General features: G+C 37.9%; 98 protein-coding genes, 1 pseudogene and 2 riboswitches (2 of these 101 only partly in view). Of the genes and pseudogenes, 32 read left to right on the top strand and 67 right to left on the bottom strand.

The annotated features are described in order from the left end of the window. Together BN1243_RS14985 and BN1243_RS14980 are read left to right on the top strand one after the other, a co-directional pair. A protein-coding gene (locus tag BN1243_RS14985) for a cytochrome c oxidase subunit II (RefSeq protein WP_062108100.1) crosses the window boundary here: on the top strand, positions 1–362 show its 3' portion. 112 nt of this gene lie to the left of the window's left edge; only the last 362 of its 474 coding nucleotides appear in the window; its start codon lies beyond the left edge, outside the window; it ends in the stop codon at positions 360–362. Further along, on the top strand, positions 359–2,011 hold the full coding sequence (locus tag BN1243_RS14980) for a b(o/a)3-type cytochrome-c oxidase subunit 1 (RefSeq protein WP_062108098.1): 1,653 nt from the start codon (positions 359–361) through the stop codon (positions 2,009–2,011). The genes BN1243_RS14985 and BN1243_RS14980 overlap by 4 nt, the downstream gene beginning before the upstream one ends. A 129-nt stretch (positions 2,012–2,140) precedes the next feature. On the opposite strand, the gene BN1243_RS14975 is transcribed toward BN1243_RS14980, so the two are convergent. The 3 genes from BN1243_RS14975 to BN1243_RS14965 form a co-directional block, all read right to left on the bottom strand. Continuing rightward, the gene (locus BN1243_RS14975) at positions 2,141–3,202 is read right to left on the bottom strand and encodes a tellurite resistance/C4-dicarboxylate transporter family protein (RefSeq protein WP_062108096.1); all 1,062 of its coding nucleotides are present in this window, start codon (positions 3,200–3,202) and stop codon (positions 2,141–2,143) included. Between the two features lie 200 nt (positions 3,203–3,402). Continuing rightward, positions 3,403–5,205 (bottom strand): adenine deaminase, encoded by a 1,803-nt coding sequence (gene ade / locus BN1243_RS14970; RefSeq protein WP_062108094.1) that lies wholly within the window; start codon positions 5,203–5,205, stop codon positions 3,403–3,405. A 78-nt stretch (positions 5,206–5,283) separates the two neighbouring features. Next, positions 5,284–6,585, bottom strand: a complete 1,302-nt coding sequence (locus BN1243_RS14965; RefSeq protein WP_062108092.1) for an NCS2 family permease — start codon at positions 6,583–6,585, stop codon at positions 5,284–5,286. A 122-nt stretch (positions 6,586–6,707) separates the two neighbouring features. Then, a riboswitch (purine riboswitch) is annotated at positions 6,708–6,809 on the bottom strand. A gap of 245 nt (positions 6,810–7,054) precedes the next feature. Between BN1243_RS14965 and BN1243_RS14960 the strand changes: the two genes are divergently transcribed. Then, complete coding sequence (locus tag BN1243_RS14960; RefSeq protein WP_062108090.1) at positions 7,055–8,221, top strand: MFS transporter; 1,167 nt, start codon at positions 7,055–7,057, stop codon at positions 8,219–8,221. Positions 8,222–8,705: 484 nt separating this feature from the next. Here BN1243_RS14960 and BN1243_RS14955 read toward each other — a convergent pair whose 3' ends face one another. The 9 genes from BN1243_RS14955 to BN1243_RS14915 all read right to left on the bottom strand — a co-directional run bounded on the left by BN1243_RS14955 (position 8,706) and on the right by BN1243_RS14915 (position 14,384). After that, positions 8,706–9,482, bottom strand: a complete 777-nt coding sequence (locus BN1243_RS14955; protein WP_062108088.1) for an ABC transporter permease — start codon at positions 9,480–9,482, stop codon at positions 8,706–8,708. Next, a complete protein-coding gene (locus BN1243_RS14950) occupies positions 9,479–10,369 on the bottom strand; it encodes an ABC transporter ATP-binding protein (protein ID WP_062108086.1) in 891 nt (296 codons plus the stop codon). Before BN1243_RS14950 ends, BN1243_RS14955 begins: the two co-directional genes overlap by 4 nt. Positions 10,370–10,384: 15 nt before the next feature. Beyond that, positions 10,385–10,573: a PLD nuclease N-terminal domain-containing protein gene (locus BN1243_RS14945; RefSeq protein WP_062108085.1), complete on the bottom strand. Its 189-nt coding sequence runs from the start codon at positions 10,571–10,573 to the stop codon at positions 10,385–10,387. Between the two features lie 2 nt (positions 10,574–10,575). Continuing rightward, the gene (locus BN1243_RS14940) at positions 10,576–10,785 is read right to left on the bottom strand and encodes a hypothetical protein (protein ID WP_062108083.1); all 210 of its coding nucleotides are present in this window, start codon (positions 10,783–10,785) and stop codon (positions 10,576–10,578) included. Then, positions 10,775–11,098, bottom strand: coding sequence for a YxlC family protein (locus BN1243_RS14935; protein WP_062108081.1), 324 nt, complete (start codon positions 11,096–11,098; stop codon positions 10,775–10,777). Before BN1243_RS14935 ends, BN1243_RS14940 begins: the two co-directional genes overlap by 11 nt. After that, positions 11,098–11,628: an RNA polymerase sigma factor SigY gene (gene sigY, locus BN1243_RS14930; protein ID WP_062108079.1), complete on the bottom strand. Its 531-nt coding sequence runs from the start codon at positions 11,626–11,628 to the stop codon at positions 11,098–11,100. The genes BN1243_RS14935 and sigY overlap by 1 nt, the downstream gene beginning before the upstream one ends. Positions 11,629–11,816: 188 nt before the next feature. Continuing rightward, the gene (locus BN1243_RS14925) at positions 11,817–12,344 is read right to left on the bottom strand and encodes a hypothetical protein (RefSeq protein WP_062108076.1); all 528 of its coding nucleotides are present in this window, start codon (positions 12,342–12,344) and stop codon (positions 11,817–11,819) included. Positions 12,345–12,623: 279 nt separating this feature from the next. Continuing rightward, the gene (locus BN1243_RS14920; protein WP_062108074.1) at positions 12,624–13,145 is read right to left on the bottom strand and encodes a hypothetical protein; all 522 of its coding nucleotides are present in this window, start codon (positions 13,143–13,145) and stop codon (positions 12,624–12,626) included. Positions 13,146–13,220: 75 nt separating this feature from the next. Next, a complete protein-coding gene (locus tag BN1243_RS14915) occupies positions 13,221–14,384 on the bottom strand; it encodes a pyridoxal phosphate-dependent aminotransferase (protein ID WP_062108072.1) in 1,164 nt (387 codons plus the stop codon). Between the two features lie 142 nt (positions 14,385–14,526). On the opposite strand from BN1243_RS14915, the gene BN1243_RS14910 reads away from it, so the two are divergent. From BN1243_RS14910 to BN1243_RS14890, 5 genes are all read left to right on the top strand, one after another. Beyond that, positions 14,527–15,321 carry a carbon-nitrogen family hydrolase gene (locus BN1243_RS14910; RefSeq protein WP_062108070.1) on the top strand — a complete coding sequence of 265 codons (795 nt, stop codon included), beginning with the start codon at positions 14,527–14,529 and terminating at the stop codon, positions 15,319–15,321. Between the two features lie 97 nt (positions 15,322–15,418). Continuing rightward, positions 15,419–15,526: riboswitch (SAM riboswitch) on the top strand. Between the two features lie 67 nt (positions 15,527–15,593). Further along, positions 15,594–16,607, top strand: coding sequence for a methionine ABC transporter ATP-binding protein (locus BN1243_RS14905; protein ID WP_062108068.1), 1,014 nt, complete (start codon positions 15,594–15,596; stop codon positions 16,605–16,607). Next, the gene (locus BN1243_RS14900; protein ID WP_062108066.1) at positions 16,597–17,268 is read left to right on the top strand and encodes a methionine ABC transporter permease; all 672 of its coding nucleotides are present in this window, start codon (positions 16,597–16,599) and stop codon (positions 17,266–17,268) included. Before BN1243_RS14905 ends, BN1243_RS14900 begins: the two co-directional genes overlap by 11 nt. A 12-nt stretch (positions 17,269–17,280) precedes the next feature. After that, positions 17,281–18,096 carry a MetQ/NlpA family ABC transporter substrate-binding protein gene (locus tag BN1243_RS14895; protein WP_062108065.1) on the top strand — a complete coding sequence of 272 codons (816 nt, stop codon included), beginning with the start codon at positions 17,281–17,283 and terminating at the stop codon, positions 18,094–18,096. A gap of 225 nt (positions 18,097–18,321) precedes the next feature. Beyond that, complete coding sequence (locus tag BN1243_RS14890; RefSeq protein ID WP_062108063.1) at positions 18,322–19,416, top strand: iron-containing alcohol dehydrogenase family protein; 1,095 nt, start codon at positions 18,322–18,324, stop codon at positions 19,414–19,416. 196 nt (positions 19,417–19,612) lie between these two features. On the opposite strand, the gene BN1243_RS14885 is transcribed toward BN1243_RS14890, so the two are convergent. From BN1243_RS14885 to BN1243_RS14860, 6 genes are all read right to left on the bottom strand, one after another. Further along, positions 19,613–20,143: a nitroreductase family protein gene (locus tag BN1243_RS14885; RefSeq protein WP_062108061.1), complete on the bottom strand. Its 531-nt coding sequence runs from the start codon at positions 20,141–20,143 to the stop codon at positions 19,613–19,615. A gap of 132 nt (positions 20,144–20,275) precedes the next feature. Continuing rightward, complete coding sequence (locus BN1243_RS14880; protein WP_062108059.1) at positions 20,276–20,761, bottom strand: hypothetical protein; 486 nt, start codon at positions 20,759–20,761, stop codon at positions 20,276–20,278. Beyond that, positions 20,761–21,549 (bottom strand): DUF3100 domain-containing protein, encoded by a 789-nt coding sequence (locus BN1243_RS14875; RefSeq protein WP_062108057.1) that lies wholly within the window; start codon positions 21,547–21,549, stop codon positions 20,761–20,763. Before BN1243_RS14875 ends, BN1243_RS14880 begins: the two co-directional genes overlap by 1 nt. 15 nt (positions 21,550–21,564) lie before the next feature. Continuing rightward, positions 21,565–22,821 carry a M20/M25/M40 family metallo-hydrolase gene (locus tag BN1243_RS14870; protein WP_062110658.1) on the bottom strand — a complete coding sequence of 419 codons (1,257 nt, stop codon included), beginning with the start codon at positions 22,819–22,821 and terminating at the stop codon, positions 21,565–21,567. A gap of 234 nt (positions 22,822–23,055) precedes the next feature. Continuing rightward, complete coding sequence (locus tag BN1243_RS14865) at positions 23,056–25,587, bottom strand: beta-mannosidase (protein ID WP_062108055.1); 2,532 nt, start codon at positions 25,585–25,587, stop codon at positions 23,056–23,058. A 125-nt stretch (positions 25,588–25,712) separates the two neighbouring features. Continuing rightward, positions 25,713–26,597, bottom strand: coding sequence for a helix-turn-helix domain-containing protein (locus BN1243_RS14860; RefSeq protein WP_062108053.1), 885 nt, complete (start codon positions 26,595–26,597; stop codon positions 25,713–25,715). A gap of 162 nt (positions 26,598–26,759) precedes the next feature. On the opposite strand from BN1243_RS14860, the gene BN1243_RS14855 reads away from it, so the two are divergent. Beyond that, positions 26,760–28,718, top strand: coding sequence for an alpha-amylase family protein (locus BN1243_RS14855; RefSeq protein ID WP_062108051.1), 1,959 nt, complete (start codon positions 26,760–26,762; stop codon positions 28,716–28,718). 74 nt (positions 28,719–28,792) lie between these two features. Here the strand turns inward: BN1243_RS14855 and BN1243_RS14850 are convergent, their stop codons facing one another. Then, positions 28,793–29,305 (bottom strand): DUF3231 family protein, encoded by a 513-nt coding sequence (locus tag BN1243_RS14850; RefSeq protein WP_062108048.1) that lies wholly within the window; start codon positions 29,303–29,305, stop codon positions 28,793–28,795. A gap of 177 nt (positions 29,306–29,482) precedes the next feature. On the opposite strand from BN1243_RS14850, the gene BN1243_RS14845 reads away from it, so the two are divergent. Further along, on the top strand, positions 29,483–29,986 hold the full coding sequence (locus BN1243_RS14845; RefSeq protein ID WP_062108047.1) for a YndM family protein: 504 nt from the start codon (positions 29,483–29,485) through the stop codon (positions 29,984–29,986). A 359-nt stretch (positions 29,987–30,345) separates the two neighbouring features. Here BN1243_RS14845 and hprK read toward each other — a convergent pair whose 3' ends face one another. From hprK to BN1243_RS14820, 5 genes are all read right to left on the bottom strand, one after another. Beyond that, positions 30,346–31,281, bottom strand: a complete 936-nt coding sequence (gene hprK / locus BN1243_RS14840) for an HPr(Ser) kinase/phosphatase (RefSeq protein ID WP_062108045.1) — start codon at positions 31,279–31,281, stop codon at positions 30,346–30,348. Between the two features lie 137 nt (positions 31,282–31,418). Beyond that, on the bottom strand, positions 31,419–32,921 hold the full coding sequence (locus BN1243_RS14835; RefSeq protein ID WP_230200213.1) for an LTA synthase family protein: 1,503 nt from the start codon (positions 32,919–32,921) through the stop codon (positions 31,419–31,421). Positions 32,922–33,569: 648 nt separating this feature from the next. After that, positions 33,570–34,865, bottom strand: a complete 1,296-nt coding sequence (brnQ, locus tag BN1243_RS14830) for a branched-chain amino acid transport system II carrier protein (RefSeq protein ID WP_062108041.1) — start codon at positions 34,863–34,865, stop codon at positions 33,570–33,572. Positions 34,866–34,895: 30 nt separating this feature from the next. Further along, a complete protein-coding gene (locus BN1243_RS14825) occupies positions 34,896–35,612 on the bottom strand; it encodes a sulfite exporter TauE/SafE family protein (protein ID WP_062108039.1) in 717 nt (238 codons plus the stop codon). A 60-nt stretch (positions 35,613–35,672) separates the two neighbouring features. Further along, positions 35,673–36,674, bottom strand: a complete 1,002-nt coding sequence (locus BN1243_RS14820) for a D-alanyl-D-alanine carboxypeptidase family protein (RefSeq protein ID WP_062108037.1) — start codon at positions 36,672–36,674, stop codon at positions 35,673–35,675. A gap of 397 nt (positions 36,675–37,071) precedes the next feature. Here BN1243_RS14820 and BN1243_RS14815 point away from each other — a divergent pair, with 397 nt between their 5' ends. Next, entirely contained in the window at positions 37,072–38,892 is a 1,821-nt protein-coding gene (locus BN1243_RS14815; protein WP_069201788.1) for a glycoside hydrolase family 10-like protein, read from the top strand. Positions 38,893–38,961: 69 nt separating this feature from the next. Here BN1243_RS14815 and BN1243_RS14810 read toward each other — a convergent pair whose 3' ends face one another. The 4 genes from BN1243_RS14810 to BN1243_RS14795 form a co-directional block, all read right to left on the bottom strand. Then, complete coding sequence (locus BN1243_RS14810; RefSeq protein ID WP_069201787.1) at positions 38,962–40,854, bottom strand: ligand-binding sensor domain-containing protein; 1,893 nt, start codon at positions 40,852–40,854, stop codon at positions 38,962–38,964. Positions 40,855–40,940: 86 nt separating this feature from the next. Continuing rightward, entirely contained in the window at positions 40,941–42,101 is a 1,161-nt protein-coding gene (locus BN1243_RS14805) for a GNAT family N-acetyltransferase (RefSeq protein ID WP_062108033.1), read from the bottom strand. A gap of 170 nt (positions 42,102–42,271) precedes the next feature. Beyond that, complete coding sequence (locus BN1243_RS14800) at positions 42,272–43,135, bottom strand: protein phosphatase 2C domain-containing protein (protein WP_062108032.1); 864 nt, start codon at positions 43,133–43,135, stop codon at positions 42,272–42,274. A 39-nt stretch (positions 43,136–43,174) separates the two neighbouring features. After that, positions 43,175–44,062, bottom strand: coding sequence for a LysR family transcriptional regulator (locus BN1243_RS14795; RefSeq protein WP_062108029.1), 888 nt, complete (start codon positions 44,060–44,062; stop codon positions 43,175–43,177). A 104-nt stretch (positions 44,063–44,166) separates the two neighbouring features. Between BN1243_RS14795 and BN1243_RS14790 the strand changes: the two genes are divergently transcribed. The 6 genes from BN1243_RS14790 (at position 44,167) to BN1243_RS14765 (ending at position 53,012) form a co-directional block, all read left to right on the top strand. Continuing rightward, the gene (locus BN1243_RS14790; protein ID WP_062108028.1) at positions 44,167–45,357 is read left to right on the top strand and encodes a coenzyme F420-0:L-glutamate ligase; all 1,191 of its coding nucleotides are present in this window, start codon (positions 44,167–44,169) and stop codon (positions 45,355–45,357) included. Between the two features lie 412 nt (positions 45,358–45,769). Then, positions 45,770–47,161, top strand: a complete 1,392-nt coding sequence (locus BN1243_RS14785; RefSeq protein ID WP_062108026.1) for a branched-chain amino acid transporter BcaP — start codon at positions 45,770–45,772, stop codon at positions 47,159–47,161. Between the two features lie 381 nt (positions 47,162–47,542). Next, a complete protein-coding gene (locus tag BN1243_RS14780) occupies positions 47,543–48,238 on the top strand; it encodes an ABC transporter ATP-binding protein (protein WP_230200212.1) in 696 nt (231 codons plus the stop codon). Continuing rightward, positions 48,213–49,259, top strand: coding sequence for an efflux RND transporter periplasmic adaptor subunit (locus BN1243_RS14775; RefSeq protein WP_230200329.1), 1,047 nt, complete (start codon positions 48,213–48,215; stop codon positions 49,257–49,259). The genes BN1243_RS14780 and BN1243_RS14775 overlap by 26 nt, the downstream gene beginning before the upstream one ends. Before the next feature lie 43 nt (positions 49,260–49,302). Then, positions 49,303–52,137: an ABC transporter permease gene (locus BN1243_RS14770; protein WP_154669866.1), complete on the top strand. Its 2,835-nt coding sequence runs from the start codon at positions 49,303–49,305 to the stop codon at positions 52,135–52,137. Further along, the gene (locus BN1243_RS14765; RefSeq protein ID WP_062108020.1) at positions 52,137–53,012 is read left to right on the top strand and encodes an ABC transporter ATP-binding protein; all 876 of its coding nucleotides are present in this window, start codon (positions 52,137–52,139) and stop codon (positions 53,010–53,012) included. The genes BN1243_RS14770 and BN1243_RS14765 overlap by 1 nt, the downstream gene beginning before the upstream one ends. 541 nt (positions 53,013–53,553) lie before the next feature. Here BN1243_RS14765 and BN1243_RS14760 read toward each other — a convergent pair. Then, positions 53,554–54,861, bottom strand: coding sequence for an EAL and HDOD domain-containing protein (locus BN1243_RS14760; protein WP_230200211.1), 1,308 nt, complete (start codon positions 54,859–54,861; stop codon positions 53,554–53,556). A gap of 121 nt (positions 54,862–54,982) precedes the next feature. Between BN1243_RS14760 and pgeF the strand changes: the two genes are divergently transcribed. Beyond that, positions 54,983–55,759: a peptidoglycan editing factor PgeF gene (gene pgeF, locus BN1243_RS14755; protein WP_062108016.1), complete on the top strand. Its 777-nt coding sequence runs from the start codon at positions 54,983–54,985 to the stop codon at positions 55,757–55,759. A gap of 60 nt (positions 55,760–55,819) precedes the next feature. Here pgeF and BN1243_RS14750 read toward each other — a convergent pair whose 3' ends face one another. Then, a complete protein-coding gene (locus BN1243_RS14750; protein ID WP_062108014.1) occupies positions 55,820–56,620 on the bottom strand; it encodes a hypothetical protein in 801 nt (266 codons plus the stop codon). Between the two features lie 642 nt (positions 56,621–57,262). Here BN1243_RS14750 and sspO point away from each other — a divergent pair. Further along, positions 57,263–57,415, top strand: a complete 153-nt coding sequence (gene sspO / locus BN1243_RS14745; RefSeq protein ID WP_062108012.1) for a small acid-soluble spore protein O — start codon at positions 57,263–57,265, stop codon at positions 57,413–57,415. 122 nt (positions 57,416–57,537) lie between these two features. Here the strand turns inward: sspO and BN1243_RS14740 are convergent. The 11 genes and pseudogenes from BN1243_RS14740 to BN1243_RS14690 form a co-directional block, all read right to left on the bottom strand. Next, a pseudogene (locus BN1243_RS14740) lies at positions 57,538–57,870 on the bottom strand (nitroreductase family protein); the annotation flags it as partial. 19 nt (positions 57,871–57,889) lie between these two features. After that, positions 57,890–58,312, bottom strand: coding sequence for a DoxX family protein (locus BN1243_RS14735; RefSeq protein ID WP_062108010.1), 423 nt, complete (start codon positions 58,310–58,312; stop codon positions 57,890–57,892). Positions 58,313–58,438: 126 nt separating this feature from the next. Beyond that, complete coding sequence (locus tag BN1243_RS14730; RefSeq protein WP_062110656.1) at positions 58,439–58,957, bottom strand: spermidine/spermine N(1)-acetyltransferase; 519 nt, start codon at positions 58,955–58,957, stop codon at positions 58,439–58,441. A gap of 26 nt (positions 58,958–58,983) precedes the next feature. After that, positions 58,984–59,436, bottom strand: coding sequence for a MarR family winged helix-turn-helix transcriptional regulator (locus tag BN1243_RS14725; RefSeq protein ID WP_062108008.1), 453 nt, complete (start codon positions 59,434–59,436; stop codon positions 58,984–58,986). Between the two features lie 208 nt (positions 59,437–59,644). Then, on the bottom strand, positions 59,645–61,018 hold the full coding sequence (gene rlmD, locus BN1243_RS14720) for a 23S rRNA (uracil(1939)-C(5))-methyltransferase RlmD (RefSeq protein ID WP_062110655.1): 1,374 nt from the start codon (positions 61,016–61,018) through the stop codon (positions 59,645–59,647). A gap of 236 nt (positions 61,019–61,254) precedes the next feature. Continuing rightward, entirely contained in the window at positions 61,255–61,503 is a 249-nt protein-coding gene (locus BN1243_RS14715; protein WP_062108006.1) for a hypothetical protein, read from the bottom strand. A 169-nt stretch (positions 61,504–61,672) separates the two neighbouring features. Next, positions 61,673–63,115 carry a glycogen synthase GlgA gene (gene glgA / locus BN1243_RS14710; RefSeq protein WP_062108004.1) on the bottom strand — a complete coding sequence of 481 codons (1,443 nt, stop codon included), beginning with the start codon at positions 63,113–63,115 and terminating at the stop codon, positions 61,673–61,675. Between the two features lie 12 nt (positions 63,116–63,127). Beyond that, positions 63,128–64,231: a glucose-1-phosphate adenylyltransferase subunit GlgD gene (gene glgD, locus BN1243_RS14705; RefSeq protein WP_062108003.1), complete on the bottom strand. Its 1,104-nt coding sequence runs from the start codon at positions 64,229–64,231 to the stop codon at positions 63,128–63,130. Positions 64,232–64,278: 47 nt separating this feature from the next. Continuing rightward, entirely contained in the window at positions 64,279–65,463 is a 1,185-nt protein-coding gene (locus tag BN1243_RS14700; RefSeq protein WP_062108001.1) for a glucose-1-phosphate adenylyltransferase, read from the bottom strand. Continuing rightward, on the bottom strand, positions 65,456–67,393 hold the full coding sequence (gene glgB, locus BN1243_RS14695; RefSeq protein ID WP_062110653.1) for a 1,4-alpha-glucan branching protein GlgB: 1,938 nt from the start codon (positions 67,391–67,393) through the stop codon (positions 65,456–65,458). The genes BN1243_RS14700 and glgB overlap by 8 nt, the downstream gene beginning before the upstream one ends. A gap of 250 nt (positions 67,394–67,643) precedes the next feature. Further along, on the bottom strand, positions 67,644–68,654 hold the full coding sequence (locus BN1243_RS14690) for a glycoside hydrolase family 15 protein (protein ID WP_062107999.1): 1,011 nt from the start codon (positions 68,652–68,654) through the stop codon (positions 67,644–67,646). Positions 68,655–68,970: 316 nt separating this feature from the next. Between BN1243_RS14690 and BN1243_RS14685 the strand changes: the two genes are divergently transcribed. The 10 genes from BN1243_RS14685 (at position 68,971) to BN1243_RS14640 (ending at position 80,956) form a co-directional block, all read left to right on the top strand. Next, positions 68,971–69,555, top strand: a complete 585-nt coding sequence (locus BN1243_RS14685) for a TetR/AcrR family transcriptional regulator (protein ID WP_062107997.1) — start codon at positions 68,971–68,973, stop codon at positions 69,553–69,555. Between the two features lie 51 nt (positions 69,556–69,606). Continuing rightward, on the top strand, positions 69,607–70,572 hold the full coding sequence (locus BN1243_RS14680; protein ID WP_326569866.1) for an SDR family NAD(P)-dependent oxidoreductase: 966 nt from the start codon (positions 69,607–69,609) through the stop codon (positions 70,570–70,572). 95 nt (positions 70,573–70,667) lie between these two features. Beyond that, a complete protein-coding gene (locus tag BN1243_RS14675; RefSeq protein WP_062107993.1) occupies positions 70,668–71,363 on the top strand; it encodes a hypothetical protein in 696 nt (231 codons plus the stop codon). A 158-nt stretch (positions 71,364–71,521) separates the two neighbouring features. After that, on the top strand, positions 71,522–72,739 hold the full coding sequence (locus tag BN1243_RS14670; RefSeq protein ID WP_230200210.1) for an MFS transporter: 1,218 nt from the start codon (positions 71,522–71,524) through the stop codon (positions 72,737–72,739). Between the two features lie 312 nt (positions 72,740–73,051). Next, positions 73,052–76,831 carry a lamin tail domain-containing metallophosphoesterase family protein gene (locus tag BN1243_RS14665; RefSeq protein ID WP_062107990.1) on the top strand — a complete coding sequence of 1,260 codons (3,780 nt, stop codon included), beginning with the start codon at positions 73,052–73,054 and terminating at the stop codon, positions 76,829–76,831. A gap of 270 nt (positions 76,832–77,101) precedes the next feature. Then, entirely contained in the window at positions 77,102–78,103 is a 1,002-nt protein-coding gene (locus tag BN1243_RS14660; protein ID WP_062107988.1) for an ABC transporter substrate-binding protein, read from the top strand. 91 nt (positions 78,104–78,194) lie between these two features. Continuing rightward, positions 78,195–79,184, top strand: coding sequence for a FecCD family ABC transporter permease (locus BN1243_RS14655; RefSeq protein ID WP_062107986.1), 990 nt, complete (start codon positions 78,195–78,197; stop codon positions 79,182–79,184). Position 79,185: 1 nt separating this feature from the next. Beyond that, positions 79,186–79,965 (top strand): ABC transporter ATP-binding protein, encoded by a 780-nt coding sequence (locus BN1243_RS14650; protein ID WP_062107984.1) that lies wholly within the window; start codon positions 79,186–79,188, stop codon positions 79,963–79,965. Positions 79,966–79,999: 34 nt separating this feature from the next. Then, entirely contained in the window at positions 80,000–80,515 is a 516-nt protein-coding gene (locus tag BN1243_RS14645) for a pyridoxamine 5'-phosphate oxidase family protein (protein ID WP_062107982.1), read from the top strand. Positions 80,516–80,530: 15 nt separating this feature from the next. Then, positions 80,531–80,956 carry a DinB family protein gene (locus BN1243_RS14640; RefSeq protein ID WP_062107980.1) on the top strand — a complete coding sequence of 142 codons (426 nt, stop codon included), beginning with the start codon at positions 80,531–80,533 and terminating at the stop codon, positions 80,954–80,956. Positions 80,957–81,025: 69 nt separating this feature from the next. On the opposite strand, the gene BN1243_RS14635 is transcribed toward BN1243_RS14640, so the two are convergent. From BN1243_RS14635 to BN1243_RS22880, 8 genes are all read right to left on the bottom strand, one after another. After that, complete coding sequence (locus BN1243_RS14635) at positions 81,026–83,926, bottom strand: family 78 glycoside hydrolase catalytic domain (RefSeq protein WP_069201875.1); 2,901 nt, start codon at positions 83,924–83,926, stop codon at positions 81,026–81,028. A 42-nt stretch (positions 83,927–83,968) separates the two neighbouring features. Then, positions 83,969–85,240 carry an L-rhamnose isomerase gene (rhaA, locus tag BN1243_RS14630; protein ID WP_407638862.1) on the bottom strand — a complete coding sequence of 424 codons (1,272 nt, stop codon included), beginning with the start codon at positions 85,238–85,240 and terminating at the stop codon, positions 83,969–83,971. Positions 85,241–85,256: 16 nt separating this feature from the next. Beyond that, a complete protein-coding gene (rhaB, locus tag BN1243_RS14625) occupies positions 85,257–86,657 on the bottom strand; it encodes a rhamnulokinase (RefSeq protein WP_062107976.1) in 1,401 nt (466 codons plus the stop codon). A gap of 16 nt (positions 86,658–86,673) precedes the next feature. Continuing rightward, a complete protein-coding gene (locus tag BN1243_RS14620) occupies positions 86,674–88,743 on the bottom strand; it encodes a bifunctional aldolase/short-chain dehydrogenase (RefSeq protein ID WP_062107975.1) in 2,070 nt (689 codons plus the stop codon). Positions 88,744–88,761: 18 nt separating this feature from the next. Continuing rightward, a complete protein-coding gene (locus BN1243_RS14615) occupies positions 88,762–88,944 on the bottom strand; it encodes a hypothetical protein (RefSeq protein WP_062107973.1) in 183 nt (60 codons plus the stop codon). A gap of 162 nt (positions 88,945–89,106) precedes the next feature. Then, positions 89,107–89,418 (bottom strand): DMT family transporter, encoded by a 312-nt coding sequence (locus tag BN1243_RS14610; RefSeq protein ID WP_062107971.1) that lies wholly within the window; start codon positions 89,416–89,418, stop codon positions 89,107–89,109. A gap of 1 nt (position 89,419) precedes the next feature. Beyond that, on the bottom strand, positions 89,420–89,758 hold the full coding sequence (locus BN1243_RS14605) for a DMT family transporter (RefSeq protein WP_062107969.1): 339 nt from the start codon (positions 89,756–89,758) through the stop codon (positions 89,420–89,422). Positions 89,759–90,201: 443 nt separating this feature from the next. Next, positions 90,202–90,324 (bottom strand): hypothetical protein, encoded by a 123-nt coding sequence (locus BN1243_RS22880; RefSeq protein ID WP_268258073.1) that lies wholly within the window; start codon positions 90,322–90,324, stop codon positions 90,202–90,204. A gap of 27 nt (positions 90,325–90,351) precedes the next feature. On the opposite strand from BN1243_RS22880, the gene BN1243_RS14600 reads away from it, so the two are divergent. Continuing rightward, positions 90,352–91,905, top strand: a complete 1,554-nt coding sequence (locus tag BN1243_RS14600) for a BCCT family transporter (protein WP_062107967.1) — start codon at positions 90,352–90,354, stop codon at positions 91,903–91,905. 2,034 nt (positions 91,906–93,939) lie between these two features. Here BN1243_RS14600 and BN1243_RS14595 read toward each other — a convergent pair. Both BN1243_RS14595 and trhA read right to left on the bottom strand, forming a co-directional pair. Next, positions 93,940–95,100 carry a sialidase family protein gene (locus BN1243_RS14595; protein WP_062107965.1) on the bottom strand — a complete coding sequence of 387 codons (1,161 nt, stop codon included), beginning with the start codon at positions 95,098–95,100 and terminating at the stop codon, positions 93,940–93,942. A 96-nt stretch (positions 95,101–95,196) separates the two neighbouring features. After that, on the bottom strand, positions 95,197–95,844 hold the full coding sequence (gene trhA / locus BN1243_RS14590) for a PAQR family membrane homeostasis protein TrhA (protein ID WP_062107963.1): 648 nt from the start codon (positions 95,842–95,844) through the stop codon (positions 95,197–95,199). Between the two features lie 140 nt (positions 95,845–95,984). Here trhA and BN1243_RS14585 point away from each other — a divergent pair, with 140 nt between their 5' ends. Then, the gene (locus BN1243_RS14585) at positions 95,985–96,566 is read left to right on the top strand and encodes a DUF1836 domain-containing protein (RefSeq protein ID WP_084781939.1); all 582 of its coding nucleotides are present in this window, start codon (positions 95,985–95,987) and stop codon (positions 96,564–96,566) included. Between the two features lie 130 nt (positions 96,567–96,696). Here BN1243_RS14585 and BN1243_RS22365 read toward each other — a convergent pair whose 3' ends face one another. The 4 genes from BN1243_RS22365 to BN1243_RS14565 all read right to left on the bottom strand — a co-directional run bounded on the left by BN1243_RS22365 (position 96,697) and on the right by BN1243_RS14565 (position 100,775). Continuing rightward, entirely contained in the window at positions 96,697–97,458 is a 762-nt protein-coding gene (locus BN1243_RS22365; protein ID WP_230200209.1) for a polymer-forming cytoskeletal protein, read from the bottom strand. 196 nt (positions 97,459–97,654) lie between these two features. Beyond that, on the bottom strand, positions 97,655–98,773 hold the full coding sequence (locus tag BN1243_RS14575; RefSeq protein WP_062107957.1) for a DHHW family protein: 1,119 nt from the start codon (positions 98,771–98,773) through the stop codon (positions 97,655–97,657). Positions 98,774–98,785: 12 nt separating this feature from the next. Continuing rightward, positions 98,786–100,174 (bottom strand): MBOAT family O-acyltransferase, encoded by a 1,389-nt coding sequence (locus tag BN1243_RS14570; protein ID WP_062107955.1) that lies wholly within the window; start codon positions 100,172–100,174, stop codon positions 98,786–98,788. 67 nt (positions 100,175–100,241) lie between these two features. Then, entirely contained in the window at positions 100,242–100,775 is a 534-nt protein-coding gene (locus BN1243_RS14565; RefSeq protein WP_062107953.1) for a DUF4358 domain-containing protein, read from the bottom strand. Between the two features lie 150 nt (positions 100,776–100,925). On the opposite strand from BN1243_RS14565, the gene BN1243_RS14560 reads away from it, so the two are divergent. Further along, complete coding sequence (locus tag BN1243_RS14560; protein ID WP_062107951.1) at positions 100,926–101,831, top strand: EamA family transporter; 906 nt, start codon at positions 100,926–100,928, stop codon at positions 101,829–101,831. 157 nt (positions 101,832–101,988) lie between these two features. On the opposite strand, the gene BN1243_RS21395 is transcribed toward BN1243_RS14560, so the two are convergent. The 12 genes from BN1243_RS21395 to BN1243_RS14505 form a co-directional block, all read right to left on the bottom strand. Beyond that, complete coding sequence (locus BN1243_RS21395; RefSeq protein WP_069201874.1) at positions 101,989–102,147, bottom strand: CxxH/CxxC protein; 159 nt, start codon at positions 102,145–102,147, stop codon at positions 101,989–101,991. A 98-nt stretch (positions 102,148–102,245) separates the two neighbouring features. Next, positions 102,246–103,454: a S1C family serine protease gene (locus BN1243_RS14555; RefSeq protein WP_062107948.1), complete on the bottom strand. Its 1,209-nt coding sequence runs from the start codon at positions 103,452–103,454 to the stop codon at positions 102,246–102,248. 135 nt (positions 103,455–103,589) lie between these two features. Then, the gene (locus tag BN1243_RS14550) at positions 103,590–104,384 is read right to left on the bottom strand and encodes an MBL fold metallo-hydrolase (RefSeq protein ID WP_062107947.1); all 795 of its coding nucleotides are present in this window, start codon (positions 104,382–104,384) and stop codon (positions 103,590–103,592) included. A gap of 6 nt (positions 104,385–104,390) precedes the next feature. Next, a complete protein-coding gene (locus BN1243_RS14545) occupies positions 104,391–105,188 on the bottom strand; it encodes a two-component system regulatory protein YycI (protein WP_062107945.1) in 798 nt (265 codons plus the stop codon). Next, a complete protein-coding gene (locus tag BN1243_RS14540) occupies positions 105,175–106,491 on the bottom strand; it encodes a YycH family regulatory protein (protein WP_062107943.1) in 1,317 nt (438 codons plus the stop codon). The genes BN1243_RS14545 and BN1243_RS14540 overlap by 14 nt, the downstream gene beginning before the upstream one ends. Beyond that, positions 106,488–108,311 (bottom strand): cell wall metabolism sensor histidine kinase WalK, encoded by a 1,824-nt coding sequence (gene walK / locus BN1243_RS14535; protein WP_062107941.1) that lies wholly within the window; start codon positions 108,309–108,311, stop codon positions 106,488–106,490. The genes BN1243_RS14540 and walK overlap by 4 nt, the downstream gene beginning before the upstream one ends. Before the next feature lie 5 nt (positions 108,312–108,316). Next, positions 108,317–109,024 carry a response regulator YycF gene (gene yycF, locus BN1243_RS14530; RefSeq protein WP_062107939.1) on the bottom strand — a complete coding sequence of 236 codons (708 nt, stop codon included), beginning with the start codon at positions 109,022–109,024 and terminating at the stop codon, positions 108,317–108,319. A 338-nt stretch (positions 109,025–109,362) separates the two neighbouring features. Continuing rightward, positions 109,363–110,793, bottom strand: a complete 1,431-nt coding sequence (locus BN1243_RS14525) for a M23 family metallopeptidase (protein WP_062107937.1) — start codon at positions 110,791–110,793, stop codon at positions 109,363–109,365. Positions 110,794–111,326: 533 nt separating this feature from the next. Further along, positions 111,327–112,691, bottom strand: coding sequence for a replicative DNA helicase (gene dnaB, locus BN1243_RS14520; RefSeq protein ID WP_062107935.1), 1,365 nt, complete (start codon positions 112,689–112,691; stop codon positions 111,327–111,329). Between the two features lie 165 nt (positions 112,692–112,856). Continuing rightward, entirely contained in the window at positions 112,857–113,513 is a 657-nt protein-coding gene (locus BN1243_RS14515) for a YesL family protein (RefSeq protein ID WP_062107933.1), read from the bottom strand. 79 nt (positions 113,514–113,592) lie between these two features. After that, on the bottom strand, positions 113,593–115,182 hold the full coding sequence (locus tag BN1243_RS14510) for an extracellular solute-binding protein (protein ID WP_062107931.1): 1,590 nt from the start codon (positions 115,180–115,182) through the stop codon (positions 113,593–113,595). An 88-nt stretch (positions 115,183–115,270) separates the two neighbouring features. Then, positions 115,271–115,343, bottom strand: partial view of a carbohydrate ABC transporter permease gene (locus BN1243_RS14505; RefSeq protein WP_062107929.1) — the 3' portion only. Its footprint extends 824 nt past the window's final position; 73 of the gene's 897 nt are visible here — the last part of the coding sequence; its start codon lies off the right edge, out of view; the stop codon is at positions 115,271–115,273.

Here is a 115,343-nt window from a genome sequence, read left to right as displayed (position 1 = left end):
GCGGAATGGATGTCATTGATCCAGAGTTGGTTGATGAAACAGCTCCATTTAATCATCCTGGTGTAACACAGGTAGATAATGATACGTATGAAGTCGTTATGGTCGCAGAAGCATTCAGTTACACTCCTTCAAGCATAAAGGTGCCTGCTGGAAAGGAAATCTTATTTACATTAACAAGCAAAGATGTTGTTCACAGTTTCACAATAATTGACACTAAAGTCAATATGATGGTCGTTCCTGGAAGAATTACACATAAAAGTTATACGTTTCAAAAACCTGGGAAGTATTTAGTTCTATGCAATGAATATTGCGGAACAGGACATCACTTTATGCAAACAGAGATTGAGGTGTATGAACCATGATAGGAATACAAGATCGTAGGCTTGCTTTAGCCAACGTCGGAGTTGCGTATATTGCCTTTCTAATTGGGACATTTTGCGGATTACTCCAAGTCTTTGTTCGTAATGACGCATTAAATTTACCGAGCTGGCTAGATTATTACCAAATACTAACAGCACATGGCGTACTACTTGCACTTATTTATACAACCTTTTTCATCTTCGCCTTTTTGATAGCTGGAATGAGTAAAACATTAGGTAATTTCGGTCCGAAAGTAAAAACATCTTTATGGCTTGGTTTTATTGTCACAACAATCGGTACTATTCTTGCAACGATTATGATTATCTCAGGAAAAGCTTCTGTCCTTTATACGTTTTATGCTCCCCTGAAAGCAAGCGGATGGTTTTATATCGGGCTTGCATTATGGGTTATCGGAACTTGGATTAGCTGTTTTGCCCTAGTGGGTCACTATATCGTTTGGAAAAAGGGGCACAAAGGCCAGTTAAGTCCACTCTTTGCCTTCATGACGATTACTACCATTATTCTTTGGATTATTGCTTGCTTAGGTGTTGTCGCCACAGTTGTTTTTCAATATATCCCTTGGGCATTCGGATGGGTTGACACCATTAACGTTGAATTAAGCCGCTCGCTCTTTTGGTATTTCGGTCATCCACTTGTCTACTTCTGGTTGTTACCAGCGTATATTGCTTGGTATGTCGTCGTACCAAAATTGCTCGGAACGAAAGTATTCAGTGACTCATTAGCACGATTCGCCTTCGTTTTATTCATTCTATTTTCGATCCCAGTTGGTTTCCATCACCAACTAACAGAACCAGGGATATCAAGCTTTTGGAAGTTCCTTCAAGTTGTTCTAACCTTTATGGTTATCATTCCATCTTTAATGACTGCCTTTTCGATGTTTGCCACATTTGAGGTATCTGGCAGAAATAAGGGCGGTTCTGGTTTATTTGGTTGGTTTACAAAGTTACCATGGAATGATGTCCGTTTCACTTCCATCTTTATTGCGATGCTATTTTTCATTCCAGGTGGAGCTGGTGGAATTATTAACGCTAGTTTCCAGCTAAATGAACTTGTCCATAACACTCTTTGGATAGTCGGACATTTTCATATAACAGTTGGCGCACCTGTCGCGATGACCTTTATGGGAATTACATTTTGGCTAGTTCCATACTTAAGCGGAAGACAATTAACGAAGTCGATCAAAAGATTAGCTTTTATTCAGATCATCTCATGGTCCATTGGAATGCTGTTAATGTCAACAGCTCAACATATTCTTGGACTGTTTGGAGCACCTCGAAGAACAGCCTATTCCGGTTATAACGGAAATTCAGTCGCCTTGCAATGGTTTGATGGCATACTTTCTAACCATGTTACGATGGCAGTTGGCGGAACAATTTTATTCTTATCCGCTATGTTACTCATTTATATCGTAGCGAACCTTTGGTTTTTTGCACCTAAATCAGGGCAGCAAACAGAAATGGTTGAATTCCCCGTTGCTGAAAGTGATGCAACAGCCACACCTAAATTTTTGGAAAACTGGTGGATTTGGATTGGGATCGCTATTTTACTCATTATTCTCGCGTACGCAATCCCATTAAGTGATATGATCCAGCATTCGCCGACGGGATCTAAAGGTCATATTACCTGGTAAGGAGAGGATCAGGATGTTTTTAGCCATATTAGCCTTAATGATTGTCGCTGTTGTAATAACCGTTATAACAGTAGAGATTAATACTCCGGAAGAGGATTAAATATTAAAAAGCGTGAGCCTATCTTTGGTTCACGCTTTTCCTTTGCTAGCCGCTTTTATATGATTGACAATGTTGCGGGATTCATGTGCAAGCATACCGAGAAAAGTAGCAATCCATGCTGTAATCGCAATATAAACCATGAAATGAGGAATGATTGTTAAAAATGGGAGCTCTAATGCCTTGGAAAGTTGAAAAGTACTTGTTGTGTACATAGCAAGCGGAAATGCCATCCCCCAAAACTGTGGGTCATAAGTAAGGGGATAACGGTGGATTAAATGTCGCCAAATCATGAGGATGAATAAAAGAGGAATCCACCATGTCCCTGTAATCCAAAAAAACAACGTAAAGCCTTTTAAAAAAGGGGTAATTTCACCTAATAGCGACCAATTAGAGGCATGCAAAATTAATGTTGAACCTCCTAAAGTAGTAATAGCAACCGCTCCCATATTGATCCAGTAGGGTGGTGTATAAGCTGAAAACTCCAATTTCAAAAAAGTAAAGCGATAAAAGATTAGTGTAATAATATTCAGATATAACATACAACCTAAGAAATACATACATAAAGTAAAAAACAGAACAATCTCAACACCGTTTTGAACATAATCTGAAAGGAGAGTGCCAAGAATGGATAACGATTGTGTTCCAACCGCAGCAATCAACCAAGCCCCATTAATTCCTTCTGCTAGGGATGGCTTATCTTTTCGAATCGTGACAGCCGAAAAAAAGGTATACATAACTACAATCCATAAAGCAATAGCAAGCCCCCACAAAAATACGGAAAAAGAATGATTTCCTCCCACAATGATTAACTGGCTTCCAAATACACTCGTTCCAGCCACTAATGTAAAAAAGGCTGGCCCCTTCTCATGGCTCATCAAATCCATCTTTAATTTATGGAAATAGCCAAACAATCGGATCAGCGTTATTCCCCATAAACAAAGATAGGCCACAATATTAATGTATAATAGCACCTTTGCAATGACTTCATAACTAAGTAAGAATGAACCTATGGATAATGCACCAGTTGCCATGACTAGTGCAAAATAACCTGGAAAAAAATCCTCTGCCTTTCCTTTTATATAACTAAGCATAATTTACTAAACTCCCAATTCATGAAATATGTTCTTATTCCATCATAACATTAAGCATATTCCCAAAAGGTATTTGTTAACCTATCGTATTCCCTAATTTTCAGATTGTATTTCCCTAGTTTTACATTTAAAACCAAAAGCAAGCTAAGAAAAATAAATCAATTTTTCCTAGCTTGCTTTATATAGACCTTTATTTTTACCTATTGAATAATCTCTGTCTCCATTAACTTAAATTCAGTCACATCCACAATTCCCCGATTAGAAATTCGGATTTCAGGAATAACAGGCAGGGCAATTAAAGAGAATGTCATGAACGGTGCATGGATCGGGCAGCCGATCTCTTTCCAAGCCGCTTCCAGCTGTTTTACCTCTTGCACTACTGTTTCTAACGGCTGATCTGACATTAAACCAGCTATTGGCATTTTAACTAACGCAAGGATCTTCTGATTTTCTACAACAATCATACCGCCGCCAACTTTTGCTAACTCATTTGCCGCAAATGCCATATCGTCCGAATTCGTTCCCATTACGAGTAAATTATGACTATCATGGGCCACTGTTGAAGCAACCGCTCCTTTTTTCAATTGGAAACCATGAGCAAATCCAAGGGAAATTTGTCCTGTTCCCCGATGGCGTTCAATACAGGCCAATGTGAGAATGTCTTCATTAAGATCTGGTTGAATAACACCTTCTTGCACATTCAATGTAGTGACCATCTTTTCTGTCCGTGCGCTATTTTCAATAATCTTAATGACATTCACTTTTGCATAGTCCTCTTTCGTACGGCTCTTTAATAAAAAGTCCTCTGAAGATAGATCTGCTTTTAAACGAACTGAATTTCGAATATGTTCTGGATACGTAAAGCTTGGGAATTCCTTAACAAGTTGGCCGTTATCAAAAATGATTTCTCCATCGGCTACTACTGATGATGGCACCATTGTACGAAGATCATCCATTAAAAGAATATCCGCTATTTTACCCGGTGCTATAGCGCCTAAATCCTGGTCCATCTTAAAGTAGCGGGCAACATTGATCGTTGCCATTTGGATCGCTGTAACAGGATCGACCCCTTCTTCAATCGCTCTTCTTACTACATGATTCAAGTGCCCCTGTTCAACCAAAGTTTGAGGGTATACATCATCTGTGACAAGACTTATATTATCGGTATTTACTTTATCTTCTGTCACAACTTTAATCACTTCTTTTACATCATGCCATGCTGAGCCTTCCCGAATCATTAAATGCATGCCTAAGCGAAGTTTCTCTAGCCCTTGCTCCCTTGTCACCGTTTCATGGTCGGAACTCACACCTGATGCTAAATAAGCTTGCAGCATTTGCGAATCTTCAGCAGGAAAGTGGCCTGTTACTGTTTTATTCGCTTTAATCGTCTCCGCTATTTCTCCATGCATAAGCGGATCGCCATAAACTACTCCTGGAAAGTTCATAACCTCTCCTAGCCCCGCAACATTATCCCATTTTAAGCCTTCGCGAATATCCTCAACACTTAACACCGCACCACCATCTTCAAAGCCATTTGTGGTAGCTGGAACACAAGAAGGGAAAGTTGTAAAAACTTTTAATGGCAATTGCTGCCCTTCTTCATGCATGTAGCGGACGCCTTCTGTCCCAAATACATTGGCAATTTCATGAGGATCCATGAAAATAGCAGTTGTTCCTTTCGCCAAGCCTGCTTTAGCAAATTCAGTAACAGATAACATCGTACTTTCAACATGCATATGGCCGTCTAACAGACCAGGCACCATATATTGACCGTTCGCATCGATCACTTTGGTCTTTTCACCAATTGTATGATCTGCTGCACCAACATAGGCAACTCTTCCCTCTGAAACGGCAATGTCGATATGTTCCATTAATTCTCCTGTAAACACATTGACTAGCGTACCATTTTTGATAACTAAGTCAGCTTGATCGATTCCTCTAGCAACCTTTGATAATTGTTGGCTCACTTCATAGAGTTTTTTTCTTTTGTTCATAGTTTCCATGATCTTACCCCTTCCCTAAAAAAGTTGGGAATGCTCATACAAGTATGTGCATTCCCTCTTCTTTTTTCTAGCAATCTATTAAACAGCCCAGCCTAAGTAGGCAATAAAGACAACAAATAATACATACATGATTGGGTGCACTTCTTTGTATTTACCTTTCACAACCATTGTCAACGGATAAACAATAAATCCAAGGGCAATACCAGTTGAAATGCTATACGCAAGTGGCATAGTGACAATCGTTAAAAACGCTGGAATAGCATTTTCAAATTCCTTCCACTTTATCTCCGACAACGATGATGCCATGAGAACACCAACTATTATAAGTGCTGGAGCAGTCACTTGCGGTGTAACGACACCTAATAGCGGAGAAAAGAACAATGCTAAAATGAATAATCCCGCTGTAACGACTGACGTAAATCCTGTTCTCCCTCCAGCTGCTACACCTGATGATGATTCGACGAAAGATGTTGTTGTAGATGTTCCAAAGATCGCTCCGACCATAGTAGCAATAGAGTCTGCACTTAATGCCTTACCCGCTCTTGGAAGTTTTCCGTCTACAAGAATGCCGGCTTGTCTTGCAACTGCCATTAATGTACCTGCTGTATCAAAGAAGTCAACGAATAGTAGAGTAAAGATAACAACTAACATTTCAGGTGTAAACAAGTCAGGTATATGGCTAAACATAACACCAAAAGTTGGCGAAAGGTCCGGAATTGGAGCAACAACTCCTGTTGGCAGGTCAATAAGTTTAAAGATGATTCCCGCAATGGAAGTAGCAATCATTCCGTAGAAGATAGCTCCTCTAAAGCCTCTAACCATTAAAATAATCGTAATAACTAACCCTAAAAGGGCTAATAAAGTAGTAGGTGCTGTTAAATCGCCAAGAGCAACAATCGTTGTTCCAGGGTCTGCCTCCACAATAATACCAGCATTTTGGAAGCCTAAAAAGGCAATAAACAAGCCAATACCCGCTGATACAGCAAGCTTTAACTGATCAGGTATTGCATTTATAATTGTTTCACGAATTTTTGTTAATGTTAAAATAAAGAAGATGACTCCAGAGATGAATGTCCCAGCTAATGCTGTTTGCCAAGGAATTCCCATTCCAATTACAACTGTGAAAGCAAAAAATGCGTTAATTCCCATTCCAGGTGCTAGCGCAACTGGATATTTCGCCCATAATCCCATAATTAAACAACCAACTGCTGAAGCAAGTGCTGTTGCTACAAATACGGCATCTTGATCCATCCCAGCTGCACTTAAAATCGATGGGTTTACAAATAAAATATAAGCCATCGCTAAGAAAGTAGTTAGACCAGCGACTGATTCTTGACGATAGTTCGTATTAAATTCTTTAAATTGAAAATAACGACTCATCATTTTCCCCTCCAAAGTTCAAAAGAAATACAAAAGACCCAAGTTGGATTACACCTACCTGGGTCTGCTACACTTAAGAATAAAGGAAATTTAACCTATCGATCAGATCTCATCTTATCTCGGCATTTCCAAGTTCTTAATGTAGTCTAGTAATTTACGGTTACCAGGTAGAGACGTTCGGGCCATATTCCCAAGCATATACATCCAATGAACTTTATTGTTTATTTGTTAGTTATAATCTAGCATAAAAGAACTATATTCGTCAACAATAAATACGAATGTTTTTTAAATTAAATCCAATAATGTTCGTTATATATAATGTTTTTCAATAATTTGCCATATCATTCTTCGGATAAAATGTTTTAACTATGTTATTCTTTCTTAGAGTGGTAAAATTTTTATGTTAGTTTTCTTTATCCATCCAAATAAAGTATGATCATATCTTTTATAGACCGGAGTGAACACTTCTATGGACACAAAAAAAGCATTACCTGTCCTTTTTGCTGTTATGTTTTTTGTCATGGTTGGATTTGGTATTATTATTCCCGTCCTGCCATTTTACGCTGAAGAAATGGGAGCATCTCCTACTCAATTAGGTCTATTAATGGCTGTTTACTCCCTAATGCAACTGCTGTTTTCGCCTTTTTGGGGGAGAATTTCTGATCGAATCGGTAGAAAACCTGTCATTATGATTGGGATTTTCGGGCTGGCAATCTCCTTTTTCTTAATGGCTTTTGCTACCGAGCTATGGATGCTTTTCGCTGCAAGAATCATTGGCGGCCTGTTATCATCAGCCAATATGCCTACAGTTACAGCCTATGTAGCAGATATTACGTCACCTGAAGATCGCGGAAAAGGAATGGGCGTTGTCGGTGCATCGGTTGGCTTAGGGTTTATTTTAGGGCCTGCAATTGGCGGGATCTTCTCTAAAACAAGTTTAAGTATGCCGTTTATAATCGCTGGTATTTCTTCTATCATTACTTTTTTCCTTGTCATGACCATCCTTCGTGAATCTTTGCCATCTGAGAAGAGAGGTGCACAATCGAAGAAAAAGGAACCGATGTTCAAAGCTATGAATGGTCCTATCTCCATTCTCTATTTTCTTCAGTTATTTGTTTCCTTATCACTTGCTGGTCTTGAGGCAACATTTGCTTATTTTGCTGCAAAAAGAGCTGGCTTAGGAACAGTCGAACTCGGATATTTATTTATGATTATGGGACTAGCTGGAGCCATTGTGCAAGGTGGTTTAGTTGGGAAATTGACGAAAAAATATGGCGAGGGATTCGTCATTCAAATTGGAATCGCGATTTCGGCTATCGGGTTTGGCTTAATTTTACTAGTTAACAACTTTACTACAGCAGCAATATTTCTAACGATTTTCGGAATCGGAAATGGCGTTATTCGTCCAAGTGTATCCGCGTTATTAACGAAAACTTCAACAGCGGGGCACGGAAGCACGACAGGCCTCTTATCATCATTTGATTCAATGGGCAGAATTGTCGGTCCCCCCCTAGGTGGCTGGTTATTTAAAATCGCTACGGGATTGCCTTATATTTCCGGGTTAATCTTGTCTATTATCGCATTTGCTTTGTATCAGGTTTATAGATTAACTTTGAAAAAGACACAAACCGTATAAAGAGATGAGAGGGATGTCACGATCGCCGTGTATCGTGACCGCTATGTGGCGCCCATATGAGAAACGGTAACGATTAGCTGTAAATCGTTACCGTTTTGTCGTGCTCTCATGTAAAACGGTAACGATTCGACTTGATGCGTTACCGCCTTGACGTACTCTCATATAAAACGGTAACGATTTGCTCTGATTCGTTACCGTCTTGACGTGATCTCATGTAAAACGGTAACGATTCGCTCTGATTCGTTACCGTCTTGACGTGATCTCATGTAAAACGGTAACGATTTGCTCTGATTCGTTACCGCCTTGACGTACTCTCATATAAAACGGTAACGATTTGCTCTGATTCGTTACCGTTTTGTCGTGCTCTCATGTAAAACGGTAACGATTCGACTTGATGCGTTACCGCCATGCCATGCCCTCACGTAAAACGGTAACGATTAGCTTTAAGTTGCATCTTTTAAATCGCCGAGTCTTTCATACGTTATTAATAATTTTCATAGCGCTTAAATAAAAAAGTAGTTAATAAGAACAAGGATATAAGAAGAAGCACACTTGAAATGATCATGACTGAAAATGAATCCCCCCATGACCCCATTATCAAATAATGGCTAGCTTGACTTTGAGCGTTCGCAGGGCTCCATCCCATAAATTTAGGAAATAATGATCCACATAGTGCTATAAAGGCCAACGTTACAAGGCTTGCTCCCGCTATGCCGCCAATCTTTTTAAATAGTGTTCCTCCAAGTAGTGTAACTGCTAAAATAAATAGTATCCAAATACTATACACAGCCATACTACCAAAAAACAGCTTGGCCTCCACATGGCTAAAAAGTAAATTCGTATAATAATAGCAAAGTCCAAAACCGATAACAAAAGAAAGTAAGAGGATAACTGCATTAGCGGCCCATTTGCTTCCTATATACTGAAATGCTTGAACAGGACGCGCCATCACAAGGGAGAGAGCCCCACTATTTCTTTCGTGGGCAATACTTCCCATCACACTTAAAACAAAGATAGCCGTTCCCATGATCCCAAGTTGGCTGAGCACTCCTGCTAGTACTTCCGCTCCAGATGGTGTTGGAATTTCTATAACCGTTCCGTCTGGTAGACCGCCTGCCATCTCTAGGATTTGTGGCATATAGTATTGGCTAATCGGTTGAGAGATAGCAAGAATACTAATAACAATAGGAAGCCAAATAAGCTTCTTGTCCCGCCATGCCTCTTGTAATTCTTTCTTAAACAACGTCATAAATACGTTCATTGATTTACAACCTCCATATAGGCATCCTCCAATGAATAATTCTTCACTTCAAAGCGCGTGATTGTCCTGTTACATTGTAAACAGTCTTTGAGAAGGAGGTTTCGCCCGCTAGCATCAAATAGTTTTATCTCCGCTGAAACTGGTGAAAGCAAGTCGAATTCACGAATATACTTTTTAGATTGAAGCCAATTCTCAAAAGGTTCTACCGTTGAAAGGATGATCGTGTCATCACCATGCACTTTCCGAAGCTCACTAAGGTTACCCGACCATTTTATTTTTCCTGCCTTCAGCATGATAATCTCATCGCACACTTGCTCAGCATCATGCAAAACGTGCGTTGAAAATAGAATGGCCATTTTCTTTTTTAACTTTTGCATAATATCTAGTACATCACGGCGCCCTTCTGGATCAAGTGCGGATACAGGTTCATCTAATATTAATAATTTTGGATCATGCAGCATGGCCTGAGCTAGGCCAAGCCTTTGTTTCATTCCACCTGAAAACCCGCCAATCTGCTTATTTTTCGCAGATTCCAATCCAACGAAGGTCAACATTTCCTCACACTTTGTCTTTAATTCCTTTTTAGATAGACCTGAGAGTTTTCCCGCGAAATTTAGATATTCTATTGCTGTCATCCATGAGAAAAAGGCTGGATATTGTGGTAAATAACCGATTTCGCGACGATTGATCTTCGCCCCCCCTAAAAAAGTCACTTTCCCAGATGTTGGTGTGAGTAGTCCCGCTAACATATTGATCGTCGTAGTTTTACCCGAACCATTAGGACCCAAAAGCGCCACACACTGATTTTCTTCAATTGTCAGTGTCAGTTCATCAACAGCTAATTGATTTTTATATTTCTTTGTTAATTGGTTTACAGATAAAAGCATATACTCTTCCTCCACTCATTGCTTTTTGCGGCCAATGATAAAATAAAGAATAGGACCTATCAGATTTACAGCAATAATAATGAGGATCCACAACCACTTTGGCCCATTGGTTTCTTCTTCCTTTACACAGCTAACAAGCGCTATGGTCATTAATATTAATTGCAACCCGATCACAGGGGCTATTAGTTCCCATGCAATATCCATGATTATTCATCCTCCAGTTTCAATTTCTTCCGATACGGTCGAATAACAATAAAGTAATAAAAAATGGTTGGACATGGTAATTGGATCAGTCCCCAAATCCCCCAGATCCAGGCATAAGAACCCTTTTTCTTTGCATCAATAAACAAAAATATGCTTTGTGCTAGCAATAGGGGAGAAAACATCAAAACGATGAGTAGTTTTTCAGAATTCATATTCGCTCACCCGCTTTTTCTTACGCTTTTCCGCAAAATATATAGTTGGAGTCGCAAGCAAGGCCAGTCCTTGAATCCAAATAAATGATGAAGGCAACTTTAGAGCAAACACCATATAGGAAGTCAAAATAACGAGAGCTGTAAGTAGGAACAATGCTAACTCCCGCTTGAAGGCCCGTTTATGTTTAACCTTAAATTCATTTAACGTATTCATTAACTGCCATTGATCCGGAATTTTTGGTGTATGGGAATCATCCAGCTTTTTCATATCCCGTTTGAATTGATCGATCCACTCTTGATCATTGTTCTTCATCACGACCACTCCTTTCGAATCTGTTTAATTCCATTATGGACTCGGCTTTTTACCGTTCCTTCTTTTAAATTCAACATGACGGCAATTTCTTCATAAGTAAAACCATAATAATGCCTTAGAAGTATCGGTGCCCGAATATCCGGGTCAAGTTCAGCAAATTGAGTCATATACTCAGTCCATTCATATCCATCCCTAGTCACAGTCCATCTCACTTTTCGTAAAGTATCATGCTTTACCTTTTCCACTCGTTTTCGCTCTCGCTTTTCCTTGCGCTGGTGATCTAAAAAAGTTCTAGAGGCTATTGAAATTAACCAAGTTGAAAATTTTGAATCTCCCTTAAAATCCTTGAGATGAATATAAGCCTTTAACATCGTTTCCTGAAGAAGGTCATCCGTCAAATCAGGGTCAAGGCTTAATTTAATTAAATATTTATATATAAAACTATAATGGTGTTGAAAAAGTGTCGTAAACGCCTCATCATTTCCCTTTTTAGCCTTTACAATCAGCTTCTTTTCTTCCCGCTGATTCAACGAAAAAACCTCCTTTCTGTTCGTCTATAAGATTGGACGCTCGTTTTTCTTCAATCGTTCATTTCTTTTAAAAAATATTTGTAATCACACTATTTGCTGTGGAAAGGAAGTTAATTCTATAACAAAAAAAAGAACCGATCGTTTTAGGTTCCCTTAGCTATTCCTATCCATTTTTAAATGCAATAAATCTATTTTCTATTGGCTTCTGAAATTAACTTATTCAATTGTTTAATAGTCAGATTGGGATTTTCTTGTTTCGTTTCTTCTGAGTACATACCTTCACGAATGGACTCAAGCTCATCTCGAAGCGTCTCCAAATATAATTTTTCACTATTATCTAATACACCATCTTTACTAAAACCAGGTATATCTTCTCTATATAAGAAACTAAGTTGAAAACGTGCAGAATGGATATCCTTATCAACCCAATGTTGACCCAATTTTAGTGTAAGCTCTATACTTTGCAATCGGTCTTCAATGGAATATAACAATCCAGTAAGATTTTCGTTCGCGTCTGTTTCAGGGTCAAAAGATAACGTTAAATCGATTACATGAACACTTCTCATTAGTTCAAAGTACAAATTATTTAAAAACGATTCATGTCGCCTTCTCTCTTCTGCCTTCTCATCATAAAATTTGAAACCACCTGCTACCAACAAAATAACTAAGAATATAAGTGTGTAATCTTTTAACCTTCCAATTGTCAGTCGTTTCACATTGACCCTCCCCCAATTTTTTAGATAATTTGTATAGATAAGAGGGAACTACCAAAACATTCAGATTAACCTTAACATACGATTATTAAAAAAGAGATAAAATACATAATTCTCTTTCCATGAACCGCCCAAGCAACGCCAGCCTCGCACCCCCAAAACAAGGTTTTAACTAGTTAAAAACTGTGACAGCAAGCATTTGAAGTAAGCTGTATGTTTATCTTTTTCTCAAAACGTGAGGTATTTAATATATAGGGGCTCGCCGACGTGAACGGAAAAAGTTTATTTCACCTTTACATCTATTGGGTCGGTATTATCGACATCATTAGATATATAGAAAAAGTAGATCCTTCCATTCTCTTTTTTCTTTATATCAGGTTGTCTGATATCCCCTTTATAAATAATATCAATGTTCTGATCAACATTTCCATTAAGGGCTACTTCCCCGCCCCATACAGTGTTTTGCAAAGGCATTCCATTTTTTATCGTCGGTTGACTAGTCTTAAAAACTATTATACTTCTTACCCCATCCTTGTTTTCGGTTTTGATTGTACTATTATAATATTTTGACCAAAACAGAGAATTTCCTTTGCGCTGTATAGTTAAAATCCCAGCAAGTTTTCCGTCTTTTTCATATAGATAATGATGGAACCACTTATTACTGTCTGAAACGAGCACAACATCATTTTTATGGACTCCACTTAGTAAAAGGATTCCAGATGGGATGCACTTGACGTAAAACAAAACAGATATTATCAGAATAAGGAAAGTACCTCCTAGCAGAGCCCATCTCTTCCATCTCATGTCTTGACACCGCCTTCAATTCCAAATTTTTTTGTAGTAAAAAACGGGCGTTTATGCAAATGCCCGTCCTTTTAATTAAAATAGCTTTAATTTTTCGATGCGGCGAACCCCTTCTCTCAGCCGTTCTTTATCCACTAACAGCCCGGCGCGTACATAACCTTCACCATATTCGCCAAATCCGTTTCCTGGAGCGACCGCTATATCGGCTTTTTCTAGTAAAAGATCTGCAAATTGCTCACTCGAATATCCTTCGGGAACAGAAAGCCATGCAAAAAACGATCCCTTAGGCGCTTCGACATTCCAACCAATCCGATGACATTCCTCTACTAATGCATTCCTTCTGCCTTCGTAAAGTGCGACTAGCTCATCTACACATTCTTGGGATTCTGTAAGTGCAGCGATTGCCGCATGCTGAACCGCAGGAAATAAACTGCAAAACAGATGATCCTGAATAAGATTTATCGCTTCAATCATATCGGCATTTCCAACGGCAAAACCAACACGCCATCCCGCCATGTTGTATGTTTTCGATAATGTGTACATTTCTATCCCGACTTCTTTTGCACCTTCAGCCTGTAAAAAGCTTGGCGGTCTTTCACCATCAAAGCCTATAGCAGCGTAGGCAAAGTCATGCGAAATGGCAATATTATGCTCTTTCGCGAAGGCGACCGTTTTTTCAAAGAAGGCAGAATCTGCCACGGCACCTGTAGGATTGTTCGGATAATTGATATATAACAACTTGGCCCGTTCTTTCACTTCATCAGGAAGTGCATCATAATCAGGCAGAAAACCATTTTCCGGTTTCAATGGCATTGTTTCAAACTGAACTTCAGCAAGGGCAATTCCCGATAAATAATCTGGATAACCCGGATCAGGAAGCAACATCAAGTCACCTGGATTTAACATCGCCATTGGCAACTCAACTAACCCAACCTTTGTACCAAATAAAATAGCCACTTCCGTCTCTGGATCAAGATCCACATTGTATTCCCGTTTATAAAAATCGGCTGCCGCCTGTTTAAATTCAGGAAGACCTCTAAATAAGGAGTATTTATGTGAAAGTGGATTTTCTGCTGATTGTTGTAGTGCTTTTACGATATGTGGTGGTGTCGGCTGGTCAGGGTTACCCTGCCCTAAATTAATGACGTCCCTTCCTTCCGCGACAGCAGCCCCCACCTTTTGTACAAGAGAGGCAAAGAATTGTTTAGGGAGTTTTTTCATTTTATTTGAAAGTTCCATAGGAAAACCTCTTTTTCTTAATGGTCTAGCTACAGTGCCCAGCGACTAGGAAACTTCTACGTCGCTTAACGGGCAGTTGCGCTTGCTTTTCTCAGGCAAATCTTATAATCTTTTAGCTAAATTGTCTAGGGGTGATAGATCTATGAAAATCGGTTGCATTCAACTTAATGTTGCCTTTAATAACCCGGATCAAAACTATGCAGAAGCCGAAAGACTTATTCGCAAAGCGGTAAGTCAAGGGGCCGAGCTCATTGTGTTGCCGGAAATGTGGAACACCGGTTATGCACTTGATCAACTTGAGCAAACAGCGGATATTGAAGGTCAGCGAACAAAAGCCTTCTTTTCAGCTCTTGCAAAAGAACTGCACGTGCATATTGTTGGCGGTTCTGTTGCAACAAAAAAATCGGAACATTTTTATAATACCATGTACAGTTATTCCAACAAAGGTGAACTTGTTGGAGAATATGATAAAGCCCATCTTTTTAAACTAATGGATGAACATCTATATTTAGAAGCTGGGGATTCAGCTAATCGCTTCCAATTCGATGGGATTGAAGCTGGTGGTGTCATTTGCTATGATATTCGTTTCCCTGAGTGGCTGCGCACCCATGCACTTACAGGAGCAAAAGTGTTATTCGTTCCGGCACAATGGCCAAAAACACGAGTTGATCATTGGAAAATTTTATTACAAGCCCGCGCTATCGAAAATCAAATGTTTGTCATTGCCGTTAATCGTACCGGAAGTGATCCAAATAATGAATTTAACGGACAATCGATGATCATTGAGCCATGGGGTAATGTGTTGTGGACTGGTTCTGAAAATGAAGAGTTAGCTGTTATCGATGTTGACTTCTCTATTGTAGATGAAATTAGGGAACGCATCCCTGTATATGCTGATCGCCGGCCAAATTTATATTCACGTATACTAGAAAAATAGCAATTATTATCTTAGTATAGATTATTTTTAAAAAGGTAATTGACAAGAATCAGAAACTAACGTATGATTTGATTCATACTAATTCAATTAAATATGGATTTTATCAAGAGAGACTGAGGGAAAGGCCCTATGACGTCCGGCAACCCCTTGTAAAACAAGGAAGGTGCCAATTCCTACAGAATGATTTCATTCTGAAAGATAATTCATTTCCATTTCGTTAATGATGCTCTTTCAGTTGAAGGAGCATTTTATTTTTTATAAGGGTGATTGCTATGCTAGATATACAGAATTTATCGAAAGTCTATGAAACAAAAACCGGGACAGTGACTGGTGTAGATAATGTTTCACTTACGATCGCTGAAGGGGAAGTTTTCGGAATTGTTGGGTATTCAGGCGCGGGAAAGAGTTCGCTGCTGCGTTGTATCAATTTACTTGAGCGGCCAACGAGTGGCAGTATCGTTGTAAATGACCGTGATATAACAAAATTATCGACGGAGGAACTTCGAAAAGCGCGATTAAAAATCGGGATGATTTTTCAACACTTCCATCTCATCAGTCAGAAAACAGTCGGTGATAATATTGCTTTTGCATTAAAAGCCGCGCGGGTACCAAAGGGGAAAAGACAAGAACGAGTTAAAGAATTACTATCTATGGTCGGACTTTCGGACAAGATTGACGTTTACCCATCCCAACTTAGTGGCGGGCAAAAGCAACGAGTCGGGATTGCGAGAGCACTAGCAAATAATCCTTCTATACTACTTTGTGATGAAGCTACTTCCGCTTTAGATCCAAACACGACACTTTCAATCTTACATCTATTAAAAAAGATAAATCGCGAACTAAATATAACCATCGTTCTCATTACTCACGAAATGGATGTTGTAAAAGAAATTTGTGATCGTATGGCGGTCATGCAAGATGGTCGGGTTATTGAGGAAGGTTCTGTATATGATATTTTTTCCAATCCAAAAACAGCGTTAGCGCAAGAATTTATAAGCAGTGTTGTCTCTTTTCATGTACCGGATGCCATTTTGAAAGAAGTGAAGGGCAGTCTTGTAAAAGTTCTTTTCAAAGGGAAGGTCGCTGGACAAGGGATCATTTCCGATACAATTGCAAAATATCATGTGAGAGGAAACTTTTTACATGGAACGATTGAATATATTCAGGATCAGCCGCTTGGTCTTTTCCTAATGGAATTAAATGGTGAACAGGCGAATGTTGAGAAGGCAATTGCCTATATGGAAGAGCGCGGTGCCCATGTGGAGGTGATCGACAATGTCCTTTGACTTTCAACACTTTGTAGAAATGTTACCTGATATATGGAAAGCCTTTGGAGAAACGCTTTATATGATCAGTATTTCTATCGGAATAGCGATTGTTATCGGTTTACCACTCGGTATTATTTTGTTTAGTACGAGTCAGGGACTATTTTTACAAAATCGCTACGTCAATGCGATTCTAGGCTTTATCTCAAATTTAATTCGTTCAATACCATTCATCATTTTGATCGTTGCCTTAATTCCTTTAACGACATTTATTGTTGGGAATCCATACAGACCGACTGGGGCTTGTGTTGCCTTATCAGTCGCCGCAATTCCATTTTTCGCGAGAGTTGTAGAAACAGCCTTACGGGACATTGATAAGGGCGTCATTGAGGCAGCTATAGCGGGCGGTGCTACGCCTTGGATGATCATTACAGATGTATTACTGCCTGAAGCACGCTCAAGCATTGTGCAAGGCATTACTTTAACATTAATCAGTTTAGTTGCTTATTCCGCTATGGCGGGCTTTGTCGGCGGTGGAGGTATCGGGGATTTGGCGATTCGCTTCGGTTATTATCGCTATGATGACACGATTATGATTTCAACTGTCGTAATTCTTATTATTCTCGTTCAGTTCTTACAAATAACTGGCGATTTAATTGCAAAAAAGATAGATAAAAGATAAGGGGAGAAAATAATGAAAAAGTTTTTACTCGGTATTTTAGCTTTAGGACTTGTTGTAGCTTTAGCTGCTTGTGGAGATAAAAGTGGGGATAAACAAGATGAAAAGTCAGTTAAACTGGGAGCAACTCCAGGACCTTATAGTGATATGTTAAACAAGGCGATCAAGCCGGAGCTCGAGAAAAAGGGCTATAAAGTAGAAGTTCAAGAGTTCAGTGACTATATTCAGCCAAACAATGCGTTAAACACAGATACTATTGATGCAAACTTATTCCAACATACGATTTACCTTGAGAATTTTGAAAAAGAAAATGAAATGGATTTATCTGCTTTGATTACCGTTCCAACAGCACCGATGGGGATTTACTCAAATAAATTTAAATCAATCGAGGAAATTGAGGACGGCGCTACGATCGCCATTCCAAACGACCCATCCAATGCCGCTCGTGCATTCTTAGTTTTGAAAGATCAAGGCCTTATTGAATTAGATCCAAATGCGGAAGAACTAAAAGCTTCGGAGAAAGATGTCGTGACAAATGTTAAGAATTTGAAGTTCCAGCCAATGGAAGCAGGTGCTTTACCAAGAGCTGTAGAAGGAACTGATCTAGCCGCAGTCCCAGGAAACTTCGCGTTAGCTGCTGACATGAATTTACTAGACGCTTTAGCTCTTGAAAATATGCCTGACCAATATCGTAACGTCGTAGCAGTTAAAGCTGATAACGAAGACTCACAATTAGCGAAAGACCTTGTAGAAATCGTCAAATCTGCTGAATTCGAAAAAATCATTGACGAACAATTCGAAGGCTTCGGAAAGCCAGAATGGATGAAATAACTAGATTCGGGGCGTGCCTGGCACGCCCCGAATTTTGTCGAATTACGCAAGTTTGATGGCTAATTTTTTGAGTGCCATCGTTATTCTTTCGAGTCTGGGATTATTCTTTTGACTTGTATAGATAATTTTTCAAGTTTGGCTGTTATTCTTTTGACTTCCATCATTATTTTTTTAAGTTACCTTTTTATAGCAGATACTTATTTCTAAATAGGAGATGTTGCACATATGGAGGAGATCATTGTTCGCGGTGCCCCTGCTGAATACATTTGTAAAATAGGCGTTCTAGATAAATTGGAAGAACGCTTACTCGAAAGAAATATCCACCGTGTTTTACTTGTTACAGGCAAGAAATCTTGGAATGCCGCAAACTCCTTTTTCCCAACCTTCACATCAATCCAAAGCGAGCATGTCGAATACGGCGGGGAATGCACATTGGAAGAAATGAATAGACTTGCTAACTTCGCAAATGAATTCGAAGCTGATGCGATTATTGGAGTTGGTGGCGGGAAAGTGCTTGATACGGTAAAAGGAGCAGCCCACCTTTGTAATATTAAAAAAGTGTTGATACCGACACTCGCTTCGAACTGTGCGCCGTGGACGCCACTCAGTGTTATCTATAATGAAGAAGGCGCCATGACCCACTATGAAATATATCCATCTAGTATCGACCTATTATTAATTGAACCTCGCATTCTCGTCAATGCTCCTGTTTCAATACTTATTGCAGGAATTGGTGATACGTTGGCAAAGTGGGTGGAAGCGGATGTTATCATTAGTCAACTGCCCGCCATGTCTATGCCAGTTAAGATTGCTTATGACACGGCAAAACTATGTGCGGATGAAATGCTTATGCATGGAGAGGCTGCTGTCAAGGCTGCTACGGAAAAGGAAGTTACAGATAACTTTATTCGTGTGGTTGAGACGATTATCATGATTGGCGGAATGGTCGGTGGGTTTGGTGACCAATATGGCCGGATTGCGGGAGCCCATTCTGTTCATAATGGATTAACCATTGTACCCGAATCTCACTCCATTTTGCACGGAAATAAAGTAGCCTATGGCATCTTAGTACAACTTGTCTTAGAAGGAAAGTTTGAAGATGTAAAACTTTACGGAGAATTTTACGACAAACTTGGTTTACCAAAACGATTGCAGGATCTCGGAATAGCAGAAAAGTGGGTTAATGCAATTGCCGAACAAACTGTCCGCCCGAACGAATCGATTCACCTAATGAAGGATAGCGGTGTCACGGCAGAAGAAGTCGCGAGTGCTATCCGAACTCTCGAAGGTGCCTGGCACACCCCGAATTTTGTCGAATAAGTGATGTACAATGACGCTCAGAAGTAATCTTCTGAGCGCCTTTTAATTGTTTATGAGATAGGAATATAACGATAAAAATAAAACAATAAGTGATAAATATCTATTGACGAGGGTATATAGTTATGAAGGCTAAAAAAGAGCTTGGTTTCGATCCAAGCTCTTTTTGTATGAACCTTACATACCCAATATTATTCTGTTATACCTCTCCAAATCCTCCGTAAAACACTGTCTCATCCCGATCAAGCATCTTTTTTTCCTTTGGATTTTCTGCCGGGAACCCGAGACCTAATACAGCGACTACTCGTCGGTCAGCTGGAATATTTAAAGCTTCGCGTACATGCGTTTCCCGAACTCTTGACTCTTCAGCATCTTCAGAATGATAGACAGCTCCAAAACCAACGCCTACACCTAAGTCAGCAGCCGTTAACCAGATAAATGCACAAGCAATCGATGCATCTTGCAACCAGTATTTACTTACATCAGGTCGACCCGTTATAACAATGGCAGCTTGTGCACTGGACATCCACTTCATGAAAGGTGTCGTTTTCTCTAAGTGATCCAACTTTTCTCGATCTTCAATAACAACAAATTCCCTAGAAAGTAAGTTATTTCCTGATGGAGCATAATAAGCGGCGTCTACAATCTCTCCAAGTAACTCATTCGGAATCTTTTTATTAATAAAACTTGTAATCTCTCTCCTTGAGCGAATTACGTCCAAAACTGACATATAGGGCCTCCTTAGATAATATTTGAAACGTTCAACTACTACTTAGACAAATCCTACCTAACATCTTGGATTTAAGTCAAGTAACATAGTTTTCTTAATCAAATATATGCACTTGGAATTCCTTCAATTATCTTATTTCCCTGACAAATATAGACCTAACTGTGACAGCAAAGCACTTCCTACATATGTTCCGGTAAAAACAAACACTGCAACAATCGCAACCTTCCAAGATGTTTTCCGCAAATCAACTAGTCGATCTGCAACTGAGATTCCGGCAAATGTCAAAATAGGTGTTGTTATTGAAAGGAAATCTACCGCAGCGATCGCTTTGACAAAAAAGTCAGAAGTCATGCATAGCACAAGAGAGGTGATCGATACCCAGCCTAAAACTGGAAAATCACGAATAACTTTTACTGGTGTTTTTTGCGCTAAATCCGATATTGCAATGCCGATCATTGAAAAAGCCCAGAGTACAGTCAATCCAGCAATCGTCATCATTGAAATTTCTGTAGAATCGGGATTCTTCAACAACTTGATCCCTTGTGTAAATAAGATCAGTGACACACTTAAAAGAAGAATTAAACTAAATTTAATATATTTATTGGATAACAAGGACATTATTTCTCACCTCTCACCATAAGTCTATACATAAATTTTTGTAGCGGAGCAGCCAAAAAGACCATTGTAAAAGTTCCTAGGAAACTCGTTAATAATTGACTGGCTGACGCATATGCTCTGATTGTCTCTCCCATCTCAGGCATTCTCGCAACCAAAGTAGAAGAAGCGGCAGTCATCATACTGCTCGATCCAACCCCAGACGCCATGGCGAGCGCTTCAACGCGGAATCCCAAATCCAATAAAATTGGTGCAAAGACGCTAAAGAAAATCGCGCCAAATAGAGTTCCAATAATATAAAGAGATAGAACACCCCTACCTTCTGGTGATTCTAAAGTGTATTTCTCAGAAATATAGGCAAGTTCTCCTTCACGACCAATCCCAAGTGTAGCTCCGATTGCCTCCCGTCTTAGCCCGATTAAGAGAGCAATTGGCAGACCCAAAACAACCGTACCAAGATTTCCGATTTCCTGAATTAAAAATACCCAGCCAATACTTAAAATTTCTTGCAATTTCGGCGCAACATCTGCACCATAGCGTGCCATTAATGGCAACATAATAAAAATCAAATACGTACTAGCAAAATTGACATTCTCTTTACTATATACTTTCTTGAAAATACCTTTTCTAAATAACCCAATTCCCAGTATCATCGTAATCAAAATAGCAAAAACTAACGGCAATAACCCTATATTAAATTTTCCAAGAGGGATCGTCTGAAAGCCTATGAATTCAGCTATCATGATGACAATCAAGACAAAAATTAGTAAAAAAATAAAATTCCGTTTCATCCATACACTCTCCCATTAGTCCACAATAGACTGAATTAATTTTTCATATTCAGAAAAAGATCTTTTATACAGTTTCGACTTATCGATCCTTCCACTCAATTTTACTAATACTTCGGATAAAAACTCCGGAAAAATCTCGAACAAAAATTCGGGATCAACATCAATGAAGTCATCGCCATGAATCGTTCCAGTAAACCCGCTATGCCCTATTTGAATGCAAGGAATCATAAATGATAAGTCACCAATATCTCCGCCAGCACTTATGGCATTATTGTCAAGCAGAACATCAATACGATCATTCTCCTGAAAAGTTTCTCTCACAAACTCAGACAGATAACGATGTTGCTTGAATGGTAGATAGCCCATTTTCGTCGTAATATTCACTTCCCCTTGAAGCGCCATGGCACTTCCTTTAGCAGCATCGTCAATTCTTTTAGTTGCCTCTTTTATATACTCAACTGATTGTGCTCTCAAATCTGTTCCAACGACAATTCTGTTCGGAATTACATTCGTTGACATGTCCGAGTCCATTACAATTGGATTGACGCGCACCATTTCACTATCTTTAAACTGCTGTCTAGCTAATCCAATCGCGACATTAAAGAGTGTAGACATGCTATATGCATTTTTGGAGGAAAATGGGTCGAAGCCTGCATGTGTTGCCTTTCCAGTAAATTCGTAATATTTATAAAGGAATCCGGCCAATGCTGTATTAATATCAATCGTCCGCTTTTCAAATTCGCCACCAATGGCATGGACACAGATCGCACAATCGATATCATCGAATACACCTAGCTTCATTGCTTCTGGCTTTCCACCGTAATAAGAAATTACGCCATCCTTCAACAACTTGTCCCGATAAGTGAGATCCAAATATTCCTCCGCTGGTACAAAAACAAATACAAGTTGGTAATCAAAAGATTCAAACATCTTCGACTGAAATAGATACTTATAAAGGGATAAAGCGATAGCTACCTGTGTATAATGCCCGCAATTATGAGCTGCTCCCGTATCAGAATCTGCATTTCTATGGGTTGGGGCGTAAACCGCGTCCAGTTCAGCAATAAAGGCAACCTTTAATTCCTTTCCATCACCTAAACTTGTCTTCAACCCTGTCGTACTAAACTCTTCTAGTTCAATCTCTGGATTCACACTTTTCAGAAAGTCAACTACAGTTTTCTTTGTCTTCTGTTCTTTATATCCTAACTCCGGATTATTAAAAATCGTTTCGGCCATTTCTTTGATTTCATCATATTGTTCTTTAAACATAATGAATTCCTCCTTAAAGTACTTTATCATCTTACTACAAAAACACTAATAATAAAATGGTTTTCTACTATTTTCGACAAATTTCTTCGATAAAAGACGAACGTTATATTGATACAAGATACGAATCATTCGATTTGGCAATATCTACGTTCAAACAGGTGCCTGGCACGCCCCGAATTATGTCGATTTTTCCAAGTGAAAAGGTTCAGCCAAAATGACTGAACCTTCTCAGAAAAATTATTTTACGTAATTTGCCATGGAGGTAATCTCCACTTTATCTGGTTGACTAGGTACGAAAGCAGACTCGCCATTACTACGGGCATAGAAAGTAACCTTCTTCGGAATACCTGGGAGTAAATCAAAATAGTTATCTGAGAAAACTCCTTCTACTTCTGCATCAATCCACACATTTTTTGCTAACACATTAGTCTCTAAAATAAATTCAGATCCTCCACTGCCTTCGATCTCTCTCCATGAAATTTCCGGTGTAGTAAGTTGAATGTCCTTCATTGATACAAAATAGTGCTCTTTATCATCCATAACATAGCCATCTTTTTCAAGCGTCGCATAAAGAACAACATTATTTGCTTCATAGTCTTTCAATAAATCCCCAACAAGGATAGATTTGACGATTGCAGATGTGTTGCCCCCAATGGCAACGTCCTTACTTATCTCTTCTAACAATTTCCCATCTAAATCATACAATTTTACAAATAACGTTCCTGTAACCTCTTCGAGTAGATCCGAAACAATATAAAAATCTAGCTTTTCCTCTGTTCCATCAATGGCAAGCATCACATCACGATAACTTCTTTTCGCAGTATATTGCAATGCCTTCCAACGGCCGTAGTAATCCATACTTGACCATGAAGCGACTGGCCAACAATCGTTCATTTGCCAATACAGTGTTCCCATACAGTATGGCTTTCTTGTTCTATGTGCCTCGATCGCCATTTTAATCGCATCTGCCTGTTGAATATGACTCATGTACAAGAATGAAGGAAAGTCCTTCGGTTCCTTATAATACATGTCCATGTATTCTTTAATAAGCTGATTTCCACGCCCATTTTTTTGGTGATGGAGCATAACATCTGACTCTAGCTCTAGATCCTCTTCTTGCGCATAAGTTCTAACCGTTTTCAACTCAGGGAATGACTGAAAGCCATATTCACTCATGAAACGTCCAATCACTTTTTTATAATCCTCAAATGGCTTGGCTTCGTGCCACACTCCCCAATAATGCATATCGCCGCTCGTGGTGCTTGAATGTTGTCGATCATCTCCTGTCAGCTCACTCATAGGAGATGATGGCCAATAATCCATTTTCGGGGCAAATTGGTTGATGGCTTCTGGTAACATGTGATGGAAGATTTCCTCATACTCATACCAAATCTTCTCGCGAATTTCTGCAGAATATTGCTGTTTCCAACCCCAGCCACGCTTTTCTACATATTGTGCCCATGCATAATCCATTTCATTATTTCCACACCATAGCGCAATAGATGGGTGATTTCTCAAACGCTTTATATTATCTTGGGCTTCAACCCTCACGTTTTCAATAAAGTCCTTATCCCCAGGGTACATACTGCAAGCAAACATGAAATCTTGCCAAACCAAAATCCCATATTCATCACATAAATCATAGAACTCATCATATTCGTAAATTCCGCCACCCCAGACACGCAACATATTCATATTCGATTCTGCGGCACTAGCAATCTCATGGCGATATCTTTCATACGTGATGTCGGTTACAAAACTATCATTCGGAATATGGTTGGCACCTTTAGCAAAAACTGGTACGCCATTCAATTCAAAGTAAAAACCTTTCCCAACTTCGTCTTTCTCCCGTACTACACGAATGGAGCGCAATCCAGTTCGCACTGATTTCTCTGCCAAAACTTCCTTATTTTCAACAAATTTCGCCAAAAAGTGATAAAAGTTTTGTTCACCAAGTCCGCGAGACCACCAAAGTTTAGGATTGTCGATTTGAAAATCCCACTCTAGTGAATGAGAACCTTTTTGAATTTGAACTTCTTTCTCCAATTGCAGCCCTTCAGCAGATAAAAGCAAAGAACCTTTCCAATCTTGATCAGCTTCAACTTCAATTACTGCTTTTACTATTGCCTTTTCAGCCGTAACTTCTTTTTGCTGAATGAATAAATCTGTAATTCGAACTCCTGTCCAGCCTTCAATGCGAACGTCTTTCCAAATTCCGCTCGTAACAAACCTTGGACCCCAATCCCATCCATAGTGGTAAGGCGCTTTTCGAGCAAACACACTAATCCGCTTTTCGCCTAAGCCACCATCTTCAGAGTGGTCATTTCCTGCTGGAAGATCATAACCAAGCGCCTCTAATTTAGGGAGATCTTCTTGAATAGGTGAACGGAAATATACTCGTAATTGGTTATCCTTTAATTTAGCGTATGGTTTAATATCCGCCTTCCAGATGCGAAACATATTATAAGCCGACAAGATTTGTTGACCGTTTAGATAAACATCTGCATAGGTATCTAACCCGTCAAAGATAATTTCCAAATTCTCGTTATTAAAAAGATCCTCCGAAAGATCGAAAGTAGTTTCATATTCCCAATCTTTTTTGTCAATCCATTGTACATCCAACTCATCTTTCCCATAAAAAGGATCGGAGATTTTTTGATTGGCCAATAAATCTGTATGTACACAGCCAGGCACCTTGGCAAGGAGCCACTCCTCAGAGTCATTCTGTTTAAAGCGCCAACCCTCTGAAATCAACATGCTGTCCGTCATTTTTCTCCCCCTCGTAAATTCCTGTAAACGGTTCTATTATATCGACTTTTTAAAAAATATACTAATGATAAGAGGATAACCGTTCCTCCAGATTGCGAATTTCTTGAATATAGCTTGCCAAACTACTATAAGAATCCACTATTTACCTTTCTATATTGTCCTGGTGTCATTCCGACTTGAGTTCGAAATAGCCTGATAAAATAATTATAATTATCCACCCCTAGATTGACACAAATTTGGGATATGGATTCGTCAGTATAAATAAGCATCTTTTTAGCTTCTTCAATACGAAGGAACTGTAAATATTGAAGGGGCGTCTTACCGGTATGTTTTTTAAGACATCGAGACAAATACTCGGTATTAAAATGAAATTCTTTTTCAAGCTGTTTTAACTGAAACGGCTTGCCAATGTTTCGTCGTAAGTAGTCTTCAATTTGATGACTTAGCATGAGAGATCGTGAAATGCTTGTTTCTCCTTGTACACCATGCTGAAGCCAATTTTGTATGTGTGTAAATAACTGGATCATTAAGCTTTGCAACAATAATGCGTTGCCTTCATTTAACTTATTCTGAACAATTAACATCTCCTCAAGAATAGGTAAAAAGGGCGCTGGATCAATTGTAGCCCATTTCGGAATAAACATACGTTGTTTGCTAGGCACTCTATCTTGATCTGTACCAACTGGTAGCGGAGTTGACCAAGAAATTTCATTATATTCTATCCTTGAAGTTGGCAGCGGATGATAAAAGTGAATCCAATATATTTCAGTTTCCTCTTCGCAAGGTTTAAAACCTACATGTGTATGCCCGGGCTCAAGCACAAGCATCTTATTTTTGCTAATAGTATAAAGTTGGTCATCCTCCTTCATATAAAGTTCTCCCTTCATAACTAGGAGCATATCAAAAACATTAAAACACCTTTCCAAATGTTGCTCACCTTTAGCCCAAACCGCATGACCTATCGTAATAAATTGTGGTAATGGTGGAATCGAAAGTTGAATTAGTTTCATGCTACGCCTCCAATGAAACCGTTTAAATTAATATATCCAGACTATATCATAAAATAGTCGATTTTGTGCTATATAAAATCTAGAATCTTCTATTTTGTCAGTCTTATATATTCCTATAATAAATGGAGATCTACAATTACTTAAAGAAGGGGTATCTAAAATATGCGATTTAGACAAGTGCATTTAGATTTTCACACATCCGAAAAGATTGATGGAATAGGATCTAATTTTTCCAAGGATCAGTTTCAAAGTATGTTAAAAAAAGGATGTATAGACTCCATCACAGTTTTCTCAAAATGTCACCATGGTTGGGCCTACCATCCTTCTGAAAAAAATGAAATGCATCCAGGACTTGAATTCGATTTACTTGGTGCAATGATTGAAGCTGCTCATGAAATTAATGTTCGTACACCCGTGTATATTTCCGCTGGATTTGATGAGAAATTGGCGAGAAGGCATCCAGAGTGGTTAATAAGAAACCGAGAAGACAAGGCCGGGGGAGGATTTATGGTACCAGGCTATCATGAATTCTGTATGAATACTCCTTATTTGGATATTCTTCTAGATCAAATAGAAGAAGTTGTTCAAAATTATGACGCAGATGGGATCTTCCTTGATATTGTCGGAGTCCGCAAATGTTATTGTCAATATTGCGTTAGTGAATTAAGAAGTAAAGGTAAAGATCCACGTGATGAACAATCTGTCATACAGTTAGGAGAAAAAACATTCCAAAATTACACTACAAAAGTAAGAGAGCGCATTCATAGCATTAAGCCTGATATGCCAATATTTCATAATAGTGGACATGTACGCAGAGGCAGGAGGGATCTTTTACATGTAAATACCCATTTAGAATTAGAATCTCTCCCAACTGGCGGCTGGGGTTATGATCACTTCCCTGTATCTGCTCGCTATGCACAACCCATTGGTTTAGATTATTTGGGAATGACAGGGAAATTTCATACGACATGGGGAGAATTTGGTGGGTTCAAGCACCCTAATGCATTACGCTATGAAACCGCGCTAAGCATTGCTAACGGAGCACGTTGTTCCATAGGTGATCAGCTTCACCCAGATGGATTAATGGATGAGTCCACATATTCACTTATCGGAGAAGCGTATAGCCAAATAGCAAAAAAGGAACCTTGGTGTATAAATGTAACAAATGTTGCCGATGTTGGTTTACTCTCATTAGAGGCAGTGGAAGAGCAAGGTTTAAATAACTATAATTCAGGGGTAACTGATGCTGGAGCTGTAAGGATATTATTAGAAGGCAAGATACTTTTTGATGTTTTAGACTTAGAATCCAATTTTTCACGATATAAAGTGATCATTTTACCAGATCATATTGTTACTTCACCAGAATTAGAGGCGAAGTTGAAAAAATATGTAGCCTTAGGTGGGAAAGTGCTCGCTACAGGGAAATCCGGGATAAATAGTGCAGGACAGTTTAGTATTGATTTTGGAGCTTCATGGATTAGCGAGAACCAAAATAGACCCGATTATTATCGACCTTTATATCGTTACGGGAGTTTTGAACCGACCGCATTTGTTTTTTATTCTCAAGGAGAGAAGATTGAACTAAATGGCGGTGAAGAATTAGGAAGAAGAGAGAACTCCTATTTTAATCGCGATGTATTTTCTTTCTGCTCCCACCAGCATACCCCAAATTCTAAAGAAAATGGTGGACCTGGTATGGTAGAGGGGCCCGACGGCATTTACATTGCTTGGAAAATATTTGATGAGTATGCGACAAAGGGTAGTCTCATTTTGAAAGAAACCGTTCTTTACGCCCTTAATCGTCTACTTGGGGAGCAGAAAACGATTCATACTACTCTGCCAGCTCAAGGTATTACAACGATCCAACATCAGGAAAGTGAAAACCGCTTCATCAACCATCTTCTTTATGCTTCACCAGTAAAACGAGGTGATGGAGTCGAGGTGATCGAAGATATCATTCCGTTATACAATATTAAAGTAAATTTGAAAACGTCGAAGGCCATTAAAAGAGTTTATTTGGCTCCTGAAATGACGGACATCGCATACAACCAAGAAGGGGATCAAATAACGTACAGTCTTCCTCAACTGAATTGTCACCAAATGGTAGTTTTGGAATATTAAAAAATTCGCGAAAACAACAGACCAATTTACAAGCATTTGGTCTGTTGTTTTATATTAGAACGTCAATTTATACCCTAACAATCCTCTAATGGAGGTTTATGAAGAGGTGGTATGATGATCCAGCCTTTCTCCTTTAACAATCGAAGAACTTTTGCACCGAACGCCATTTTCTGTGTGTGCATCTGTCCAAACATCATCGCAATATCTTCTCGCAAAGATTCACCAATGATCGTGCTGCAAGCGACTAGCCCTGCTGCAATATCTGCTGATAAAGAGGCTGCTATTTCTTGGTCCATAAACCGTGCTCCAACTGGAATATCTTCTAAGTTCGTTTTTGGTCTTTCTGGGGGTGTAGGTGGCAGTCCAACACCATTATCTTTCAGCAAAGTTTCCATCTGCTTAACTTCTTGTTGTTTCATCTTCACTGCTTCCTCAAGCAAATCCTTAAGGTCATCGTCACCTGTATGATTGATATGTGTCTGATAACAAGCGATCATTCCTTTGGCTGCTGTTAGAGAAGACCAAACCCCAAAAACCTCTCCATAATGCATCGGTTCATACTTTGGATTCCCAGTTAGAATTCCCATAATAGCCCCCATTATCTATAAAATTTTGCGCATTCTAATGCACATCATTAGCATACCGCGATTTCATAGTTCAATTCATAATTACTAACCGGAATATTGTGATCGTATATCCATTTAAAACCTGAATAGGGCAGTCAATTATACACACAATAAAACGAAAGGAGGAGTTGATATAGAATGGACCATGTAAAAGCAATGACAATAAAATTCGTTTCAAGCCTCGTCCTTTTATACGTCATTCTTGGGATGTTCTACGGAATGAGTTTTGGAAACGTATTTCTAATTACGTTAATATTAGGAGTCGCCTCTTATATTATGGGTGATTTGCTCCTACTCCCTAGAACAAACAACTCAATTGCTTCAATGGCTGACTTTGGCCTTTCATTTATCGTGATTTGGTTTTTAAGTGCAGCTCTTACGGATGGGTTCCCATTATTAACGATGTCTTTAATCGCCGCTATTGGTACAACCATTTTCGAATGGTTTTTTCATAAATATATGGTTGATAACGTTTTAAGTGAGGACAGACTAACTGAGACGCGTCCAAGAACCTTACAGTATCAAACTGAGGCTTCTGAAGAACTATCAATGCCTCATTTAGATGATGAAAAGGAAGACATTGATGATTATCAACCTTCCAACATAAATGATGAAGTTCATCTCGATTCAGAAGATAAATAACGAACTTAATAAGGAAAACGAGCTGGAGCTGTCCAAAAAGTGGAAGATCACTTCCCTTTTTGGCTGCACCTATTTCCGCAGGCATGGCTCAGTGTTAAAAAATCCGTTAAGACAATGTTCTAAATTAGAAACAAAAATACGATTTTTAAATCCAGCCTCCATCATGGACCATATACATCGATAAACTCGGTCAACGGGCCATGATAAGAGGGCTTCATCGCGTATGAGTACCATTTTTGGATTCGGGCTAGGATTTTGGTCATCAATTAGCGCTTGATATCAAAGCACCATATACAAAAACAGTGTCATTTTTCTCCTCTTGCTTTATTCGAGGGACTTATAGGGCAGCCCCATCTCGTTTAACATTTACTTTTCCCAGAATCGTTCATCTCTGGTTCAATCCTTTTTAAGAATTCCTCTGCAGCACTATAGCCTTGCTGCATGAGTAACCAGTTATTGGCCGCTGCTTCAATTAACCCCGCAACATCCCGCCCCGGCTGAAGTTGAATTTCAATATGGGGTATTCGAACCCCCATATAATCTTTATAATCAGGCTCTACTTCCAATTCATTATTAAGGGCACTACCTTGCCATTTCGTCAATTTAATATCTAAAGCAATTCTCGTTTCTTCCTGAAAAGCTTTTCGCCCATAGAGCCTGACAACATTTAACAGACCAATACTGCGCAAGGCAAGAAATTCCCGATTCGTATCATTATGTGTACCAAGTAGCGTCTCAGGGCTAAGTTTCTTTAATACAACAATATCATCCGCGATTAATCGATGCCCTCGACCAATTAATGTGTGAGCTGTTTCACTTTTACCAACACCAGAATTTCCACGAAGTAAAATACCAAGTCCCGAAACATTTAGACATACTCCATGGATGGCAATTTCAGGTGCGAGAGATTTCGTTAAAAAGGCATCTACTTTGGCAACAAATTCATATTCTCTTTCATTCGTTCGTAATAACGGAATTTTTTCTTCTTCACAATAACGAGTTAAATATTGCAACCCTTCCAAACCATCCGTCACTATAAAACAAGGAGGGTGATAACTGACGATATTCCCGATTCGTAATTTACGTTCATCATGACTTAAATTATGTAAGTAAGTAATTTCTTTTTCGCCAAGTACTTGAACATGTTCCATTGGGAAAAAGTCAAAATATCCAATAAATTCAAGACCTGGACGATATGTTTGCGATTTTGTAATTGTTCGCTGTAATTGATTATCTCCTGCAAGAACTTCTAGAGAAAATCGACGAATCAAAGATTCAACCAATATGGATTTCAAAATGGATTACACTCTCCGTCCTTATCTTCTTCGCAATATTCCTAAGTTTTTCTATACATTTTATCATGAATCCTGCCTAATCATTGTTACAATTCAGTATCATTTATAAAGGCGAGAGCAACCATGCCCTCGCCGTCTTATTCTCCAAATACCTTACTATAATAATCATTTTCTAGTATTTTCGTAGAGTAATAAAACTTCGCTTGAACAACAGATGACATGTAGTCTATATAATCCTGCCCAGGTTCGGTATCATTCGTGGCAACGAACTCCTTCGTTTCTGCATTATAGCTTCCCTTATCTGTTATAAAACTTCTATTTAGAAATAACACGAGTGGATCCGAATCGGAAAAAATATCTTTTCCCATCAAAAGCCTCGAATCGTACTCAAGCCCAAGCAAATTAGAAAGAGTCGGTAAAATGTCTAAGCTTGAAGCAGGCTTTGTAATAATCTCGGGTTCCATTCCTTTTGTGTAAAGGATAAAAGTACTTTTATAAAGCTCGAAGTTCTTTTCAACCTTATGTCCAACAAGTTCATCAATCGTTTCATCGTCAAGTCCATATGGATAATGATCTGCACTTAAAGCAATCAAAGTCTTCTCTGCAATCCCGGCCTTCTCTAGCTCAGCTATTAAATACTCTAACGCCCTATCCAGTTCCACCTGTGTGGCTATATAGGCCTTTGCCTGATCCGAATATGGTAAATTCTCCACATATTTTTTATTTTTCCATGCGATATAATTCCCAGTAAAGGAATACTGCATATGACCACTAACCGTCATATAATACGTATGAAACGGCTGGTCTTCAATGTATTCTGGTATCGTCTCCTCCATCATTTCCAAATCTGATTCTGGCCATGTTTCTTGCACTTGGAGCCCATTCCCAAGCCCCTTATACTCATATCCTAAATTCGGATGGGATGTGTCACGCCCGTAATATGTGTAAGTATGATTGTGATAAGCTCTTGTTGCATAGTCTAACTTCTTCATTTGATTGCCCAATACAAAAGGGAGATAATTGGATCCTGACTGTTGGAAGCTCCATACGCCACTTTTTGGAATTAAACCTTGTAGTGCTACATATTCACCATCAGATGTACTCACTTCCCAAAGCGGTGTATAAAAATTTGTAAATTGATAGCCTTCATTAGCTAATTTATATAAAGTTGGCGTCACTTCTGGATGAATAGCATAAGGAGAAAAACCTTCAGCTGTAAGCAGAATAACGTTGTACCCCTTATATTTCCCTGTGTATTCATTTTTTAGAGTCGGTTCAACATTTTCAAAATACTGATGCATTTGTTGAATTTCTTGATTATTCTCATTAGCCATTAATTGAGTAAAATCAATATCCATTATTTGTTCTTCGGCCGCTATGTCTTCGCCTTCTTCATCCTCTAAATCAATCTCCGGGTCTGGCTTTTCATTAGACTCCTCATGTTCAACTATAACTGGAACGTCTACCTTAGGTGACCATTTTAAAATATGCCTTTGTAAATCTAAACGCATAGTTGTAAATAAACCTAACCGTTCAACGGATAAAAGTGGATAGCTACTCTTAAAATATAAATCATATGCCGAATGTTGATCTCTTGCTCCTGCGTAAATACTTCCCATTCCTGCCGCGTAAAAAAGCATAATACAGAAAGCAAAAATCAATCTCTTATTCCACTTTATTTTCTCAAACGTGAACATAATCTTGCCAAAAGCTATAAAGAACAGGACCGGGAAAAATAAACAAACAATCCAAATGGAATGCTTTATCAAAAGGTCTACAATATCTTGCCAAAATTCGGCGATTTGAGCTCCATTTCCTAGGGAATAAACGCTATAATACGTCCGAAACGCCTTAAAATATAACAATTGCGACGAATAGATAAACGCCACAATTCCGAGGAAAATAAAGGAGAAAATAAATCTTATCGTCCCTGTAAAAAAACATAAAATAAAGAGAAATATAAATGTGAGCGCACCCAAAAATAAAAACGGTATAATAACATTCATCGAAAAGGGATCACCTAATGTAGCTAGTCTGAAAACAAGATCCATAAACAAAACGGAAATCACAATATACAGAAGGAAGAATCCCATCCTCGCTTTCTTTTTCATACACTCAGATCCTTTCACCTTGCTGTTCACTCTTACTGGTGAACTTTAGTTTACATGTTCCACCCCGACAGATTGCTTATCATATTTGACGAATCATATTGTATTTCGTTACACCTTGTAGGAATTTTTTTAAAATTAAATAGGGTAGAGAACACAATGCTCTCTACCCTATTTCCATTAAACATTTTTATTTTTTGCAATAAGAAATCCTAGCAACCCACCAACGATGCTCGGCAGTAACCAACCTACCCCATGTTCGAACAAGGGTAAATATGAAAAAGCGTTCGATATTAATTCATGCTCGAAGCCTGCCTCTTTTAAACCATCGTATATACTAATTAGTCCAGCACCAATAATGGCTCCGATGTAAACTGAGCTTGGCAGCGAATGGAATAAAGATAGTATTATGAGTACAATCGCGACGGGATAGATCATTATAAGGACAGGTAAAGAAACAGAAATTAACTGGCTTAATCCCATATTAGACATGACAAAACTAAAGAGGCAAACCATTCCGATAACAAGAGGATAGGAAAGTTTAGTGAATCGTTTCGTTAAAAATTCCCCACATGCTGATACCAATCCAATCGAGGTTGTTAGACATGCACCGATAATGACGAGTGCCAAAAGAATCGTACCAAGCGGACCGAAAAGTATGGAAGTGACGACCGCTAAAATGGTTCCGCCATTATCCTGGTACCCAACCGCATGTACGCTGGTCGCTCCAATATAAGAGAGTGTAATATAGACAAATGATAAGCCGATCCCCGCGAGAATCCCCGCCTTAATCGTATAAGACCGTATATCCGCTTTTGCCCTTACTCCCATTTCCTGAATTCGATTAATGATGACAAGTCCGAAAACAAGAGCTGCTATCGCATCCATTGTTAGAAAGCCCTCGAGGAAACCACTAGAAAAAGCTTGTTCTATATACGTACCTGTTGCGATACCGATACTTTCAATAGGCCATACAAAAGCTCTTATAGCAATAACTACAATTAAAATAAATAAGACCGGCGTAATCAACTTTCCGATCCGATCTACCAATTTTGCAGGATTTAGTGAAAGCCAAAAGGTTAGCAAAAAAAAGATAAGTGTTGCAATAAACAAACTGAGTTTACTTTCTTCAGTAAGAAATGGGAGCACCCCTATTTCATAAACGACTGTTGCAGTACGTGGTATACCAAAAAAGGGGCCGATTGTTAAATAAATAATAATCGGAAACACTGCTAAGAACACAGGATGAACCTTTTTTGATAGCTCATCTAAATCGCCTTGGACAGAAATAGTGATAACAGCTAATAGGGGTAATCCAACTCCGGTCACTAAAAATCCCAAAACAGCTGCCCATAACGATTGACCAGCTTGCTGTCCAAGTAATGGCGGGAATATAATGTTCCCAGCTCCTAGAAATAAGGCAAACATAAAAAAGCCTAAAGCAAGAACCTCTTTCATTGGTAGTTTCTTTTCCATTACAATCCTCCAAACTTACCCCAAAAAATATTATTTCCAACTTTCGAGTAAGAGATAAATCCCTGTAAATAATAAAATCGCATATGTAAACAGACGAAAAATCCCTTGATTAATGAATTTAAAAAGAATTTGACCGAGAAACAGGCCAAGAAAAACAATCGGTATCGCTAAACCACTTGATATCCAGACAATTTGATTTGTTCCCGCAAAAAGAACTTGGATCAACAAACTGACTAGATAGATAAATAAATAAAAAGCTAATGTCGTCCCGCGCAATGTTTCTTTTTGTGTATCTGTTCCGGAAAAATAAAGCAACAGTGGCGGACCGGGCATCCCTATGCTAGTCGTTAATGACCCAGATATTCCCCCAACAAGCAAATCGCGCCCTTTTGTTTGATTCATCCGAAACTTAAATATGAGCAAAAGTGTCAACATTAAAATGATGAGACTAATCCCAAACTTCAACTTATCGATATCTAAAATTTTGAAAAGAGCAATCCCGAACGGCAAGCCGATAATACTGCCAATCACAAACCGCTTCAGTATACCAAAGTCAATATCCTTCCTAATTTTACTTATTAAAGCAAGAGAAATGATTAAAGACAAAATCAAGTTTATTTGAATAGCTTCTCTTGGTTCAAAAAGCAAGAGTAAAAAAGGAGTTGCCAATATGGAAAAGCCAAAACCAGTACTTGTTTGTAAAACGGACGCCAACAAGACAATAAAAACAAAAATAATAATATCCAAAAAATCACCTACATCCTTCCCGCTTTCGAATTTAAATTTTAAAAACAAAGCAAAAGGGGATTATTTTCTGTCAATTTGTTGAAATGCTGCATCATAAAGACGTTTCGTTTCCAAGAAACGTGCTTCGATGGAATCAGTCCCCATAACGACCGAGATTAATCTCGTATCCTTTCTTTTCACCGTCCCAACAAAGCAATAGCCAGCCTCATCTGTAAATCCCGTTTTTAAACCATCTACCCCTTCAAACCTAACTTGTGGATTATTCATTTCTGGTAACATTTGATTAGTATTAGCATACTGATTTTTTCCTAATGTAAAAGATGCACGAGAAATAATAGGGAGAATCTCTGGATATTGATCGATCAACCCCCGTGCCAGCATAGCCAAATCTTTAGCTGACATCTGATTAGACTCATCCTTACTTCCGGTAGAAAAATAGTCGCCAAGATCTCGATTGTTCAAACCTGAACTATTAACAAAATGAGAGTTCGCTAGACTCATTTGTTTTGCCTTTTCATTCATCATTATAACAAAGTCTTTTTCGCTGCCAGCAACTAGCTCCGCTAATGCAATAGCTGCATCATTTGCAGAATGGATAGCCATAGCATCAAATAAGTCTTTTATCGTATAAGTCTGATTCTTATCTAAATAAACAGATGCTAGTCCCGGAGAAGTGGAAATGGCATGGGCATATGCGCTAAGAGGCACCGATTGTCCCCATTCTAGCTTTCCTTGTTGAATCTCTTCCAATACTAATAACTCTGTCATAATTTTTGACATACTTGCAACAGGGAAAGATTGTTCCATATTTGATTCATATAGAATATATCCTGTATCCGCATCAATTAAGATCGCAGCCTTTGCCTCAACCTGTAAATCTGTAAGAGAGTCTCGAACTCTTCTTTCAAGAAAATCCGGTTTCTTTGCTATTCTAGCACTTTGCATCATTGGTAATTCCCGTACTGTTAATTCAGTGACCGTACTAGGTTTACTAAGATAATAGACACTCCCTATCGCCACGGTCAGGAACATTATAGATAATATCCATTTAAAAAGTTTCATAAATGTCTCCCTAACATAATAGAATTGTTCTAGGAATCAACATGATTCACTTTACTTGAAAATCCGTAAAAATTAAACCCCAAACAACTACTTCTCACAGTAATTTACACAGAATCTAACAATTATCAAGATAAATCATCAAGGTTAGAAACTACTAAAATTATTTTTTATTATTTTCCGTAATATTTGACTTTTTATGTCAGTATTATATAATGTAAATAATAATTCTAAATATTTAGTATGTTTAGAACATTAATACTACTACTTTAGTCCCTATAATAGGTAAAGAAGTAGATTAGGAGGTGAAAGAAGTTACTCAGTTAATTCAATGGACAAGCCATCATGTGAGGACAGAAGAAAGACTAAAAAAATTATAAATGTGAGAGGTAGGCCCTAAATGAAGAAATCAATAGTCCGTTTCCTTTTAGCTGGTGTGCTTTTAAGCTCAATGTTCTTCTTCCATTTTAATGATGTATCTGCGGCAAGTACTAATCCCCCAAAACATGAAATGCGCGCTTCTTGGATTTCAACAGTTACGAATATCGATTTAAAAGCCGGAATGAATGAAGCTGATTATACAGCATGGGTTAAATCTACGATTAAAACGCTTGAAGAAAAAAATTTTAACACAGTCGTATTTCAAGTAAAACCGACAGCTGATGCACTATACCCCTCAAAATTAGCACCATGGTCCCGTTATATCACTGGTAAAGGGCAGGGAGTGGATCCAGGATATGATCCATTGCAAATTATGTTAGATACTGCTCATGAACATGGTATGGAATTACACGCTTGGATCAATCCTTACCGTGTCACAATGGCCAGCCAAAGTCTGGATGACTTAACAGACGATAATATCGCTAAAAAGCAACCGGAATGGGTCGTAAAACACGGCTCTCAATATTACTTAAATCCCGGAATTCCTGGAGTCCAAGAATATCTAGTAGAAACCGTTAAAGAATTAGTAGAAAACTATGACGTCGATGCTGTCCATATGGATGATTACTTTTATCCCGGAAAGGACTTTTCCGATCAAGCAACTTTCGAGGAATTCGGTGGTGACTTTACTGACATTGGTGATTGGCGAAGAAACAATGTCAGTCAACTCGTAAGCTCGATTAACGATAATATAAAAACAATTAAGCCATGGGTCCAATTTGGTATTTCGCCATCAGGTATTTGGAGAAATTCATCCGATGATCCAAACGGAAGTGATACACAAGGCGGCGCGCCTCATTATGATGCTCTATATGCTGATTCACTTCAATGGGTAAGAGAAGGCTCTATTGACTATCTCACACCACAAATCTACTGGTCTAGGCAACTCGCTATTGCGAACTATTCCATTCTTTTAGATTGGTGGAGTGAAAAAGTAGATACCCAAGCCCAGGTACACCCAGTTAATCTTTATATAGGAATGGCTGATTATAAAGTAAATACCAATTCTAACAATGATAACACTTGGTACAATCCACGGGAGATTCCTGAGCAAATTCTCGATAACCGTGCGAATGGTAAAGTAAAAGGGCAAATGCACTTTACTTTGCGAGATATTTTAAATAACCCGATTGGCTATCAAGACATTGTTAGCGAAGAAATTTATCCTTCGAAGGCCTTGGCACCTGCAACTGCTTGGAACGGTGCAGAAAAACCAAATAAACCAAACGAAGTAAGCGCTGAGAAAAATGGAGATTCTGTAACGATTACGATTGATAACCAAAACCAAACAGATGCAAAAAAATACGTTATTTACCGTTTTGCAGGAAATAAAGCTGGTGACTACAATAATCCCGAAAACATTGTCGGTGTTATATATAGTAAAGAAGGCAGTATAACCTTTACTGATCAGAACATTGATCCAAATCAAAGCTATACGTATGGTGTAAGTTCGATTTCTTATAACGGAGTGGAAAGTGATGAGGCTACTGTAGCTTATACAGATGAACCTGAGGAGATCACTAGCTCTACTATGCTGTCAACGTTAGAAAATTATCAAGGAGAACTGTCGGAACAAGTCTATCGTTCTCTCACTCTACATTTAACATCAGTTGGTCATTTTGAACAACAACAATCTGCAACGAAGGTTGTTAAGCATATGGAAGGATTCAAACAATTGATTGACCGTCAGAAAGACAATCAATTAATCTCTGCAGAACTACATGATATTCTGTCGGCAAATGCAGACTCCCTAATATTAAAATGGCGAGAGAATAAGTAGAGAATTACCTCTAAAACAGACCCATTCCACGCTAGTAATTTTCCAGTATGGAATGGGTTTTCTATAACTTCAAACCTTATATTGATATAAATTCGTCTCATGGGCAAAGTATATATTCCCTTGCCGATCCCGCTGATTTAAAATCGCTTTGTCGTGAAGAATCTCCCAGTCACCTGTTGTTCTATTAAAACGAAACAATTTCCCAAATAGAGACCCTACTAGCATTCCATCGTTATCTAAAAAAAGAGTACCTCCTCTGTAAAAATGAGTCGCTTGTTCCCAATCATAATCAAGTATTTGGACTTTCTGGATACAATATTGCTGTTCAACATCATATTGGAATAAATAGCCTCCTGATAAGCCCCAAAGTTCGCCTTTTTCATCAAAATAAAGGGCAGAAATGGCCTTTTCCGCTGGAAGCGGCGTAGTTTCCCATAGTAATTGCTTTCTTGCTGTATCCCATGCAAAGAGTCTAGCCTCTTGCTCTGTCGGTTCTTTACCAAGTCCACCCCAAATGGAAGTGCCTCCATAAATTATTCCATTTTGATAAGCGAGTACAATAATGCTTTGATTCGGAATGATATTCACATAGGCCTCATACTCTTCTGTAATTGGGTCATAAAGTGTTAGCGCTCCACCTAGCACTCCGTAATCAGGCACCGTCCCAATCGCCACCTTTTCACCTGCTGATACTATAGCAAATGGCCGATCTTGTTTTAGATGATCTAAAGAGAATAGAAAACGCGGATTTTCCCCATCTACCCACGGCTGACTAGGCTCATATTCAAAAATTCTAGCCTTCGTATAAACACCCATATAAATTCTATCTTTATGAGTTACCATGCCTTCAATTTGACCAACACCTGGGTATTCCGTAAACTGGTTTTCACGATAATCGAACTTAGCAAACCCACCGACCAAATAACCACCGATATAAAGATTCCCATCTGGTCCCTGTACAAGTGATTGGATCGAAATCGGTTGACCTTGAAGCTCAACAGGAACGATTTGAAATTCCTCCGTAATTGGGTCATATAACCAAAAGTCTCCATTTCGTTTTGCACTCGCTAAAAGCGTTCTCCCCTTCATCGTCACCCAGCCAAATCCCATTGCGAAGTCATTGATTGTCGCCTCTATCTTTTTTAGTGTTAATGAAGATAAATGATAAGAGTGTAAAATTCCATCTTTAATAAAATATACGCGCCCTTCACTATCAGGAGTCGATACGTCTAAACCGTCTGTTGAATCGATTTGATCGACCCACTCTTCCTTTTCCAAATCATAGATTAAAAGTTGATTGCTAGGTGTGACTCTTACAAACAAAAAAGAGTCTGCGACATTTGCATCATACACAAATGATTGATCTGTTACAGTTTTAGGGAACGGGATTTCCTTCTTTTCGAAAGTATTTATGTTCATTCTAATTAATTGAGCACTCTGTGAGCCTAAACCAATATAGAGATAAGGTGATGAGAAGGCAAGACTGCGCACATATTTTTGCCCATTTGCAATTTGCCCAAAACTTTTGAACTGATCTTTTTCCGGATCATACGAAAATACCTTCCCTCCAGGATACGTACCACCGAAGACTTGACCATTCTCTCCTGCTGCCAGGCGCCAAAAGTATGTTTCTCCCTCGATTGCGATCCCAAGATTGACGACCTCTTCATCCCCTGGAGTATACTGATATAAGTATCCGTCCCCTCCTATGTAAACCCTGCCATCAGTAGAAACGATGGTTCCCCATGAATGATTAGAACCCTCTACTTCCAATCGCCTTATACAAATCCCTTTAATAGGATCTATAATATGTAAAACGCAAGGATTTCCTGTTGAAACAGCATATATCCGCTCTTCGCCATTTTCTTTTCCGTAAGATGCTGCATAAACAGATACACCGTGAATCGGAGCACCTAAATGAATTGGATTCAATTCGTTCACATCCTTTCTCGCAATGATCATCCATTAATACGTTCTGTGCTAATGGCAAAATTCCTTCATAAAGTAAAAAACAAAACGAGGAACCGCCCTCGCTTTGTTTATAGTGGTTAGAAAAAGTCTGGAAAAAAAGTCAATTGCTTTGGAATAACTCTTTCTAATCGTCTTAATTCCTCTTCATTCCCCTGTATCAAGCCTATTTCCACTAATTCTGGAACTGTTTTATAGCCTAGCATTACTGTAGATAATGTGTTAATAGTGAGAGTAATCGTATGTTGGTCTTTCACAACTCCAGAAACTCTTCTTGAACTTTGGCCTGATAGCTCAAACAGTCCGTGATTCCATGGTGCATATTCATCCAACACATTCAATCGAATGGCATCACCATCACTAGCCCACGAATATTGTTTTAAATAGGAGACAACATCAACGATCCTCCCCATGAAGTTAGGGACGACTTCTATCTTAACTCGCGGGTTTTTCATAATAAATGGTAATGGCTCATGTACGGAAGTTACGATTTCAACTTTATCAACCATCGAATCGTGTTGACAAATAAAGTTCCACAATTCTCTTCGCGCTTGTTGATTTAAAACAATGAATTCCTTTACAATCATTTTATTATCTTGAACCTTCTTATAGAGCAAATATCCTTCGGGTCTATCATCATCAGAATAAAAAATCACCGGAATAGTATCAACTATAACTTGCTCTTTCCACCAGACATCATCACGTACAAGCATTCCTGTACTACGCCCTGCATATTTTTCATAAACAGCTTGCAGATCTTCATGCCATTCTCCTTTTTCAAAACGCTTCAAAGATCCTACTTTTTGATCATTTCGGAAAGTTAAGTCCCCTTTATCGATAATAAGAAACTTTTTATCTACAAATAACTCCCAGCCGAATTTCCGATAAAAATCAATAGAAAACGGATGAAGAAAGGCAAGCAACTGACCGTTTTCCTTCATAATTTCCAATGCCCGAGTAATAAGCTCTTTTACATGACCCTGTCTCCGATATTCGGGATAGGAAGAAACACTTGCTACACCTCCCATTTTTATCTTCCGACCATGTTGAAATATCTCATAGGGACGGATGTGTAATTTGGAGGCTAGCTTTTCGCTATCAAAAATCCCCAATATTTCGTGGCTCTCCATCCCCTTCAATACTTTTTCCCTTTCCTCTTTTGAAAGTTCATATTGAAAAGCATACATGGATAAGTTTATCGCTTCATTAAAATATTCTTTTGGAACAGTCGTAACATGCACAGATAAGTTCCCCTTCCTGATAAAATGATTTCTATAGAATAGCAGTGCGATCGAGAGTTTTCAACCTGCTATTTATATTTTCAAAAAACTCCATTATTAATAGTGACATAAGCCCGTCTAATTACAAATGAATCCCTCATGTTCCATAGTCTGCATGAGGGATTCGTTTATTAGTTAAACAAAATTCGTATCCCCGTCTTATCATCGGATTTTTTAAAACGAGGGTATTGTTGGCATTCGGGATCTGAATCTTCCAAGTTAATCAGCCAGTCGGCGTATCCCTTGAGGCCCTTTTCCTGAATATTATTGATTAGCAGCTTCCAACTATCACCACGGGAAGTGTCGCTAGTTAAAGCTTTAGGGAAAAATAAACCGTCAGAAATAATAAGCAATTCTTCAAGTAATATTCGATTGATTTTACCAGCTTCTATATAGTCTTTCACTTCTGGCTCGCCGCTTACGACTGAATAACCGTCCAACGTATTCATCATCTGTTTATTTTGCAAAATTAACGGTGTCACAAACTGCCTTAATTCTTTCTGGCTTCTCATTCCCCGCTCAATTCCAACTTTCCAAAGCTCCATCGTCTTCTGATCGATATGATGAACTTGGTCGCGAGTAATTAGACGAATATCCCCATCCTTATACTTAGCTAATATCATGCAGTCCCCTATTTGCACAAACTCAATATGATGTTCACCGATTCTGATTAAAGCTAAGCCCGCAGTCCAAAGGTCTTCCTTTTGTTCTACGTCTACACCATTTTTAATCATTGAGTCTTTCAGTAAAGCATTTGCTTGTAATACTATTTCCGTTAAAGGTGTCGATCTTATCGATGAGTTAGCCTGGTCTTCTATGTAATTTTTAATTAAATTTGCGGCCAAATAACCACCTGTTTCTCCATTAGGGCCAGTGAACGGTTTGAGCGAAGTAGCTCCGTCAATTACACCGTATAATTGAACTTTCTCGTTCATGACTAAGGCATCCTCATTCAATGGGTTGCTACCTTGTATGGATAACTTTTCAATCCTCAAATCACTTCTACCTCCTTAACACCTGTTCTAATTCATATACTATTTAATCCCTTCAACAATCTCTACAAACTTCGTAGCTGCTCGTGAAAGAGCTACACCTTTAAGGGAGCAGACGCCGATACTTCTTTTTGGAATAGGCTCTTTGAGTGGAACTTCATATAAAATACCTTTTTCTAGATAGCCTTCAGAGAACTGTTCTGTCACACAGGCAATTCCTAAATTGATTTTTGCAAATTCCAACAATAAATCATGTGATCCGAGTTCAAATTCTGGTTCAAGTTGAATTCCCTTCCCATGTAAAAACTCCTCCACAAATTTTCGTGATATCGTGTTTGGTTCGAGGAAAATGAGGGGAAGTTTCACTAAATCATGAAAGCTAATAGGCTTTTGGAAAAGCCTTCTAAACTTTTCTCCACATACAAATATATCTTGGATGTCGAAACAAGGTCTTAATTCAATGGCCGGGTCATCAACAGGAAGATTACAAATGGCAATGTCGACCTTTCCCGATTTTAGAAGAGAACATATTTCGAGCGTCGTTCCATTCACAATCTTAAACTTAATATTGGGATATTGATTATGAAAGTACTCAAGTGATGGTAATAAAAAATAACGGGAAATTGTGTCTCCAACTCCAATCTTTAGTTCCCCCGCTGTTAAATTTTTAAACTCTAAAATTTTTTCTTCCCCAACTTCAAGTAAATTAATTGCTGAATGGGCATACTCGAAAAGAAGTTTTCCTTCATCCGTTAATGTAACACCTTTCGGGGTACGATTAAACAGACGTGTGTCTAACTCCCTTTCTAACTGCCTAATCGCTTGGCTGACGGCTGGTTGTGTCATAAAAAGTTCCTTAGCAGCTTTAGATATGCTTTCATTATTAGCAACGGTACAAAAAACTTTATATAAATCTAACTTACTTATCATATAACCACACCTTATACCTACTATTAATTATATTAATTTTACTTATACCACAATGTCATTGTATAGTACAGATAAAGACCGATACCATATAAGGAGCGATTCATATGGAAAGAGTTGTTGGAACAGTTGTTAGAGGATTACGTTGCCCGATTATTAATGAAGGTGACAAAATTGAGGAAATTGTTGTTGACAGCGTATTGAAAGCTGCAGAAGTAGAAGGATTTCAGATTCATGATAAGGATATTGTTTCAATTACAGAATCAATTGTGGCTCGCGCTCAAGGCAATTATGCGACAATTGACCAAATCGCTACAGATATTAATACAAAATTCGGCGAAGAAGTCATTGGTGTCACTTTTCCAATTTTAAGCCGAAATCGTTTTGCTAATTGCCTCCGTGGTATTGCCAAAGGAGCAAAAAAAGTCATTTTAATGTTAAGCTATCCATCTGATGAAGTTGGTAATCATTTAGTCGATATCGATTTGCTTGACGAAAAAGGGATTAATCCTTGGACAGATGTATTAACAGAAAAGCAATTTCGTGATCATTTTGGTTATATTAAACATACCTTTACAGGTGTTGATTATATTGAATACTATAAATCATTAATTGAAGAGTTTGGAACAGAGTGTGAAGTGATCTTCTCAAATAATCCAAAGACAATCTTGGAATACACGAAGCATGTACTTACATGTGATATCCATACGCGAGAAAGAACTAAAAGAATTTTACAGGCAAATGGCGGGGAAAAAATTTATAGCTTAGATGATGTTCTATCCCAGTCCATTGATGGTAGCGGCTATAACGAGAACTACGGCTTACTTGGATCCAATAAAGCAACAGAGGATGCAATAAAGCTTTTCCCGCGAGAATGTCAGCCTATTGTTGATAAAATTCAAGAAACCTTGAGAGAAAAGACTAGTAAAAATGTTGAAGTTATGATTTATGGAGATGGGGCATTTAAAGATCCTGTCGGTAAAATTTGGGAACTCGCTGATCCAGTTGTTTCACCAGCATACACATCTGGACTGAATGGAACACCAAATGAAGTGAAATTAAAATACCTAGCTGATAATAACTTTGCAGACCTAAGAGGCGAAGAATTACAGAAGGCTATTTCAAAATACATTGATAATAAAGGAGAAGACCTCGTTGGTGCGATGGAAGCCCAAGGAACAACTCCAAGAAAACTAACAGACTTAATCGGTTCTCTGTCTGATTTAACGTCTGGCAGTGGTGATAAAGGAACGCCGATCGTCTTTATTCAAGGGTATTTTGATAACTATACGAAATAAATACATCGTAATAATCTTTGTCTGTGCGCTATGAGATGAATTCTCATAGCGCATTCTTCGTCTAAGTTGGTTTCTATGTGTCATACGATCGCTTCTCATGACTCTTCTACTGCAAAAAAGATGGACTCCTGCCGTGACAACTACTCTCATGACCCATTCCCCGTTCTTTTCACGAGCTTCGGGACTTGAGAGCACCTCTCATAGCCCATCCCTCGTTCTTTTCCGCAGGCTTCGGACTTAAGATCATTTTCCCCTGGCTTGCACTTAAATTTTCCGACTGGATACCCTCATTTTTCTACTACATTCACCCTTTCGACAAAACCAGACACAAATCGCCAATTTCCTATTTGACCTTCCCCCAATAAACTTATAGAATTCCTTTATACCAATTCAAGAAAATGAGGTTTATCTTGTGAAAAACGATTTATTTCGAAAGAAAAGTCTTCATACATTATTAGATAAAAGTAACCATATCCAACTTGAACAAACGTTAAGCGGATTTGACTTAATATTACTTGGGGTTGGAGCCATTATTGGAACAGGAATATTTATCCTTCCTGGAACAGTTGCCGCAAGTCATTCTGGACCCTCTATTATTTTTTCCTTTATCATTGCTGCGATTGTCTGTACATTAGCAGGTATGTGTTACTCCGAGTTTTCCTCATCAGTACCAGTAACAGGTAGTGCATACACTTATGGATATGTTGTATTTGGCGAACTTATCGCTTGGTTAGTCGGCTGGGCATTAGTACTAGAGTATGGTTTAGCGGTTGCTTCTGTTGCTACTGGATGGTCTTCCTATTTAGCTGCTTTACTAGAAGGATTTCACCTCACTCTTCCAAAGGCCATTTCCGGACCCTTTAACTCACAAAATGGAACATATATAAACGGGCCAGCTGTTTTTATTGTAATGGCGATTGCCCTTTTATTAATGCGCGGAGTACAAGAATCTGCGAAGTTAAATAAGATTATGGTCTTTCTTAAAGTGGGAGTTATTCTTGTCTTCATTGCTGTCGGCGTTTTCTATGTTGAGCCTCCGAATTGGCAACCTTTTATGCCATTCGGAATACAAGGAATCATGAGCGGAGCAGCCGTTGTATTCTTTGCTTATCTTGGATTCGATGCTGTTTCATCTGCAGCAGAAGAAGTAAAAAATCCACAACGCAATATGCCTATCGGGATCATCGGGTCATTATTCATTTGCACTATTCTCTACGTTACTGTTTCACTCATTTTGACTGGAATAGTTTCCTACACACAACTTAATGTTAATGATCCAGTTAGCTTTGCGATGCAGCTTATTAATCAAAATTGGGTAGCTGGTATTATTTCTCTAGGGGCTGTCGTCGGGATGACGACCGTCATACTTGTAATGTTGTACGGGGGGACTAGACTTCTTTACGCATTCGGGCGTGACGGATTACTTTCAAAAAAGTTTTGTGAGCTTCACCCCAAATATAAAACACCTGTAAAAAGCACTTGGATTTTGGCAACGCTAATCGCCTTCTGTGCTGGATTTATACCATTAGAAAATTTAGCGGAATTGGTTAATATGGGGACTTTACTTGCCTTTACGATCGTTTCGATTGGCATCCTCTTTTTACGGAAAAATAAGAGTGTCCCAAAAGGGAGTTTTAAAGTACCTTTCTATCCCGTTTTACCCGTTTGCTCTTTTCTATTATGTTTATTCTTAATGACACAGCTTTCCAAGCAAACATGGCTTGCCTGTGGTATTTGGTTCCTAATAGGATTATTCATATATTTTATTTATGGTAGAAAACATAGCTCGATGAATCATCAATAGTAAAATGAGCACACCCCGATACAATATAATAAAGGGGTTGGATACAAGCTTTTAACCACAACCAAAAGTAAGACCTAACAATATAGCTGATAATGAGGCTCACTGTTACCGCTATATCTAGCTTAGTCTCTTAGTCAAATGTTCTGAATCAATGATTCAGAACATTTTTTTACGAGGATAATTAAGATGCTTGCGTTATCTAATGAGCTTAGAATTTATATCGCATTATCAGCTGTAAAAATCCCAATGATTAAAACACCACTTTATTATTCTAAATATTTAATAGAGTTTAAATTTTAGCTGATAATTGCTTGGTTGATACTGTATAATAATCTGAAAGGGTTTTATTTAAACATTTGCATCACGAAAGGAGGGAAATAAGTGGTACCAGTCGTAAAAATGGACAGTGTAAGTAAATCTTTTGGAAGCGGTAACAAGAAGGTGGACATATTAAATGACATTCATCTTTACATTGAGCCTAATCAATTAGTGGCGCTTCGAGGTAGATCTGGATCGGGAAAAACAACATTGCTTAATTTAATCGGAGCTTTGGACCAGCCAACTGCTGGAGAAATATACATAGAAGGACAACCTATAAGTGAATACAACGAAAAACAACGGTCTGAATTACGTCGAACAAAAATAGGGTTCATATTTCAATCCTATGGGCTCGTACCGTTTATGACAGTGGAAGAAAATATTGAATTTGGTTTAAGGATTGCTAGTATTCCACGTCGTGATTGGAAAGTAAAAATAGAGGAAGCGCTCGAATTAGTCGGGCTCGCAAAAAGAAGTAAACACTATCCATATGAACTTTCCGGGGGAGAACAACAACGAGTTGCTATTTCAAGAGCCATTGCCGTAAGACCAATGCTTATTTTAGCCGATGAACCAACTGCTGAATTAGACAGTAAAACAGGATTTCGTATGATGGATGTCTTTCAAAAATTAGTCGATAGTCAGACGACGACTATTATTATGACATCACATGACCCGGTTATTTTAGAAATGATAGAACATGTTTATACATTGGAGGCACAAAACATTGTCTATGAAAAAAATGAGATCATTATCTAAATATGTATATGTTACATGTCTGCTAGGTGTTCTTACCATAACATCTATTCTTTTAAGCGGCTGTACTTTTCTTCCGAAAGAAGAACCTGTTCTCGCCCCGCCATTAACTGAACCAGCACAGTTAGATTATAAAACTGCAAAGGTAGAAAAAGGCGAGATCATCCATAGTGTAAAAGGAGTAGGTTCTGTCGTTCCGAAAAAGAATCAGGATTTGTACTATTCAAAGGATGGCGGGCGACTAAAAGACATTAACGTTGTAAAAGGAGACACAATTGAAAAAGGACAAATATTAGCAGAATTAGATACTGGTAATCTAGCCTTTGAAATTGAACAAGCAAAACTTGAATTAAAGAAAGCGGAAATTCGCTTACAACAAATGCAGAACGAGGAACAGCCTAATAAATATGCTATTGAGATCGGGAGATTAGATGTTCAAGGTTTAAAGAATCGCCTTGCATTTTTAAATAATCAACTGGCGGAAGCTAGAATTACTTCTCCTATTAATGGGATTGTTACTTTCGTAGCTGATATTCATCAAGGTGATATCGTACCAGCTTTTGAATCAATCTTCCAAGTAGCTGAGACAACAGAATTACAACTTCAATATCGTGCAAATGACGCTGCTGATATAGCGGACATTACGCTTGGCATGGAAGCCACTATTGAAGGGGACAAGGAAGAGTTAAAAGGTGAAGTCGTTCAAATTCCGAAATCGGTACCCGCAGATGTTGCTAAGAAGGACCCTGATTTTTATGGAAAAGCTATATTTATTGATATGGAGAATCCACCTGAAGATATGGCAGTAGGAAAGTCAATTGGATTTGAAATTATTACAGCTCAAAAGAAAGATGCTCTCATTATTCCTAAAAATGCACTGCGTTCCATCATTGGACGAAATTATGTGCAACTTATAGAAGATAACACAAAAAGAGAGATTGATATTAAAGTGGGGATTATCTCCTCTACACAAGTGGAAGTGTTAGAAGGACTTAAAGAAGGAGATACAGTCATCATTAAGTAGGGGGGGAATAGAGATCGCAATTATTAGGTTAATATTACGTAAAATGGTGAATAATCGCTGGTTAACTGGAAGTCTATTCCTCGGACTATTGATAGCCGTTTCGCTTGTTTCCAGTATTCCAATGTATACATCAGGGGTCATGCAAAAATTATTAATCAAAGAATTGGAAGATTATCAAATAAAAACGAGGGAATTTCCTGGGTTATTTTCATATTCCGACTCCTTCTCATCACCGAAAATTGAAAACCCAGCAGAATCCTTTTTAAAAGTAGAACAACTTAATAAAGAATTAACCGAAGATGTAGGACTTCCAATACTAGCTGAAAACATTTCGATTGGAACGGTTCCACTGAAGGTAATGTACCAAGATGAAGCAAGGCAAGAAGCGGAACGAACTCCAAGAGATACGAAACTAATTATGCTTACAGGTATTGAAGAACAAATTACTCTTGTAGACGGAAGATTTCCAAGCGAAGAGGAAGTTAATGGTGTTGTCGAAGTACTTGTTACAGAAGAAGCTTTGCAACAAAGAAACATGGTGCTTGGTACTCCTTTCATCGTTTACAACAAAGACCGTGAAGTAGAATTTGTCGTGAAACCAGTCGGAGCTTTCCAACAAAAGGCGGAAAATAGCCCATATTGGTCTCTTATCCCCAAAAGCTTAAGTGAAGATTTTATCGTGCACGAAAACTGGTTTAGAAATGAATTGTTATCAAAACATGAGGAATTACTTTGGATTGGGAGATTTAGTACAGCATTTGATTATCATCAAATTACGGACTCCTACTTTCCAACATTACTTGGATTATCCGGGAAAATTACACAGCAAATAGCAACTGTAAAAGAAACCGATGTTTTAGTTAACTTCCCAATTAACGGCATTTTAAAATCATACGAGAAAAAAGTAAAACAAATGACAACAATGCTTTGGTCGCTAAACGTCCCAGTCCTAATTATGCTAGCTCTTTATTTATATATGATTTCTCGTTTAATCGTCAGTCGTCAATTAAATGAAATTGCAGTGTTTTTTAGTCGGGGGGCAAGTAGATGGCAAATACTGTTGATCTACTTTATTGAAGCATTACTTTTAGGGTTAATCGCTTTAGGCCTTGGACCATTGATCGGATTACAGCTAGGTAAAATTCTAGGCGCCTCTAATGGTTTTTTAGAGTTTGTTCAAAGATCTTTATTACCTATTGAGCTTTCCAAAAAAGCCTATTTATATGGAGTATTAACGGTCATTACCTCCATCATTATGATTATGATCCCTGTATTTCGTGCTTCAGGACAAAGTATTGTTCATCATAAACAACGAATGGCTCGAAATGTTGGTAAAATGCAATGGACGATGATGATCTTCGAATTTGGTTTACTTGGATTCTCTGTATATGAGTTGGTCAAGTTCAACAATCAACGTGCAGAATTAATAGCCTTTAATATTGATAGCGCAGATTTAATGATGGATCCTAAATTATTTTTCTTACCAGCCTTATTTATTATTGGATTTGCCCTTGTCGCACTACGGATTTATCCGTGGATCTTAAAAGCACTTTTTAAGCTTGGAGAGAAGCTTTTGCCACTTCCATTATATAGCACATTTCTCCAAGTAAGCAGAGCTTCTAAACAGTATCAATTTTTGATGATGTTTTTAATTATGACAATCGGAATGGGCGTATTTAGTGCAAGTGCAGCGCGAACGATCAATACAAATTTGGAAGAACAGTTACTCTACAATAATGGGGCAGAGGTACGTTTGCAGCAAAGATGGACAAGTAATCTCCCTCCTCCATTACCACCTGGAATGGGGGGCCCAGAAGAGGAAACTAAAGAAGAGATGGAGATAGAGGAGGTTGTTTATACCGAACCGCCTTTTGATCCTATCGCTAATTTAAAACAAGTAGAGTCGACTGCTAAGGTTTTTAGAAAAAACCGTATTGATGTAATGGCAGGTGATCGATCGATTAGGCACGGACAATTAATGGCCATCGAAACGAAGGATTTTGGAGAAACTGCTTGGTTTAAGGAATCACTTTTACCACATCATTGGTACTATTATTTAAATTTGATATCTAAGGAACCAAGCGCCATATTGCTATCTAAACATACCGCTGATGAATTAAAGGTTGGACCAGGAGATACTGTTTCATTGAGCTGGAATGGATCCGATACAGGAGAATTCATAGTTTATGGGCTAGTAGATTATTGGCCAGCATTTAACCCATTAGAAAAAGATGCTGAAAGTAAAGAAAATGTTGCAGCTCTCATTGTGGCCAATTTACCATATGTACAAACGATGCTTGGTCTCGAACCATATGAAGTGTGGATGAAATTAAAACCTGGAAGTTCACGAGCAGAATTTTATAACGATATTGAAGAAGCGAAAATTCCTGTACAATTCATGAGTGACGTTGTTCCAAAAGTGACTGAGTTAAAAAACAGTGCGTTATTGCTTGGTGTGAATGGAGCAATGACACTAGGGTTTTTCATTTCACTATTAATCTCATTCATTGGCTTTCTCCTCTACTGGATATTGACAATGAAATCGCGAACATTACAATATGGAATCTTTCGCGCAATGGGGATTTCGCTTCCTAAAATTATTACGATGTTAATAACAGAACAAATATTTACATCTGGTATTGCATGTCTACTAGGGATGATTATAGGTGGGGTAACTAGTTTAATTTACGTACCTTTATTTAAATTATCTTTAAATATTGAGCAAATGATGCCACCTTTTGCTGCTGTTTCAGATGCATCAGATGAAACGAAAATTTATATATTTACAGCGATCATGCTCATCGTTGGTTCAGCAATCTTAATTGGATTTTTAAGGAAGATAAAAATAGATCAAGCGATAAAGCTAGGTGAAGATTGATGATAGATTGCCAAAACCTTATGAAAATCTATAAAATTGACGATGACCACGAAGTAATTGCCTTGCAAGGTCTCGACCTCCAAGTGGAGGACGGAGAGATGATGGGGATTATCGGCAGCAGTGGCAGTGGAAAATCAACTCTCCTAAATATGCTTGGGGGACTTGATAGACCAACAGCAGGAAAATTACTAATCGATGGGAAAGATTTACTAAGACTCTCAGATAAAGAACTAGTCAAATATAAATTAGAAACGGTAGGATTTGTTTGGCAAAACAATGCGAGAAACTTAATACCGTACCTATCTGCTGTGGAAAATGTTGAAATGCCAATGTTAATTAAAGGTCATCATAAACGCTCTCGGGCAAAAGAAATATTGGAAATGGTTGGGATGGGGCATCGGCTCCATAGTAAATTGGGGTCTCTTTCTGGTGGGGAACAGCAACGTGTCGCAATCGCAATATCACTTGCTAATAACCCAAGACTTATTCTTGCAGATGAGCCAACTGGAAGTGTCGATGTCAAAACGGCCGATTTAATTTTAGATGTTTTACGCAACTTAAACCGTGAACTTGGTGTAACCATTGTCATTGTTACCCATGATACCCAACTCACAAAGAAGATGGATCGAATTGTAGCAATTCGTGATGGCAAAACGTCAAGTGAAATTTTACGCCGATCCCACTTTCTACATGAAAATACCGACAGTGAAGAAAGTCTTCAAGAAGAAGAAACACATGTTGAACTAGCTGTTCTTGATAGTGCAAGGAGAGTTCAAATACCAGAGGAATATTTAGAAGCAATCGGTATAACTGATACAAATAAGGTAAGGATGGAAATGGAAGAAGATAAAATTATTATCGTCAATCCTAAATAAGGTATAAAGGACAGAGTCAGCTTCTTATAATGGAGGCTGGCTTTTTTCAGTGCGCATTACACAAATAAGCGAAGTATGCAAGGAAATTAAATACTGGGTAATCTTCATTTGAACTACTCGCCACTAAAGTAACAAGATTCCTGCGAACACCAGTGCATCCACCAGTTATCTTAGCAGGCTAACCCCGTAGTCCCTACGGTTCTCCGAAGCAAAACGTTTCTGCATCCTTCCATTGATTACGCCTACTCGCTTGGTTTTCGCATCTTCAGCAACAATAGAGATGGTCATGCTTACACATTTTACGCTACCAAGCCTTTCTGGTAGCAACCCTATATGTGTAGTTTTCAAAGAACGTTTTGATAAGGAAATTTTACCACAGGAACACATGTTTGTAAAGCGGTAAAGCAATTCATCCCATTTCTAAAGAAAGGGGTGTTCTTGACTAAATTCATAAAAATATAAAGAGAACCCTTTAATCCTACTCGGCAAAATAAAATTGATATTTGTTTCGTGTCATTAATATTTTGCCTTTTATATCGTTTTAAAATGATCCTTTCATGATTTCATTCGTCCACTTCATTGAGTCTTGATACATTTGAAATAACCTCTGTTTCCCAACACCTACCTTTTTGCATAGATATTCAATTTCATTCCAATCAGCCCTTTCAACGGCAATAATTAATTCAAAGATTTCAGAATAGGGGGTATTAACTCCTAATAAAGTTTCTCTAATATCTTGTTCTAATGGCAAAGATTTGAGCAATTGATTAAGCGGCTTTTTTAAAAGTGCATCGATAAGCGAAAGCATTCCGATGAGAAAATAACTTGAGCTTTCATTGCGTTTCCCTATTGCTAATGCAATTAACTCACTAATCTTTGCTCTAGTGAATGACAATTTAATGATTTCGTTTCCTATTGGATCCGATGTATTAGTAGTTTCTCGATAAGACAAAACATAAATCCATTTCTTCAATTCCTTTAACCCTAAAAAAAGAATCGCTTGTTTAATCGACTTAATTTGATAAATTGGGCCTATTACAGAAGAATTACTAAGTCTTAATAATTTATAAGAAAGAGATAAATCTGCCTCGATCATGGTCGTTATGTATTCAAAATCTGGCTCCTGTTTAGATAATTCATGCATAATAAGAAAAACATTTTGCTTTTGAATTGGAACATCACTTGTCGAGAGAATGACTGGTTTACTAAAAAAGTAGCCTTGAAAATAAGTATATCCATCTTTTAAACATTGTTCATATTCTGCTCTTGTTTCCACCTTCTCAGCCAAGAATACTAGATCATAAGATTTCAGTAAACGCATCATTTTTAATTGCTGATCACGCGGGGTAGCACGTATATCAACTTTAATAATATCTGCTAAACCAAGAAGTTTATAAAAATTGATATTTCCAGACTTCATTTCAAAATCATCTAACGCAATTGTAAACCCTTGCATTTTTAGCCTTTTGCAATTTTCTATAACCTGATCCGTAGGGTTTACTGTTTCTAATATTTCTATTACAATCATTTCCGGATGGAGATAGTCTGGGATGTTTAACTCTAGTAATTTTTCGGTAAAGTTAATAAAACAAGGCTTTCCTTCAGATAATTCCTCAAAACCGATTTGTAAAATACTGTTAATGACATTAGATGTAGCTTGTTCTCCCTCAATATCTGAAAATGTATTTTCCTCATTGCTTCTATATAATAATTCATAGGCATAAACCTTCTGTTCTGTATCCAAAATCGGTTGCCTTGCCACATAAATATCCAAGACCGTCACCCCTAATTGAATTTCAGCAAAGTGGGAACTAATGAAATGTTCTGTTTTTAAAACGTATAGGTCCATGTTACTATATTGACTGAAAATTGTCAGCATAAAAATTAGGTCTAAGTTGTTATATTTCCTTTTCCAATGCCCTTACTATACTTTTGCTATCCACTAACATATAGTTAGATTAGGTGATCATATGAATTCAAAATTATATGTAAAAAACGATAAATTAATTGCGGGAATGACGTTAAGAGATCATACAATGTTGGAAAACAATAATATGGCTCTTCATGCCTGTAAAAACGATGAACATGTTTTAAAAAATCGCAAAATGCTGGCAACCCTTTTGAATTGTGAGCTTGAAGATTTCGTCTGTGCTCAGCAAACACATAGTGCAAATTTCCATCGGGTGACATTGAACGATAGAGGCAGAGGTGCTAAACGAATGGATTCTGCCATACAAGACACAGATGCTTTATACACGTATGAACCGAATCTTTTATTATGTAGCTTTGCTGCCGACTGTGTCCCCGTAATTTTTTATAATGAGGTAAATGGGGTTATTGGTGTGATTCACTCTGGTTGGCAAGGGACTGTCAAGGAGATTTCCTTAAGGCTTTTCAACCATTTAATTCAAGTGGAACAATGTCCTTCAAGTAGGTTCCATGTTCAAATTGGTGCAGCGCTAAGCCAGGAGAAGTTTGAAGTGGATGAAGACGTATTTATGAAATACAAAGCACTTGGCTATGCAGATGATTACATCGATTACAATGAGCAAACGAATAAATACCATATTGATAATCAACAAACGGTAAAAAAACAATGCCTATTAGCAGGAATACCAGAGGGACAGATTTCCATTGATCCAATGTGTACGTTTAAAAGTCATGAAGGGTTCTCCTATCGCCAGGATAAACAATGTGGAAGACATTTGGCTTTCGTAATGAAAAAGGATTTATTTTCACAAACATGAGGGAAATTGAAAAAACGGTGGATAAATTAACGTTATCCACCGTTTGGAATGCAGGAATAATCAATCTTTTAATCCATTAAGCATATCCTCAAAAGCATTTTTGTTAATGCCTACTTTTGGCTCGCCATTTTCTAACGTACTATTGCTTTGTTTACTATTTACAGAAAACACATTCTTTATATCTGTAAATAGGGGTTCATCCTCTTGTATAGCTTTATTTGAAACTGTTTGATTTTCTACTTTAAATGATGATTGGTAAGCATATAGCGGCCTAATAAAGTTCTCATCTTCATATTCCTTTCCAAAGAAAAAATACCTATCTCCCGCTTCATAAATATATCCATTATCCATAATAAAAAGAACATCTTCATGCTTCGCTTTTTCAGCATTAGGATTTGGATCTTCTCTACCTTCAAGTTTTTCCTTTATAATTTCATTGGACATATATTCATTATAATTCATCTTCCCGCCTACAACCTGTATAGGTTTTCCGTTATATTCACCCTTATAAATGTGAACAACTTCTGGTATTACATTACTCAAGATACTTCCAGTTTGTTCCTCAATAAATGAATCTACAGTTTTCACTTTAAGTTCCAAAACAAGATCTGCATCAGAATATAACTCTTCAAAGGTTAAAGCGAGCGCGTTATATTCTGCAAGAGCTTCAATCACTAAACCTTCATGTTCTTCAACATTGTCTATGGATTTTTCTTTATCTACATTCTCTTCTATACTAGCTTTCTCTGTAGCTAATTTAGAATTTTCATTGTTAATACTTATATCACTTTTTTGTTGACAGCCATAAAAAAGTAACGCAACTGAAAAAGTGACAAAAAATAACATTTTATTAAATTTCATTATGATTCATCTCTCCCCTTTTAATTATTATTAATACTTTGCATTTATTCCATTAAGATCATCTCTCTGTGGTGTAGAAACGGCCCTATCGAAAGCTTCTTGACACATAACTGTATATGGCATTGTATTATTATCGTTAAGTCCCATCGTATGACCTATTTGTAGTAGTGCCTATTAATACTGGTTTGAAGAGTAAATTTACGATATTAACTTTCATGTTACTTTTTACAGTGGTTTTTAGTCCCTTCTCTTAATTAGTATACAATAATTGAAATACAATTCGAGTTAATTTGAATATTTATATAAATGAGTTAAATTAGCGAGTAACATTTATAGGATAGAAGATAAGAGCGGGGGAGTGTTTTAACATTTCCGAAAATTAAAAGGAAAAGGTAGACTCATTTCACTATACTAAGAGATCTTATAGGGACTCTCTTCTTAAACACACCTAAACCTATCAAACTATTCTAAACAAATTGGGTTAAAAATACGGTTAAATGGACTCCTAAAATAAACAGAAAGTGGGGGCAATGACATTAATGTAAAATGAAGTCAATCAAAAGGCTGAGGCGCAATTTAGTGCCCGTTAATGCAGGATAATTTCCACAAACATGGGAAAAATGAACCATGGAGGTGAGGATCATGCCAAGAAGAAAAAGAACTGGAAGTAATATGGAAGGGATGAATCCTGAAAAGGGATCAAACTTCGGTGCGAAAATTAGTGAAGAATTTGCCAACGAACCATTAACTGAAAAGCAAAAACAAAATAATAAAAAACGGAAAAAGAATCAATAACGAAGAAGGGCTTCCATGAGAGTTGTTAACAGTGAACTTTCATGAAAGCCTTCTTTTTAACTTTGATACCGTGATATATACCTATTTAACATTACAAATTCGGTACATTTAGGAGGTTATCCAAGGAAATCATATTGTTGTTTATTGAGAATACCTAGCATCAACAAACCTTCATTAATTTGTGCCGCGTTTTTATAAGCTTCTTTATCACCTAAAACTAGAATGACCGCTGAAGCACTATGAACCTTATATTGCCCGTTTGCAGCTTTTCTAATTTCCTCCTTTTTCTCTGGATTCGTAACTACAACATAATTTGTATGTTGAAGATTAAAAGCGGATGGACCCAATTTAACTAGTTCAAATATGGAGTCTAATTCTTCTTTCGTAATTGTATATTCTGGAAGAAAGTTACTTGCAGATCGCCTTTCTTTAACAAGTTGTGTAAATTCAGTCATAAACCCGATTCCCCCTTAATTAGTAAATCTCTATTTCGAGGCATTTACCAAAAAATATATCCAAACTATATTGACCTGCTCCCGTTAATGCAATACCGATTGCTACTGCCAAAAGAGTCAAGTTAAATTCATACCCATTGGATGTTGCCCATAAACCATTTGGAGCATGTACCTTTATAATTGCCATAATCATCGTTCCTGCAATTAAAATTCCGGCGAGCGGCGTAAATAATCCAAGAATGAATAGTAATCCACCGATGAACTCTGATATTCCAGCTATAAATGCCATAGGCACGCCTGGTCTAATACCGATTGACTCAAACCAACCAGCTGTCCCCTTTAAACCATGTCCTCCAAACCAACCAAACAATTTTTGACTACCGTGACCTATAAATAATATACCAACTATCAACCTAATGATAAGTAAACCTATATCTAACATTTTTTCCTCCTAAAGGTATCTTTGATTAAATTATCTCTAATTCGAGATAATCATAATACATATAATTTAATGTGTCAACCCCTCATTTAATAAATTCCCTAATCATGTAATCCATCCTTAAAAGGTTTATTTGATCGTTTTGATCATTACAAAGTCCGTCTGTTCTTCATCACCCATATAAAAAGAGTGGGCTCCGATTTGAACAAACCCCATTTTCTTATAAAAGCCAATAGCACTTTCATTATTTTCCCATACACCTAGCCAGATTTTGCTTTTATTACGTTCCTTCGCAATTTCCATAGCTTTATTTAGCAGATATTTACCAAGTCCATGTTTTTGAAAATTGGCCCTTACATATATCCTCTCAATTTCAAGTGATTCATTGCCCATTTCTTCAGACTGAGCATCATCCGTACTGACCTTTAAATATCCAGCAACTTCATTATTAAAATAAACCAAAAAGAATTGCGAAAAAATATTGGATAGTTCCTTTCCCAATTGTTTTAAGTTAAATGCCTTTTCCAAATAGGACTTCATATTTTCGGGTGAATTCTGATCTTTAAATGTAGCATTGAATGTTTCTATACTTATTTCTTGAAGTGTTTGTAAATCATCAAGTGTGCACTTTTTTATCCTTATAGTCATTTTGATTTGTCGCTCCTTCTCCATCATCAATAGTCTCTTTTGTTTCCCCTTTTTACATATTCCCAGTCTTTTTCAATATTTCCTCTTATTCTTTGCAGAAGGTTGAAAGTCATTTCAGCCTCTGTTTCGCAAAAACCATTTAAGGCGACGGTGTTGGAATAATCATTTTCTCTTTTTATAAATGGATACACACCTTTCGCTTTCTCTGTCGGAAATAGTTTTTTTATTTTCTTATTATGTGGGTCATCTCTCTTCTCAATAAAGTCATTCATTTCGAGTTTTTTTATAGCACGTGATGCTGTTGTTCGATCTACTTTTATCATCTCAGCTAACTTCTCTTGAATGATTCCTGGGTTTTCATATATTCGTACAAGGTACAAATACTGCCCTTTTGTAAGGTCATATTCTTTAAATTCTATATTACTAATAGAATCTAATGCCCTTGCGATCATTCCAATCTCACGAAGAATTTCCTTCATAATGAACTCCTTAACACGTATTTTTATTGCAAATGCAACAAAAAAATTATAATTTAACTTTGTTGCATTTGCAATAAAAAGTCGAGAAAGTTAAAAAGGACTGAATCACTATTGAATCCAGCCCAACGATAAAACTATTGATAATAAATTGATCTTCTATTTAATAATCCCAAAAACCCGAATTCAAATTAGAATGGAAAGGTATATTTTAATTAGTCTTTTCTAACGTCAACAACGCACAACACTCCACATGATACGTATGCGGAAATAAATCCACTGGTTGAACGCTTTCCAGTTTATATCCAAAAGGTATAAGTTCCTTTATATCTGTTGCAAATGTATCTGGGTTACAAGATACGTATACAATTCGTTCTGGCTGGGAGCGGCCAATTCTTCTCATTACCTTGCCGCCAGCGCCTGAACGTGGTGGATCAAGCAATAATAATTCTGGTTTACCAAATGTTTCATGCACTTGGTCGATACCGAGACGAGCATCCTTCGCAAGAAAGTATGTGTTTGTAATACCGTTATCGTCCGCATTTCTCTTCGCTGATTCAATCGATGTTTCCACAATTTCAATTCCAGCAAGTTCTTTCACACGGCTCGCAAATGGAAGCGAAAAGGTGCCAACCCCACAGAATAGATCAATCATCTTTTCCGTTTTCTTCGGTTGTCCCATTTCTATTGCAAGTTCAACCAATTTTTGCGCCTGCGTTGGGTTTGTTTGAAAAAATGTATCGAACCAAAGGCGATAGCGATAACCAAGCAGCTCGTCATAAATAAAGTCACGTCCTGATAAGACATGTGTTTTTTCCGCCTGAGTACGGTCTGCCCATTGGGTATTTTCCAGCCATATTAAGCTTTGAACTTGTGGGAATTTACCCTCAATCCGCTCAATGAGGCCTTTTACAGCAACTTCAAGATGATCTGTAGGTGCTTCCGTTGCAAAAAGGGCTAGCATCATCTCACCAGTCTCATAAGATTGGCGAACCATTAAATGGCGAAGCAATCCTTCATGCTTATCCTTATCATAGCCTTTTAATTTATAATCCTTAGCCCATTTCGCAACTTCCATTGTAGCCTCTACCATATCTTTACTAGCGATCAGGCAAGTTTCCAGCGAAATAATATTACGGAAATTCCCTTGCTCATGTAATCCAAGCTCGCCATCCGCGCTGAAAGTAAATTCCATTTTATTTCGATAGCGCCAAGGGTCATCCATGCCGATCGTATCTTGGACAAGATCTGGATCAAATCCTTGAGACTCAAGTGCTTGTTTCACATGATTCGTTTTTTGCCTTAATTGACCAGTATATTGCCAATGTTGCCAAACACAACCTCCGCATTTTTCAAAATGAGGGCAGTCTGGTTCCGTTCTTTCCGGACTCGCTTGTAAAATTTCATCTGGCTTTGCCTTCCATCTCCTAAGATGCGGCTTTTCCACAGTTACACGAACTTGTTCTCCAGGGATAGTATGAGGAATTGTCAGCTTTAACTTTTTCTTATTCCCTAGTTCATTTTCCCGCCAAACAACAGCTTGTCCTGCGCCTTTTGGATCTAATTGGCGGATATCTGTAATCATGGACTCTCCTTTTACATTCAACAATATTAGTTCCTCCCATTACCTTATCTAATCGCGATCTATAATAAAATATTTCTTTCATCATGATTTTTTCTGCATACTTACCTATTATAACGAATCCATATGGAAGTGAAAACAATTGGAAGATTTTAAGCCGGGGCTAGGCTGAACATTCTCTTATTCGAAAATAAAAACCTCCCTTTTAGAGAGGTTCGTGATCTATAAAGTTTTAATATCTACCAATAGTACCCATATGGATATGGTTGATAGTAGGGATAGCCAAATCCGTATGGTGGCCTAATTAAAGAACCAGCGGCAAGGCCTCCGAGAAAACCTCCTAACAATGGGGCAGCACCAAAGCCAAAACCAAAAGGCCGTCCATAGAAGGGACGTCCGAACCCAAATGGCCTACCGAAACCAAAAGGGATCAATCTCATATCATCATTAGGCACCCCATATCTTTGTATTGCACTGTATTGATCCATACCGCATCCTCCTTTTTTATCTTAAATATCTAAAATCCATTTATTCTATGCGCCCTTTTAGCACTTGGTTTATAAATGACCTATAAATGGGCTGGCTTCTTTAAACAGGAAATAGACCTACTTTTAATAATTGAAAGTAGGTCTATTTGCAAAATTGAATTCTTCCAATCTATATAATAACTAGCTCTTTTACCAATTCCTCGTACAATTCCTTATAGTGAGTAGCTGATGCGCGCCAGCTAAAATCGAGATACAATGCCCTATTCACTAACATCTTCCACTTATTAGGCTGGAAACGATACAACCAAACAGCACGCTCAACGGTGTAAAGCATGTCATGGGCATTATAATGAGTAAAGGAAAAGCCATATCCTTCATTCGTAAATTCATTATACGGGACAACAGAATCGCGCAATCCTCCTGTTTCTCTAACAAGAGGCAATGTGCCGTAGCGTAACGCGAGCAACTGCCCAATGCCACATGGCTCAAATTGAGAAGGCATTAAAAACAAATCAGAACTAGCATAGATTTGCCGCGCTAGAGCTTCATTAAAGCCATTTTGAAAAGATACGTTTTCAGGATATTGTGCTGCTAAATCTCTAAAGGCCTGCTCATATTTCTCATCTCCTGTGCCGAGCAGCACAAATTGAACTCCCATCCTCATCATTTCATGGAACACGTGAAGCACTAAATCTAGTCCCTTTTGCTCGACTAAGCGAGTGACCATCGACAATAGTGGTATCTCTCTATCTACAGGTAAACCCAGTGACTCCTGTAAAATTAGCTTATTCTCTGCCTTTCCTTCAAATTGACTATATTGAACAGGAATAAATGGATCTGTAGCTGGATCATACAAAGTGTCATCAATTCCATTCAAAATTCCTTTTAGCGTCTCTCCCTTTTCCCGTAACACCCCATCCAATTTTTCACCATAGTACGGGTCTTTAATTTCATCCGCATATGTGGGACTGACCGTTGTCACCAAATCTGAATAGGCAAGGCCAGCCTTTAAATAACTGACATTTCCGTAGAATTCCAAACCGTTAAGCTGATAATATAATTCACTTAAATCTAATAAGTCCGCTAATACTGATTTAGGATAAACACCTTGGTAACGCAAATTATGAATGGTAAATACTGTCTTTATATGTTGATAAAAAGGGTGGTTTTTATAATGGGCTTTTAATAGCACACAAATCGGGCCTGCTTGCCAGTCATGACAATGGATAATATCTGGCTTATCGCGTAAATGGGGCAAAGCCTCCAATACTGCTCTCGAATAAAAGGCAAAGCGCTCTCCATCATCGAAGAAACCGTAGCTCCCATGTCTTTTAAAATAATACTCATTGTCTAAAAAATAATAATCAATTCCATCAATCTCCATCATCTCGATACCACAGTATTGTAATCTCCAACCAACTGGAACTTTCACACTAGCTAAAAACGACATTTGCTGCTTATATTCAAACGGAAGGTCTTCATATTTTGGTAAAATAACACTTACTTTTACACCTTGCTCATCCAATGCTCTTGGCAGTGATCCGATGACATCTCCAAGTCCCCCTGTTTTAACAAAAGGTACACATTCAGAAGCTGCAAATAATACATTCATAACGTGCCTCCATTAAATCACTTCTGACTTTTTAATTATTTTAGGCTGCTGTTCACCTATTAGAATGGACTTCTCTTTAAATAGTGCTTGCTTATCGGAAATGACATGATCAAGATAAACATCTTCCTCAATTTCACCCTTTTGCATAATGATGCTATTTTTCACGACCGCTCCCTTTTTGATCTTTACACCTCTGAATAAAATACTATTTTCAACTGTACCTTGAATATCACAGCCATTAGCGATAAAAGCATTTGATACAGATGAGGTTGCTCCGTACTTAGCTGGAGCTTCATGCTTTACTTTCGTACAAATTTCCCATTGATCGTAGTAATGGGAACGTATAACTTCTGGATTTAAAAATTCCATATTACTCTCATAATAGCTTTCGATTGAATGAATGAAGGGCATATATCCCTGAAACGAATAACCTTTTACAAGTAAACTATCAAGATTAGCCTTAATCGCATCCTTTAAAAAATCATACTCCTGGTTTCGAAAACAACTCTCAACTAAGTTCATAAATAAGGATTTCTTCATTATGTATGTTTCCAAACATATAGGATCTCCTTCTTTAGGTGCAGTGTATAGTTCCATATTCATTAACCGTCCATCATCTTGAAATATACATTTATGGTAGATCGGCTTTTTTAGCTGTGATCCATTATAATCTTTATAAAGAACCGTTATATCGGCCTTACTTCTTTCATGTTCGCGAATAACATCCTGATAATCTACTTTCCCTACGTGATAACCCGGAGAAATGACGACAGTATCTGCGGATGACCGCTTTAAAACATCAAAATATTCATGGAAGGCCGAAATGTCTCCACATGCCGGTTCATCTGGCTGAGCAGGCGGAAGGACAAATAGACCGCCATGACTTCTATCTAAGTCCCACTCCTTTCCAGAACCGAGATGATCGAGAATCGAGCGGAATTTATTATTTGTAAAAACTGCTACCTGCTTTATGCCAGCATGCATATAATTAGACAAAGTAAAATCTATTAATCGATAACGCCCAGCAAATGGTACAGATGCCAAGCAACGGTTTGCCGTCAACTCTTTTAAAAATGGCTTTTCATTAATTAAATTGATAATGCCAAATACCTTCATTTCAAACGTCCTTTCCTTTAAAGGTGCACTCTTCAGACAAATTCCGACTACTGATAATGAGGAAAACGAGGTTCGCCACCGATTACCTTTTTCATATTTTCAGAGAGGCAATGCCAATTCCCGAACAATGAAATTTCATTTGTTAAAGCAGACGGTCCTATGATCGTACCATCCTCAATCACAGTATTAGATGCGATAATCGCCCTTTCAATTCTTACATTTTTACCGATTTTTACGTTTGGCATAATAACGGAATCTGTAATGACAGAGCCAGCCCCAATTTGCACGTCATAGGACACGACAGAATGCTGAATGTTTCCGTATATAAGTGAGCCTTCATTAACAAGTGATTGGGTAACTCGAGCTTCTTTGGAAATGTATTGAGGTGGATGGTTGGCATTCCCCGCATATATTTTCCAATAAGGATCATCCAATTTTAACCCGCTGCTGTCCTCAAGGAGATCCATATTTGCTTCCCACAGGCTTTCGACAGTGCCAACATCCTTCCAATAGCCATTAAACTGATAAGCATACAGTTTTCCTTGATCAGCTAGCATTTTTGGAATAATATCCTTGCCAAAATCATTGGAAGAAAGTTGATTCTCCTCATCCTCGAGTAAATAGCTTTTTAGCATTTTCCAATTAAATAAATAAACCCCCATCGAAGCAAGATTGCTTCTAGGAAAGGTTGGCTTTTCCTCAAAGTCTATTATTTTGCCTGAATCATTTGTATTCATGATCCCAAACCGAGTTGCTTCACTCCAAGGTACTCGAATTACGGCGATCGATGCATCTGCACCTTTTTCAATATGATAGTGAAGTAATCTCGTATAATCCATTTTGTATATATGATCGCCAGAGATCACTAGAACATGTTCTGGATCGTATTTATCAATGAACTGGATGTTTTGAAATACTGCATTAGCTGTGCCTTTATACCAATGTCCGCCATCTTTTGCCTTATATGGAGGAAGCACGGAAACTCCACCATAAGTTCGATCTAAGTCCCAGGCCCTTCCACCTTTAACATAATCGTTCAAAACATGAGGTTCATATTGTGTTAAAACTCCTACAGTATCAATGCCTGAATGAGTGCAATTGCTTAATGTAAAGTCAATAATTCGATATTTTCCGCCGAATGGAACGGCTGGCTTTGCGATTTCTGTTGTTAATTCATTTAGCCGCGTTCCTTGCCCGCCCGCAAGTAGCATAGCGATCCATTTTTTAGACATATTTAATACCACTCCTCCGTCTTTTTTTTGTTTGTTTCATCAATATAGTCATTCCAAGTGGGGGAACGGTAACCTTCATACTATAAGGTTGATTATGATAAGGCTCTTTATCCACTTTAATCGTTTTTGAATTAATTTGATTTGAACCTCCGTATATTCCGAGATCACTGTTAAAAACCTCAATGTAAGATCCGAGAGATGGGACACCAATCCGATATTGTTCGTAAACATTGACGCTAAAGTTACAAATGATGAGACAATAATCCCCTTTTCTCCTGCCCTTCCGCATAAATGTAATGACATTCTGTTTTGAATCATGCGGATCAATCCACTCAAATCCATCCTGTTCATGATCCACTCGCCATAAGCAACTTGTATTGTTATAAAATTGACTTAACGCTTTGAAATATATATGAAATTGACTGTGAGAATCGAAGTCTAAAAGATTCCAATCAAGCTCCTCTAAATCCTTCCATTCGTCAAATTGAGCCAATTCATTTCCCATAAACAACAGCTTTTTCCCTGGATGAGTGAAGAAGTAACCAATTAATAAGCGAAGCTGAGCAAACTTTTCCAGATAATCTCCTGGCATTTTATTGAGCAATGACCGTTTTCCGTGTACGACTTCATCATGCGAAAACGCCAAAACAAAGTTTTCGGAAAATGCGTAAAGGAAGGAAAAGGTCAATAACTGATGATGGTCAGACCGTTCTTCAAAACCCATTTTCATATATTTTAAGACGTCATTCGTCCAACCCATATTCCACTTATAATTAAATCCAAGCCCGCCGTTATAGGTTGGAGAGGTTACTAGTGGATAATCTGTTGCCTCTTCAGCCATCATCAAAACGTGCGGATACTTTTCAAAAACAACTTCGTTTAACTTTTTAATGAAAGCAATTGCTTCAATATTTTCTTCTCCTCCAAGATGATTTTTTATTAATTGCGCCCCAGCATTATCATGATTTAAATAAATCATGGAAGAGACTGCATCTATTCGAAACCCATCAATATGATATTTTTCTAACCAAAACAGAGCATTGGAAATAAGGAAACTTATAACTTCTGGCTTGCTGAAGTCAAAATTATAAGTACCCCAGTTTAATCGTTCAGCCCTTTCCGGATAAATTGGTTCATATAGAGGAGTTCCATCAAATCGACCTAGACCATGTGCGTCTTTACAAAAGTGAAGAGGAACCCAATCTAGAATGACACCTATTCCCTTTTGATGACAGCGGTCTACAAAATACATAAAATCCTCAGGAGTTCCGTAACGACTTGTCGCGGAATAGAATCCTGTAATTTGGTATCCCCATGATCGATCAAAAGGATGTTCCATTAGCGGCATACATTCAATATGGGTATATCCAAATGATTTTACATAATCAATCACCTCATCAGCTAATTCACGATAGGTATAAAAGTCTCCACCTTCCTTCCTTTTCCACGATCCGAGATGCAGTTCATAAATGAGCATAGGCTGGTGATAGTGATCACACGTTTTTCTACGCTTCATCCATTTTTCATCTTTCCATTTATATGTATCCAATTGATAAATGATCGAGGCTGTTTCTGGACGCTTTTCAGAGTAAAATGCATATGGGTCCGCTTTGAGCACAACTTCCTTTGTTGCCGTTTCAATCGCATATTTATAAAGCATTCCTTCTTTTAACCCTGGAATAAATAACGTCCATAATCCTGAATTACTCACACGATTCATCCTGTCATGTGAATGTTGCCACTCGTTAAAATCTCCAACTACTGATACGTTTAACGCATTGGGTGCCCAAACTATAAAGCGGACACCTTTTTTGCCATTCATATTCATGATATGAGCACCGAGCATTTTATAAGACTCGTAAAGGGTTCCCTCGTGAAAAAGATAGCGATCATACTCACTCGGGAGGATCTTTTCTAGTTTATCTACCATGACCTGCAACTCGACACCTCCACTATCTTATTTATTTACTTACAAAATTATTCATAATTTACAATTTGATTCTTTTTTAAATCATGTAATATTCATATTTCGGTGTGAAAAATGCGAATCCTTCGATGAAAAAACACTAGTTTTGTCAATTATTAGGGGGAGTGGATTTCTAGGCTTTGCCACCAACGTAGCAGATCAAAAAAACAGCATGTGAAATCTCTATTTCACATGCCGTTGTTAGGAAACGATCCTAATGTATTTGTTTTTGTTCCAGCTCCATAACACTTAAAAATAAATAAGAAAGTGAGACTGACCATGCGAGTGGTGTATTAACATTAGCGATATTTTTCCCACCAATATACAGTTCAGGAATCTCCCAGTTATCAGGAATATTTCGCATAGTTTTTTCTACATATGCTTCTGCTACTTCATCCATCCCTAGCTCTCGATAGCAAAGCCCTAACCACGGGAAGCCAAAGCACCATTCTGCTTCTCTTCCTTCATTGTAATATTGGTCGTGTTCATAACGAATACAGCCTCTTTCACGTTCAAGCCGGCTAGTTACACGATTAATAATTTGTAAGGCCATCTCTCGGTCAACGATGCGATACGGAAAGATTAAAGAAAGAAGAGCCAAGTCCACTTCCTTTGTCTCGCTTTCACATGGTAAAAGGCCCCGTAACGTTTCCTCACCTTTTTGAATTAGCTCCTCTTTTACATTCACAAGCATTCGAACAGCTCTTACCCCCGCTACACAGGCTCCTACGCTGGATGCATGCACTTCAATATTTTCTTCCCACATCCCGTTATCTTCCGCCTGCCAATATTGCAAGTTTTCGAGATATTCAACTAGCTTTTGAACGATTCGCAAATCAGATGAATCTCTAATTACCCTTTGCCCATGCCTGACACCTTCCCCTACTCCCCAAAGAAAAGCACCAATAGCATCGTTTTGGGCATGCCCCCATTCAACATGGATTTCCTCAAGTTCTGTCGAATATCGTGAGTGTATATACTCATATAAATAAACTGGTTTCTTTTCTATATGAATATCAATTTTCCATTCATAGCTTTTAAATAGGTCAAACAACGCATGGTAAGCTGCCTCATAACGTTCTGATCGCTTATATAAAAACGGCAATACCGTATAAAAAATATCTCGAATCCATACATAACTATAATCGTCTGAAAGGCTAGCCGTATACGCCCCGCTCGGGAGACGCATCTTATCCAACACGTGAACTGCTTTTTCCAAATTCATGTGAACAAGCACCTCCAATGAGTATTCATCTATTCTCATTGTTAACATTCCCGCCTTTTATAAACCTTCCCTTATACAATATTCACGAATGGACAAATGGTGATTGGTGCCTTGAGTGATCGGTGCCTGGCACACAGAAAAGCAGAAGGCAGCGTTTAGCGACGTACAAACTTCCTAGCTTCTGACGAGATAAGTGTTTGGTGCCAAGTGTTTGGTGCCTGGCACGACCCGAAATTTGTCGAAATAGTTCATGTTGACAAATAGGTTAGGAAAGTAATATCATTTAATTGAACAGTGGTCAAATTAGGAGGATGAAATGTCACCGCGTAAATCTGTACAGCAGGAATTAACTCGAGACATGATTATGGATGCAGCACGGGATTTATTTATTGAAAAGGGATATCAGCAAGTTTCAATGAGGCAAATTGCCAAGGTGTTAGGCTATAGTCATGGCGCTATTTATTACCATTATAAAAATAAAGCCGAATTGTTTTACGCATTAGTTGAGGAACATTTTAATATGCTTGAACTTGAGCTAAAACAAATTATGGAAGAATCATTAAAACCACATGAAAAATTACAAAGTATTTTACTTGGCTACATTAAATTTGGTCTTACCCACCAAAGTCATTACGAGATTATGTTTTTAATTAAAGATGAGGAAGTTCGCAATTTTATTAACCAAGGTCCTAATAATACGTATGAATTGTTTGCCAAAAGCGTCCAAAGCTTGTGCAACAAACAATTGACAGTCCAAGAGATTTGGTCGATCTTCCTCTCTTTACATGGCTTCGTCACTCATTATTTACGACATGTCGTAGGATTTGATGAAGTAAAATCGTTAGCACAGTTACATGTGGATTTCCTTTTGAAAAGTCTTTCTTTAAAAAGTAAAGTATGAGGCTTGTCCTCAGCTTACTTTTTTCTCTTAATTTGAACAGTGGTCAATAAAATAAAAAGGGGTTTTATAATGAAACATGCACTTGTATTAGGAGCTTCTGGAGGGATGGGATATTCCATCGTTCATGAGCTTGTGAATCGTGGAATTAAAGTCACCGCATTTGCACGTTCAGAGGAAAAGTTGCAAAAATTATTTAAAGGATTGAATTTAGTTACCATACAAAGTGGCGATATTTTTGATATGAACCAATTAGTTACTGCAGCAAGTCAGGTAGATATTATTTTCCAATCAGCTAATCTCCCTTATGAACAATGGAGTGAGAAACTGATTCCCTTTTATAAAAATGTCATTCAGACTGCGGAGGTAACCGGAGCTAAATTAGCCTTTGTAGAGAATATTTATGCCTATGGAAAATCCGCTAGTAAAAAAGTCACGGAAACAATGAAAAAAAACCCTCATACTAAAAAGGGGAAAATTCGCCTACAAGTTGAAGAGCTTGTAAAAAAGACGAATGTGGAAACGATCATTGCCCATTTTCCTGACTTTTACGGGCCAAACGCTGAAAATTCAATTTTACACTATACCTTGAAAAATGTTATTCAACATAAAACGGCATACTTTGTTGGTGACCAACGAATTGCTAGAGAATTTATTTATACACCAGATGGAGCAAAGGCTCTTGTCAATCTCGCTTTGGAAGATACAGCATACGGTCAAAATTGGAATATACCCGGTTATGACGTGATTACAGGCGATCAACTCGTAGCAATTTTGCGAAACTTGCTTGGGTATAAAAAGCCTGTTTTTACAGTTACAAAAGGAATGATTAAAATGTTAGGCTTGGCTAACCCTACCATGCGGGAAGTTGTGGAAATGTTCTATCTAAATGAGGAACCAGTTATTCTCAACGGGGCTAAATATGAAAAAGAAATTGGTCCCCTGCCCCGAACATCATATCAAGAAGGACTAAAACAAACCGTTCATTACATGGCAACTGGTACGTTTCAAAAGGCCTAATTATTCTCGCCCTCGTTTTTAGTGACAAAGTGGGATGGTTTCCCAGATACTTTCTCCATATAATAGCCTTTATATTGCTAAAAAGAGGTGCAAGCATGAAACTCAAACAACATTTTATTTTGTTTATCGTATTCGGTATGATTTTATTATCAGGATGCTCCTTAAGTTCTTCAAAAGATAAAGAGCCCGATAATGATACCAAAAAGCAAGAAGAAGCAGCTAATGGTCAAAATGAACAAGATCAAGAAGATACAGAGAAAAATGATACAGACGCGAACGAAGATGCGGCAAAAGACGATGAAAATGCAGCGAAAGATCAAGATGATGAAGCAAATAAAGATACAGATGATAGTAAATCCGATACAGAAAATGCAAATACGGACGCAAACACTACGTTTGAAGGAATTTCTTTTGCTCTTCCTGAAATTGCTGAACAAATTGATATTCCTGATCAAGGAATGCCAGCAGAAGCCTATATTCTTAACGAAGAAGACGGCACTAACTTTAATGTAATTGTTGAAACTTTACCAAGTGCATTAAGTTTAGATACTTACATTGAATTAGCAACAGCCCAAACTGGTTTCGATTATGAAAGTATAGAGAATTATAGTTCCAATGGTATGGAATGGAATGAAGCTATTAGTAAGAACGAAGGATACAAATTAAATCAAAGAACTTTCGTTGTCGACGATAAAGCTTATATTTTCTCTTTTGCTAGTTCTGATGGTAGCTATGATGAATTCCTACCTGTTTTTGAAGATATTACTAAATCCGTTGTCGTTAACGACTAATTAAATAATATAACGACTGTAGTCCTCTGCTCTTGAGCAGAGGACTATTTATATTTTGAGGACTTGGTAGAACTTCCAGTTAATCCCCACCTTATTCATGCGAATTATATGCTATAATAAAGGGATGGGCCAATTTTTATTTAGAAAGAAGGATTTATTTGAAACCAAAGTTATGGACGAAGCAATATATTTTAATTGTGAGTATGACTATTTTATTTTTCCTTAGTATGCAGTCCCTTTTAGGAGGCTTTCCTATTTATGTGGCTAATGTAACTCAAAATCCTGCTAGCGGTGGCTTAATGACAACTTCCTTTATGCTTGCGGCTGTTTTATCAAGGCCGTTTATAGGAGTCATGATGCCAAGAATAAATATGAAAAAATGGTTAGGAATATCTCTTTGTTTCACCATTTTAACAGTATTTTTTAGTTACTTTATCGAATCTCTTTCACTTTTAATAATCGCGAGAGTTTTGCAAGGGATCGGATTTGGATTCATCACCACTTTATTCGCGACATTCGCAACTAACCTAATTCCAATGTCTAGAATTGGTGAGGGGATCGGCTATTTCGGAATGTCTACAAGTATTGGGTCCACCATTGGGCCGATGATTGCCATTTCAATGATTCATTCCTTTTCTTTTCATTTAGTTATATGGGTATCCCTTATCATACTAAGTTTAGTTCTACTTGGAAGCCTCCTTGTAAAAAACACTATGCCCCCTTCGCAACCAACAAATAGTGAAGCCAAAAATTCCTTTATTCAATCAGCTTTTGATCGAAAAGCCTTTTTACCTTGTTTCCTAGTTATGCTATTTTACATTACCTTTGCTGGAGTTGTGAATTTCTTAGATGGCCTGGGAGACTCAACTGGCTTAGGCGGAAAAACATCAATTTTCTTCCTTGTCATTGCTGTGATGCTTGTTATAACCCGACCATTTTCTGGAGTCATCTTTGATCGATTAGGTCATAAATATCTTATATATCCCGCAGGCTTGGCAGCGATTGTAGGACTCATCCTTTTGGCCAAATTGGAAAACTTCTATACATTAATCATTGCGGGTATTTTTTATGGAATTGCCTATGGTGTCATGCAGCCTACTTTTCAAGCTTGGGCTGTTAGCCAAGTTCACCCAGACAAAAAGGCTACAGCCAATGCTATGTCTTTAAGCTTTATGGATTTAGGTCAAGCGATCGGCGCCTTAGCATTAGGTCAGGCTGTAGGTGTTATAGGATATAACTCCATGTATGGAATAGCTGCCTTGATGGCCGCCGTTATGCTTGTACTTTACTTTTCTATTCATATGGTCATGAATGTAAAACGTAAAAAAAGAGCTACGTTACTCAATTCTTTTCAAAAAGTAGAATCAAATTCGTAGAAGGACAAGAGGAAATCATTCTTGTCCTTCTTGTTTTTTATGGATAAAGCCTTGCGATAATCTACTCTAAAGGTCATGCTTCATACTTACTAATCTTTCAAAAAATTCAGCATTTTTATTGATGTTTTACCATTAATTGGATATTATGAGGTGGCATGTATCAAAACTCTATCTTTTATCAAGCATCTTAGATTTTATTTTCAGCTTATCATGATTATAAAAAAGATAGTCTTAGGAGGTGCTTGAAAGTTTAAAGTTAAGCCTCCCGCAAAATGGGAGAGTTGAAATAACTAAAAGATGAGGAGTAGATCAATGAATAAGGTAGCTTACCTGCGTATTTTGTCAGCAATTATGATTATTTTACTAGTTTTCCCTACATCCGCGTTACATAGTTTAGCCAATAGCCATCAAGAGGTAAATAAAAGTGTTCCTCCGCTGCTAATAACAGAAATTGTTCCGGATTCTACCGACATTGGAAATGCTGATGGATTTGAGTTTATTGAAATCTATAATAATACGAATCAAGTTTTAAACTTTCAGGATTACCAGATCATTTACCGATATCCGGTTGGTCCGGAAAATGACCTTTATTGGATACCAAAAACTAGGGATGTCGACATAAACCCTAAAGAAACCCTAGTTCTATGGATAGAAAACGCAGATAATTTAAATTCCACCGTTGAAGACTTCAATGCGAATTATGGGTCGAACTTAATTGAGGATGTAAATATAGTTAAAATGCCGGGTGGAATGTCTAACCAGCGGATGAGGGATATATTGATCCGTACGAATACGGGTGAAGAGATTGTTATGGCCCAATATAATAAAGCAACATGGGATGTCCAAGAAAATATGGGAATCTTTTATCAATACCCACAGGATGGATCTAATGAAATGGTAAAGGTAAGTGCGGGGGAAAAAGCGGCAACTCCGGGAATAGCAGAGCCTGAATTAGTACCAGTAGAACCAATCGATTTAGACCCTAACCTTACTCCAACCATTGAGAACAAAACTCCATCGTCTCAACCACTGGATCGTGTAGAGATTATTGCGAGTGGAAAAGATGATTTTCTTTTAAGCTCCATGACTTTGTATTATAAGGATGTTAATGCCACGGAATTTAATACGTTAAGTTTGCAACTTAATCCTGAAGACGGTCTTTATCATCATACTGTTCCCGTTCAAGATGTCTTAAAGACAGATGAACTAGAGTACTATCTAGAAGCATCTAATGGATTGAACATTGCTAAAACGGATATTTTTAAAATGCAAATCACCGAAGCAACAAGTACAGATATCCCCCCGCTGCTTATAACAGAAGTTGTACCAGATTCATCGAATTTGAATGGGGCAAACGCTTATGAGTATATTGAAGTTTTTAATAATACAGATCAGCCGATAAACTTCGGGAACTATCATATTCTTTATCGCTATCCTTCCGGTTCCCACGCCGTCTGGTTTGAAGGTTTAGACCATATTACTATTCAACCTGGTAAAGCTTTCGTGCTTTGGGTTGATAACGGCAAAAACTTAGAAGCAACAGTCGATGATTTTAATACAAACTATGGAACAGATCTCATAGAGAATATTGATATCGTAAAGGCCCCTGCTGGTGGCGGAATGGCGAACACGGCAGAACGTGACTTAGTGATTGCTACGAAAACAGGAGAAGAAATTGTCAGCGCCGGTTATTACAAGGGCGAAAAGGACGTATTTAAAAATATGGGAATCTTCTACCATTTCCCAATCGGCTCTAATCAAATGATTCATTATAAATTTGGAGAGCCTGCTACACCTGGCACAGCAGAGAGCGAACTTATTCCAAGTGAGCGCGTGGTCGTTAATCCAAATACAAGACCATCGATCACTAATAAGACAAAGGAAAAAATGGCTAAACCTGGAGAAAGTGTTGTTCTACTTGCAGATGCTCAAGATGATTTCTTAGTGACCAACATGAAAGTATTTTATAAACAAGCACAAGATCAAGAATATCAATCTATTACTTTAACAAAAAATGGACAAGACGGTTTATTTCATCACCCTGTCATACTTTCAGAAGATAGCCATGCTGGTAATTTAGAATACTACTTCGTCGCCTCTAATGGATTTGGCGAAACGGAAAGCGAGCATTTCCAAGTTACACTTGAAGTTGAAAATAAACCAGACAAACCAGAGCTTCAAGCTCCTGAAACTGGGGCAAGTGATATAGAGACCCAAGCCGAATTGAGTGTGAAAGCCTCTAATCGTGAAGGTGGAAAGTTGGATGTCCATTTTTATCAAGGCTGGTCTACTAACACGTCTAAACAAGAGCAAATTAAAGTTTTCTACGGTGCGGCAGATATTGAACCTCCTTCCAGCAGGGTTCCTGACGGAGAAGAGGAATTAACAGAAGAGGAATATCTTAAATTAAGGGCTATTAATAATGAAAAAATTACAACAGAATCTGAAGAGCAATTTCCCTATCATCGATTTGAAGTAACTCTTGATAAAGAAGCTCTTTCAGCTGATCAGGTCGAGCTTAAATGGCATGGCTCTTCACTTGAAGGGCGCAAGGTTAGTATGTATGCCTGGGATTATGAGGCCGTCCAATGGATACTAGTTGACAAACATATCGCTAAAACAGAAGAAGGCTTCAGTCTTATAGGGGAAGTAGCTGTCTCAAACTTTACTCGTGATGGAATGGTTAATATCCTTGTTCAAGACGAAATTCCACCAAGGGATGAGTATGACTACACGTTTGTATGGTTATCAGACACTCAATTTTATACGGAAGTATTCCCTGAATTATATGAGTCACAAGTTGATTGGATTGTTCAAAACAAAGAGGAAATGGATATCAAATACGTCTTCCACACTGGAGATATTGTTAATACGTATAACCAAATGTATCAGTGGGAATTTGCAGATCAGTATATGCAGAGATTAGAGGATGCTAATATCCCTTACGGTGTACTCGCTGGTAATCATGATGTCCAATTACAGCCAGAAATCGATTACGCCAATTATTACCGCTATTTTGGCGAAGATCGCTTTATCAATCAGCCATATTATGGAGAGTCTTACTTAAATAACCGAGGACACTATGATTTAATCTCCTCACACGGAACAGATTTCATCATGATCTATATGGGGTGGCAACCAACAACGGAAGGAATAGCATGGATGAATGAAGTTCTAGCGCAGTATCCTGATCGCTTTGCTATTTTAAACTTCCATGAATATTTACTTGCCAATGGGCAACGCTCAAACATTGCAGAAAGAGTTTATCAAGAAGTTATCCTTCCTAATGAAAATGTAAAAATGGTATTGGGCGGTCACTACCATGGAAGTATCCACCAAACTCGGATGATGGCTGAAGCAGATGAAAATCTTGTTCGTGTAGCAACAGAGCGAATTGATGATACGGGAGATGGGAAGCCAGATCGTGTCGTTCACCAATTGTTAGGGAACTTTCAAGACGCCCACCGTGGTGGCGACGGGTATATGAATGTAATGAATATTGATGTCAGCAACAATATGATTTACGTCAATACGTATTCACCTGAATTAGATTCTTATGATTTATTCCCGCCATATACACTTGAGCTAGATTTAACTCCAAAGAAGAAGAGTGTCTCGACAGATTTCTTCGAAGTTAATGTATATACGGAAAAGGAAATTGGCACAGTTAACAATGTAGAAAATGGCGATGATGCGACATTACTTTGGGAAAATCTTAATCCTGACCAAACATACTATTGGTTTACTACTGTTCAAAATGAAGCCGGGGAAGTCGCGGTATCAGACATGTGGCATTTTACAACAGCGAAAGCAGAAGATGAAATAGTTGAAATTAGTCTGATTCGCAGCTTAGTAGATGAATATATTCAATCTGGTGAAATTGAAGGCCCGCTCACTAATCAATTAGCTAATACAGCAAGACAGGCAGAACATCATTATCAAAAAGGAAATAAAAAACAAGCGAATAAATTTTTAGACAAGTTTATCGAAACTTTAAATAAGAAACAAATGCAAAAACACATCTCTCCTGAAGCAAAAGCCACACTCGTGCAAAAGACAAACCAATTGCTGGAGAAGTGGCAGAAGCTTTAAAGGAAACGATCATCACTCAAATGTTTGAGGGGTGATTTTTTATATTTAACATAAAGTACAACCTCATATATTTACCCCCTCATCGTTTAACTATTCTCCGTCCTTTCTGCATGATCATTTTCTTATTTAGCTAGTAGAGTAGTAAAAATATTTTAACAAAGGGGTTGACATGGATAATATTCCCAACTATTATTACTGATAATGATATTCATTCTCAATTAATATCATTATCACAAAATAAAAATCACTTTTATACAGGGGGGAATCTTTTTGAAAAAAGGCTTATATATTTTTTGCCTTGTTGCTTTAGCATTACTATCTGCATGCTCATCAAGCCCATCAGAAGCAGAACAGAGGAAAGAGCCTGAAGTGAACAAAACAGATGATACAAGTTCTAAGGAGACTAAAGAGCCAGATAAAACATATACGTTAGAAAATGATGGGGTAGATGAATCAGCCTATAAGGAAGCATTAACACCATTTCCTACTGAGATACCAGAACGGATTATTACAACATCCGTCCCGATAACGGAAATGTTATATTTACTCGATATTACTCCAGTAGGTGTCCCTACATCTACAAATCCAATACCAAGTGAATTTGATGAAATTGATCGAATTGGTTCACCTATGCAACCCGATTTAGAAGTAGTGACAAGTCTCCAACCAGATCTCCTGATTGGTGCAAAATCTTTACAAAGTTCACTAGAAAAAAGTTTAGAAGGCATTGAGTTAGAAACGGCCTACTTAAAAACCGATTCTCTTGAGGACTTAAAACTTAGCTTCAAGGTTCTAGGAACATATTTTAATAAAACAGAGGAAATGAACTCAGTATTAAGTAAAATTTTGGATGAGGAAAACGAATTAGTTACAAAAGCTGAAGGCCAGGAATTACCGAGAGTCATGCTTATTATCGGAACTTCTGATTCATTTATGGTAATGAGTGAAAATTCATATTTAGGTAGTATTGTGAAAAGGGCAGGCGCGGATAATATAGCTACTTCTGTACTGAAAGTGGAAGATACGTATTCTCCAATCAATATGGAGGATGTGGCCGTTGCAGATCCCGACATCATTTTCGTACTAGCTTCTGGGGATCATGGGGCATCAGAGGATATGTTCAAAAAGGAAGTGGAAAGCAACGATATTTGGACTAAGCTCTCCGCTTATAAAAATGAGCAGATCCATATTCTAGAACATGACATATTCGGTGTTACTTCTATTATGAATGTGGAGGAAGCTATGACACGAATAGCTGACTACCTTTACTAATATAGTTTGAGTAGATACAATCGGCGCTGATTGTATCTATTCAAACATCTGACAATCTCTGAAAATAGCATTCATGAATGAGGGTCTATAGATGACAGTTAAATCACGAAATGGAACAATCATCATTTTGACATTTTTATTAGCTTTTACAGCAGCCATTATAGCAATTGGTTTAGGCAGTGTGAAAATCCCGATTCCGGAGATATTCCAAACACTTTTCGGCTCATCCTCCACTTCTGTGAATGATACGATTATATTGGATATCCGCCTTCCTCGCGTCCTATTAGCGATGATTATTGGTGCAAATATTGCTGTTTCAGGTGCATTGTTGCAAGCCGTGATGGGGAATCCATTAGCAGACCCTGGATTGACAGGAGTAACAAGTGGAGCAGCCGTCTGTGTGCTAATCATCTTTCTCGTCGCACCCGAATATACGGAATTCATCCCACTTGCCGCCTTTTTAGGAGGTCTTATAGCCGCTACAATTGTCTATCTGCTTGCTTGGAAGAAGAATGGAATATCCCCGATTACGATTATTTTATCTGGTGTTGCGGTCAATGCCCTTTGCGGCGGGGGAATTGGTTACTTATCGATCCTGTATAGTGACCGCCTTCCCTCCGCTCTCCAATGGTTAAATGGAAGTTTGGCTGCTAAAGGAAATAATTCACTTTTTATGGTTTTACCGTACGCAATTATTGGCTGGTTTTTACTCATATTTGCGATACGGAAAGCAAATGTTATTCGTATGGGCGATCAAGTCGCAGCAAACCTTGGTGAAAATGTAAGTCGAATTCGCATTCTCTTATCTTTATTAGCTGTCTTTTTAACAGCTATTTCTGTCGCAGCTATTGGTATGATTGGATTTGTCGGCTTAGTAGTTCCCCATATTGCTAGATTATTAGTTGGGTCAAATTATAAATATTTATTACCAATGAGCATGGCGCTCGGTGCCTTAATCCTGCTTGTAGCGGATACGGGGGGACGAACATTATTCTCTCCATTGGAAATTCCAGCTGGAATCCTAATGTCTGTTATTGGGGCACCGTATTTTCTCTACCTGATGAGAAGGAGTGTATTTTAATATGATTACGGTTGATTCCATTTCGATTAGGTATGAAAAAAATGATATTATTCGCAACTTTTCATTCTCTGTTCAAAAGGGTGAAATCGTATCTATTATTGGACCTAATGGGTCAGGAAAATCGACATTATTAAAAGCCATTTCGAAGTTTATCCCCTACCATATGGGAAGCGTTAAGCTTGAAGGGATAGAGTTGAGATCGATAAAGTCTAAACAATTGGCCCGAACAATGTGTATGTTAAGTCAAAAAAATCAAACGCCAAGTGATATGAATGTCATCGATCTTGTCTCCTTTGGAAGATACCCACATAAAAAATGGCTTGAAAAATTAAATAACGACGATATGGACATCGTACATTGGGCACTTGAAAAGACACATTTATCAAATTATAAAGATCGATTAGTCAAATCATTATCAGGGGGTGAATCCCAGCGTGCCTGGATCGCTATGGCACTTGCTCAGCGTCCCAAAATTCTATTGTTGGATGAGCCAACAACTTATCTAGATATTTCTCATCAACATGAAGTTTTAGAACTTGTTCGGGAATTAAATCAGGAAATGGGCATGACTATCGTGATGGTCTTACACGACCTTAATCAGGCGTCTCGCTACAGTGATCAGGTTGTCGTTGTACAATCGGGGGAGAAAGTCATGCATGGTACACCCGAATTGGTCATGACAAGGGCAATGATAAAAGATGTTTATCAAATGAACGCTGAAGTCCAATATATTCCGTTAGAAAAAGGGCCAAGAATCCATCTGTTAAGTACAGCGAAATAAAAGCTATCAATCATATAACCTGGGAGTGTGTAGAATGAAAAAAACAATTGATTTAGAGAAACATAGAGATAAATATAGGCAGTTCAAAAAGGGTCGTAATACTCTCATTTTAAGCATGCTCGATGATGAAGGTAAGCCCTTTAGCAGCTGTGCCCCGTTTGTAGAAAAGGACGGAAAACTCTATGTATATATTAGCCGTGTCGCAGACCACTATCGCCTTTTGGAAAACAGTAAATTTGCAGATGCCCTCATCATAGCAGATGAAGCAACTACAAATAATAAATTTGCAACAGAACGAGCTCGTTGGAGTTGTATTCCGAAAAACATTGGTAATGATGGACATGAAGATATTTTTACATTGTTTAATGAAACTTGCGGTGAAAAGATGGTTGAGATGCTTCGTGGACTCGATTTCTCCTTATTTGAATTAACACCTTTACAAGGTCGTTATGTCGTTGGATTTGGACTTGCCTTTGACGTAGATTTAGATGGAAGTACATTCACTCATGTTGTCATCGATAAAGAAAAAGATGCTGTTAGAAAAGCATAATAATGGAGGATAGCAATGACTTACCATACTTTGTTACCTGTCTGGAGCGCCTTAAGAGAGCGATTCCAAAAGACGGTTGAAGGCTTACCTGAGGAAAGTTTAAACCTGCAAATAAGTAAAACAACGATTGGGGACTTACTTTATCATACTGCAGAAGTTGAGTATATGTTTGCTGAATGGTTTTTCGGAAAAAAATCACCGGGAGAATTAACAAGACCTACCGAAGGCATTGAAGAATATACGAGATTGCTAAAAGCCTCTAATGAACATTTCCTAAAAGCCATGGAGCAGCTTCCTGAGAATGACTGGCAAAAGAGTATAAACTCCCCGCTAGGAGCATCGACCCCATTAGAAGCAGTGGGAAGGCTTATGTATCATGCGGGTATCCATTCTGGACAAATATCACTTATTAAGAAAAGTGGCCATGAGCAAGAGAACTGATTAATTTGAGTAAAACGAGAACGACAGCTGCTTGCCTGCCGTTCTCCGTTTTTTTATATAATTTTAAGACTATATAAAGACTCGTTGTATCTCTCCGTTATACCCTTCAGGGAATTCAACATCAACTTCTATTGTAACAGGATGTGTTACCTTGATTACCATTTCATTTGAATCGCTAACATGCCATGCAACATCAATTTGACCTGCATCTGGAACTGGCACAGAGCCGCTTGCCCATTCTATCCCGCATGGCTGAGGTTGAACGATTACCTTCTTCCAACCCGGATCAACAGCTTTTACACCTAATAAAACTCTACCGAAAAAGTAAGCGGGAGCTGCAGACCAAGCATGGCAATGACTCCGGGTTAACATGTTAGGATTAGCTCGGTTAATTGGGGAATCAGGATACATTTCCCAACAAGTCGTTGCTCCATGATCAATCATTTGACCATAATTCATCCGTATATCATCTACCAATTGATCGTATTCCTCTAGTTTCTCCAATACTTCATAAAGAAAGAATGACATAAACGGACTACCAATTTTCACAAAATCCTCAGGAGGGTTGTGTATCATCTCCACCAACCGACCTTTTCTACTTCCTTTCGCCCCATCCGTCAAGTACGCAACTACTTGTGTTTGCATACTAAACCCTTTAGATTTCTGCCCATCAGTATAAATACAATCATGATAAGCTTGCTTATGTTCGCTCCATAAATGTGTATTAATAGCTGTTTCTAACTGCTGAGCCTTTTGCAAATAATGATCACTTTCATCCTCATGGCCAGTCATCATAGCAATCTTTGCATTTAGTCGTAAAATTTGCATAAAAAAGAAGTTTTGGTGACTCACAACACCATCATTAGGCTGCTCAATAGATGCCCAATCTAATAGATTCCAAGCCTTTATCTCAAATAGCCCTTTACTATTTATGTGTTGAAGATAATGATCAATTGTATGTTTAATATGTGGCCGCATTTCTTGCAGAAAATCTTGATCCCCCGTCTGTTGATAATGCTCGTAACAAGCAATTACCCAGAAAAATGTCCAATTTGGAATCACACTGTTCCAACCGCTAGGAACCTGATTCACATATAATGGCGTCTGGACATTGGATGGTGGGACAAGTTTCAAGCAACGCTCGACAATCTTTGAATCTCCAAACAAATAATTATGGATCAATGCCTCATTCCGACTATCCCCGACCCAGAATACTTGTTCATAAGCCGGGCAATCAACAAATGTATCTTCTAAACAGAGTCTTGTTGTATGTTTACTTATTTCCCAAATATCATTGAGCTTCGCATCTGAACTATGGAAATTGCCGATCTCCGCAATAGGGTAATTGCTTTGCAACATTTTAATCGAGTAAAATTTCACCGGTCTTGTTGCATGACGTATCGTCACCATCACATACCTTAGTCCTCGACGTACAGGGGAGTTATAAAATTGCCTTCCATTGCTTGTGACATATCGTAATGTATTATTTAGTCGAAACGTATGCTGGATATAATCATCTTTCATATATTCAAATCCATAAAAATCGATGATTGTTCCTTCAGAAGCGTCGATATCGAATTCAAGAAATCCGGACCATTCTTTCCCAAAATCAATGATCCATTCCGTATCATACCCTTCCTTCATTGGTACTTCGCCAGCATCCGCATGAGCGATAATCGCCCCTTGCAAGGAATGTGGTATCGGAATTGGATGAGACTCCTTCTTCCATACTGACAAACTAAATGGATCTTCTTCACTAACCAAATCTAAGGAAATGGGTTGAATCCATTGCTGATAATTCTGTAACTCAGCTACATTCTTAATTCCATTTTCCCGCAGCTTATTATAAATAGAATGTTGATGATCAAGATCTCTTTCGGGTTGATGATCAATGTGCACTTTTGCATCAAATGGACCAATAGCAATAAAAGGAGAAGAATCCCCATATGGTGATTTCATTGTAAAAGAAGCATCACAGGATATTCCCATCCCAAATGCCTCACCATGACTCCACCCGGATACATCCAATACAATCAGATGATCGCCTTTTTCAAGAAATACTTCCAGGTAGCGCTCAGGAGAAATCCCCGTAAAATCATCCCTTGAATAACGCTCTCCATCAATAAAAATATTCCCGAATTCCTGAACAAACCCTAATGTCACCTTGCTTGCATTTTCCATTTGCATCACCGTTGCAATCATCCCAAGATAACTCACAGGATTTGCATGATTGACACTGTCAGGAACCATATGATTCCGAAGATCCAACGCTGTAGTCCAATCATATGACTTTGTATAAGCAAGGGTCGCTACTTTTTTCGGATAGACGGGCTCTTCTGTTAAAAACGGGATATCCCTTGGCTTTAACATCGTCCATGGTTCCATCCCTATATCGCCAATTGCCTTCGCTTTCGACCAATCGCTATCATCATATTCTCTATCCGTCCATTCCCCAGCTAATAATCTAGCATCCATAGATTCTACGAAACCTTGTTGACAGGACATTCGCGGCGAACGAGGATCATAGCCAGGATGGGGTGTCGTTAACCAACTAGAATCAGTATAGATGGAGGTTGATTTCCCATTTTGGATGTCTAATTGAGCAAGAAGCCCGCCTCTTCCCCGAATATAATAGAAATTCGATACTCCATAATGCTGAACCAAAATGGCAATCGTGTTTTGCTTTCCTTTCTTTAACAAATGTCCGACTTCATAAGTATCATAGCGGAGTTCAAAGGGCCAAGAACGAACTGGTCCTCTTCCCACCTTTTGCCCGTTTATAAACAAAAGATATCTAGAGTCAGCGGTAATCTTAAATAGTGCCTGCTCATAATCTTCACCGCTCATTTCAAAAGACTTACGAAACAATCGCCATTCATTTCTGGGTGATTCCTTCTCTCCGCCCCAAATCCATTGTGCATTCCAATCATTATTCCCCATAAAGAGTAGAGCTCCCTTCTTCTCGTTCATCACTTATATACACAATCATTAAATGGTAGAAAACGCCTCCATTTAAACTTTTACAAATGTAGCATCGCGTTTTAGGAGTATTTTCTTCTCATATTCTTCTACGGCAGTCAGCCAATTTTCTTTTACCGGTACACCCATTTGTTCACAATAATAATCCCATATCGCCCCAAATGGATAGGTTTTAAACTCTTCCATGATAGCCAATCTTTTCGTATAATCCCCTTTTTCCTGCCATTCTTTTAATTGCTGGTGGGGCATTAGCAAAGCATAGAGTAAAGCTTTAATCATATTACGGGTACCAATCGTCCAAGCTGCAACACGATTAATGCTCGCATCGAAAAAATCAAGACCGATTAAAACATTGTCCAATGCATCATTCCTGACAATTTCTAAGGCAATTTCCTTTAATTCATCATCAAATGTAACAACATGATCACTGTCCCAGCGAACTGGCCTTGAAACATGAAGGGCTAGTTTCTCATTAAATAAAGCAAGTGCCGAAATTTTATTGGAAACCATTTCTGTCGGATGATAGTGTCCAGTATCCAATAAGCAAATTTTATTATTTGCTTGGGCGTACTGTAAATAAAATTCATGAGAACCAACGACAAATGCTTCAGACCCAATCCCGAATAATTTACTTTCCACCGAATCAAGATTGTATTTTCCACCAATTTCCACCGAGAAAATATCATCGAGGGCCTCCTTCAGGCGCTTCCGCGGTGTCAGACGATCACTTGGTATATCTTTATATCCATCAGGTATCCAAACATTTGTTAGACATGGTGTTCCTAGTTCCTTACCAAAATACTCGCCTATCTTTCTGCAAGCTTTACAATGATCTATCCAAAATTGACGAATTTCTCGGTTAGGATGAGATAATGTCAACCCATCTGCTGATTTCTCATGAGAAAATAAAGTAGGATTAAAATCAAGTCCAACTCGGTGCTGTTTCGCCCAGTCTACCCATTTTTGAAAATGCTTTGGCTCTAATTTATCGCGATCAACTGCGTCCCCATCTGTTTCAGCATAAATAGCATGCAGATTTATACGATGTTTCCCTGGAATGAGGGAGAGCGCCTTCTCAAGATCAGCACGAAGCTCTTCAGGAGTTCTCGCTTTTCCTGGATAATTACCAGTGACTTCAATCCCGCCTGACAATTCACTCTTGTTAACTTCAAAACCGCTAATATCATCCCCTTGCCAACAATGAATTGAAATTGGAATAGATTGCAATTTACCCAGTACATTTTCAACATCAATTCCCCAGCGTTCATATTCCTTTTTGGCCAATTCAAATGCATGGTTCTTCATCGAAATTCCTCCTGTATCAAGAATGAACAAATTTTTTCACTTCAAAAGAATGTTGGACAATTGACCTAGCTTCATTCAAATTACGGATCACACCTAATGCAATAAACTGGGCAATTAAGTTTCCAATGGCAGTCGCTTCAACAGGACCTGCATAAACAACCTTCCTCGTCCCATCAGCAATCAGTTGGTTAAGTAAATCATTTTGCGATCCGCCGCCAATAATATTCATTTGTTCAAAGGACGTTTCTAGAATTTCTTCTATTTCATCAATCGTTTGTAAATAACTATTAGCTAAACTATCAAAAATACATTTCGCGACTTCTCCAGCTGTATTTGGTATTTGTTGATTTGTTTCGCGGCAATAGTGTTGAATTTCCTGCACCATCTGTTGCGGTTTTAAAAACCTTGGATCATCCACATTAACGATTGAGTGAAAGTCCTTAACATGACGTGAAAATTCAACTAAATCAGCAAATGAATAGTGGTCATCATAATTTCGTCTGACCTCCTGAATCATCCAAAGCCCCATAATATTTTTTAAAAAGCGGAAACGACCATCCATTCCACCTTCATTCGTAAAGTTATAAGCTTTTGCTTTCGGTTTACAGATTGGTCTGTCATTCTCAATTCCCATTAAAGACCATGTACCAGAACTAAGATAAATCGTTTTCCCTATTTCCGGGATAGCCAAAACTGCTGACGCTGTATCATGGGTTGCAGGCAATATCACATTCATATCAAAGCCAAACTCCTGAACAAGTTCTGCTCTCAAGCCTCCCAACTTCGTTTTCGGATGCTGGATTGCAAGAAACATTTCTTCATTGAATCCTAGAGTACGGATTATTTCTTGATCCCACTCCTTTGTAGATGCATTCACTAGCTGTGTCGTTGTAGCATTCGTATATTCATTTATTTTTTTTCCTGTTAATAAAAAATGTAAATAATCTGGGATCATGAGAAAGGACTTTGCCTTTTTCATTACTTCTGGATTTGCTTTTTGTAAAGCAAATAATTGATAGATCGTATTAAATTGCAAAAACTGAATACCCGTTTTTTCATATAACTGATCTTTTGAAATTAAAAGGTCGACTTCCTCCATTACACCAACTGTTCTTGGATCTCGATAGGTAACGGCATCTGTCAGAAGCTCATCATTTTCATCTAATAAAACAAAATCGACTGCCCAGCTATCAATCCCGATGCTAACGGGTCTAATTTCTAATTCCTTACATTTGTGAATTCCCCTTTTTATTTCTTGAAAAAGATCTTCGATATCCCAGCAAAGCTGGCCAGAACTTTCTACCATTTGATTGTCAAACCTATGGACCTCATCTAATTTCAAATGGTTCTTTTCTACATGACCAAGCATCACTCGCCCACTAGAAGCCCCAAGATCAACAGCTAAACTATAACTCATGCTTCCTCCCTCCATATTATCGTGTAAATGCGGCTGGTACTCCTCCATCAACAGTTAGCATGCATCCCGTAGTCTTTTCCGACCTGGAAGAGGCGAAGAAAGCAATAGCTTCAGCCAAATCTTCTGGGAAAATATTAACCTGAAGCGTCGTTCGCTTTCGATAATATTCTTCTAGTTCGTTTGTTTCAATACCGTAAGCGGCTGCCCGTTCCTCTTTCCACTTTGAATCCCAAATAGCCGATCCTTGCAAAACAGCGTCAGGGAGAACGGAATTGACACGGATGCCAAGTTCCCCGCCTTCAGTAGCGATACATCTGGCAAGATGGACCTCAAGTGCTTTTGCCGAACTATATGCAGCCGCATTTTTTCCAGCATAAATTGAATTTTTCGAACCAACAAATACCATATTCCCACCTGTTCCTTGGGTTTGCATAAGTTTAAACGCTTCCCTCGCAACAAGAAAATAACCTGTCCCTAAAACATTTATATTCAAATTCCATTCCTTTAATGATGTTTCAACAAAAGGACTGGATGTTGCCAAACCAGCGTTATTGACGATAATGTCTACTCCTCCATAGGCGAGCGTTGTTTCAATGAATGCTTCCTGTACCTGCTCCTCGCTTGTGACATCCATCCTAATAGCGATCGCACAGCCATCTCCATATTTATTATTGAGCTCAGTCGCTACCTTTTGCGCCCCTTCTATATTTAAATCAGCCACTACTACATGAGCCCCATCCGAAGCAAGCCTACGGCAGGCAGCGCTTCCAATTCCCCCTGCTCCACCTGTTACAAAGGCTACCTTTCTTGAAAACTCGGATTCAGGCGGTGCTAATGATAGTTTATAAAGCTCTAATGGCCAATACTCAATTTGATAAGATTCTTCTTCATTGAGAGAAACAAAGTTTCCAACTGTTGTCGCACCTTTCATAACAGCAATAGCCCGTTGATATAGACCGCCACTGACATGTGCCATTGCCAAGCTTTTACCGACATTCACCATTCCGATACCGGGAACTAAAATAATCCGCGGAACAGGCTCAAACATTCGATCTCCTTCCACTTTATTTTTTTCAAAATAAGCCTGATATTCCTCCTTAAAGTGAGCAATACCTGTTTCGATCCTTTTTACTAACTCTTCAATATCCAAAGTGGCTGGATCCCAATCAATATATAAAGGTTTTCGTTTCGTATGAACTAAATGATCAGGACATGCTGCGCCAATTTGTGATAGTTTAAATGCATCACGGCTATTCACAAACTCCAATACATCGTCACCACGGTCATATGTAATAATCATTTGCTTTTCCTGACTTACAAGCCCGCGAATAACTGGCATGATCTTTGCAAGAATTCCCTTCCCACTCTCTTCAGATAGGGATTGATATTTTTGGCCCCCAAACAGTGTAGACGGATTACATTGAGCTTGAATATATTGTTCCGCTTCATTAATGACCGAGATCGTTCGTTCATAGCTTTCCTGAGCTGTCTCTCCCCAAACAACTAGTCCATGCTTCTCCATTAACACTAATTCCGCATCCGGGTTATTCGCAACACCTTCAGCGATCATTTTTGATAAAGTGAAGCCTGGGCGAATATACGGCACCCAGACAAAGCGGTCCCCATAAATCTCCCTTGCAAGCTCCTGACCATTGTCTGCACAACATATACTAATAATCGCATCTGGATGAGTATGATCAACATGTTTAAAAGGCAAAAAGGCATGAAGCAGTGTTTCGATGGATGGTCTCGGATGTCGGCTATCGATCATACAATGGGATAAGTATTCGACCATTTCTTCATCGGTCATTTCTTCCCTTTCGATAAGGGGCTTAATATCAGCCAATCGTAAGCCAGTAAAATGGTGCGCTTTCATTGTGGCTAGATCAGAACCGCTCCCTTTCACCCACATTACTTCAACTTCACGCCCGCGGAAATCTGTTTCAATTGTCTTCATCGATGTATTACCGCCACCCCAATTGCATACAGAGCGGTCGCATCCTAATAAATTTGAACGATATACAAGTTCATCTAAAGCTGAACGAATACTATTTGCCTTTTCTTCATTCCATAAATTTTGAACCATATTGTCCTCCCACTTATTTCAAATATTCCGTCTAATTAGGACACTTTTTAGCCCCTGACTATTTCGGTTATATCCAACGGTATGATTAATAATCACTACATTCTCCATCCACATCCACTTTTCCTGCCGTTGGTGGGCGTTACGTTCTCCTCCTAGTTCACTCATTGCCTCCATCGCTGATTCCTCAAATCGAACTCGCAATCTTGCCTTCTCCTCATAGCCTCCAAAATTCCAAACAGCTATTTAACTACAACCATTCAGCCCCGTTCTAAAATCGAGCAATACACTCCCATTTGTGAATTGCTCAATTTTGATGAATTAGGTTTTAAGTCTCGTCAGACTACTGTTAATCCCATTCATTTTTTATAACACCTTTAGTCCAACTGCCCCTGCAATGATACAAAATAAAAATAGAATTCGCCTCCATCCAGCAGACTCTTTGAAGAAAAGGATCCCGAGCAAAACAGCACCAGCTGCCCCTAAACCTGTCCAAATCGCATAAGCTGTTCCAAGCGGAATATCACGCATCGCAAGGGAAAGGAATAGAAAACCGCCACCAAAAGTGAAAATAATCATAAGCAACCAACCTAGCGATTTATTTCGTAAATATAAATTAATACACATAACACCAAATATTTCTCCGAAGCTTGCAATGACTAAATAAAGCCAGGCCAAGTTACTCCCCTCCTTTTGTAACTGTTTCTTGATCGCCTGTCGTCACCTTAATACCAATCACCCCAACAATAATCAAACCGATAAAGAAAACCTTCACCCAAGCGAACTCAGCGTGGAAAATGAGAAAATCAATTAAGACAATTGCTGCAGCTCCTGATCCTGTAAACACAGCATATACTGTTCCAGCTGGCAGTTTTTCACACGCCTTTATAATGAAATAAAAGCTAAGGATTATAACGATTCCAGTTCCAATCCATTCAATGGCCGAATCAGAATACTTTAAGCCAATTACCCAAAACACTTCAACAACCGCTGCTAAAAAGACATAAAGCCAAGCCAATTAGATTCCCCCCTTTATTCCAGCATTTTAGCACATTGCTTCCTTTATAGCTTTAAAGATCATTTCCTAATAAAACGGATATGACTCTTCACAAGCACTTTAATAAAATTCACTCCACTTTTCGTTCAATTGTTTATTTAACATACCTTCATGTTTAACAAGTATTTAGCGTAATATGGGGGATTATTAAGAATACACCGGGGTAGCTTCGTCTCAGGATGGATAATAACTACATAACTCCAATAAAGCTAAAATATCGCATGTGCTTCATGCCAATTTTTACGTTAGACTATTAAAGTATTCGAAAAATCCTAGTAAACTTCACCTATTCAATGTTTCTGTCTTACATTTATTCTTAATCGCTTATCAAAATGGTCATAGTTGATAACTACAAATTAAGTTATTAAGAATTTTGTATTTTTCCTCGAAGGTATTAGGTATAGCTAATTATGTTCAGTTAACACTTTTATAGGGTTATCTACAATTGCTTCTTTTAAAAAATCCTCTGAATTTTCGTTTTGCTTTTTTATATGTTCTCCAATCGAAGTAAAACCCTTTCTGAACAAATCAAAATTGGGAGTTGTTTAGTAAGTATGAAGAAAGCTTCAATCGTCTTTTACGTATCATTAGCAATCGTCGCAGGTCTTGTTATTATGGGAATCGCAATGCCCAAATCATTAGAAAGCATCACTAGCAGCGCACAAAATTTTATTACCAATTCATTTGGTTGGTATTACTTAATCTTAGTAGTGCTATTTGTAATCGTATGTATTTATTTATTTGTCAGTCCAATCGGTCGAATTAAGCTCGGTAAGCAAGAGGATAAGCCTGAGTTTTCAACACCAACTTGGATTTCAATGCTCTTTAGTGCAGGCATGGGAATTGGTTTAATATTTTATGGTGCTTATGAGCCGCTTAGTCACTATGCTATAAGTTCGCCTACAGGAGAAATTGGCACGACTCAAGGTGTCAAGGACGCACTGAGGTTTACCTTCTTCCATTATGGGATCCATGGATGGGCAATTTATGGGGTAGTTTCGTTGGCACTTGCTTACTTTACTTTTAGAAAAGGTGAATTAAGCTTAATTAGCAGAACATTGAGACCGCTTATTGGCAAACATGCTGATGGATTAGTCGGTAAAATAATTGATGTGATAGCTGTTGTTTCTACCGTTTTAGGTGTTGCCACATCACTTGGGTTTGGTGCCATGCAAATAAATGGAGGTCTATCCTACTTATTTGATGTACCAAGTAATTTTACAACCCAATCGGTCATTATTTTTGTTGTTACGATCCTATTTATGATATCTGCGTTAACTGGTTTGAGCAAAGGTATCAAAATTTTAAGTAATGTAAATATGGGCCTTGCTGCCGCCCTTTTCTTAGCAGTATTTATTTTAGGCTCATCCATTTTTACCTTAAATCTATTCGTTGATTCGGTAGGGGCTTATTTCCAAAACTTTATTAATATGGGTCTTCGAATTGCTCCATTCAACGAAGACATTCGAAGCTGGATTAATGATTGGACCATCTTTTACTGGGCGTGGTGGATTGCTTGGTCACCATTTGTAGGGGTATTTATCGCTAGAGTATCAAAAGGTAGAACTATTCGTGAATTTGTTTTTTGTGTTTTACTTATCCCAACATTAATTGGTTTCTTGTGGTTTTCGAATTTTGGAAGTGCAGCGATTACAACCGAAATGGCAGGATCAATTTCATTAACTAGTTTGTTACCAGAAGAGATCCTTTTCGGAGTCCTTGAAAATTTCCCATTTAGCTTACTACTATCCATTCTATCGATGATATTAGTTGGAACATTCTTTATTACATCTGCTGACTCAGGAACATTTGTCTTAGGTATGATGACAGCTAATGGAACGCTAAATCCAAGTAATAAAGTTAAGGTGATTTGGGGCGTCCTGCTTTCAATGACATCTGTTACTCTACTTTATTCAGGGGGCCTTCAAGCTCTGCAAAACACAATGATTATTGGAGCTCTTCCATTCTCTATTATAATAGCGTTAATGACATTTAGTTTAATCAAGGCATTAAATCAGGAAGCGAAAGAATTAGGAATTGGACAATTAAAGGTGAAAGAGGAAAAGGTCGGTAAACGAAGGAAAGAAAAAGCTTCGGAAGCTGTATAAATATTGTAGTTTAAAATCTTATTAGTGAGTAGAGTGGGATATATCTCGAGCGGGATTCGGATTTTATGAGCGAGTTTCGGATTTTATGAGCGAGTTTCGGATTTTATGAGCGAGTTTCGGATTTTATGAGCGAGTTTCGGATTTTATGAGCGAGTTTCGGATTTTATGAGCGAGTTTCGGATTTTATGAGCGAGTTTCGGATTTTATGAGCGAGTTTCGGATTTTATGAGCGAGTTTCGGATTTTATGAGCGAGTTTCGGATTTTATGAGCGAGTTTCGGATTTTATGAGCGAGTTTCGGATTTTATGAGCGAGTTTCGGATTTTATGAGCGAGTTTCGGATTTTATGAGCGAGTTTCGGATTTTATGAGCGAGTTTCGGATTTTATGAGCGAGTTTCGGATTTTATGAGCGAGTTTCGGATTTTATGAGCGAGTTTCGGATTTTATGAGCGAGTTTCGGATTTTATGAGCGAGTTTCGGATTTTATGAGCGAGTTTCGGATTTTATGAGCGAGTTTCGGATTTTATGAGCGAGTTTCGGATTTTATGAGCGAGTTTCGGATTTTATGAGCGAGTTTCGGATTTTATGAGCGAGTTTCGGATTTTATGAGCGAGTTTCGGATTTTATGAGCGAGTTTCGGATTTTATGAGCGAGTTTCGGATTTTATGAGCGAGTTTCGGATTTTATGAGCGAGTTTCGGATTTTATGAGCGAGTTTCGGATTTTATGAGCGAGTTTCGGATTTTATGAGCGAGTTTCGGATTTTATGAGCGAGTTTCGGATTTTATGAGCGAGTTTCGGATTTTATGAGCGAGTTTCGGATTTTATGAGCGAGTTTCGGATTTTATGAGCGAGTTTCGGATTTTATGAGCGAGTTTCGGATTTTATGAGCGAGTTTCGGATTTTATGAGCGAGTTTCGGATTTTATGAGCGAGTTTCGGATTTTATGAGCGAGTTTCGGATTTTATGAGCGAGTTTCGGATTTTATGAGCGAGTTTCGGATTTTATGAGCGAGTTTCGGATTTTATGAGCGAGTTTCGGATTTTATGAGCGAGTTTCGGATTTTATGAGCGAGTTTCGGATTTTATGAGCGAGTTTCGGATTTTATGAGCGAGTTTCGGATTTTATGAGCGAGTTTCGGATTTTATGAGCGAGTTTCGGATTTTATGAGCGAGTTTCGGATTTTATGAGCGAGTTTCGGATTTTATGAGCGAGTTTCGGATTTTATGAGCGAGTTTCGGATTTTATGAGCGAGTTTCGGATTTTATGAGCGAGTTTCGGATTTTATGAGCGAGTTTCGGATTTTATGAGCGAGTTTCGGATTTTATGAGCGAGTTTCGGATTTTATGAGCGAGTTTCGGATTTTATGAGCGAGTTTCGGATTTTATGAGCGAGTTTCGGATTTTATGAGCGAGTTTCGGATTTTATGAGCGAGTTTCGGATTTTATGAGCGAGTTTCGGATTTTATGAGCGAGTTTCGGATTTTATGAGCGAGTTTCGGATTTTATGAGCGAGTTTCGGATTTTATGAGCGAGTTTCGGATTTTATGAGCGAGTTTCGGATTTTATGAGCGAGTTTCGGATTTTATGAGCGAGTTTCGGATTTTATGAGCGAGTTTCGGATTTTATGAGCGAGTTTCGGATTTTATGAGCGAGTTTCGGATTTTATGAGCGAGTTTCGGATTTTATGAGCGAGTTTCGGATTTTATGAGCGAGTTTCGGATTTTATGAGCGAGTTTCGGATTTTATGAGCGAGTTTCGGATTTTATGAGCGAGTTTCGGATTTTATGAGCGAGTTTCGGATTTTATGAGCGAGTTTCGGATTTTATGAGCGAGTTTCGGATTTTATGAGCGAGAAAACGCCGTTCACCAAGTGAACGGCGTTTTCTCGTTTCAAAAAGGGATCATTGTATATGAATATCGGTAATCTTGATCCGCGTATTTCCTCTTTTTTATATTTCTTAAAATCCTTAGGGAAATTTCGCAAAAACAAACTTCATTATTGATTAGGTTGAAGGTAGGCTCCCCTTCAGTTTTTACTTTATCTCCGATAATTTAAATCGAACCCCCATAATATACGGTTTTGCCTCTGTTCCTAACCGCTCGACTTCCTCTTTATCAAAATACCCATAGGAATTTAAAAAGAAAGTACCGTCCTGCATTACAACAATTCCAGCATAGCCGCAGTCTCCCGATTTCCTTGATGGTGTGAAGTCTTCACCTAACAAGATTCGATACTCTCCTTCGCTTCCATTCACTAGATCTTCATATGTACCAACCCATGCAACCCAGTCTCCTGCCATCCAATCATCCTCTTCGATCTTCCCATCATTGTTGTAATCAAGGATGATTTCACGAAAAGAAATAAAGAGTCTGCCACTGATTGGGTCATAGGCTGCTTTATGACGCTCTCCATTTAAGGAACCAGGAAGTTCCCTTGGTTCTGTCCAATGATTTCCTTCATCTTTTGAAAAGGAAATCGTTGACTGATGCAGATGGGATTGACTTCTAGCTATTAAAACAAGCTCTTTTTCATCAGGTGAGCGGAAAATACACGCTTCACATAGTTGAACAGCAGCTTCAATATCGCGATAGTCCTTTAATAAAGACTCTGGTACACTCCACTGTTCCCTTCCATTTTCCGAAAAACTCAGGTACGTTTTATAATTGATAAATTGTTGATTGTGATAAACGCCTAACCATTTATCCAACCAATTCCCATTCTCATCCTTTAATCGCACTAGACTGGACATTGCGACAATCGTTTGGGTACCTTCATACCAAACTTTATAATCACTCCACGTTTCTCCTTGATTCGTAGAAAGAGATGTTTTCCAACCTTTAAACTGATCATCTCCCCATCCAGGGCCTCCTGAGATAGAAATAAGCTTTTGACGGCCATCATTAAAATCAAGTTTATAAATGGTAGGCGTTTCTCGTGAATCCTTCCATGTTTCGTTTGCAAACGTCCTTCCTTGCCAAGTCTTCCCTCCGTCATTACTTTTATTTAGCAATGCTTCCCCTAAACCGTGCCCTTTTGGATAGACTGTAAGAATCGTTTGGTCATCATCCAACAAGACCGAGTCTGGATGACCTAAATATTGCCCCTTTTCTCGATCAATAACGATTTGTTTATTTGGGTCGATTTTATAAGTATGTAATGTATTTTGGATACTCATCGTAAGCCTTCTTGTCATAGGATCCACCTTCCTTTCCTTTATATTTATTTGACAACTAAAAATAAATCCCTGCAAAAAAGACTATTGTTCAGGACAATAGCCTTTTTAGTCAAACTATAATACAAAATAATAAACAGAAAAGAAGTGGCACAAGCTGCCGGCAAGAATGAACAAATGGAAAATTTCATGGAAGCCTAAATGTTTCATTTCTAAAAATTTTGGTTTAAGCCCATAAATAACTCCGCCGATCGTATACAATATTCCGCCAAAGATAAGAAGGAATAATCCGCCAGGCCCTAAATTAGAACTTAAAGGAACAATCGCAATGACGATCACCCAACCTAGAGCAATATAAAGAACTGTAGAAAGCCATCTTGGACAATTGAACCAAACCATCTTAAATAAAATTCCACTTAGTGCAATAACCGCAACAATCGAAAACACAATCCAGCCCATTTTCCCTTTTAATGAAATTAGACAGAATGGCGCATAGGAGCCAGCAATTAAGGCAAATATCATCGAATGATCAAACCTTCGGAGAAAAGCGATAACCTTGTCCTTTGCAATGACTAAATGGTAGGTCGTTGAAGCCGAGTAAAGTAAAATCAAACTTACTCCAAACATAATAGCTGCACCTAATTGTAAGGCGGAGCCACCATTTAAAGAAACTTTTATAACCATCAAAATCAAACCAACTACCGAAAGAAGCGCCCCTGCCAAGTGAGATAATGCATTAAAAGGTTCTCGAATAAATTGTGTCATTTTAAATCCCCTTATCTCTTTACGTAGTTTCGATAACTACATACTATAATACACACATTACCTCTTGTAGTCAATGTTTACCTATCATTAGTTTTACGATAAAATAAGATTATTAAGAGTATAGATTGGTGGTACTTATTTTGAAAAATACCGATGAACTAATTGAAAGCTTAGCCTTAGACAATCATATATCCCTTGCTGATATTCCAAAAATGGATTTATATATCGATCAAGTCATTGAGCTTTTTGAGAATAGTTTTTGTGAATCCAAACGGAACGAAAAGGAAAAAATATTAACGAAGACTATGATCAATAATTACGCAAAAGGGAAACTCTTTTTCCCCGTTAGCAATAAAAAGTACTCCCGGGAACACATTATGTTAATTAGTCTTATTTATCAGCTTAAAGGTGCCTTATCAATTAATGATATTAAGGATTCACTTCGGGTACTAAATAAGGGAGTTTCTAGTTCAAAATTGGACTTGGAAGGATTTTATGAAGGCTACTTAGAGCTTTATTCAAAGATGATAGATACTTTTAAAGATGATCTCTTCCACAAAATGGAGGAAGTAAAAAAGGAAATGGGAAAGGTTGAGAGTAAAAACAATACAGAATTAGAGCGAACTTTATTAATTGCTTCCCTTGTCAGCACGAGTAACTTATATCGACGAGCAGCGGAGAAGTTAGTGGATGATATTTTAGATGAAGAGGGAAATGCGTAGAATAAAAACAAAAAGGAAGCCCAAAAGGGTCCATCAACGGCTTCCTTAGGCTCCTTTTTACTGAGCAGCTTCTTGATTTTCACATATTCAATTGGTCGCCGCTCCGGCATTTCGGCTGATGGTATCGTTGTCAATACTGTCTCTCTACATCCCCCTCTACGTTACCCTCAATATAAACTGTTGTATTTGTCGCGCAACTAATATCACCTATAATATCGCCACTAACCTCCAACTTGTTTGCTACGGAACAATCACCGTTAATATTTCCCTCTACAGATACTGTGTCAGCACTTACGTCACCTTGCACAGCTCCACTAATTGTTACTGAATTGCCCGACGCAATGTCTCCATTGGCATTTCCAAATATGTTTACCGTCGCCTGTGTTGCAACATCCCCATTAGCATCTCCAGATACATTCACTATTCCTTGTGATGCAATATCACCGTTAGCATCTCCATGTACCTGAACATCCCTGCAAGTTACTATATCGCCGTTTACAGTAGCAGCGACTTCTACCGACCCGCAACAAGTAATATCACTATCTACGTTTCCTTCAATAGCTAGAACAATTCTTTTAGACATCATTTCCGGGACCTCTTCTTCTTTCAATAAAACGCCGTCTTTTAGGAGCTGAACTTTATAGCCCTTCTCGTAGTTTCCTGAAATTCCCCTATCCTGGCCTTCTTTCTTTAACTCTGATTCAGATTCATAATTGTTTTCAGTTTTACTAAAAAGTCTATTAATTGGAACCTGTAAGACTTCTGCTAGTAACGGCAATGACATCACATCAGGTATCGTATCTCCCCGTTCCCATTGAGAAACAGCTTGATGGGTAACATTCATGTTTTCTGCTAATGCTGTTTGGGTCATACCTAAGTTTTTACGTAACATACAAATATTTATTCCTATGATATTTTCTCCCATTTTCGCGCTCATTTCTAAACCTCGATTCTTATAGTCGATGCATCGTGATCTCAGTATATCTAATCAACTATTCCTTTTCTATAAAGTCATTCTTGAATATATACAAATAACTTTGCAAGCATCACTTGCAAAGTAATCCAATTGACCAGTCGCTCCTAACCTTTTACGATTTCAACCATATCAAATTCCGATCACTTGCGAAGTTCGACACATTGTACAAGAGTAAAATTTCATCTAGTTCATTTTCCTGCAAATATTGCTTTAAACTTGCATGGTAATAACGTAAATCAATCACATGAATTTCTTCAAAATGATTGGCTAAAAATGGGATAAAGGAATGGGCGTAGGAATCTTTAATGACAGCAAGCTTTCGTCCATTTTTTACATGGGATTGGATCGTCATGAGGCTATGATTACCACTTAAAAATAACGAGTATTTATCCCTCTTTTCCAATGCACTCCAATCATAAAGTGAATCACTAGTTACTTGCTCATCCTTATAATGGACGAAATATGAGGTCGGAAATTCTGGAGTAAATACTTCAATTTGATCAGATTTTAGCTGATAGCCGAGTGCCTTAGAAGCATAGGTACCTAAAAAGTCATTGGAGACCGTTTCTATTTTAAACTCACTAATAGGATAAGGTTGATATCCCAGTGTTTTTCCAGCCTTCGAATAGGCATAATAAGCCCCTCTCATCGTCCAGTGATGATCGGTTTTGTAGTAGATCGGTTCTTTTTTATGGTCTAAAAGTGTCTGGCGGATATCTATTACTTCTACGCTTGAAGAAAGATTTTTTTCAATCGCTTCCGCCACCTTTTCTGGTGTATAAGCCGGCGCAAATTTAGGGAGATTTTCTCGGTAAATTTCCGCTGAGATCGGAGCAAGGAGCAATGTTACTGACCTCTCCGAATTAGAAAAACTAGAAACAAGCTCGAGATTTTGAATAAATTGATCTTCTAAGCTTGTTCGTTTTTCAAAGAGAAAATCACCCTTCCCAATATAAACTCCATTGATTTCCTTTTTTAGCAACAACTGTTCAGCCTTAGCTTTTATCGCCATCCAACTTGTTTTCCCGACAAATTGGTCAGATAAATACTCTTCATAATTGATCATATATTTCCCTGAGAATATGTTTTCTAAAGTTATCCTCGGCTTTTGAGTGAGAATTCTATTTTCCTGTTCAGAAAAGGTTATATCACTAGATAGAAAATTCCCTATCCCAATCAGGACAATAAAACCTATAAAAACTCCTACTAACCATTTATTTGAAGTAAACATTTTCCTTCTCCTTTAAAATCGGAAATATAGAAATGGATTGTATGATGCACCAGCCAAATAGGCTGTGGAAAATAATAAAATTACAAAATAAATGAATGCTTCTATAAATGTATTTCTCTGAACAATGTTCTCGATAAATTGTGGTCGTGGTAATGAGCCAACAAATGCAATAAAAAGTAGAATTGCATTCGCGAATAAAAGATAAAAAAACTTTGGATTAATTAAACCATTTTCTCCAATGCCAAACATGACACCGAGGAACTGCCAGCCCATCTTTATATCTTCAAAGACGAAGAAAACCCACCCGATTAAAATGAAGAAGGCAAAATAAAAATGCTGGAAAATCGGATGACAATAGTTTAATACTTTTTGCAAAAAGGCCCTTTCAAGAGAAATCAGAATACCAAAATATAGCCCCCATATAATAAAGTTCCAGCTTGCTCCATGCCAAAATCCCGTTAACATCCAGACGAGTAATAAATTCATATACATTCTTATCGGCCCTTTTCGATTTCCGCCTAAGGGAATGTATACATATTCTCGAAACCAGCTTCCTAACGTTATATGCCATCTTCTCCAAAATTCTGCAATGCTTCTTGATATATACGGATAATGGAAGTTTCTCGGGAATTCAAACCCAAACATTTTCCCTAACCCAATCGCCATATCAGAGTAACCACTAAAATCAAAATATATTTGAAAGGAAAAGGCAATTATACCTAGCCAAGCCATCGCCAATGTTAATTCTGACAATGCAGTACTTTCAACTTCAACCCATAGTAATCCAATATTATTCGCAAGCAACACCTTTTTCCCAAGTCCTTTTATAAAAAATCTTACGCCATCAGAAAATTGGGCGAAATTTATCATTCTTTCCTTCATTTGCGACTCTATTAATTCATATCGGACTATGGGACCAGCAATTAATTGCGGAAACAACGTAACATACATGGCAAAAGAGATAAAACTCCGTTGTGCAGTCACCCTGCCACGATAGACATCAATGATATAAGACATCGTTTGAAATGTATAAAAGGAGATTCCAATTGGAAGAGGTAAGTTCAAATAGGTAAGTTCAATGCCAAAGATTACATTTATATTTTCAATAAGAAAATTAGCATATTTAAAAAAAGCTAAAACTGCAATATTCACGATTAGCGAGGAAACTAAAAGCCATTTCGACTTTTGTGATCTCCTGTATTTCTCGATTAAGCGCCCTAGAATGTAATCCACTAATGCGGAAAAGAGAATTAAACAAATATAAACAGGTTCTCCCCACGCATAAAAGAATAGACTTACAATAAGTAGAACAATATTTTTCAACTTTTGGGGGCTAATAAAATAAATAGCTAATGTAGCTGGCAGAAAATAAAATAAAAAAAATAAACTGCTAAATACCATGTCCCAATCCACCTATGCCTAAAAGGAGTGCCCTACACCTCTAAAGATGTAAGGCCCATTACACACATCACTTCAATTTACTATCAAAAACCGCTTCAATTTTTTCGGGTTGATCATACGTTATATAAATTAAATAATTTCCCTTTGTTTTAATAATATTATTTTTTACCTTTTCATATTGATCAGGCAAATATTGTTCCCAAGTTTGTACTTGAGCATCAAGTTCACTTTCAAGTGCTTCTTTCAATGCTTGAACATTTGATGAATCCTTCGCCTGTAAAATAATAATTTCATCAGAATTTACATTCATCATAGCGGCTATAGCATAACCCGCTTCTAGTAGATTTTTATCAAGCTTAAGCTTATCAATGAAATACTCATCTTCAGGTTGAGGATCAGTTAAATTAACCTCTAGAAAACCTAATAATTGTCCATCAACGACTGGTTCATCAACACCATTAGCTTTAAGATCCTCAGCCATTGCATCTTTAATTTCGGTAACTAACTCGTCCAAAGATATATTGCTGTTTTGCCCCTTCCCACAAGCAGACATAGCTAAAAGTGTAAACAGTGTCAATGATAATAAAATTAATTTCTTCATCTTCTTTTCCCCTTTATTTTATCTATACAATCTATTTGACGAAAACAATTGAAAAGAGTTACAAAAAATGTTGATAAAGTGAAACCTGTTTACGATATAATAATTTTTGTAACTATCATGTTCTGCAGAATAGAGTAAAGGGGCGTAACAATGAAAGCATGGCAATACGCACTCGCTGTATTTTTCGGCGGATGCTGTTATGGAATATTATCAACTTTTGTTAAAATGGCTTACTCAGCGGGCTTCTCCATGGCAGAAGTTTCTGGAAGTCAGTATTTATTTGGAACACTTTTTATTTGGGTTTGTACATTATTCATTGGGAAACAAGTGCAAAAACTTTCCATTTTATCCTTTATAAAAGTTCTAATTTCGGGATTACCAATGGGTTTAACGGGAATTTTCTATTATCAATCTCTGCAAACAGTAGATGCTTCCCTAGCCATCATCTTCCTTTTCCAATTTGTTTGGATCGGTACTCTACTTGAGTGGATATTTTATAAACATAAACCTAACAAAGGTAAACTGCTTTCCATTGCAATTTTACTAATTGGTTCCCTTTTTGCAACAGGATTAATAATCGAAGGAGGAAAAACTATTTCCTTAAGTGGACTAGGCTGGGGAATGCTCTCCGCACTATCTTTCTCAAGCTTTATTTTAGTCAGTGGAGCAGTTGGTAATCAGCTCCATCCTATTTTCAAAAGTGCTTTGCTCTCATCCGGAGCTTTAATTATTGTAATGATTATTTTGCCACCAAGTTTTCTACTAGATCCATCCACTCTTTTGAAGCTTAGCCCTTATGGATTGGTATTGGGGTTTTTTGGAGTTATGCTCCCCCCATTACTTTTTTCCATAGGAATGCCGCGTGTTGGACCTAGCTTAGGAACGATTCTTTCTGCATCTGAACTTCCTGTCGCTGTTATTATGTCAACACTTATTCTAAGAGAACAGGTTGATCTCATACAATGGTTCGGCGTCATACTAGTGTTATTTGGTATTTTTATTGGGAATACCTCTTTCATTCGGAATCGTAAAAAAATAAGCACGGGAAATGCATAGGAAAATCCCCCGCTTTTATTAGAAAACGGGGGCATTTCGTACTAATTTAAAGTTTTCCACAAATGTTATAAACAGCTTACTCACACTTTACGAACAAGTTATACACAATAGTTATCCACATATTAACAGATGCTATCCACATTTTGGTGCAAGAATATTAGTTCCCCACAATATATACTGCCCGATTTTGACAATATTCACAGCTTGTTGATAAGTTACCCTCTTCTTTCACTTCCTCTAACACAGGTGCCTTTTCGTATTCATCGACAATAACATCTAGTGCTAATTCGACATGTTCTTTACAACAATAAACCATTACTTCCATTCCTTTCATGCTTTATCATTACTCCATAGGATACACGTTATCCACATTAAAAGCAGGAAGTAATGAATAGCCTTCCTGCTTTATCCACTTTACATTCGATTTTCTTCTGCCAACTTTAAAGTAGCCTCACTTATTTCTCCATTTCTGTAAAATTTGATTGTCAGCGAATCTCCGACATTCTTTTCATTATATAAATATTTACGAAGTTGAAGTATATCCTCAATTTTATTTCCATCCATTTCTACAATAACGTCCAACTCTTTAAGTCCCGCTCGACCAGCAGGTGAATTGGGAACGACAGATTCAATCATAACCCCATCGTGAATATCTTTTGGTAACTTTAATGTTTGTTGTTGATGATAAGCAGCAATTTCTGAAACATTCCTTAACGTTACCCCCATTGCAGGCCTTCTTACTTCTCCAAACTTTTCAAGATCTTCAATAACTGGAATGACATAATTAATTGGAATAGAAAAGCCAATTCCCTCTACCGCCTCTTGTGCAATTTTCATTGAATTAATCCCTACAATTTGCCCGCCAATATTAACGAGTGCTCCTCCACTATTTCCTGGATTAATTGCTGCATCAGTTTGAATAACTTCTGCTTGCCAATCTGGAATACCATCGTTATTAATATCAACAGGCACTGTCCGATTTACTCCGGAGATAATTCCTTGTGTAACAGATCCTGAGAATTGGAGTCCTAACGGGTTTCCAATGGCCATCACTGGTTCTCCAATTTTTAGCGAATCAGAGTCGCCAAATTCAGAAATCATGTCTGCCTCAATTTCGTTAGATTTGACCTCCACCACTGCCAAATCCGTCCAGACATCACTTCCCCTTAATTCTGCGGACACTTTTGTTCCGTTGGACAATGTTACTTCTAGCTGTGTAGCTCCTTCTACAACATGATGATTTGTCACAATATAAACGACATCATTCGCCTGCTTATAAATAACTCCCGATCCGACTCCTGCCTCTTGATTTTCGGAATTTGACCAAAAACTCGATGCTTGAATATTTGTAATACCTACAACAGATTTACCAGCTCTCTCAATAGCCTCAGTGACATCTGTTTTCACATTAAGTGAAACGTTTTTTGAAGGAGCATTTCCTTCATTTGGTATAGCCTCGACATTTTCATTTTGCTTATTACTAACTTCTCGTCCTACAACACTAGGATAAATCATAACAACTAATAAGGCACCAATAATTCCGCCAATAAGCCCCGTAAAGAATGCTGATTTTCCACCCCTTCGATTGCTGCGATTTGGGCTGTGATCATCGTAATATCCCACCAACACCATTCCTTTCTAAAAAACTCATATCTATAGTTTGGCTGTTCATGTCTATATTATAATGTTGGACAATTAAATATTGAAATAAAAAGGGAGTGAAAACAAGTACGAATACTGCTTTCACTCCCTACCAATTTATACTGCCGTCAATACCGTTGGTGTATATGGATCCGTGTCAAATAGTTCAAACTGATCGCCAATCGGCATATCCTTTGATTCAAGTGTTTGCTTTACACTCATCCTTGCAAGATCCTTCATATTATTATCAAGGCTTAAGTGTGCTAAATAAATCCGTTTCGTTTGGTCACCAATAACATCACACATAGCTAATGCTGCATCCTCATTCGATACATGCCCGACATCACTTAAAATTCGTCGTTTTATATTCCAAGGATATCGTCCCATTCGGAGCATCTGAACATCATGATTACTTTCGAATACATACATATCCGCATTCGAAATTAATCCCTTCATTCGGTCGCTGACATAACCAGTATCAGTAATAAGAACAAGTTTTTTTCCACCAGATCTGAAAATATAAAACATCGGCTCCACAGCATCGTGTGAAACACCAAAAGATTCAATCTCTAGCCCTCCAAAGGACTTTACTGTTTCCATTTCAAAAATAAACTTTTGATCAGTGGCAAGTTTCCCAAGTTGCTGATCCATTACCTTCCATGTTCGCTCATTGGCGTAGACAGGCAAGTTATATTTACGAGCCATTACGCCTACACCATGAATATGATCTTTATGCTCATGTGTGACAAGAATTCCGTTCAATTTTGCAGGATCACGATCAATTTGTTGAAAAAGCTTATCCATTTGCTTGCCGCTAAGTCCTGCATCAACTAAAAATGCCTGTTCTCCAGCCTCAACATAAATGGCATTTCCCGTACTTCCACTTGCCAGCACACTAAATTGCATTGACATTCCTTTTCACTCCAGTAACTTATTCTCTTCTGTTGGTTGGCTCTGAATTACTGTTCCTTCTAAAGCATTAACCAACATACTCTCCCTGCCATCGTCTCTTTCTATAATAAAATACCATGTTGGTGTTAAAACCTGTGCAGCCTCCATATTAACAAATGTATAGTAGCCAAGTTCTGCCTTAACCGTGCTATTAGACTTGATTAACCCTTTGCCATAAAGGATCTCAAGCACACGAAGTGGTTGAAGAACATCTTCTTCCTCGCTAATCGGATCAATCTCTTCCAACTTTGTTTGATTGTAGGAAATAATTTCATTTTGCTCATTCATTTGGAAAATGAGGTGTGCACTTTGATTTTTAAATAAAAATTTATCATCGACCTTTTGATAATAGGTAAACGTGCGATCAGCCTTGTTATACTCCCAAAACTCATACTCGTCCCCATACAAAACATTGGCTTTCACAAACTCATCCAATTTCTTAAAATCCTCTTCGTTCTTGATGACGATCGGCGTTTCTAATTCAGAGCGTACAATCGTTTGATTTTCAAGATGGACCTGTTGATCTTGTAATTTCTGTAGTTCTTCCTTTGTAAATCGCTTTATATTTGCACTTAAATAATGATCGCTTTCAACTTCTTTTGGCAAGCCTTCATATTTAATTCCATCCGCCTTAAAATTTTCATCTATTGGAGCATCATTCTTTACTTCATATTGCTCCATTTTGGTTAGTAGCTGCGATAGTAGGAAAAGGTCAAGGATTAAAAAGGCAATGATGAAGATGGTTTTGATTCTACTCCAATCCATTCAAATTCCCCCTTATATCTGCAGTGTCTAGCCGCAGCCAAGATCCTGCGTAGAGGTAATACCATGAAGGTTCCAAAATAACAACCTTAGAATTGGTAGAATCCTTGGAAAGCCGATAGCCAATAACCATATTCTGTAATAACTTAGGGTTAAACTCTGGACTTGACGTTAAATAACGAAATGCATCTTCACCAGATGGTAACTCCACTTTTTTCGAATCAGAGAGATCGATCTCTAGAGAAAAATAAGGGCGTTTATATTGATAAATCTCCTCTGCACCCCAACTTTGCCTAATTTCAGTCATTCCCTGTTCATTAAAAACTGGATAACCTTTCGTATATAATCGAAAGACTATTTTCTTTTCATAAACAGAAATACTTGAATAACGATAATCATCAGTCCATCCACCATGTTCATTTACAAAATTAATGCTCCGTTTCAGAACCTCCTCCTGATCCTCTTCTACCTGGTTGTATGTGTCTTGTCCAGGATTTACATACATGAGCATATTCGTCAAATAATCAAGGTTCATAAAACTTCTATCATCTGTATATTGCACACCATTTGGAGGGAAGTCTCTTCTCACTTTATTTGGGTCACGGAAAAGAGCATTTTTAAATTTATCAGGATCAATTGTTTCGGAAATATATTGATACCTCGTCATTTCAATCGATTTCTCCGGTAAGTATAAAAATCTATTGTCCGGTAATTCCATCGCCTTGTATTTATCATAGAGCTTCTTATTTCCATTTGCTTTCGTAAAAAGGGCTTCAACACGTTCTGGATTAATATGAGTTTCATAGGCTTTGCCTTCTACTGTTGATATAAAGTAAACGACGGATCCATCCTGTGAATCATTTGCTTGACGAATCACAATGCGGTCAAATGAATCACGTGGGAAATGGTCTTCTATCTGAATGATGCCCTTATATAAATTAAAAGGGACAATATCAGGATAAAATATCACTGCTCGAGTTCCAGAATTTAATAAGTCCTTTATCTTACTGTCATCTAAAATTTGGACAGTTCCAATATCATAAAAACCCCATGAACCTATCTCTTTAATAAGTTCATTCATAATTTCTGGATTGTTTGTACCATAATCTTCCCCATCCAGATGATAAAGGACATGGCTAGGCTTAATGAGTTCTGAAACATCCCGTTGTTCAGCGATTAAAATTTCATGCATATTAGGATCCATAGCATCTAATTTCGGTTGATACGTCCATAAATTCCATGTCAAAAGAATGCTAAAGACAATTAATATAGACAAAACTATAGATTTCCCGATTTCGTACCTCACAACCAATCATCCTCTTGAACAGGGTCATATGGCAGAGTAAAGCAAATCGTTGTACCTTTTCCTTCTTGGCTTTTCGCCCAAATTGCCCCGCCGTGAACTCCGATTATTTCCTTTGCTATAGCAAGGCCAAGACCCGTACCACCAAGTTGTCTTGTCCTAGCTCGATCAACCCGATAAAAACGTTCAAATACCTTTTCTAAATTTTCTTTTGGAATTCCTATACCTTGGTCGCTTATGCTTACTTCAATTTCCCCTTCAAATTCTTTAACACGGAATGTTATAGTCCCACCTTCCGGTGAGTACTTTAATGCGTTTGAAATAATATTATCAATAACTTGAGTTAATTTATCTTCATCAATTTCAACAAATATGGAATGTTTCGGTAACAATCTTTTAAAATGGACATTGCGTTCCTTTGACATTTCAAAACGGTCAATAATGTGATTGAAAAAGGTGACAAAGTCGACCCAGCCAGGATTAATCGTAAAATTACGACTATCCATTTTAGATAGATCAAGAAGATCATTCACTAATCGAATCATTCGTTCTGTCTCATTTTGAGTTACGCCTAAAAAGCGCGGACCTAACTCCTTATCTTCAATTGCCCCATCTGACAATGCCTCTAAATAGCTTCTCATCGTCGTAAGCGGAGTACGCAATTCATGGGAAACGTTTGAAACAAACTCTCTTCTTTCAGCATCCAATTTTTCTTGTTCAGTTACATCATGTAAAACAACGATAAGTCCATTTACAAAACCTGTCTCCCGCTGAATAATAGACATATTAGCTCGTAAAATAAAATGGTTATCTCTTGTACTATAATCAAGAAGAATAGAGTCTTGCTCAGCTTGCAAATCTTCAAAGCTATATTCCTCTTGAAGGTCCAATAGCTCTGTAATCGGTTGTAAGAGAACCGTTTCACGTGAAACATTCAACATTTCTGCTGCTCGTTCATTAATAACAATGACTTTACCTTTTCGGTCTGTTGCAATGACTCCATCTGTCATAAACGAAAGAACAGAAGAGAGTTTACGTCTTTCCCCCTCGGTAGTTGCCTGAGCTTCTTGCAACCTTTTCGTCAAATGATTAAAGGAATGGGCAAGCTGACCAATTTCATCATTTCCATATACACGGACTTTTCGAGAAAAATTCCCTTTTGCCATTGCCGTAGCTTGTCTTTTCATGTCGGAAATGGGTTTTGTGATCATTCTAGCGAGAAGAATCCCTAATAGTGCCGTAATAAACATAGCAATAACAGTGCCCGTTATAAAAATATTATTTATTTCCTCTAGCTGTTCAAAAACTGTCTCGATCTTGGCTACAAGAAAAATCGAACCAATCACTTCACCATTAGCACTAATAGGAGAGGCTAGTACCCAAATACGCCCTTTCGTATCTTCATCGTAATAGATTTTGTCGAGATGCTCACCAGAAAGAGACCTTTTTACCATTATATCTGTAGACTTTTGACCAACAATTCCTTGATTGCTTGGTTCTGATGTGCCAATAACGACACTGCGATTATTAATAATCCGAACTTCCGAAATATCCGTTGCAGAAAAGTCATAAAGCAAATGTCTTACTTCTTCTTCTAGAGAAGGAATTTCCTCTCCCGCTCGATCTTTGTTAAACTCTTCCTTAATATTATACTCAAGTAAAGGTAAACGCCCTTTAATACCATTTTGGAAGTTTTCAACTAACTGATCTTCAAGTTTTCCAACAAAATAAACTCCTATGATCTGCATGGCAATCATAATTAACAATACATAAATAAGTACAAACTTAATGTGTATTGACCGGAAAAAACCGACTTTTTGCATTTAGATTACTCCTGTTCAGGGGTGCGCAAGTAATAACCTACTCCTCTTCTCGTTACAATCCATGTTGGATGGCTAGGGTTATCTTCAATTTTCTCACGAAGGCGTCTTACTGTAACATCCACCGTCCTGACATCACCAAAATAATCATAGCCCCAAACAGTTTGAAGTAAATGTTCCCGTGTCATTACTTGCCCAATGTGTTTTGCTAAATAATGAAGCAATTCAAATTCACGATGAGTTAATTCGATTGTTTCTCCATTTTTTGAAACGACATAAGCATCAGGGTGAATCGTTAAAGAGCCTACCGAAATTTCATTATTATTACTATCATCTGCCTGCTGAGCAATATGCGTATGTCTGCGCAAATTAGCTTTTACACGGGCAATCAATTCTCTCGTACTAAAAGGCTTCGTTACATAATCATCTGCCCCAAGCTCAAGTCCAAGAACTTTATCAATTTCTGAATCCTTAGCTGTCAACATAATAATTGGCATATCATATTTTTTTCTTATTTCCTTACAGACTTCCATCCCATCGCGATTAGGAAGCATAATATCTAGTAAGACCATGTCTGGTGCCATTTCTTCAACAAGACGTAAAGCCTCATCACCATCATAAGCACACTGGACAGTAAAGCCCTCCTTTTTTAGATTAAATTGGAGGATATCAGCAATTGGCTTTTCATCATCAACAACAAGTATCTTTTTATCCAAGTAGCGCTCTCTCCTTAATAATATTCCCATATATTTATTTGAACAGATATTATATTCATGGATTATCTTAGTTATCCCTTACAAACAGACTTAACCCCCTACAAAAAAGGGATTCACTGTATTTTATCATACTAGACAAACGCGAGTCTATCTCTCACAGCTAGTCAAGAAGAACGGAAGTACTATTTCCGTTACTTTGTCCGTCGCAGCAACATGAGGATGATGCGTTTTAACCTTTTCACGTCTCTCAATTTACAATTGCCTAGTAACCAACAAAAAAACAGATCCGCAAGAGCCTAAACCTCTCTTAGATCTGTCTTTTATACTTTTCTATGTTTCTAAAAGTAATCTTTTGGATTCTTTAGACTGCCATTTTTATAGACTTCGAAATGCAAGTGAATCCCTGTTGAATTACCAGTAGATCCCATAATCCCAATTGCAGAACCTTTCTCTACCTTCTGACCAACAGACACGTTAATGGTTTTCAAATGTGCGTAAACTGTGCGATAACCATTTTGATGATCGATGACAATTTTATTTCCGTAACCGCCATTCCAGCCTGCTGAAACAACAACACCATTATCAGCTGCTTTGATCGTGTAGTTACTTGGTCGTGCAATATCAATTCCTTTATGAAGTGAACCCCACCGTTGTCCTACTCCACTTGAAATATATCCACCATTGGCTGGCCAAGCAAATTGTCCAGTTCCCCGAGAAGGAATCACTTTTGTTCCCTTTTCAACAATTTCCTTTACAGGATTATCTATAATTGTTTCTTCTTTTGTTTCCTTTTTTACTTGATTGCCATTTTCCTCAATGACACTGTATAGAAATCCGCTTTTACCATTCTTTCCTTCTTGTTTAACCTTTGTTTCACCTTTTGGCATCGAGCCGTTCTCAATCACTTCTTTTTCATATTGTACTACTTCTTCTTGATAAGCTTCTCGTTCAACGACAACTCGAAGAAGTGGTACAGTTACAACTGTATTAAGTTCTTGGCCAATCTGTAAAATCGAATCCTCTGTAATTCCTTTGTTTAACTCCATCAACTCTTTAGTTGTCAAATTATATTTGGGAGCAATGCTTTCTAGAGCTTCGCCTGCTTTAATAATATGTTTTTTCTCTTCCAGCGTCCCTTTTTGTAAAAGATTAACAGCATCTTTGTCTGCCGTAACTTCATCGGGATTGACTGACATTTGTTTATATTCCATGTCTTCTTTAATAGAGATATTGATTACGCGAGATTGATCAGCCTGTAGTGAAGGAAGTGATTCTTTGTTTATTTGTTGCCCTTTGAAATCATTCCATTCTTTTTTTGAGACATATTTTCTCTTTAAATCCTCAATAGCCTTCTCTGCATCTTCTCTACTTTTTAAATAGATTAATGGTTTATCATTCACAGTAATCGCAATTGCATTAGCTTTCACGCGAGCATGATTCTTAAGCTCTTTAATAACAAGGTCATTTTCTTCGTTAATGCGAAATACTTGCTCTGGTATGTATGAGATTTTATTGTCTAATTCTAGTTGATAACCACTATATTCCTTTAGTTGTTCATCAATAATTCCGCTAACAGCACTTTCCACTACAGTTGTGTCAGAAACTTTACCAAGATAAGTATCGTCCATATAAACATGATAGACTGTTTCAAGCTTTGTATCGGCTGACGCAGCTAAAGTTGTATTGAAAAAGACCATACACGCTACAACCAATACAGAAAGGTATCCAGGCATTTTTTTCTTTTTGCGCCGTCTGTATTCCAAATCCATGTTCAAATCCTCCCAAGATCGTTTCCCCATGTCTTTGCTTGCATTTCTCTATTTTTTATAGGTAAATAGTTGTGTTATTATTTCGATATTTACTTTACCATATAAATGGAGGCAATTGAGAGAATATCAAATAATGTAATATAAATGTATAAAACCTGTCATTACCTGTAATAAAGAGAGACTTCCGACTAATTGGAAACCCTATCATATCAGTGTATCTAGCAGTATATGGGCATTTTTCAATAGTTTCATACCATGACAAAAAGCAACATTAAATATTACAATTTGGTTACAATAACTTGTTTTCGCCATTATTTTAGGGGTTTTTCAAATAAAAAAAGTACTGCGAGAGGCTACGTCATCGCAGTACTTTTTGAGGAAAAATGTTAATAAAAGTAATATTATCATGGCTTTTAAATTTTAGCAACAGTTTTCGACAAAAACCTTATATGACCACCTTGTCCATATGCCAGAAATATCAATGGCTGACCAGTAACTTCTCTGGCCAGCCATTATTCCGTATATGATTTATTCTAAGCTCCCGGTGGTACAGCCGAGTCATCAAATCTTCTTTCAAGATTGACGAATTTATTGTACTCCTTCACAAAGGCGAGTGATACAGTACCTACTGGGCCATTCCTCTGCTTTGCAATGATAATTTCAATAATATTTTTATTCTCGGAATCGTGGTCATAATAGTCATCACGATATAAAAAGGCTACGATATCCGCATCCTGTTCAATACTTCCCGATTCCCTTATATCAGACATCATCGGTCGTTTATCTTGACGCTGCTCTACCCCACGAGATAGCTGGGACAATGCAATAACAGGAACTTCTAATTCCCTAGCTAAAGCCTTTAAGGAACGAGATATTTCAGATACTTCCTGTTGACGGTTTTCTTTGGAGTTTCCATTCCCTTGGATTAACTGAAGATAGTCAATTAATATCATTCCAAGGCCATGCTCCTGTTTTAATCGTCTACATTTGGAACGTATGTCTCCTATCCTAATCCCAGGCGTATCATCAATAAATATTCCCGTATTAGACAAACTTCCCATAGCCATCGTCAACTTACCCCAGTCCTCTTCCGTTAATGAACCTGTTCTGAGGTTTTGCGCATTAATATTCCCTTCCGCACAAAGCATACGCATAACAAGTTGTTCCGCACCCATTTCCAGACTGAAAATAGCTACATTTTCTGCCGTTTTCGTTCCAACGTTTTGAGCTATATTAAGGGCAAAAGCCGTCTTCCCTACAGAAGGACGTGCAGCCACAATAATTAGGTCATTTCGCTGAAAACCTGCTGTCATACGATCCAACTCGGCAAATCCGGTTGGAATCCCGGTCACATCACCTTTTCGACTATGGAGAAGCTCAATATTATCAAAGGTTTTAACAAGGACATCCTTTATATTTTGAAAATCACCCGCATTTTTCCTTTGGGCAACTTCCATAATTTGCTTTTCCGCGTCATCTAAAAGAGCTCCGACTTCATCTTCACGTGAAAATCCTTCTTTTGCTATATTCGTGGCTGTTCGAATCAGTCGTCGGAGTAAAGACTTTTCTTCTACAATCCGAGCATAGTGCCCAATGTTTGCAGCAGTTGGGACAGAGACAGCCAATTCACTTAAATAAGAAATGCCCCCAACATCTTCGATCAATTGGGCAGCTGCGAGTTCCTCTGCTACTGTCACCAAATCGACGGCCTTACCCATTTCAGTTAATTTAAGCATGCATTCAAAAACTTTTTGGTGCGAGCTTCTATAAAAATCCTCTGGAATGAGTAGCTCTGATGCAAGCATAATAGAGGTAGGCTCAAGAAAAATAGCTCCTAAGACAGCCTGTTCAGCCTCAATATTTTGCGGTGGCGTACGATCAATTAATGATTCATTCATTCTGCTCTTCCTCTTTCGCTTAAAAATAAGAGTGAAAAGGAATAGTAGAATGACCGAGTAGAATTTTAGACTTTCTCTACCCTGATCACTATTCCATCGATTTCTATTATACTACTCTTGGCTTAAATATTCTTGTAATCTGGTGAGTTTCCATATTTTCTATAGTTACACACTTATTTCATTTTTCCTAAATGAATGCATCGAAATCCACATTATGATCGTGCTAAATGAACTTCCACTTATAAAAATGATAAGGATAGGAAAGGTCGTACTTATTAGATATACAAAATAACTTCCTACAATCATCATAATCGCATAAAGTGGTTTCCCTAATACAATAATGACCGACCGCTTAATATATTCAAATGTTCGATATTGATAATGCACGTATAAAGGGAATATATAAAGTACTACAACAAAATAAATGAATAAGGTAAAAATAATAAAGTAGCTTAAAGTTATATATACGATGTGATTAGCTGTTTGAAAAAAACGTAAATCAACATACAGAATAATGCCAAGAAAGGTTAATAATGCGCCTATCATATTCATTTGGAAAAAACTTGTTTTATAAGTTGACCAAAATATTGGAAAAACGGAGATTTGCTCCTTAACGATCCACTTTCGTGTTACAGCAAACATCGCTGTAGTCGCTGGAAATAAACCGAAGATAACACAACCTAACAATGTAAAAAGAATCCATAACATATTTAGATAGAGTAACCTCATTACCCAGATGGCTATTCCATATAGTTTCCAAACAACCTCTTCATACATTTTATAATCCTCGCTTACTTTGCTTATTTCATAAATTAAAAACATTGGTGAAGTTTGTCCAACCCCATAATCTCATAAAGGCTATCTTATAAAGAGAAAACTATAAGATAGCCTTTATATCAAATTATTGTGATTCAGCCCAACGATCATATGCGGCTTGATGAATAGATACTAACTCATTAATTCCCAATTTCTCCATTGTTTCTAAATGCTTTTCCCAACCAGCATCAATAGATTCTGCTCCAGTAATAAATTTCGCCTCTGCTTGCTCAAAATAAGTATCAATATCTGGTTTTAAAGCACTAATCCTTTTTTGTTCTTCTTCTGTAAAATATACTAAAGGATATGGTGACTTAGCATATGGAATTAATTCTTCAGAAACCCATTTATAAATTTCTAATATTGTTGGATTTCCTCCCTCTTTATTAAAAAATTCCTCTGTTAAAACCATCGGCACGTTCGTTCCCACTCCTGGAGCATGTTTAGCATTTGTTTCCGTAGTACTTAAACCAGGGTCTTGCAATAGTTCCCATTGATGATCATCATTCCATTTGAAGGTCTTACCTTCAATACCGAGTCGTGCTAAAATCGTTCCTTCTTCTGAATATGCATGATCAATCCAACGCATGGTCGCTTCTGGATATGGATTATCTTTCGTAATTGCTGCCCGACCCCGACGAATATCACTCATTAAGATTGTTAGCTTTTGATCATTTGTACTGCTTGTCATAGGCGACAATACTGGATAGTTTAAAGCTTCAGTTACATCTTCAAACCCTACTTGCACAATCGGCCATGTACTAAATACGCCCGTTCGCTTTCCTTTTGCAATAAATTGCTCCCAAGTATGACCAAACATCTCATTATCTAATAATTTTTCGCTATAAAGTTTATTTAAGTATTTCAGATACTCTTTAAATTCATCCTGGATCCAAGCATATTTAACAATACCGTTATCTTCATAAATCCCATCCTGTTGAACAATACCAAAGTTTGGGAGTAAACCAACACGTAAATCTGCGGGATTATTAGCAGTTAATGGGATGACATCTCCAACATTTCCGGGATCTTCCTCTTTAAATCTTTTTAATAGTTGATAAAAGTCATCCATCGTTTGCGGTTTATCAACCCCAAGCTTTTCAAGCCATGGGCCATTTAACCACATGATCGGAGTTTTTGAAGTCTGTGAACTATCAATACCAGGTAGAGCATATATATGGCCATCTGGAGTTGTAATCGATGCCGCTAAATCAGGATTTTCAGTCATTAACTTTTTAAAGTTAGGAGCATACTTATCAATTAGATCTTCAAGTGGAATTAAAAGCCCTTGAGTTCCAAAATCAACTTCTTCACTAGTAGTTAAATCCGCTCCATATAAAAAGTCAGGTAATTCTAAGCTCGCAAACGCAAGTTGTTTATTTTGGGTAAAATCATCCCCTGTAGCCGTTCGATAATCAAGTTTAATATTCGTCAGTTGCTCCATCTCTTGAAAGAATCCCATATCTCCCCATTCCGGTTGAATAGGAGAGCGCTTCCCCATTATTTGTAATGTTATTGAGTCATTAACAATTGGGTAGCCTGTTGATTGAAAGTTTTCGGGAGCTTCCTCCTTATCAGTTGTTTGCTTTTCACCTCCACTAGGATCACTATTTGAACACGCAACAAGGAACATAGCAAACAACAGGACAAAACATAGTAAAATTCTCCTCTTCATATTCTTTTCCCCCTCTTTAATATTTGCTATTTTATGATTTTCTGAAAGGAACACCTGTACAGGTTGAACTCCCTGCTTCAATTGACTATTATTCCTTCAACGAACCGATCATGACCCCTTTTATAAAAAATCTCTGTAAGAATGGATAAATCATTAGTAAT

It is taken from the genome of Bacillus niameyensis, from assembly GCF_001375535.1.
GTDB lineage: Bacteria > Bacillota > Bacilli > Bacillales > Bacillaceae_C > Lederbergia > Lederbergia niameyensis.
Note: the sequence above shows the minus strand (reverse complement) of the source record. Positions and strands in the feature narration are given on the sequence as shown.

Excerpts from the sequence above, each read along its gene's own strand:
- BN1243_RS14860 (WP_062108053.1), bottom strand. The coding sequence starts at position 26,597 with ATGAAACTAATTCAACTTTCGATTCCACCATTACCACAATTTATTACG.
- BN1243_RS14730 (WP_062110656.1), bottom strand. The coding sequence starts at position 58,957 with ATGACTATAAGGATAAAAAAGTGCACACTTGATGATTTACAAACACTT.
- rhaA (WP_407638862.1), bottom strand. The coding sequence starts at position 85,240 with ATGAAGAACCATGCATTTGAATTGGCCAAAAAGGAATATGAACGCTGG.
- BN1243_RS14835 (WP_230200213.1), bottom strand. The coding sequence starts at position 32,921 with ATGCTTTTTTACGCGGCAGGAATGGGAAGTATTTACGCAGGAGCAAGA.
- sspO (WP_062108012.1), top strand. The coding sequence starts at position 57,263 with ATGCCAAGAAGAAAAAGAACTGGAAGTAATATGGAAGGGATGAATCCT.
- rlmD (WP_062110655.1), bottom strand. The coding sequence starts at position 61,018 with ATGATTACAGATATCCGCCAATTAGATCCAAAAGGCGCAGGACAAGCT.
- BN1243_RS14810 (WP_069201787.1), bottom strand. The coding sequence starts at position 40,854 with ATGATCATTGCGAGAAAGGATGTGAACGAATTGAATCCAATTCATTTA.
- BN1243_RS14975 (WP_062108096.1), bottom strand. The coding sequence starts at position 3,202 with ATGCTTAGTTATATAAAAGGAAAGGCAGAGGATTTTTTTCCAGGTTAT.
- BN1243_RS14640 (WP_062107980.1), top strand. The coding sequence starts at position 80,531 with ATGACTTACCATACTTTGTTACCTGTCTGGAGCGCCTTAAGAGAGCGA.
- BN1243_RS14775 (WP_230200329.1), top strand. The coding sequence starts at position 48,213 with ATGAAAAAAATGAGATCATTATCTAAATATGTATATGTTACATGTCTG.
- BN1243_RS14635 (WP_069201875.1), bottom strand. The coding sequence starts at position 83,926 with ATGAACGAGAAGAAGGGAGCTCTACTCTTTATGGGGAATAATGATTGG.
- brnQ (WP_062108041.1), bottom strand. The coding sequence starts at position 34,865 with ATGGAAAAGAAACTACCAATGAAAGAGGTTCTTGCTTTAGGCTTTTTT.
- BN1243_RS14960 (WP_062108090.1), top strand. The coding sequence starts at position 7,055 with ATGGACACAAAAAAAGCATTACCTGTCCTTTTTGCTGTTATGTTTTTT.
- BN1243_RS14980 (WP_062108098.1), top strand. The coding sequence starts at position 359 with ATGATAGGAATACAAGATCGTAGGCTTGCTTTAGCCAACGTCGGAGTT.
- BN1243_RS14965 (WP_062108092.1), bottom strand. The coding sequence starts at position 6,585 with ATGAGTCGTTATTTTCAATTTAAAGAATTTAATACGAACTATCGTCAA.
- ade (WP_062108094.1), bottom strand. The coding sequence starts at position 5,205 with ATGGAAACTATGAACAAAAGAAAAAAACTCTATGAAGTGAGCCAACAA.
- BN1243_RS14715 (WP_062108006.1), bottom strand. The coding sequence starts at position 61,503 with ATGGATCAATACAGTGCAATACAAAGATATGGGGTGCCTAATGATGAT.
- BN1243_RS14565 (WP_062107953.1), bottom strand. The coding sequence starts at position 100,775 with ATGAAGAAATTAATTTTATTATCATTGACACTGTTTACACTTTTAGCT.
- BN1243_RS14920 (WP_062108074.1), bottom strand. The coding sequence starts at position 13,145 with ATGAGATGGAAGAGATGGGCTCTGCTAGGAGGTACTTTCCTTATTCTG.
- BN1243_RS14890 (WP_062108063.1), top strand. The coding sequence starts at position 18,322 with ATGGAGGAGATCATTGTTCGCGGTGCCCCTGCTGAATACATTTGTAAA.
- BN1243_RS14815 (WP_069201788.1), top strand. The coding sequence starts at position 37,072 with ATGAAGAAATCAATAGTCCGTTTCCTTTTAGCTGGTGTGCTTTTAAGC.
- BN1243_RS14945 (WP_062108085.1), bottom strand. The coding sequence starts at position 10,573 with ATGGATATTGCATGGGAACTAATAGCCCCTGTGATCGGGTTGCAATTA.
- BN1243_RS14515 (WP_062107933.1), bottom strand. The coding sequence starts at position 113,513 with ATGTTTTTAATTTATGAAATAAGCAAAGTAAGCGAGGATTATAAAATG.
- BN1243_RS14950 (WP_062108086.1), bottom strand. The coding sequence starts at position 10,369 with ATGCTTTTATCTGTAAACCAATTAACAAAGAAATATAAAAATCAATTA.
- BN1243_RS14525 (WP_062107937.1), bottom strand. The coding sequence starts at position 110,793 with ATGGATTTGGAATACAGACGGCGCAAAAAGAAAAAAATGCCTGGATAC.
- BN1243_RS14845 (WP_062108047.1), top strand. The coding sequence starts at position 29,483 with ATGGACCATGTAAAAGCAATGACAATAAAATTCGTTTCAAGCCTCGTC.
- walK (WP_062107941.1), bottom strand. The coding sequence starts at position 108,311 with ATGCAAAAAGTCGGTTTTTTCCGGTCAATACACATTAAGTTTGTACTT.
- BN1243_RS14655 (WP_062107986.1), top strand. The coding sequence starts at position 78,195 with ATGACAGTTAAATCACGAAATGGAACAATCATCATTTTGACATTTTTA.
- BN1243_RS14935 (WP_062108081.1), bottom strand. The coding sequence starts at position 11,098 with ATGAAGAACAATGATCAAGAGTGGATCGATCAATTCAAACGGGATATG.
- BN1243_RS14850 (WP_062108048.1), bottom strand. The coding sequence starts at position 29,305 with ATGGGAATTCTAACTGGGAATCCAAAGTATGAACCGATGCATTATGGA.
- BN1243_RS14650 (WP_062107984.1), top strand. The coding sequence starts at position 79,186 with ATGATTACGGTTGATTCCATTTCGATTAGGTATGAAAAAAATGATATT.
- trhA (WP_062107963.1), bottom strand. The coding sequence starts at position 95,844 with ATGACACAATTTATTCGAGAACCTTTTAATGCATTATCTCACTTGGCA.
- BN1243_RS14765 (WP_062108020.1), top strand. The coding sequence starts at position 52,137 with ATGATAGATTGCCAAAACCTTATGAAAATCTATAAAATTGACGATGAC.
- rhaB (WP_062107976.1), bottom strand. The coding sequence starts at position 86,657 with ATGAGTTATAGTTTAGCTGTTGATCTTGGGGCTTCTAGTGGGCGAGTG.
- glgA (WP_062108004.1), bottom strand. The coding sequence starts at position 63,115 with ATGAATGTATTATTTGCAGCTTCTGAATGTGTACCTTTTGTTAAAACA.
- BN1243_RS14550 (WP_062107947.1), bottom strand. The coding sequence starts at position 104,384 with ATGTCAATGCAATTTAGTGTGCTGGCAAGTGGAAGTACGGGAAATGCC.
- BN1243_RS14510 (WP_062107931.1), bottom strand. The coding sequence starts at position 115,182 with ATGAAGAGGAGAATTTTACTATGTTTTGTCCTGTTGTTTGCTATGTTC.
- dnaB (WP_062107935.1), bottom strand. The coding sequence starts at position 112,691 with ATGAATGAATCATTAATTGATCGTACGCCACCGCAAAATATTGAGGCT.
- BN1243_RS14600 (WP_062107967.1), top strand. The coding sequence starts at position 90,352 with ATGAAGAAAGCTTCAATCGTCTTTTACGTATCATTAGCAATCGTCGCA.
- BN1243_RS14675 (WP_062107993.1), top strand. The coding sequence starts at position 70,668 with ATGAAACTCAAACAACATTTTATTTTGTTTATCGTATTCGGTATGATT.
- BN1243_RS14735 (WP_062108010.1), bottom strand. The coding sequence starts at position 58,312 with ATGTTAGATATAGGTTTACTTATCATTAGGTTGATAGTTGGTATATTA.
- BN1243_RS14855 (WP_062108051.1), top strand. The coding sequence starts at position 26,760 with ATGCGATTTAGACAAGTGCATTTAGATTTTCACACATCCGAAAAGATT.
- BN1243_RS14545 (WP_062107945.1), bottom strand. The coding sequence starts at position 105,188 with ATGGATTGGAGTAGAATCAAAACCATCTTCATCATTGCCTTTTTAATC.
- BN1243_RS14905 (WP_062108068.1), top strand. The coding sequence starts at position 15,594 with ATGCTAGATATACAGAATTTATCGAAAGTCTATGAAACAAAAACCGGG.
- BN1243_RS14575 (WP_062107957.1), bottom strand. The coding sequence starts at position 98,773 with ATGTTTACTTCAAATAAATGGTTAGTAGGAGTTTTTATAGGTTTTATT.
- BN1243_RS14895 (WP_062108065.1), top strand. The coding sequence starts at position 17,281 with ATGAAAAAGTTTTTACTCGGTATTTTAGCTTTAGGACTTGTTGTAGCT.
- BN1243_RS14685 (WP_062107997.1), top strand. The coding sequence starts at position 68,971 with ATGTCACCGCGTAAATCTGTACAGCAGGAATTAACTCGAGACATGATT.
- BN1243_RS14750 (WP_062108014.1), bottom strand. The coding sequence starts at position 56,620 with ATGAAATTTAATAAAATGTTATTTTTTGTCACTTTTTCAGTTGCGTTA.
- BN1243_RS14885 (WP_062108061.1), bottom strand. The coding sequence starts at position 20,143 with ATGTCAGTTTTGGACGTAATTCGCTCAAGGAGAGAGATTACAAGTTTT.
- BN1243_RS14955 (WP_062108088.1), bottom strand. The coding sequence starts at position 9,482 with ATGAACGTATTTATGACGTTGTTTAAGAAAGAATTACAAGAGGCATGG.
- BN1243_RS14560 (WP_062107951.1), top strand. The coding sequence starts at position 100,926 with ATGAAAGCATGGCAATACGCACTCGCTGTATTTTTCGGCGGATGCTGT.
- BN1243_RS14760 (WP_230200211.1), bottom strand. The coding sequence starts at position 54,861 with ATGGACCTATACGTTTTAAAAACAGAACATTTCATTAGTTCCCACTTT.
- glgD (WP_062108003.1), bottom strand. The coding sequence starts at position 64,231 with ATGAAGGTATTTGGCATTATCAATTTAATTAATGAAAAGCCATTTTTA.
- BN1243_RS14900 (WP_062108066.1), top strand. The coding sequence starts at position 16,597 with ATGTCCTTTGACTTTCAACACTTTGTAGAAATGTTACCTGATATATGG.
- BN1243_RS22365 (WP_230200209.1), bottom strand. The coding sequence starts at position 97,458 with ATGTTACGTAAAAACTTAGGTATGACCCAAACAGCATTAGCAGAAAAC.
- BN1243_RS14700 (WP_062108001.1), bottom strand. The coding sequence starts at position 65,463 with ATGTCTAAAAAATGGATCGCTATGCTACTTGCGGGCGGGCAAGGAACG.
- pgeF (WP_062108016.1), top strand. The coding sequence starts at position 54,983 with ATGAATTCAAAATTATATGTAAAAAACGATAAATTAATTGCGGGAATG.
- BN1243_RS14820 (WP_062108037.1), bottom strand. The coding sequence starts at position 36,674 with ATGAAACTTTTTAAATGGATATTATCTATAATGTTCCTGACCGTGGCG.
- BN1243_RS14725 (WP_062108008.1), bottom strand. The coding sequence starts at position 59,436 with ATGAAGGAAATTCTTCGTGAGATTGGAATGATCGCAAGGGCATTAGAT.
- BN1243_RS14620 (WP_062107975.1), bottom strand. The coding sequence starts at position 88,743 with ATGGTTCAAAATTTATGGAATGAAGAAAAGGCAAATAGTATTCGTTCA.
- BN1243_RS14915 (WP_062108072.1), bottom strand. The coding sequence starts at position 14,384 with ATGGAACTTTCAAATAAAATGAAAAAACTCCCTAAACAATTCTTTGCC.
- glgB (WP_062110653.1), bottom strand. The coding sequence starts at position 67,393 with ATGGTAGATAAACTAGAAAAGATCCTCCCGAGTGAGTATGATCGCTAT.
- BN1243_RS14910 (WP_062108070.1), top strand. The coding sequence starts at position 14,527 with ATGAAAATCGGTTGCATTCAACTTAATGTTGCCTTTAATAACCCGGAT.
- BN1243_RS14595 (WP_062107965.1), bottom strand. The coding sequence starts at position 95,100 with ATGACAAGAAGGCTTACGATGAGTATCCAAAATACATTACATACTTAT.
- BN1243_RS14570 (WP_062107955.1), bottom strand. The coding sequence starts at position 100,174 with ATGGTATTTAGCAGTTTATTTTTTTTATTTTATTTTCTGCCAGCTACA.
- BN1243_RS14690 (WP_062107999.1), bottom strand. The coding sequence starts at position 68,654 with ATGAATTTGGAAAAAGCAGTTCACGTGTTGGATAAGATGCGTCTCCCG.
- BN1243_RS14880 (WP_062108059.1), bottom strand. The coding sequence starts at position 20,761 with ATGTCCTTGTTATCCAATAAATATATTAAATTTAGTTTAATTCTTCTT.
- BN1243_RS14795 (WP_062108029.1), bottom strand. The coding sequence starts at position 44,062 with ATGATAAGTAAGTTAGATTTATATAAAGTTTTTTGTACCGTTGCTAAT.
- BN1243_RS14940 (WP_062108083.1), bottom strand. The coding sequence starts at position 10,785 with ATGAATTCTGAAAAACTACTCATCGTTTTGATGTTTTCTCCCCTATTG.
- BN1243_RS14645 (WP_062107982.1), top strand. The coding sequence starts at position 80,000 with ATGAAAAAAACAATTGATTTAGAGAAACATAGAGATAAATATAGGCAG.
- BN1243_RS14770 (WP_154669866.1), top strand. The coding sequence starts at position 49,303 with ATGGTGAATAATCGCTGGTTAACTGGAAGTCTATTCCTCGGACTATTG.
- BN1243_RS14790 (WP_062108028.1), top strand. The coding sequence starts at position 44,167 with ATGGAAAGAGTTGTTGGAACAGTTGTTAGAGGATTACGTTGCCCGATT.
- BN1243_RS14665 (WP_062107990.1), top strand. The coding sequence starts at position 73,052 with ATGAATAAGGTAGCTTACCTGCGTATTTTGTCAGCAATTATGATTATT.
- BN1243_RS14865 (WP_062108055.1), bottom strand. The coding sequence starts at position 25,587 with ATGACGGACAGCATGTTGATTTCAGAGGGTTGGCGCTTTAAACAGAAT.
- BN1243_RS14875 (WP_062108057.1), bottom strand. The coding sequence starts at position 21,549 with ATGAAACGGAATTTTATTTTTTTACTAATTTTTGTCTTGATTGTCATC.
- BN1243_RS21395 (WP_069201874.1), bottom strand. The coding sequence starts at position 102,147 with ATGGTTTATTGTTGTAAAGAACATGTCGAATTAGCACTAGATGTTATT.